Consider the following 108,914-nt stretch of genomic DNA (forward strand, 5'->3'; position numbering starts at 1 on the left):
AAACATTTGTTGCTGTCGCTTCGCTTTCGCACAGTTAAAACATTTGTTGCTGTCGCTTCGCTTTCGCACAGTTAAAATATTTGTTGCTGTCGCTTCGCTTTCGCACAGTTAAAACATTTGTTGCTGTCGCTTCGCTTTCGCACAGTTAAAACAATTGTTGCTGCCGCTACGCTGCAGGGTCTCGGGCCAACAGATGTTTTTTGCGCGAAAGCATAGTGCTAACGAAGCGGCAGCGGCACCGATGTTGGTCACGAAGGCGTTATCACAGGAATGTGATGCTTTTAGTCTTTGTTCCTCGATCGCTGATCCCCAAGGAGTCGCCCATCCTCCACTACAATCAACTAACATACTTTATAACAAATGCTATCCCTACTTTTGATAATAAGCCAAATCACGATTAATTATGCTTATTATACAAGACGTATTAAGTAACTATATGTTGCCGGCACGTTGAAAACAATTAACTTACTTTAGTTTTCGTCTTATACGTTAACTTGCGCCATAAAGCCTCTAACGGACCTTGTTGCCATTTCGCTAGCCAAATTTCTGCCACAATCATTTGTACAATAATAATGCTTACCGCAATTAGCACGCCTGTTGCGACGTTTACTTTTCCATACAAGCCAAATCCAAATTGATAAAACAGACATGTTCCAATGACCGATTGAAGTATGTACATTGTAAACGACATGCGCCCTATTTTCGCAAAAGGACTAAGCAATTTTGGTACAACTGGGAGTAAACAAAGTAAAACAATGAGCCCCGTATAGCCTACTGCTAAAATTGGACCACCTATGTATACTTTCAAGTAGTCTAATAAATACGTACGCGTAAACATGATCGGTGAGCTTTTAATAAAAATACCAATTGCTAACCCAGCTACTGCTAATGCCAGCCATAGCCATTTAAGTTCTCTCGCTCGTTCTACTAAACGCCATTTAGAGGCTGCGGCACCAATTAACATAAATGGTAGAATTGTAAATAATGCCACAAACCACATGCCGATTCCTGCCTGAAACGATAAATCAGTTAGACGTTGCATAAATGCATCAACCCAACTCCCTGTTCCATAAGCAGTTATCGCCTGCTCTACTGAAGTAATATCTAAATACTCATCAATCTTTGTATTAAAATTAATATATCCTACTACAAATAACATAAAAGCTTGCATGACGCCGCTAATCATAATGCCAATTGACAATAACCAAATTGGATGTAGACGTAGTAAGAGCACTAAAAAAACACCGCAAAATGCATACACCATCAAAATGTCGCCCCACCAAATGAGCACAGCATGTAGCAAACCAAATACAAATAATACAGAAAGTCTTCGAAGTCCTATCGCATAAAAATTTTGTTCACGACTTTGTGCTTTCCGCCATTGCATAGCGAGTCCGTAGCCAAATAACATGGCGAACAGTGGATAAAAGCTACTTTGTACATAAATATCTAAATTTTGCTGCCACACAATATCTGACGGTGTTGTAAACCATGATGCCAAATCAATATAGGGCATTGGCAAATAAAAGGCAAACATATTAACGAGTAAAATGCCTAGTAAGCTAATACCACGTAAAATATCTAATGTTGCGATGCGCTCCTGCAACATTGTCGGTTTTAACTCCACAAAAATGCCTCCTCTATGTATATGGCGAAAACAGGACTCTCTAACACGCATTCCCTTATATGAAACTACCTCAGGTAGCCCTGTTTTCACCGCTTTCACTTATGCATGTAAAGCCCGTTCAATATCAAATAAATAGAGAACCTTATCACTCACTTTAATTTGAAGGATCGATTCTATCGCCTCACTATACACTCTAAGCTGGACACCATATCGTTCTAAAAGTTCTTTCGTTAATGCTGGGTCCTCAGCAAAATGTGATTGGATACGATCGGTCTTATAATCCAGTAAGATCCATTCACCGTTTTCATCCTTAAATAAGCAATCAATAATTCCTTGTACAATTTGAGCGTCGCCATCTTCATCTACTCGACTAATCGTAAATGGCAATTCTCTGCGAATTGTTTTTGCTTTTTTAAAGCGTTGTCCAATGTCTGTTGTAAAGAAATTATATATTTTTTTCGACGGAACAACTTTCCCCTCAGCCTCGGTCAGAAGCTGTCTATTCACTAAATTAGTGACAAACTCCTGAACCTCCTGTACGTCCGTAAAGCCGTTTTGAGGGACATGTTGCATAACTGTATGAACCGCTGTCCCTATTTCTGCACCTGTCAGCTGCTTGTCCTGTAAAAAGGTTGGACGGGGTGCAACGGTCGTCGATTTTTGCTTAGAAGGTGCTGAAAAGTAATACTCAGGCTCTTCCTGTCTCTGAAGATTTTCTAAACGCTTAATTTCACTTACAGATGTTTTTGAACGTTTTTGTGTTGATTTCTGAAACGCATACTGTGCTTGAAAGCGCATCGTAATTTCCGACTCCAAAGCTTCGTCCTCGGGCGTTTCTAGCAATTGCTGTACCTCGTCCTCTAACGCCTGTATATCATACGCATAATGGCTTGTTTCAATAGCTCGTACCCACCAATGCGATACATCATCTGCTGCCTTATAAGGGGAAGCAGCAATGGCTGAAAAATCTGCATGTCTTGCTACTGCAGGCCCAAGCCAATCAAAGTAACTATTTGCTCTAGCTCGTAAATACTCCTGTAAAGGAGCATCTAACGGCAAGCTTTGTGCATCCAGCCAATTGTCGCGGGTTTTATCCCAATTTTTTACCGAGCCTACTAAAATAAGTCGCTCCTTTGCACGCGTCATCGCTACGTATAATACACGCATTTCCTCAGCACGCATTTCAAGCTCTTTCTTCTCCTTCAAAGCTAAAAATGGTAGAGATGTATACGTAATACGATTTTCTGGATCAATTGCCTTCACTGCAAGACCAAAATCTTGATCGAATAAATAAGGGTTATGGAAATCCATTTTATTAAACGGTCTCCCCATCCCTGCCACAAAGACAACTGGGTACTCTAACCCTTTGGAAGAGTGAATGGTCACAAGGCGAACGACGTCATCCTTTTCTCCAATCGATTTCGCCGTCCCTAAATCATCGCCACGTGTACGCATACGATCAATAAAACGTAAAAAGCGAAATAGTCCTCGAAAAGCTGTTTTCTCATACATTAAAGCACGGTCGTGTAAAATGCGTAAATTGGCCTGACGCTGCTTCCCATTCGGCATCGCTCCAACCATCTCATAATAATGCGTATCTAAATAAATTTTCCAAATTAAATCTGACAGCGAACCACGTCGCGCTAAATCTCGCCAGTTTTCAAATGCTAGCATAAATCGTTGAAGCTTCACAAAAGTGTCAGACTGCACACCATGCCCCTCACTTCGAATGAATTGCCTTAATGCATCATAAAACGGCGCTTTCGTATCTGCTAGTCGAATTTTTGCTAGCTCATTTTCTGTTAAGCCAACAAATGGAGCACGTAGCACTGAAGCTAAAGGAATATCCTGATATGGATTATCAACAACCTTTAGTACATTCAGCATAATCATCACTTCAAGCGCATCAAAATATCCTTTCGAGGACTCCGCATAGAGCGGGATTCCCGCAAGCTTAAATTCCTCTACTAAATCTGTTGACCATGTCATTGAACGCATTAAAATGACAATATCACTATATTTTAACGGACGTTCTGTCTTCGTTTTTGTATCGAATACGGTTGTCCCGTCCTCCATCATTTGTCGAATACGCTCAATAATAAAACGTGCCTCATACTGTGATTTTTTTAATTCCTCTAATTCAGAAACGTCGCTTACAGTATCTTCTGCTTCTACTTCTTCCTCCAACTCTTCTTCCCCGGGAGGATGCATGACGACCAGCTCTACCGGAACTTCTTTGTCATCATAGGGCGCTGCTGGCTTTAGTGAAGCATTTTCATCATAAAGAATTTCTCCAACTCGCTCACCCATAATTTGTGCAAATACATAGTTTGTAGCGTTCAACACTTCTTGTCGACTACGGAAGTTAGCGTTTAAATCTATACGCATCCCCGTCAAATCTGGCGTCTCTAGAAACTCGCTATACTTTCGCATAAAAAGCTTCGGTTCTGCTAAACGGAAACGGTAAATACTTTGTTTGACGTCCCCAACCATAAAAAGATTTCCATCTTGCTCACTACCCGTTTTCACAAGCTGTAATATAGTTTCTTGTAACATATTTGTATCTTGATATTCGTCCACAAGCACTTCTTTAAAATGTTGCTTTAAATCTAGAGCAACAGGTGAAGGCTGTAATTCACCTTCGACTTCTACAGTTAAAATTTGTAAGGCGAAATGTTCTAAATCTGAGAAATCAATAATTCCTCGTTCTAATTTCGCGATGCGGAACTGTTCACTAAAAACATTCGTCAATTCGACCAATGTTCCTATCGTAGGCCCCATTAATCGAATCTCTTCCAGCAATCGTGCAGGAGTACGAACGAAGAAAGTCTCTTTAAGCTTGTTTACAATTTTTTTAGCTGCCTCACGCTTTTTCTTAGCAAGCTCTTGTAGCTCCACATCTACTAAAGCATCTTTGGATACACGCTTTAACGTTGACCACTTTACGGTAGTAAAATAATCAAAGAGTTCTTGCCATGTTCCTTCACGACTAATGCGAATGCCTTCCTGAATCATAGCAAAATCCATTTCTGCAGTTTCAGCATATGGTCCGGGTCCAGCAGGCTGTAGCGTAATGGCACGCATTTCAGAAATTAACACAAATGCCTCTTCAAGACTATGCTTGACTGTTAATTTCACGTATTTTGATAGCTCTAAATCATCAATTGTTACGTCCGCTGCTAATTCGTATGTCTCTGGTAGACTACGAAGCCATTTTTGAGGCTCTGCATGAACACGGGACGTATCATAAAGCTTGCTTATTAAAGTTTCTATTGCCTGATCATCACGATCCGATGTAAAGCTATCAACAAGACGATAGATTGCTTGAACCTGTGCTTCATCCTCAGAATCGTAAGCATCTTCTAATACTTCGGCTAATATATCGTCCCTTAACAAAGCAACCTCTGCCTCATTTGCTATACGAAAGCCTGGATCAATATCTAGCATATAGGCGTACTGCTTCACAATAGCTAAGCAGAAAGAATGCAGCGTTGAAATTTGCGCTTTATTGACAAGGCTTAGCTGGCGTCGCAAATGGTTAGAAGTTGGATTTTCTGCAATAGCCTTTTCAAGTGCCTCCGCCATACGGTGACGCATCTCAGCAGCAGATGCATTTGTAAATGTTACGACAAGTAACTCGTCGACATTGATGGGATCCTCTGTCGCTACTACCTTTTCAATCATTCTATTAATGAGAACTGCCGTTTTACCAGAGCCTGCCGCAGCCGATACAAGTGTATCCTGGCCGCTTGCATAGATTGCCTTCCACTGGTCGTCAGTCCATGTCACTTCCGCTGGCTTTTCAGGTATTTTTTGTACCAACTTACTTCATCTCCTTCCGAATTATTTCAACGATATCATTCGGTTTTGCTTGCTGTAACTGACGGTAGCTTTGCTTACCATCAGATGGGTCAAATTGACAAACAGCTGTAAATTGACAGTAGTCACAGGCTGTTTTTGATTTCAGTTTATACGGACTAATGGAAGTATCCCCAGCTAAAATTCCGTTACCCGCCTCCTGATGCTTGCGCCGTACAAAATGCTGTAGATTTTTCATATCATTAACAGGTACAATCCGTGACTGAGATTCTGATGGTGTCCCATCTTTTTTCATATAGACAGGAATAATTTTTGAATGTCCACTCGATTCCTCTAATTGCTCGTCCATCGATAAAATGGCCTCCGCATTTTCTGACAAAAGACCTTTCATTTTATACTGTTTTAAACGGTCTTCCTCTATTTCGCTGTCACTTAAATCCTTATCAAGCTTTAGCATTGGATTGTGGACATGTACATAAAGAACCCCTGCTGGTTCCGCTTCACCTGGTAGCCAGTAAGAGGAATTTTCCATCGCTACATCTAAATACGTTAGTACCTGAAGTGACAATCCGTAGTAAACCTCATTCAAATCTAAATCACGGGCTGATGATTTATAATCGACGATCCGTAAATAAGAGCGGTCATCAATAGACGCACTATCCACCCTATCAATACGACCTCGCATTAACATTTTCTTACCACCTGTTAAATCAATTTCAAGCGGTGGAAGCTGTTCATTTTGGCCCGGTCCAAATGATGCTTCAATAGCAATTGGCTTAAAATGAGATACATTTGCATGCTGTGTAAGTGCAGTCATTGTTCGCTCAACAATCCGAATAAGCTTACGTTGAATGTAGCGATAACGTGCGCTTGACAGTAAGATTTGATGTGAAAACACCGGCACAATTTGCTCAACAGCTTGTCGTGCTAATTGTTTAATTTGCTGCTTTGTTAAACGTATCCATGAAAGTTGCAGACGATGTGTCTCCTCAGTAATCCATTTCAATGCCTCATGGAATAAGTCGCCCATTGCGAATGTTTCTAGCCTGTACTCTGCCCGCTCTTCTAGACGAAGCCCATACGTTGTAAAATGCGAAAATGGACAACGGAAATATTTCTCAACTCGAGACACACTAGAAGTTAGCTTTTGACCATATAATTCTTGCGTAATGTAGTTTTCTAAAGGCTCTGCCTCATTTTTATGAGTGATTGGATGTAAAACTCGATCATAAACAAGTGCCCAATAAGGGTCCTGTTTATAAAATTTTTGTAATGCTACCCACTCTGGCGCAAGCTCGCGGCTATGTTCAGCTTGGCGTTTTTGCACCATTAAATGTGCTAAAGCTGTCCGAGGATGACGTATATACGGTAAAGCATTTTCATCCAGTAATTCAATTGGATCAATGACCACTCGTTCGACCTTGACACCACTCAGAAGACCAGCCGTTTTATCATTGCCGATAATTTTCTTAATATAGAGTGAAGACAATAGAGCCTTCCCCTCTTCATCTGCCGTTGAATAGGACATATATAATTTATCGGATGGTGTCGTTAAAGCACGATATAACAAGAAATTTTCCTGCAGCAATCGATTTTTAGATGTTGGCGCAAGCTCATAACCAATTTGACTAAACCACTCACGCTCAGTATCTGACAGCAATCCCTCGTACTCCATACGGGTTGGATAGACCCCATCATTCATCCCTAAAACAAAAGCGACTTTTATATTGGATAAACGAGCTAAATCAACGTTCGCAACTATGACCTCATCTAATGTAGGAGGGATACGCGAAAATTCTAAAGTGTCAAAGCCCTCATCTAAAATTTTAGCCGCTTCCTCCACAGACATCTCCTGCTCACCAAACATATAAACAAACTGATCGAGCACTGCAATCCATTCTTTCCAAGCTTGATCATGCTCACTTGCAGCTAATGCATCACCTCGATCAAGTTCACGGTCTTTCATTGCTTGAAGCTTTTCATAAACATTCAAATTCTCAATCAGCTCAAATAAAGCTGTCGCAACATCTCTTCCTGTTGTCGCTACCTTCAGCTTGTCCTGCAATAATTGGAGCGGTTGACGAACTTCATTGCGAACGGCCTCGATTTCTGCTTGCATAGCACGTTCTTCGTCCGTCTGTACGCGTGAATGGAATTCAAGTCCACGATACTTTTTGAAAAACCAGCGAGCTTCCTCAAACCAGCGCTCGCCAAAGATACCCTGTGCTAAACAGTAATTTTCTAAACGATCCGCCCGCTCTCGCCAAACATTTAACTCAGCATGTAACGGGAAAAATAGATCTGTTTTTACACTCCGAAAAACTGGTTCATATTTCCAGTCAGAAGTAATAACCTCTAAAGCCGAACGACTAAGCTCAATTAAAGGATGATGCAGCATCGTCTTTTTCGAATTTGTAAAAATGGGAATTTCATATTGCTGAAAAATAGTTGTAATAAGCGGATCATAAACTTCCGCTTGTCTATAAAGAAGTACGATGTCTTGATAACGATACCCCGTCTCCCTTGTCAACTTTGTTATTTCCCGGGCAATGGCATGGATCTCCGCACGTCGATTAGATGCTTCAAGTACCATTACATCACCTGATGTTTCTTTCGTTTGAGGCACCAGATCAGCAAACCCTTTTTCCATATGCTGTAAATCTTCGGATTGAAAACGATGCGTATAATAGAAGTGCAATGGTGCTTCTACCTCAATGCCTTCTTCATAGGCAATATCGTGTAAACGTTGGTTCGTAGAAGCGGCTTCATGAAATAAAGATTGCTCATCATACACTTCCTCAATATGGTCAAAAGGAAGAACTACCGTTACCTGCTTCGTCACCTTTAATAACTCTTTTACAAGCTCTAGTTCCCTTACAGTAAATGCTGTAAAACCATCTATATAAATAGACGCCTGCTTCATCGTCTCAGAGTATTTCAGATGCTCCGTCAAAATCGGATAATACCCCTCACTATCGACATACGTCGTGCCCAATCGTTCCTCCAAAGCTTGTAAAACGACTTGCAAATCATTCGCCTTCGCTTGCAATGTATTAGGTGCATCTATGGCCTTCAAAGATGCTGATACTTCAGCTAACACCGAACTATTTACACTATAACGACTAAACTCTCGTAATAGCGTTTCAATTTCTTCCGTAAAGCCTCGTTTCCCAGCTGCTTGTCGAAATAACGAAAACTCACTTTTTTGTTCCTCTAAAAGTTTACGAATCAGCATTCGATAGCCATAGCCATTTACTTCTTTTCGAGCAATACCACCCGTTTCCTGTAACACTAGCCACGCCAATCGTTTAAATGTCATAACCTGCGCACGAATTAAGCCTTGCAAGCCATGCTTATTCGTCAGCTCATACTCCGTTGAGTACGACATTTGGTCGGGGACAATCACAAAAATTGGATGACCTAACGGATCCGATTTTAGTTGTTCAACAATCTCTTGATGAATAAATGTTGATTTACCTGTTCCTGAACGTCCTGATACGATACGCAATGTCATATACATTCCCCCTCCTATTAATGATCTATTTAAAAAAAGTGATAGTTGTTGCGGATCATCTTGGTTTGTTGTTTTACCTGAGCGGTTTTCGCATCGACCCGATCACTTTGCTACTCTAACTAAAATATTTTATCTAAGCGCTACTCAATGCTTTTCGCGCATTGCCTACCATTTTGGAAAAATCAATTTCGCCTTGGCGTAATTGAAGTTGTCGCACAAAAACTATTTACTGCATAAAGATAAAAACCCCTTCTCTCATTTTACATGATAAAAGGGGCAAGATGTGCATATTCAACTTTCAACGTTAATGATTTTTCGTCAATTTTCGCGCTTGTTTTAAATCTTTCTCTACACGCGCGTTTAATCGCTTCTCCATAAACTTGCCGATCCACCAAAGCAGGACAATCGCAACTGCCGCAATAATTAATCTTACAGGGCTTGTTAGGAGCGCTTTCAAATCGTAACCGAGCACGCTCATTGCTAAGATCATAACGAACTTCCCAGCCATTAACACTACTAAATAAAACTTTTTATGAATATGAGATAATCCCGCTACTATGTTTACAATGACTGATGGTGTAAAAGGAAAACAAAGTAAGACGAACAGGGGACTAATGCCATTCATATCTACCCATTTTATTAGCTGCTGTACTTTTTTACTACCTGTGACAAAACGAAGCTTTGGATGCTTGCCAAACTTTCGGACAAGCAAAAATAATGCATATGACCCTGCTACAGATCCTAGCCAGGATAATAAAAATCCAAACCATAAACCGAATGCACTCGCATTAGCAACAACGAACACGACTAAAGGTAAAAACGGTAAAAACGCTTCTATAAAAGGTAATAATAAACCAATGATTGGACCGAACGTTCGGTATTGTGCCGCAATCTGTTCAATATTTTCTACAGTAAACCATTCACTCAAAATCGACACCTCTATTTATATTGCAAAATTAAATGTAAAATCGTTAGCTTTTCCGAAGTATTTTTATACTCATGGGGCTGATGTCCTGAGAATACTAGTGTATCCCCTTCTTCTAGCAATTCATGCATCTCTCCAGCAGAAATAACGGCTTGTCCTTGGATAACAGTTATAGTTTCTTCTACCCCTTCTGTGTGAGCCTCACTCCTGCTAATGGCTCCGGGCTCCATTTCAATCTTATAAAGCTCCCATCCACGCTCTGGATTATAAGGAATAATGGAATACACACGATATCGACCATCATCTTCATCTACATGTGGCGCATCCTTACTACTATATTTCATGAAGTGTGCTGTCGGTGCTTGTAGTAACGAAGAAAATGAAATGCGCAATCCCGCAGCAATTTTCCAAATCGTTGATACTGTAGGATTTGCCTCTCCCTTTTCAATTTGTGCAAGTTGCGCTTTACTTACACCTGTAGTCTTGGCAACATCGTCTAAACTTAAATGACGCTGTTGTCGAATCTTTTTTAATTGAAAGGCTAAATTCCGACTCATTTGTTCCATTTTAATTCACCAATTTCTATTGTTTATTTTATCAGACATATGTATACTCTAATAAACATTATGAACTATCAAACTATTCCGCTATTAGTATACATGGAAATTTTTAAGAAAGGATGATCTATTTTATGACAAGTACAACTGATTTTCAGAATGAAACGGTTAACACGCCAGACGATAGCTATTTACAAGGCGTGAAAGATTGCATCCCCACTTTACTCGGTTATATTAGCATAGGACTCGCTTTCGGTGTAGTAGGTTCCGCTTCTGGATTATCTGTACTCGAAATTGCACTTTTATCTATACTCATTTATGCAGGCTCTGCACAATTTATCTTTTGTGCACTTCTTTTAACAAATAGCCCTGCCTCTGCTATTATTGTAACCATTTTCGTTGTAAATTTGCGCCATTTACTAATGAGTTTAACATTAGCACCCCATTTCACACGCTATTCCATGCTAAGAAATGTTGGTTTCGGCACATTATTAACGGACGAAACATTTGGTGTAGCTGTTACGAAGCAAATGCAAGCCGGTAAGCTTTATGGTAAATGGATGGATGGGCTGAATATAACAGCCTACTCATTTTGGATTTTTTCTTGTGTAACGGGTGCCTACTTGGGACAATGGGTAGCAAACCCTGAAAAATGGGGCTTAGATTTTGCATTGATCGCTATGTTCGTGGCACTCCTTGTTTTACAGCTTAGCAGTGTAGGCAAAAGTAAAATAATGCATTATCTTATATTAATCGGCTATATGTTTGTTATTATGTATGGTCTTTCATATATTGTGCCTTCACATGTGGCTGTACTTCTTTCAACTATGATTGTAGCAACTATAGGGGTGGTGACAGATAAATGACGACAACTGCTACTATGGTATGGCTCATCATTGGCTGTGCACTTGTAACCTGGCTACCACGTATTATTCCCTTTATGTTTGTCCGAAGTGTGAAGCTACCAGAGGTTGTATTAAAATGGCTAAGCTTTATCCCAGTCTGTATTTTGAGTGCCCTTGTCATCGAAAACTTATTAGATACCGAAAATGGAAAAATTGTTACACTTAATTGGCCTGTATTTATTACATTTGTGCCAACGCTTATGATTGCACTTGTTACCAAAAGTTTATCTATAACAGTTGTAGCAGGGGTTATCATTATGGCAGCCGTAAGATTTTTCATGTAAAAAAGGTCAGTCTTAAAAGTGAGAAAGCTATCACTTTGGACTGACCTTGTATAGTAATATCAAATATACCTTTTCATAATTACGTCCAGAATCGATTTTGTGCACCCTAGGACGTGGCGTTCTTAAACCGAGTTCCTCCATTTCAGCAGGTGTCTTTTATACCGAAAGCATAGCGACTCGTACAGGTGTATGACCAACCGCTGAAAGTAGTTAAAGCGTACTCTTGTTTTTCTTCATTTTACTTGCTAGCCAAAAGCCTACTGTTAACGAAAATGCATCGATGACGAATATAATAGACGGCGAAGTATAACCTGCATAGACAGATGCCGCCATAAGTGCAATGGCCAATATTAGCGCAACATACCGATTATACGTAATTCGAGTAAACAATAATACGAGTAATGCAGGTAAAAATAACGCTAACATCATTTTCCCGAAAACATCCATCATATATCCCTCGGCTCAGCTAGTAATAATCCAATACGATAATGATCATTGCTATATATAACATGCTGTGTTAAGCGTATTTCATTGTTACGATCTACTACTTCTAGACGACAATGTGCAGCATTTAATTGCAAAGCCTCGTATAAATCATTTTCAGTAAAAATGGCCTCACCATTTACTTTACGAATACATTCCCCTGCCTGTAAGCCCATTTTTTCAGCTGGTGAATCAGGTAAGACAGCCGCAATAATAGCGCCCTTTGAACTTGGGGCAACCGCGTAAATATCCGTTTTATCTTGTTGCGCGTAGTAGATTGAAATAATGATACGAATCACTACACCAATTGCTAGCGTTATAAAGCCGATGAATGGCTCCAAGGCAGCTGCAAGTCCACCTATTAAAATTACCTGTCCTAGCATTAGCACTGATCGGCCAATTTTAGGCAATTGCAAAGCCGGTAATTCTTTTCTAGAAAGCTTTGAAAAGCCAATAACGACTGGGAATAGTACAAGTGCAAAGGTACTCTCTCCTAATGTGAATTGTGGCCAATATGGGAAATCTACTGGAATAACATCACCAGGTATTACAAAGAAGATTGGTAGTACCCATACATTTCTTGAACGATAGACAATTGCCTGCATACCTCGCTTCGTCTTTTCAACTTGCGGCGTCGTGACCATCATTGCTGTTCGACGAATTAACATACCCTCCGCAATCACACATAGACCTGCTAAAATCGTAATCGTTACAATGGAGCCCTCTAATAAATTTACACCTTCTAAAGAGATTTTCCACCAAGAAAATGTCCAATTAAAGTGATACATCAACCATATCACTAACGTCGCAATCCCCATCGTATAAATAGGTGAAAGAGCATTAACGAAGTACAATAATAGTGCCAATGCAGAAATAGCGATTAAAATCATGATAAAAGCTTTTGGCACCGTTAAACCTAATCCAACACTCACAAGCGAAATAAGGAGGGCAGATAACCAACCATATTTCCATTGCCCCATCAGTTCTGTCCAACCCCAAATAATACGTCTATTAAAAAATTTACGCTCCTGCTTTACACGCCTATAACCTAATAAAATCGCAAATAAAATTGCGATATACATTAATGGGTTGATTAAAAAGCGGCCAATCGCTGTTACAATTTCTAATAATATATCACTAACCATACGAACACCCGCCGTTTCTATCTAGAATACTATGAATTTATTGTATCAAACGACTACACTCTTGCGTAGTACAATCTAGTAGAAAGCCTTCTATTCTTATTTTTTTCTTCATTTTGGTGGATATACCCGGTTTTTTATAATAAAAAATGAGGATATGAGACCAACTATCAGTCTATATCCTCAAATCAAACTATCACTATTTTTTATTCTTCAATATTATGCAATAAGAAGCTTGTCGCCATTTGGAACTGTAAATCATTTTGACGATCCTCTTTATATTTTTTCAACGTTTCGTTTAAGCTGTTAAAGAAGGTTGTGTCCATATTAAAATCCCCTTCTGCTTTTTTCAACTTCTTATCGTCTCGATAAAGCTTAACAGCCTCCTCCGTTGATTCATCCAAGTAACCGTCTAAACGAGCAATTTTATACCCTAGCATTTTTAAAGCATTTTGCGTATACGCAACTTCCTCACTCATGTCGCCCTCTTTAAACTTCCCTGATAGTGGGTGCATTTGGAAAGCGAATAATTCATTTTGTTCAATCACTAAATTAGCCTCAATACCTTGCTTATGAATCCATTCACGCTTTGGTGTCAGCCACTTATTTGTGGACAATTTAAGCTCTCCACCATTTTTCAGTGACCAAGACTCCTGTACTGTTCCTTTTCCGAAACTCTTAACACCAACAAGGGAAGCACGTCCCCATCCTTTTAAAGCGCCGCTAAGCACTTCACTAGCAGATGCACTGCCCGCATTCTGTAAAACAACAATCGGTATTTTGTACATTGACTGTAAATAATTCTCGTCAAAGCTTTTTGATTCTGTTTTTAATGGTTCCATAGCACCTTCAGCATTTTGCATATAGGCAAACACTTTGCCATTCTCCAACACTGTGCTTAGTAGCGCTGCGACGCTATGTAAATAACCACCTGGATTATCCCGCACATCAATCACTAATCCCTTAATATCTTTTCGTAGCAATTTACTCGTTTCTGCAACCCATTCATTGGCCGTTTTCTCACCAAAAATCGAAATTCCCACATAACCTATCGGCGTATTTTCTATGTTTACTACTTCGCTCGTCACTGTTTTATTAGAAATTGCTGCTCGTTCCATCGTCATTTTAATATGTTTATCTTCACTCGGACGATAGACGACAATCGTAACTTTCGTCCCTTTCTCCCCTTGAATTAAATGCATTAATTCACTCATCTTTTTACCTTCCACTCGAGTGCCATCAACTTGTACAATTTCATCGAGAGAGCGCATCCCTGCTTTATCTGCTGGGGACGAACGGACTGGAGACACAACAATAAATTTCCCGTTATTTTCAGTTAGCTCAATCCCAATGCCCACTCTTTCCTCAGCTAACATTTGCCGGTGCTGTTCCGCCTCTTCCTTCGAATAATAGGTACTATAAGGGTCCTTAATAGCATCTGCCATACCACGAAGTGCCCCTTCCACCAACGCATCTTTTTTCGTACTGTATACAGATTTTTTTTCAATTAAATTCATCGCTTCATTAATCGAATCAACCTCTGTAACGACCGGTTCCTTCTGATCCCCTAAATTAAACCAGTCAAAATAAATGCCACTCCCTAACAATAGACTACTAGCAAGTACGCCAACACCCGCCATCATTTTGCGCAAACCTTCCCTCCTCCGTCTCTTCTACTGTATGAATTTTATTTTTCAAACATACAAGATTAAGCTTCAAAATACTTTGTTGAATCCTATGATTTTTGTTTCGCTAGTATTCTATTGTGTATCGCAGGCTTTCTATTTCGTAGCGTGGGTATTCTATTTCGGATTGTAGGGATTTTCATTTCTTAGTGTGAGTGTTCTATTTCGGATCGTGGGGATTTTCATTTTCTAGTGTGAGTGTTCTATTTCGGATCGTGGGGATTTTCATTTTCTAGCACGGGTGTTGTTTCGCTGTTCGCGGGTATTTACCCTCCTCCCGCGGGTATTCTCCCCATTCGCGGGTATTTACCTTCCTTCCGCGGGTATTCTCTCCCCATTCGCGGGTATTTACCTTCCTTCCGCGGGTATTCTCTCCCCATTCGCGGGTATTTCCTTTCCTTCCGCGGGTATTCTCCTCATTCGCGGATATTTGCCTTCCTTCCGCGGGTATTCTCTTCTCATTCGCGGGTATTTACCTTCCTTCCGCGGGTATTTACCCTCCTCCCGCGGGTATTCTCCCCATTCGCGGGTATTTACCCTCCTCCCGCGGGTATTCTCCCCATTCGCGGGTATTTACCCTCCTTCCGCGGGTATTCTCTTCTCATTCGCGGGTATTTACCCTCCTCTCGCGGGTATTCTCCCCATTCGCGGATATTTACCTTCCTTCCGCGGGTATTCTCCTCTTTCGCGGGTATTTCCTTCCCTTCCGCGGGTATTCTCTCCCCATTCGCGGGTATTCCCCTTCCTTCTTCGGGTATCCATTCACGAAGCACATGTATTTAATAAACAAGGAAATACTCACATAAAAAAATCTGCTTCGTTTATTCTGGCGAACGAGCAGATTCTTTGAAATTTATTTTTTGCTTAGTCCATTGCATCTACATAGCTTTTTAACATTTCCGCATTCATCGGCCCTCTAATAGCACGTTGAATATATCCATTTGAATCAATAAAATAGGTTGTGGGAATCGTTATTACTTGGTAGTCTAAGCCGGCTGAGTTTTTCGGGTCCAGTAAAATAGGGAATGTTAAATCGAAACTTTCTCTAAATGTCATGACAGAATCTATTTTTTCGTCCTCTGTAACGTCTCGTTCAGCCTGTGTTAAATTGACAGCTATTATTTCTACATTATCTTTTTTAGCATTTTGTTCGTAATAATTTTGCATATGTGGCATTTCCGCCTTACATGGTGGACACCATGTTGCCCAAAAGTTTAACACGACTTTTTTTCCACGAAGCTCACTCAATGTTACATCTTCGCCATCCAAACTTGTTAAAGTAAAATCAGGTGGTGTATCTCCATTTTTTAAACCAATCTTTCGTTCGTCCATTTCTTTCCCTAGTGAAGCTGTTTCAATTTCACGATCTTTATCAATCTGCTGTTTAACATATGTACCAATCATCGCGACTACTAATAACACGACGATAAGTAGTCCAATATTTTTTTTCATTCCTTACCTCCAAATGATTTAGTTTCGCTAGCAAGACGCTGAACCCCTATACCTACTATAAATAATATGACGCTCACCCCTACAGCCGGTTGCCATAAACCAAGCGGCTGAAAGAAGGCCACAGTTATAAGACCAAACGTATATAAAAATAATGCACGATTGATAGCGGCTATTTTCCATAATATGAGGACTGTTAGTGTGCTTAGCACAAGTAAAGTAATCACTTCGCTATTGGTTGGATTATCATTTAGTAACACCACAAGGCATTGATAGCTCGATTGCGTTAAAATGATTGCCCAGCTACAAGCAGCAATTCCAGTTTCATCTAAGTGGATTTTTTTTCGATTCCACCAAAGCTGTAGTGATACTGCCATAGCTCCTAAAAAGACACCGATTGTTCCACCATTGAAGTAAAGGAGCGCAAACGGTTGAGCAATAACAGCTTTAAAATCAGTGACGATTACGCTAAATTTCCAAACGAGAATAAAGGTAAAAACTGCGTCTCCATATACCCCCGCCCATTTTTTCGGAAACTGTACGCGTATAACGAGCCACACAATAAAAAATGCTACAAGCAAAGCGACCGCAGTTGCTGGTAATGTTAATGTCCGGATAGAGAACCATTCTGTATTATTCACCTAATAAATCCCCCACAAAAAAAGATAGCTTCAGCATAGCATATATTCTTTATATGAACTGTCATTTCACAGTGTGTTCAAAAAATCTCCCTGAAACATGAAAAAAACAGACTTTTGCAGAACAATTTTATTGAAATACCTATCTAGGTATTCACACTATAAATATATTACATAAAATGGTGCCACACTAGGAAAAAGGCTTCCACATAATACTAGATCTTAACAAATGTGCATGGCAAACAAAAAAGCTATACATTAGAAGAACTCTAATGTATAGCTTTCAATATGTTTATACCGGAATATATTTTAATGGATTCACACTTCCGACTGCTTGTCCTCGCCAAGCGCCGATGTGCACTTCAAAGTGTAAGTGAGGTCCTGTTACACGTCCAGTCATACCCATTGTTCCTATTTGCTGACCTTGGGATACTTCTGAACCAACACTAACATTGAAAGAATTTAAGTGTGCATATACTGTCGTATGGATTTCGCCATTGATAGAATGCGTAATGATTACAACATTACCATACGAGCTAAGTGGTGCAGCGTAAGAAACAACACCGTCAGCAGCTGCCCAAATTGGAGTACCTGTGCTATTTGCAAGATCGACTCCATAGTGGAACTCTGGGCCTGCGCCAATATTACGCCAGCCATAAGGTGATGTTAAACGGCCATTTGTTGGCTTAATCCATGTACCATTCGATGGTGGCGCTTCAACTGTTGAAGACCCTCCACCACTATTATTGCTTGAACTGCTTGAACTGCTTGAATTACTTGAATTAGATGCTTTTGCTGCGGCAGCAGCAGCTGCGGCTGCTTTACGTTTCTCTTCTTGTTGACGAGCAATTTCAGCTAATCGATTTTGCTCATTAATGATTTTTTGTTGTAAATCGGCACTAATATCAAGAGCCTCAGAATATTCTTTTTCAAGCAATACTTTTTCAGTCTTCAGCTTTGCTTGTTCTTTTTCTAATTGATCAATTAATTTGTTTTTCTCAGTTTTTTGTCCGTTTAATGATGCTTTTAAACGATCAAGCTCAGCTTTTTTATCTTCGAGCTTTTGGCGTTTGCTTTCTAAAACTTGCTTTTGTTCTTCTAACTTTTGCTTATCCTCTTTTTGATCTTGGATAATTTGACGATCCGCTTCTAGTAAAGCATTAACAGCTGAGAATCGATCGATGAAATCTACGAAGCTATTAGAACTAAGTAGTACATCTATATAGCTAACGGAACCACCCGCCTGAATGGCACGAGCACGATCCTCTAACAATAAGTCACGTTCTTCAATTTTACGTAGAAGCTCGTCTATACCATCTTTTAAAGACTTTATTTCTTTATTTGTAGATTGAATTTCTGCTAATACATTTTTAATATTGCTATTTGTTTTATCAATTTCAGCATTTAATGTTTGAATTTGATCTAATATTTTTTGCTGCTTGTCTTCATTTACAGTAATAGCATTTGATTTATTTTTGATGGATGAATTTAAGCCATCTTTCTTTGATTCAATTTGTCTTTTTTCATCTTTTAAATCCGATAAACTATTTGCATAAGCTGATGGAGTTTGGATAAAAAGACATAGTGCAGATGCTGCAGCAAGTAATTTCATTAAGTTTTTCGCCATACTTTTCACCGGTTGAACTCCTTTTCGACTATTAATTTTGGTTGATGCTCGTTCTGCCTCGCATACCTTAGCGAAAGCTAAATTTTTAAAAACTTACGTACTGACATGAAACTTCCCCAAATACCGATTAGCACACCGATCAGTAATAGTAGACCACTTACTTGGTACACAAGCGGTGAGAAATCAAGGACTTGAACAAGTTCGCCTTTTAATCGAGGCGCAATAATTTTATATACATTGTGGTAAAGAGTTGCGATAACCGCAATTGGAATAATAGAACCTAAAATTCCAAGCCACATTCCTTCTAATAAAAATGGGATACGCACGAATGAATTCGTTGCTCCTACAAGTTTCATAATCTCTATTTCATCTCGACGTGCAATAATAGTAATTCGAATCGTATTAGAAATTAAGAAAATCGCTGTAAATAATAATCCTAAAATAAGCACAATCCCTACGTTACGGCTAATATTTAAGAAGTTAAACAGCTTTTCTACTTTGCCTTCACCATACATAACGTCATATGTAAAATTAAATTTATCAATTGTTTTAGCGACTTTAGCTGTTTGCTGAGGATCTGAAGCCTTCACATAAATAACATTACGTAATGGGTTACTTTGCTCAAATAGTTTAAAATCTTCCCCAAAATCTTTTACTAATTTGCTTAATTCATTTTCCCTAGTTGAATAGGTCATCTCTTCGATATCTGGCAATTTCTTAATTTTTTCCATGAGCGCTTTTTCATCAGCTTTACCCGCTGTTTCATCAATTAACACTTTAATTTCAACATCGTTTTCTAAATCAGATGCAACTTTATTTAAATTCATCATAATAAGCGCAAAAACACCTACTAATATTAATGTAACTGTAACTGCACTTACGGAAGCAATAGTCATCCAGCTATTACGGCCAAGAGACTTTATACTTTCTCTGAAGTGACGTTTTACTGTATTAAATTTCATAACCGTAGTCACCTCCGTGCTCATCACGGACAATCATTCCGCCTTCTATTGCAATTACTCGACGACGAATCGTATTTACGATTTCACGGTTATGTGTTGCCATTACTATAGTTGTACCTCTCGCATTAATTTCTTCAAATAAATTCATAATCTCCCAAGATGTTTCAGGGTCAAGATTCCCAGTAGGTTCATCCGCAATAACGACCTTCGGCACATTCACAATCGATCGTGCAATCGAAACACGCTGTTGTTCGCCACCTGACAGTTCATTAGGGAACATTCTTGCCTTTTGCTTCAGTCCTACAAGCTCTAAAACCTCCATCACTCGACGGCGAATTTCCACTGGTTCCTCCTCGATTACCTCTAGAGCAAACGCTACGTTTTCATAAACATTCAGACGAGGTAAAAGTTTAAAATCTTGGAAAACCACTCCGATTTGACGGCGTAAAAAAGGTACTTTTTTATTTTTCAAGGAAGCTAAATCTATACCATTAACAGTGATTTCTCCCGAAGTAGCTTTTTCCTCGCGATACATTAATTTAATGAATGTAGATTTCCCCGCTCCACTTGGACCTACAACGTAGACAAATTCACCTTGCTTTATGTTAATGGAAATCCCATTTGTCGCAACAACACCATTTGGGTACTTCTTTGTCACATTTTTCATTTCTATCATATTTAAACCACCTAAATCTCTTACCATGTAAGAGGTATTTCGTTACCTATTATAACACTCTATTTCTACCTTTATTATTACAGTTTCATTTCATTCCGTGGTAGTTCTTGTTATTTCGTTATCTGATTGCCATAAATGTTTTAAAACCTCGACAAACAAAAAAACAGAAATCGAGCCTATTAGAGGAAAGTCGATTTCTGCTTTTCTAAAGTTTTTAAGCAAAAAAAAGCATTCAAACTATGTTAGTATACATAGCCTGAATGCTTTTGTTAATTAAACAGTTTGCTCGTCAGTCGTTGTATAGCGTACTAAAACTGCACCTGTTTTAGACTCACCTTCGATAAATAGACGATTAGCATTCTCTACTTCTTTATCGAAACGTACGACTTTTGATAAAAATTGATCCTGTGATTCCATTTTTGAAGCATCTTGAATACCTACATCTACTTTACCAAAATTCGTAACAATTTTACCGCTTAACGAGATTGTACGTGGCACATACAATTCAACAGCTCCTGCGACTGTTTGTGCTTTGATTTTCGATGAATTAGTAGAGCAAGTTGTGACCACAACATGTCCATTAACCGATTTTGCTTCAACTTCATCCAATGCGCCATCTAAATAAACACGGCCATTCAATGTTTCAGCCTCTATATCTTTACCACGAACATTTGTTAGTTCAATGGAACCATTAGAAGAATCCACTTCTGCCTTTCCAAAGTTAAACTTAGAGCCTTTAATCGCACCGTTTAATGTCTTTACTTTTAAATGCTCGAAATCCGTATCTTGTAAAGTAACACTTCCGTTCATTAAACGTACTGATAATTTTTCTAATTTATCCTTTGGAACAAGGACTTTCACATTTACTTGCACAAGCTTAAGTTGACTTAAAATTCGCAGTGAATCTCCATCTTCCTTGACAACGAATTGCTCTAGGAAATTAGCACGTGTTTCCTCTTCACTATCATTAACAAGAGGTGCCTTTACCTTGCAAACGACTTGGAAGCTATCTCCTTCAGCGGTTTCTAATGAAAAATTGCCATTCGGTAATTCAGCAATTATTTTATCTACATGTTCAGCTGCAACTTCTTCCGTATGTGAAAACTCAAATTTATCACCAAATGGAGAAGATACATCAAATTCTTTGACCTTTTTTACTGCCGTATTCATCATATCCATAAAAAGTGAACCAATTTGTGATAAATCTTTACGGAAATCCTTCATTTCCTCTTGGAAATATTTAGGGAAATCTTCATCTTTTTGCGATTGTTCACTCTTATGACTTTCACCTTTAAATACTGACTCTTTCTCTGTTTGGGAATGCTGGCCCTCATCTGACACATCATTCATAACATGTTGAGTGGACTTGCTAGGTTGCTCTAATGCTTCTAATAATGTAATCGCCTCTTGCGCTGAAATTGTTCCTTTTTCCACAAGTTCTAAAATTCGTTGACGTTCATTTTGCATAATTAAAATTAGCCTCCCTCAGTTCGTTATAGTATTTATACGAAACGCATTGTGAAAAGTTTCACCAAAAAACGAAAAATTAGGAATATACCTTATTTTAGGCACATTACCATAACGTGTGGTTGATGATTTCCGTTCCAGCTGGTCGCGTCCAGCCTTAACTCCAATAACTTATTCATATGACATACGTTTAAATAGAATGTCACCCAACTTTTGAAATTTATCGATTAACTTTCACGTTTTATTACCCTACTTTTAGTTCTTATCGACATCCACCTTCCCAGTATGCCCCTAACGTAAAAAAAGTTCGCAATTTGCGAACTTTTTTAGTGGGTACTTTATTGAGAAGCCTTGGCTAAAACATCTTCCATACGTAGACGATCTCTTGTTAATATTGGCTTTAAATATTTACCTGTGTACGAGCCACTGACTTCAACGACTTCTTCTGGTGTACCTGTCGCCACAATCGTACCACCTTTGTCGCCACCTTCAGGCCCTAGATCGATAATGTAGTCTGCCGTTTTGATGACATCTAAATTATGTTCGATGACTAGCACTGAATCGCCATTTTCTACAAGACGTTGTAAAACAACGAGTAAACGTGCAATATCATGCGCATGTAAGCCCGTTGTCGGCTCATCTAAAATATAGAATGATTTACCTGTTGAACGACGGTGTAATTCAGAGGCTAATTTTACACGCTGTGCCTCACCACCAGATAATGTTGTGGCAGGTTGTCCTAATTTCATATAGCCTAATCCTACATCCACGATTGTTTGTAGCTTACGTTGGATTTTCGGAATATTTTCGAAGAATACGACTGCGTTTTCAATCGTCATATCTAAAATATCCGCAATGCTCTTATCTTTATATTTCACTTCAAGTGTTTCACGGTTGTAACGCTTCCCATGACAAACTTCACATGGCACGTAAACATCTGGAAGGAAATGCATTTCAATTTTTATAATACCGTCACCACGACAAGCTTCACAGCGACCTCCCTTAACGTTGAAGCTAAAGCGTCCTTTTTTATAGCCACGTACCTTTGCTTCGTTTGTTGTTGCGAAAACATCTCGAATATCATCGAAAACGCCTGTATACGTAGCAGGGTTTGAGCGAGGTGTACGACCGATTGGTGATTGGTCAATATCAATAACCTTTTCGAGCTCATCAATCCCCGTTACCTCTTTATGTTCACCGGGCTTCACCTTTGAACGATTTAGCTTTTGAGCTAAGGACTTATATAAAATTTCATTAATAAGCGTTGATTTACCTGAGCCTGAAACCCCAGTTACTGCAACGAATAAGCCAAGTGGTACATCCACCTTCACATTTTGAAGATTATTTTCCTTGGCACCTTTAATCGATAATTTGCGTCCATTCGGTTTGCGGCGCTCAATTGGCAGTGGGATAAACTTCTTACCACTTAAATATTGCCCCGTCAAAGACTCTTCATTTTCCATTACTTCCTGCGGAGTTCCTGCCGCTACAATTTGACCGCCATGCACACCTGCACCAGGACCAACATCAATCAGATAATCCGCCGCCAGCATTGTATCTTCATCGTGCTCGACAACAATAAGCGTATTGCCAATATCACGCATATTTTGCAGCGTACTAATAAGACGGTCATTATCACGTTGATGCAAGCCGATTGATGGCTCATCTAAAATATAGAGCACACCTGTTAAGCGCGAGCCGATTTGTGTTGCAAGGCGAATTCGTTGAGCTTCTCCCCCTGAAAGTGTTCCTGCCGCTCGACTTAATGTTAAATAATCTAACCCTACATTGACAAGGAAGCCAAGTCGCTCTTCAATTTCACGTAAAACAAGTCGAGCAATTTTCATATCCTTTTCTGATAAATCCAGCTCTTTGAAAAATGTATCAGCTTCCTGAATCGAATACTGTGTCACTTCACCAATATGCTTATCTGCTAGTTTTACAGCTAATGTTTCAGGCTTTAAGCGATACCCTTTACAAGATGGACATGCTTGCTGGGCCATATATTTTTCCATTTGTTCACGCACGTAATCAGACGTTGTCTCCTTAAAGCGACGTTCCACATTACGAACAACACCTTCGAATTCAATCATTTGATCTCGCACATTGCCAAACTCATTTTCATAATGGAAATGGATTTTATCTTTACCAGAACCATATAAAATTTTATCCATCTTTTCTTTCGGTAGATCCTTTACGGGTACGTCCATCGGGATATCATAATGATCGCACACAGCCTTTAATAACTGTGGGTAATATTGAGAGCTTGTCGGTTCCCACGGTGCTAAAGCATGCTCTAATAAACTTCGATCCCAATCGGGTACTACTAAATCAAGATCAACCTCTTGTGTCGAGCCTAAACCATCACAGCTTGGACAAGCCCCGAAAGGACTATTGAATGAAAACATACGAGGCTCTAGCTCTCCTATTGAAAATCCACATAGTGGACAAGCATGATGCTCACTAAATAATAATTCCTCATGCTCCATCACATCGACAAGTACTCGCCCATCTGCCAAACGTAATGCTGTCTCTAAGGAATCACTAAGACGTGCCGCGACACCTTCCTTCATCACAACACGATCGATGACTACTTCTATTGAATGTTTTTTATTTTTATCAAGTTCAATCGAATCATCTAAATCACGTAGCTCACCGTCGATACGTACTCGAACAAAGCCTTGCTTTTTTAAATCTTCCAGTAGCTTTACGTGTGTTCCCTTACGCCCCGCTACCATTGGAGCAAGCAACTGCATTTTCGTTCTTTCTGAATAAGTTAATAAACGATCGACCATTTGCTCAATCGTTTGAGAGGTAATTTCTATACCGTGATTTGGACAAATAGGCTTACCGATACGTGCATATAGCAAACGTAAATAATCATAGATTTCCGTTACTGTCCCAACTGTCGAACGTGGGTTACGGCTCGTCGTTTTTTGATCGATTGAAATAGCAGGAGATAATCCCTCTATCGCATCGACGTCTGGTTTATCCATTTGACCAAGGAATTGACGGGCATAGGCTGAAAGGGATTCTACATAACGGCGTTGTCCCTCAGCATAAATCGTATCGAACGCTAATGATGATTTCCCTGAGCCCGATAAACCTGTTAGCACGACTAATTGATCGCGTGGAATTGTGACATTAATATTTTTTAAATTATGTGCTCGTGCGCCTTGCACGACTATTTCAGTATTTTTCACAAGCCGTTCACCCTTCTAATTTCAATTCAAATATTGTATCGCGCAGCTCAGCAGCACGTTCGAAATCGAGTGCTTTTGCCGCTTCCTTCATTTCTACTTCTAGCGTAGCAAGTAACTGCTCTTTTTCCGCCTTCGTCAGCTTCTTACCTTTTGTAGCCTTCGCTACGTAAGTCTCTTCTTCCTCTGCCACCTGTGTCGCACGAATAACATCAGGAATTTTCTTCACAATCGTTTTCGGTGTAATACCATGCTCCTCGTTATACGCCATTTGCAATGCTCGACGACGCTTCGTTTCCTCAATCGCCTTTTTCATCGAATCCGTCATATTATCTGCATACATAATGACATGACCATTAGCATTACGCGCGGCACGTCCAATCGTTTGAATTAATGAACGTTCTGAACGTAAAAATCCTTCCTTGTCAGCATCTAAAATCGCCACAAGCGAAACTTCAGGAATATCCAGCCCTTCTCGCAATAAGTTAATGCCGATTAGAACATCATAAGTACCTTTTCGTAGCTCGCGAATAATTTCAATTCGCTCTAGCGTCTTAATCTCTGAATGCAAGTACTCCACCTTTAAGCCCATCTCTTTCAAATAAGCTGATAAATCCTCTGACATTTTTTTCGTCAATGTTGTAACGAGCACTCGTTCATTACGTGCAATACGATCTTGAATCTGATCGATTAAATCATCAATTTGCCCTTCAATAGGACGTACGTCAATTTGTGGATCAAGCAGCCCGGTTGGACGAATAATTTGCTGCACCATTTCCGGCGTATGCTCAAGCTCATACGGACCAGGTGTTGCCGATACATAAATAGCTTGATGTATATGTTTCTCATACTCTTCAAAACGTAAAGGGCGGTTATCTAGTGCTGATGGCAAACGGAATCCATGCTCAACAAGCACACCTTTACGTGCTTGGTCACCGTTATACATCCCTCGAACTTGTGGCAAAGTAACGTGACTTTCATCGACAACAAGTAAAAAATCATCTGGGAAATAGTCAAGTAGTGTATATGGCGTTGCCCCCGCTTCACGCAATGTTAAATGACGCGAGTAGTTTTCAATACCCGAGCAAAAGCCCATTTCACGCATCATTTCTAAATCGTAACGAGTGCGTTGCTCTAAACGTTGCGCCTCCAATAATCTATCCTCTGCACGCAAAAGGGCTAAACGCTCCTCCAACTCTTTTTCAATATTATCAATAGCTTTTAGCATTTTTTCTTCTCGTGTAACGAAGTGGGACGCTGGGAAAATAGCAACATGATCACGCTCTGCTAGTATTTCTCCAGTTAACGCATCCACTTCGCGAATTCGATCAATCTCATCCCCGAAAAATTCCACGCGGATACAATGTTCATCACGGGATGCTGGGAAAATTTCCACTACATCACCACGTACCCGAAACGTCCCACGTGTAAAACTCACATCATTACGCTCATACTGTACATCGACCAATTTTCGAAGCAACTGATTACGTTCAATTTCCATTCCCGTACGCACTGATACGACCAGTTCACGATATTCTTCTGGAGAACCTAGACCATAAATACAGGACACAGATGCAATAATAATGACATCATCGCGCTCGAATAATGCAGATGTCGCAGAGTGACGCAACTTATCAATTTCATCATTTATGCTTGAATCTTTCTCGATATAAGTATCCGTCTGCGGTACATAGGCCTCTGGCTGAAAGTAATCATAGTAGCTGACAAAGTATTCAACTGCATTATCAGGGAAGAACTCTTTAAACTCACTATATAATTGACCCGCTAGTGTTTTATTGTGTGCCATAATAAGTGTCGGTTTTTTTACTTCTTTAATGACATTAGAGATTGTAAACGTTTTTCCCGTTCCTGTTGCCCCAAGCAACGTTTGATGACGTTTACCTGCACGCACACCCTCCACTAATTCCGCAATTGCCTGTGGCTGATCTCCACTAGGCGTATATGGCGCTTGTAAATCAAATGTTTGCACACATGTCCCCGTCCTTTCCTTCCAATTTGTACATATATTTTAGCATAGCGCTATTAAAAATTCGAACATTTAACGAACGAATGTTTGTAAATATTTTTTCATTTGCTCTATTTGAGATGAATTCAACAGAACGTATGTACTACAATAATTAATCAGAACGTCTCTATCAATAGATTACCCTTTCCAAATGTTAGCTAATCGAGATGAGGTTATGTAAATACATGATCTAAGCAGGAATTTCATTGTTTGGTGATGAATTGCTCATCGGGTTCAGGTTTATTAAAGGGTTAAATAAGCGGAGCCTAGGGGTTTTGATCGAGTAAGTGGAAAAATAATCAGGTAGATTGAAGGGAACTGATCTGCTTAATTGAAAAAGTGATAACTAATATGAAATAAAAATAAGTAGAGAAAATGAGGTTTGCCCCACTTTCTCTACTTTTTTATTTTTGTGAATTAATCGGTAGTGTAACCTCCAGCTCAGGAATATATTGAATCTTCGGCTCATCATTTTCATCCATTTGAAATGCCCCCATTTCGTTTTCATCAAAAAGGTATATATACGGCTTAAGGGTTATTGTTTTGGGAATAGATTCAAATGGTTGGAATCTACGATCAGAAATATGTATGTTTCCATTTGTAGCATTCCACCCATCTCCGCCAATCAATTTAAGTTTATGGCCTTGATCATCAAAAATATCTACACCCATCGTGAGTGATGGTAGCGTAAAAATTGAGTTGTCAGTTAAAACGACTCGTGTAGTTAATCCTGTCGTTATTGGTGTAAATTCGACTTTTTCAACACTAAAATGAATATTTTTGTATTCTCGACTTACATTAGGTTGTATAGTCAGATAGTTTTCGATTTTTTTCACAGGAATATCAAATTTGAAAGGATCCTGTATGCCAGCTATTGTAGCCGATACTGTTAAATCGAACTGTTCTGGGAAAGGACTTCCTCCTTGATTTCTCAGATCAGAAAACTCAATAATAGCAGAATCATTATCTTTACCTGGCTTCGTAGCAATTCCAATAGATTTATCCGGAGCAAAGGATTTAACAGGAGCATCATTAATGAACAATTCGATATTACTGATTCGATCCTGTAAAGTTTCTTTCTCATTTTTTATATGAGGGCGTTCAATACCTATTGAAACACGCGTACCATCATATACTACTTCCGATACACTTAATGTAAAATCATCATGAGCAACACTTGTATGAAGTTTAGTTGAAAGTCCCTTTTCATCAGCAGTTTGCAGACCAAGATCACCAGCAAGTTTGAAAATAGATGAAAGCACGGGAACTTGTTTGATCGTGGCAGCCAAAGTTGGTGAAACTAAGCTAGTAATAAATATAAGACTAAAAATCATTGCTGCAGAGGCTGTAATCATCACCACTCTTTGACGCATTTTCTTAGAGGTTCTAGAACTTTCTGGCTGCTTTGTATAACGAGTGCTTTCGAATTTGTTCATAGTTCGATTAACCAAATCAACTTCTATAGGTGTTTCTCGAATAAATCTTTCTAACTGCTCTAATTCTTTATCCTCCTGTTTTGAACGCGTGTTCATAAATGTCCCCTCCTAACTTATTCTTTTTCACCAATTTTTTACGTAGTCGTTCATATTTTTTTCGAACAGTAGTTGGTTTAAGCTCCATAATAGCAGCGATTTCGTCGAAGCTATATTCCTCTATCGATCGAAGTAGCAGAATCCTTCTTTCGTCCATATGTAACTGTTCTAATAACTCATGAATGATATCGTCATATTGAAATTCTTGTTCATGAGTGTACTTGTACGCATGCTCTTTCTTAAAACTTGTCCAAAATTTATAGCCTTTACTTTTCTTTTTTATTAAATCAATACAGTGATGATGCGCAATTTTATAAAGCCATGCTGAGAAAGAAACAGTATAAGAAAACTTACTAATATTCTCTAAACCCTTTATAAAAATATCTTGTGAAGCATCCTCAGCTTCTTCTTTGTTTCCTAAAAGATAGTAGCAGTAAATATATATTGGCTTTTGAAAACAACGAATTATTTCTGTATAGGCATGAATATCACCTGTTTGAACTTGTTCCACGATAGATTTTATATCTAAATCGGCTTTTTCCTTGGAGTTATTCAGTACAGTCAAATATCTCCCCTCCTTTCTAACCTATATAACTGAAATTATTGGGGATTTGTGACACTATAAAAAAACTTATCGGGAAAAATTTTATAAAGCGACACAAACTTAGGACACTTATAACGTGGCAAGCGTGTTGATTACCCCTTTTTTTCCACTCTAATTAATTTGAAGGCTCTGATTTCCGCTACGGCTACTCGCTTTGTCGCTGACGCTTCGCTTTCGCACAGATAAAACATTTGCCGCTGCCGCTTCGCTTTCGCACGAAAAAACATTCGCTCCGTGCAGGGTCTAGTCTGTCTCGCTTTCCCACGGGAGTCGAGTAGCCCTACGCTACAATCAGTTAAAATGGGCATACATAAGCAAAATATCAACAAAAAAATTCTTTTATTAGCCAATAACAAACCTATATTTTCCTAATCAATACGCCTGATAAAGTGTATAAAATCCTTGCATAAATCATTTTCTACAAAAGAGACTTGGTTAAGTTCCTTTAAAAATCACTTTTAACCAAAAAGGTCTAGGCCCGGGTCGGAAACCATATATCTCCTTACTCTACATTCCTAACGAATTCAAGGTACTCACTCATCAATCTTGCAAATAAAACCACAAAAAAATCCCACCCTCCAATAACAGAGAGCGGGCTCGTCATATTATTCAGTTGTCTCTTGGTGTAAATCTACTAGTTCGTTTGCGTATAGATGAAATGCGTTTTCATCTTTGTCATCGAGTGCTCTATCTATCAGAACCATGAGCTGCTCTTCACGATGCTTACGCTGGATATGATTTAAAAATAAATCTAAATAAATCTCGTTTAATAATTTCTCTGCCTCATCAACTTTCTTTGTCTGACCAACGGCTTTTAGAAAATCTGTATACGAATAATATTTATCCAACGATCTCACCTCGATCCTTTTCTAAATTATAAGAAAATTGAAATTAAAATGCAATGTTTACGAACTGAAAATCACTTCGATTTACTATTATTCTCGTGCTATTTTAAGCAATTTTTCTAAGCAATTGCTTGAAATAGCACGAACCTCCTTCGTTTATCTATATTTTCTGAATTTAATTTTGTGTTTTACACTTCAAGAAGAAATAGAAAAGGAGGCTTACATAGATGTCAGCAAACTACGTCAATGGATATTTACTTTCTTTTAACACCTATTTACTTCAACCAGTTCAGTACGACTCTAAAATTTTCACTCGGGTAATTGATAAGCATAATGAACTTATCGTTACACGAAAGCCAATGCATATATTACGAAAATCTTGTATTTCGCTAGGAACAACCTATGAAGCAGCAAAGCATTCCGCTAAACGCTTCTTCGGTAATCAGCATAAGCTTCCAATCGTTGTTGCTTATGATTATGGTTACCCGTGTATTTTTCTACCCATCTATTCGCCAAACTCTGTCCACAACATCTGGATTGGCCTTCACGCCATTTCGAATATTGTACCAAGTAAAACGGGCTGTATCGTCACACTGAAAAACGATAAACAAATTGAATTACCCATTCAATATGCATCGATTAGCAAGCAATTTGTCAATGCATCGATGTTATATAAGCATTACATGAATGAACGCAAGCAGATTAGTCAGGACACCCCGAATCACCCACCTTTTTAAAGCAATCAATTTCGCCTTGGCGTAATTGTAGCTGACGCTTTCTGCTGAATGAAAATAAAAACCCCTCAAAAGCACAATTTTACTGTGCTCTGAGGGGTCTTCATTACCCGATTTTTGAACGTAAGTATGCATTAATGAATGGATCTAAATCGCCATCCATCACCGCGCCTACATTACCTGTTTCTTCATTTGTACGATGATCCTTCACCATTGAGTAAGGATGGAATACGTATGAACGAATTTGTGAACCCCAGCCGATTTCCTTCTGTTCACCACGGATTTCATCTAGCTGTGCCTGCTGCTTTTCAATCTCTAATTGATAGAGCTTCCCTTTTAACATCGTCATAGCTTTTTCACGGTTTTTAATTTGTGAACGTTCTGCCTGACATTGTACGACAGTACCAGTAGGAGTGTGCGTAATACGAACAGCTGAATCTGTCGTATTAATATGCTGACCACCTGCTCCTGTTGCACGATACGTATCAATTTTTAAATCCTCTGTGCGAATATCAATTTCAATATTATCATCGAATTCAGGCATAACATCGCAAGAAACGAATGATGTATGACGACGACCCGAAGAGTCAAACGGTGAAATACGTACTAAACGATGAACACCTTTTTCTGCTTGTAAATAGCCGTAAGCATTATGACCCTTAATGGACAATGTTACAGATTTAATACCTGCTTCATCACCAGGAAGATAATCAACTGTTTCCACTTTAAAGCCACGTTTTTCAGCCCAGCGTGTGTACATACGAAGTAGCATTGAGCCCCAATCCTGAGATTCCGTACCACCTGCTCCTGGGTGTAGCTCTAAAATCGCATTGTTTTGATCATAAGGGCCACTTAATAGTAATTGCAGCTCAAAATCGCCCATTTTTTGCTGGAATTCTACTAATTCATTGCCTAGCTCCTCTTGCAATTCTTCGTCAGGTTCTTCTTGCAATAGCTCTAGCGTCATATCTAGGTTCTCATGTGTTTCCACTAAATCTTTATATTCATTAACAATTGCCTTCAAGCCATTGCTCTCATTAATGACTACCTGTGCACCTTGCTGGTCATCCCAAAAGCCTGGCTCAAGCATCATTTCATCTAATTCCTGCATGCGTGCCTCTTTGTTTTCTAAGTCAAAGAGACCCCCTAAAGTCCGCCAATTTTTTGGCTGAAGTGTCTAACGCGTTACGTACATCTGCTAATTCAATCATTGTTAAATCCTCCGAACGTTTTTGATGGGGCTGGTTTTAAAAGCTTAAAAATCAGGTTAAGAAATGATTTTAAAATACTTCTCGCTCATTTTCTTTCAAGCCCCGTATCTCTTCATTATAACGTTTTTACGAAGGAAAACATACTGTTTTACAACACAGTTTTGTTTCTATCTTTATCATCGTCAAAGATAACATTGTTCGTCATTCGCGGGAATACTCTACCTTGATCATATTGAACTAGTAGCTTCGTTCGTTTTTCCAGTTTATATTTTAGTAAATATGCTCTTTGAATTCTGTATTCAAATGATCTGAAACTTAGATCCACAGTAATTTCATAGCCGTTCATAAAAATTACTTTTGTATTCTTTTTATCCATAGCTTGATAGTCCAGGATATGATGGACAGCAAACCATTGACATTCAGGTCGTATATAAGACTTACTCGGAAACCATACAATATTACTTCGTTCATGAACAACTATTGGATTTTTATTCAGCTTTCCTAGAATCATTCTCGATCCATCGAGAGCCCCTCTTAAACTTGAACCAAAATATCGTAGATTATAATCCATTAATTTTGTCGGCGCTAATTTTGAAATATATTCGTTATCCCTTTCAATTACGCGCGTGCACAAGTTTCCTAAAGCATCATACTCCGGCTTATACAGCATCGTTTCACTACTCATAATGTCATCATACTGCATTGTTAACCCTCCTTTAGTCTTTTAGAAATATATTGGTATACTCCAATGTATTTCCTCGAGAAGGTCTTTCACGGACTGCTGTTCTCGAGGATTTTTTTATCTCCACATATCAATCACCTCCTCTGTTATTTCTCAAAACTTTCAGACTATATACATATATTGATAATAAATCAAAAAAAAGTTATAAACATTACCCTTTTCATTGAACTATTTACCTATTGTTGTAGTATTATGTACCTTATTCTGAATTTTCCGATATTTTTATTGTGTTAATTCGTGAAAATATCCTAAACATAGAAAAAAGACCATTCTAACTTATTGATATGCTCCCTATTAAGTAGACAGATTAAAAAATAAAATCTGTTTATCTAAGGGGAGTATTTTTTATGGGGCGAAGCAAACATCCACTCGAGTTAAAACTACATATCCTTCAATTGTTCGAAGAAGGTCACTATTCTATCAATGAATTGTGTGAAAGGTTTTCATTAGACCATCAAACTTTTCATAGATGGAAAATGAAATATGAGGCAGGTGGACGTGAAGGATTACAAGAAGCTACTTCATGTAAATTCTATTCTAAAGAGTTAAAATTAGCGGCTGTAGAAGACTACATTCAACGGAACTATTCACAGATGGAGGTGTTGGCGAAATATGAGATTAGCAGTACCTCAGTTTTAAAAAGGTGGGTAAAAAAGTATACTGGTCATAGTGAATTAAAAGATTCAGGTAAAGGAATGAGTCAAGCTATGACAGAAAGAAGAAAGACAACTTTTGAGGAGCGTACTGAGATTGTCGAGTACTGTTTGAAGCACCAGAAAAATTATCAGTTGGCAGCTCACACCTATGGTGTTTCGTATCAACAGGTGTATCAATGGACGAAGAAATTTGAAACGAACGGTGAAGAGGGATTACGTGATCGCCGTGGTCGCACAAAAGATGAAGTCGAATTAACCGTTGAGGAGAAATTGAAATTAGAGATTCAACGTTTTGAGCGTGAAAATGAACGTTTACGTGCAGAAAATCTATTTTTAAAAAAGTTAGAGGAACTCGAAAGGAGGCGTCACTAAGTCAAATTCGTCTACAACAACGCTATTTAGCGATTCAAGAATTACATCAAAAGGAAGAACTTTCGATTCTTTTACTATGTGAAATCGCAGGTGTTTCGCGTGCTGCTTACTATAAGTGGCTAAGTCGCAAGCCCTCTAACAGAGAAGTTGAAAATGAAGCAATTTTAAAGGACATTCATCTCCTTTATCAACAAGTAGATGGTATTTACGGCTATCGTCGTGTGACGTTGGTAATCAATCGTCAGCGAAAAGAAAATAATCAACCGATGGTTAATGAGAAGCTTATTTATCGTTTAATGCAGATTAGTGGATTGAAGTCTGTTATTAGGAGAAAGCGCAAACCTTATCGTAAATCCTTAGCGCATCATGTGGCGGAGAACGTATTAAAACGAGAATTTACATCGGAAAAGCCAAATGAAAAATGGTGTACAGATGTCACAGAGTTTAAGTATGGGAACGGAAAAAAAGCTTATTTAAGTGCTATTAACGATTTATATGATGGTTCAATAGTGAGTTATGTGTTGGGTCATTCGAATAATAATTCCCTTGTTTTTAATACAATAAAATCAGCCATTCAATTATTACAATCAGGCGAACAGCCACTAATACATAGTGACCGGGGTTTTCAATATACATCGAAGGAATTTAAGCGAATTGTGGACACAGCCAATATGACACAAAGTATGTCGCGTGTAGGTCGATGTATTGATAACGGACCAATTGAATCATTTTGGGGCACGCTGAAGTGTGAGAAGTATTATTTACATAAGTACGATTCATATGGAGAGTTAAAACAAGCGATTGATGACTATATTCATTTTTATAATCATTATCGCTACCAGAAACGATTAAACGGCTTGAGTCCTTTAGAATTTAGGGCTCAAGCCGCTTAATACATTTTTTATTATTTCCGCTGTCTACTTGACGGGGGGCAGTTCATATCGTTAAATGGTCTTTTCATCATCATACTGTTATTGACCTGCACCATGGCAGTTTTTAAATTTCTTACCGCTTCCACATGGACATAAATCATTACGTCCGATATTTTCAGACTTACGGACAGGTTGCTTTTTCGGAGCTGAACCGCCATCCTCTTTCGGATTAACAGCTTGACCTTTTGCAACTTCCTCACGCTCTAAATTATTGTGAATTTCTGCTTTCATCGCATATTTTGCTACATCTTCGCGAATAGAAGCAACCATATCCTCAAACATAGCAAAGCCTTCTTGTTGATACTCACGAAGTGGGTCATTTTGACCATATGCACGAAGGTGGATACCTTGACGTAGCTGATCCATAGCATCAATATGATCAATCCACTTCGTATCAATTGAACGTAATAAGATAACTTTTTCAAATTCACGCATACGCTCTGATGTAAGCTGTTCTTCTTTTTCATCATAACGTGCTTGGACAGTGTTCGAAATTAGTTGGTTAATCTCTTCTGCAGATTTACCTTGGAAATCTTCCACCTTCAGAACGCCTTCATCTAATAGGTTTGCAGCGACAAAGTCATCAATCGCTTTTAAGTTCCAATCCTTCTGCTCACCTTGCGTATACACTGCTACAATTTCATCAATTGTTTCTTGAATCATCGACTCAACAAGCACGCGCATATTTTCTGTTTCTAATACGTCGTAACGCTCTTGATAAATAATCTCACGTTGCTGACGTAGCACATCATCATATTGTAATAAACGTTTACGGGAATCGAAGTTATTACCTTCAACACGTTTTTGAGCTGATTCTACCGCTCTTGAAACAACTTTAGATTGAAGTGGCTGTGAATCATCCATCCCTAATTTCATCATCATGGATTTCATATTATCCGAGCCGAAACGACGCATTAATTCATCTTCTAGTGACAGGTAGAATTGAGTAACCCCTGGGTTCCCTTGACGACCAGAACGACCACGCAGCTGATTATCGATACGACGAGATTCATGACGCTCCGTACCAATTACCGCTAAACCACCAATCTCCATTACACCTTCTCCAGGCTTAATGTCTGTACCACGACCAGCCATGTTTGTAGCGATCGTTACAGCACCCTTCGTACCAGCATTTGCAATAATTTCTGCTTCACGCTCATGGTTCTTCGCGTTTAAAACGTTATGTGGGATTTTATGTTTATTCAATAAATCCGAAATAATTTCAGATGTTTCAATAGCAACAGTACCGACAAGAACTGGTTGTCCAGCTTTATGGCGCTCTGCAATATCTGCAGCCACCGCTTTATATTTTCCTTCCATCGAAGCAAAAATTAAGTCAGGACGGTCATCACGAGCAATCGGCTTATTCGTTGGAATCGCCACAACACTCATATTATAAATATTACGGAATTCCTCTTCCTCTGTTTTCGCTGTACCTGTCATACCTGAAAGCTTTTGATACATACGGAAATAGTTTTGGAATGTAATTGTCGCCATCGTCATCGATTCATTTTGAATCTCTACGCCCTCTTTGGCCTCGATTGCCTGATGCAGCCCATCTGAGTAGCGACGACCTTTCATTAAACGACCAGTAAAGCCGTCAACAATAATGATTTCACCCTCTTGTACAACATAATCAATATCATTATGCATACTTACATGTGCCTTCAACGATTGGTTAATCGCATGGTTTAAACGAACATGTGTTAAATCAAATAGGTTATCAATGCCAAATGCTTTCTCTGCCTTTTCAACACCAGCATCTGTCAACGTAACACCCTTCGTCGACTCTTCATATGTGTAATCTGTTTCCGCACTTAACATACGAACAAACGCATTAGACTGTTTATAAAGCTGTGCTGATTTTCCAGCCTGACCCGAAATAATTAATGGCGTACGCGCTTCATCAATTAAAATCGAGTCAACCTCATCGATTACCGCATAATGTAGCGGACGTTGTACACGTTCTTCTTTATAAAGCACCATATTATCACGTAAATAGTCAAAGCCTAGCTCATTGTTCGTACTATACGTAATATCAGCTTCATAAGCAGCACGTTTTTCTTCTTTTGACAGGCTGTTCAAATTTAAACCAACCGTTAAGCCTAAGAAATTATACAGATGTCCCATTTCCTCAGCATCACGACCCGCTAAATATTCATTGACCGTCACAACATGTACGCCTTTACCAGTAATGGCATTTAAGTAAACAGCCATCGTAGCCGTTAACGTTTTACCTTCACCAGTTTTCATTTCTGCAATATTACCTTCATCTAATGCCGCAGCACCCATAATTTGTACACGGAATGGGTACATCTCTAACACACGCTTTGACCCTTCACGACAAACGGCAAAAGCTTCCGCACGAATCGACTCTAAAGGCTCTCCGTCGGCAAAGCGTTTTTTAAATTCTTCTGTTTTCGCTTGTAATTGATCATCTGAAAGCTGTGCCATTTGAGAAGCGAATCCCTCAACCTGGTCAGCGATTTTTTCTAATTTTTTTAGTTCACGTTTATTGAAATCAAATAATTTATTTAATAGGTTTACCATGAATTTTTTCACTTCCTATATAGTCTCAACTTTCATTTTACCATTGTATAACATATTCATGCAAACAGAGTCCTTAGCATGAAAGGTAAGCTCATAAAAAAAGGCTCCCGCTATGGCGAGAGCCTTTGGACATAATTTAGTTTAAGTTGTTTCAATTAAGCCGTATTTACCGTCTTTGCGTTTATAGACAATATTTGTGCCGTTTGATTCTGCATCTGTAAAGATATAGAAATCATGCCCTAGCATATTCATTTGTAAGACAGCTTCTTCTTGATCCATCGGTTTTAAATCAAATTGCTTTGTACGAACAATTGAGTATTCATCTTCCTCTGTCACTGCATCAGCGGCTGCTTGTGAAGTAGCAAAATAAAGGCCTGTACCTTCACGCTCACGGAATTTACGGTTTACTTTTGTTTTATGCTTACGGATTTGACGTTCTAATTTATCAACGATTAAATCAATTGCAGCATACATATCATTATGACGCTCTTCTGCACGAAGAGTTAAGTTCTTCATTGGAATTGTAACTTCCACTTTAGTTTGCTTGTCATTATAAACCTTTAAATTTACGTTAGCGTTGGCATTAACATCTTCGTTAAAATAACGTTCAACTTTCTCGACTTTGTTCTCAACATATTCTCGAATAGCTGGAGTTACCTCAATATTTTCACCACGAATGTTAAAGTTTAACATGTAAACTCCTCCTTTATAACTGCTATACTTACTATTTCTACACAAGTGTGCGAAATTCCTCTAAAATAATTCTTTTTTTAAAAAAATTTTTTTCCTACAATAATGTATAGCATCTGCGAAAGCAAAGAAGTTCGGTAAGGGACGAACACAATCCACCTCTTAATGAATTTTCACTTTATGAATAAATATTATTTAGTTTTGCCTCATCCGCTTCTTTTCTTCGGCGCAACTTCAACTCTTCGACAATCAAATCTTCAACCGATTCTTGATCATTGAAATTCACACCATACTGCTTACCATTACCAAAAGGACGGCTCCAAATGACTTCTCCATAAGCTCGTACCTCTCTTGTATCCAGAATAAAGCGTAAATCCAAAGGACGAGGATTAACACCTAAATCCACCTCAGTAAACATTTTTAACCCTCGTGGACTTATATCAAGCAAATCAGCCATTGCCGTTTGCGCTTGATTAACTCTACCATTCTCGTATATCGCAAAAGTCATTTTAACAGGCTCCTCGAATTTAAATCGAAAGCCTTCTTGGCGCTTAAATATCATCTTCCCACCTCAATACTATTCTAAACATCTATTTTCCTTGATTATGACACGATGCATGTTTTATATACAGAGGGAATAAGTAACATATTTTGCTGAGTAAAGACCTATCTTTTGAGTAATTAAACGTTTCCCTTTTGTATGATTATTTAAATGCCGTGTCTCGCTTTTCTCGAAAAGAAAAGAAAAGAGACCATCATGAATTGATGGCCTCTTTGTTGTCTAAATTTGTCCAGCGTTTCCCTGACCGAATTGCTGCTGTCGATTAATGCGAATAACTTCCTTCCATGTATCACGGAATTCCGTCACTAATCCCTCAACTTCTTCAATAATAGCGACATCACTTTGAATGTTTGACTCGACTAAACGACGATTGATATATTCATAAAGAGCAAACATATTTTTTGACACTTCGATATCCATATTCAAAGTCGACATCAACTCGCTAATAATCGCCTGTGCTTTGATAAGATTAGTATTTTTTTCTTGGATATTCTTTTCTTGAATGGCTAGCTTAGCTTTGTGCAAGAACTTTAAACATCCATTATAAAGCATTAACGTCAGCTCACCAGGGGAAGCAGTGGTAACACTATTTTGTTTATACGCGTTTTGTGCTGTTAAATTTGCTGCCAATAAAAGACAACTCCTTTGAAAGGTTACTTATTTACTAGTTTAAACCATATTACGAAGAAAAGCGAATAGATTAATTACGCCTCGGCGTAATTGCGTCTGGATTTTGAATTGTGTGATCACAATTCATTCCTTTTAAAATACATGACATCCGCCGGGGCTTTATCTTCCATTCAGCTGGCGGTGTCCGCCAAACTAAATGGAGATAAAATATTAATTCTTTTTGTCATAATACATGCCATCCATCACACGAACATTCGAGTAGGGATCGAAGTATTGTCCTTCACTTTTTTTCGTTTTTTGTAGATTTGCCATATCTTGCTTTACGGCGCTCATGACAGCAGCCAATCGTTCTTTTATCCCATGATCTAATTCAAGTAACGTTCGATGAATACGATTGTGTTCGTCGAATTGAAAGCCTTCTTGAACTAAATCTTCAATAAATTTCCCACGCTTGTCCAACATACTGTTGATATTATCAATATATTCATCGCGCTCTTCACCTTTTGGAATATCTCCTAAAAGTTTGAATAAGTTAGCTGACACCTGCAATAGTTGATTTATTAGTTGCATATCATTCTCCTACCTTGCTAATTAGAAGCCTCAACCTGCACCTTGAATGAACATACTAGATTGCTGGTTCGCTTTATTGATTGCTTTCTCCATGGCTGTGAATTGTTTCCAGTAACGAGCTTCAATATCCTTTAATTTTGCTTGTAATTTAGTAATGCGATCATCAGATTCAACAATGTTTCTACCCAAACTATGTGTTTGATCTGTTGCACCCTCTCTACCAGCCTTTTTTTCAATATTTTTAGTAAGTGCATCAATTTCAGCACGTAAACGTTGAGTAATACCACGTGAATCTTGTGTAATTTTTCTACCATTTTCATCAGTTGTCGTACTTACACTGCCTGAATTAGTAAACATTTGAACAACTTGATCAGGATCTTTAGCTAATGCTTTATCCAATTTTTCTTCATTAATTACTAATTTTCCACCATCCGATAATTTATCTGATGTTGTAATGCCGATTTCAGCTAATGAATCTATCGTGTCGTCACCAAGTCCTTTAACTGATGACATAAACTGCGTACGAATTTTAGATAAGCCATCTCGAATTAAAGAATCGCTACGTAATAAACCACTTTTTGCTTTTTCATCCCATAGCTTTTGTTCGTTTTCCGACATATCTTTACGTTGTTCACTTGTTAGTGGTGGATAGTCACGATATTTCTTCTCTTTTAATAAACTATTTAGCGAATCTACCATCTCATTATAAGTTTTAACAAACTCCTGAATAGAGTCTTTTATACTTTTGGTATCAGTCGTTGATGTTAGATTTACAGCTGCTACAGCTGGAGAAGTATCATTTGCCACGCTATCCGATGCTGCTTTTGCATTATCATAAGATTTTTGTGCTTCATCTAGACGTTTTTGACCCGCCACTGCATTGTTTTCAGCTGTTTTATATGCAGCTGCATTTTCGTTATTTGTTTTCTCAATGGCACTAAACTGTTGAAAATCTTCTAAGGAACCACTTAAATCAGCTAATTTATTTAAATCCATTGAATCCATCTTGCCGAATTTATCTTTAATAGCGTCATCTTTTCCTGCTAAAATTTGTTCAATTTCACTTCCTGTTTTTCCTTTAATTTCGGATAAGAAAGCAATATCATCAGTTGTTAGGTCATTTAAAAATTTCTTATCAAGCGTTTTATATGAATTTTCAAAATCAACTTTATGTGCACGTTCAAGTATTTCTGCACCATCCGGGCTTTGTAATGCCTGTAAATCATCGGATGATAGTCTTAATAATTTTGCTTTTTGTTCATCTGTTAAGCTGGAATTATTAATAGATGATTTAATACTATCTGCATCTGTGTAATCAATGTTCAAAGATTGTAGGTCAGACAAATCTGCAGAGTTTAGGAGCGCAACCTTCCCTACATTTGAAAGTTTATCAAATTTCTCCTGTTGTTCAGCTGTTAAATTATTTTCTCCAAAAGTATTCTTATATGCATTTTTATACGTATTATCTCGATAGCTTTCATATGCAAGAAGCTTACTGTCTCTTTCTGCTTCTAAGCCAGGTAGAGCAGCCTGTGCATTATTTAATTCTACTTGTGCTGCTGCCAAGCGATCAGCTGCACCCGATTTAGCATTGAATGTTGACTTCAGTGATACCTCAAAACCAGAGATTGTAAAAGTATTTGATGAACGCTCCATTGAAATACCATTTACTTTAAAGATTGCATTTTTACCTGAATTTGTTGTCGCATTATCCATACCTAATGCATCGAACAATTCTTTCCCTTGTCCAAATACAATTTCGCCGTTACCGCTTTTTACACTACCAGAATTATTTGCAGTTAGTGATATCTGTCCATTTTCGAATAGTGCTGTAACACCTGCATTGCTTTGATTGATTTTTTTCACTAAATCATCAACTGTATCATTTGTTGGGTCGAAGGTAATTGTCGCTGGCTTTTCTGCTAAATTACCATTTTTATCAATAGCTTGTATCTCTACTGACTTAACGGATTCTCCTACCAAAGTAGATATCTTTGTTGATCCTGTATACTCTGTTTGTCTACCGATCATTTGAGTAGATGTAGCTATTTGTGTAACACTTTCTATATTGAGCGTGCCAGTAGCTGTACTTGTTGCCTTTACAGTTGCTAAGTTTTCATTGGAGGATGTGGCTGTTTTTTTCATTATTTGACTCTGCAACCACATTTTATCCTTTAAAAACTGGTTAAATTTTTGAGTTGATGCATTGACATTGCGATAAGCATCACGTTGCCATTCTAATGTTTGCTTTTTTTGAAAAGCTTTATTCAGCGGCATTCTTTCTGCCTGCATCAGCTTCTCTATAATACTATCAATATCCATCCCTGACGATAATCCACCAATTCTCATTACCATACATAACTCCTCCTAATTTCCTTTAAATTTTCTCGTCTACAATCATTCCAACCATTTTTTGCATCTCATAGAAAGCATCCAGTAATTTTTTAGGTGGAATTTCCTTAACAACTTCCTCAGTATCACGATTCACTATCGTCACATAATAGCGTTCTAAGCCCTCATGATAAACAAATTTCGAGGAACTGTGATTTATTTCCAAAAATTCATTTGCAACATCGACAGCTTGTTGTAATTTTTCTTTTGAAATTTCCTGTTCTTCTCCAATAGTAGTTGCTTTTTCTACTACTTGTTGTGAGTTAGTTACTGTTGAAACATTAGGTGTCATATTTTCCTGCACATTCATTGCTTTTGTATTAGTTGGTGCAGTAATCGTATCGATTGACTGCCCTTGTGATGCAATACGCATGTACCTCAACCTCCTAAACTTTTCAATTGCTTACCTTTATTATCGGAAGTAAATTGTATTGTTTCACGTTTTCTGACCAAACAATTGGGTTTATTGGAGTGTTCCGAGCTAAGATCCCACGATTATTCTATTCGGTTGAGTTCGTTATCCCCAGCCCGGTTTGTCCTCGAAGAACTTACGAACGATTATATTGCAAAATTTTTTGAGGTTAATCTGCTTAGAGCAAACCAGAAGGTGTAAACCAATTGTTGAGCACAAGTTCTTCTTTATTGACTGAAAGCAAATCGTAAAAACGGGCAGATCAGCGTAATATATTGCGAAAATTTACATCGACTTAAAAGATAAGTTTTAGCACATAATCGTATAATAGTTTCTGAATTGAGTTAAAAAAAGCCTTTCTATGGAGAAATTTGCTGTTGCAAAGGCTGCTGATTACACGTTAAATAGAGTGAATAGTCCGAAATCCCTTTCAAGTGAAGGGCGTATTGAGATAGATAATAATCTAGCCAAAAATGCCATTCATCCCAACGTCATAGGAAGAAAAAATTTGCTTTTCTCTAGTCAGTGAAACAGGTGCAAGAGCGAACGTTATAAACATCGCAGAAACAGCCAAAGTAAATGGTGCGGACTTCAATAAACTAATGAAGTAAATTACGAAACTACCGAATCTTGAATATCCATCAAAACCTAAAAGCTTTAAATCAGTACATGCCTCGATAAAAGACGGCCAAGCTGCATGCGTGAAATTAAATAGCCGTATATCTGATAAGTGCGCATCTGTTGGATTCAGAATAACATCGTAAGCATGAGTGAACTGTCCTTAAGAGGACATAATTTAAGGAATATATCAAACTTTTAATTGCCTGTTCATAAACGTCTCATCAATATCTGTTTTTGAATAACTATTACGCTTACAACAATCTTCATATCTGCTTAATATTTTTGTTTTCGCTCTAATAAATCTTTAAGCGTTTCAAGCTCTTGTTTCGAGTTTTTTCTTCAGAACGTAGTTTTTTACGTTCAATTCCATATCTTTATTCTTTAATTTTTTTGACACTTGCACTTTTCTATCTAATAAGCCTTTCTTGCACAAAGTGACAACGAAGTTGAATAATTCGTTGGCGTAATAATTTCTTCAAATCTGGATGAACACGAAAACAGTTAATTGCTCGATAGCCAGATTCTTAACCTTGATTAAACCATATCATTCAAACACTGCCTTTAGGAGATATTAGAACTTCCAGGGAAAACAGATTGGAAATAGCACAGAATAATTTAAAATTAGGTAACTATTCAATCTTCTTATAAAAATAGCACCTTCAAAGTTGCTTAAGTTAAACAGCTAAAATCTTTTGAAGGTGCTTCTTTGTATTCATTTTAATTTCTTAATCTAATTATTTAATTATAAAAGAGGGCTTTGTGTGACTAAATGGAAATTTTTTAATTTCATAATTTTTATTTGCAAAAAATTCATCTACTGCCTTAGTTTCCCCTTCTACTGTGCCGTAATCATCTAGCACAATTAATCCCCCCGGAACTACACAATCAAATAATAATTCTAAAGCCAATTTAGAAGGTTCATAAACATCAGTATCTATATGTAATAACGAAATTTTCAGATGCGGATTTTCTTTTAAATATTCTGGCAGTGTCTCTAATATATTCCCTTTCACTAACTCAACATTCTTTACTCCTTTATGATCAAGACTACTTTGTAAATCTTTTTCAGTAGGAATTTCCCCTTTAAATAACTCATTCCAATTAGATACAAATTTTTCATCAGATGAAAAAGCTTTTGATTCAGGAAATTCCCCGAATATATCAAATCCAATTATTTTTCGAGAATTTTCATTCTCTAATAGTTCACGAAATGTTGCAAATTGAATTAATGAATTCCCTTTAAAAACCCCAAGTTCTACTACCGAACCTGGTTTATCTATAATCATTTTATATAGTTCAAAATGTGATAATATATTTCCTAATCTGTATGTTTCTGATGTAAGCATAAATCCATTTTCGTATTCAAAAGCATTATTTTCATCATAATTAAAAATCACAGTTATTCTCCTTAATATACTTGTTACTTGTTTTATTTGATTTTAATAAAAATATTTTTTATCTACTAATCCAAAGCTTGGAGAAATATATTTTTGTATTTCACTGAAATATCAATATCCTCTTCTATCTCAAAGAAAATTTCCCCGATTTTATCATATTCGTCTAAAAGTTCATTGAAATTATATTTGTTTAGAAATTTCTTAATTTGATCTAACAATTGATCTTTAAAATCAAAACGTGTACTTAAAGGACCACATATTGAGTTTGTAGCAGCATGAGCGTTGAATACAAATACTGGAATATAATAATATACAGCTTCATGTATGACTGTACTACTGCAGCATATTATAAAATCAACTTTATTAAATAAATCGTGTATATTGCGATTGTCTTTAATAAACTCTATGCAATTTTCCTCATTAAAGCTAAATTCCTCTGGGAGAACTTTATTTTCAGGATGCATTTTTGCAATATATTTCATATTGTATTTTACAGCTATTTCATCTGCGAAATCTAACATTTGTTGGTTTATAGAGACTTCTCCTTGACTTGGTCCATAAAAACAAATTAGAAATACATTTTTATTGATAAGTTTTGTTTTAGAATTTTTTAACTTTAAACGGTCGTTTTTTTTGTAGTTCATAATTGGATTACCAACTGATATCAATTGAGAATCATCTAATATAACATCACGTAAAACTTCTTTCCAATAGTTTCCCCATAGCAAACTATATTTTGCTTTAGGATATTTATAAATATGACTGTATGGCACTAACTCGAATTCTTCTGTTTTTCCATAAGTACCATGCTGTAAATTAAACGTTACAATATTAAGTTGATTAGCTACCTGCACAAATACATTTTCTTCCGAATTATTAGAAAAACCCGATATATAAATTTTGTACTTATTATTTTCAAAAAATTCATACGCAAAGTCAATCAATAATATAAAATATTTAGTGAAGCTCAAAAGCCAATCTGTTTCTTCTTTATTCAAGTTAAGATGTTCTTCTTTAAAAGATGTAGCCAACTTATTTAACTCTTTTTCAAACTTAAAATCAAATATACTAGGCTTAAAAATAATATGATTTTCTGTATGCTCCTCTTCATTGTAAAAAGAAGCCGGAACTAATTCAGAAATTAATTTTTTGGGTACCTGCTCAATCATTTTCTTTATTAATAAATAATGTGAAGGTCTTCTTTTTTCTTGCCATACAAAGCTAACCAAGATTGGACCCTCTTTCAAATGTAAATAGGGTTTAAAAGAAGTTACTGGAAACAGCATTTCATTTGAACTTTCTAAAAATAGTCTACTAGCAATTAAAGAAATATAGGGTAACATTATAGAATTTAAACTAACATTTTTATAATTTAAATCACTGTATATTTTATCCATTTTTTCAATGAAATCTTTGAGACTATACTTATTTACATTTTGAAATTCTAAATATCTGTGCTTCTTCTCATACTTAAAAACAGTTCTTTCAATGTGCTTAAAAGTAAATATATTTTCCTTAGAAAAACCTAATTGTACTATTTGCTCAGTAATTTCTTGTATAAAAAAGGATAAAATCAGAAACTTTGTATTAACCAAATCAAAACCTTTTAAAGTCTCCGGTGAAATAATTTCAATATCATCAATAAATGTCCCCCATTTTTGAGGGTTAGAATCAACTATATAGGAGATATTTAAATTAATTTTTTCTTTCCATTTTTCATATCCACTACCGCTACCCCAAATAATAATCTCCTCAATATTTTCGAATAAACTTATCGATAATTCTTTTTCCATACTCAAATTATTTCAACTCCAAATCTTCTAAATAGTACCATTGTCGACATGTAATATGGTACCAGTAATAGATTTAGATTTATCAGTTAACAGAAATACTACTGCCTCTGCTACACTTTCAATGTCAGTTTCCTTTTTTAAAGAAGTTCGATTATAAATTCTTTGCTTTTGCTCATTATTTAAGGATTCACTCATCCCAGTTTCCATAAATCCAGGAACAACACAATTTGACCGAATTCCTTTTTGCCCCCATTCTCTAGCAATATTTTTTGAAAATGCTTCGATTGCTCCTTTCGAAGAAGCATACATTGCTAAGCCTTTATAACCCGTATGAGCACTTATCGATGAAATGTTTACAATGGACCCCGGAATTTTATATAGAATCATTTGTCTAATTACATGTTTAGTTAACAACATTGGTGCAAAAACATTTACATTATACATATTTAATAATGGCTCATATTTCATATTACTCGCGATATCATCATACGCAAGTGCTGAATTATTTACTAATCCTACAATGCGTTCAAATTTCTTAATTTGGTTTACAAATAATTTTTTGATATCATGGATTTCACTTAAATCAAAATGAATATATTCATATCTATTTGGAAACTTTTTTTGTAATTCTAATCTTCCTGGTGTTGATGATCTACTTATCCCTATAACGCCAAGATTGGTTGTTTCTAATATTTTTTTGGAAATTTCATGACCTAATCCTTTTGAATCTCCTGTCACTATAACCCATTCCATATTATCTTACCTTCTTACCTGTTCTATTTTTTTCTAAATCCTCTACTATCTCAATTACTCTAGGTACTTTCCAATTTTGCAAATTATCCCTTAAATATTTTTTTATATTTTTCAAGACATCTTGTTGCGTATCTATAGTATTGATTAGGATAATTTTAGCTGCAAGTATATTTCCCATTAAACTATTAGGCTTTGAATAAATAACTGCATCTTGAATATAAGGCAACTGGAGCAATAAGTCTTCGATTTCAAGCGGGTTTACATTATAGCCACCAACATTGATGATATCAGTATTACGACTTGAAAATTTAAAACTACCATCTTCAAATTGTTCCACTAAATCCCCAGTCGCAAACCACCCTTCCTCATTATTATTCATTAATTTAGTATTAATAAATAATTCGTTATCAACGATCTTAATAACTTCTGAAAACTTTACAGGTATTTTAAACCACTCTCCATCACTTTCTAAGATACTACCGAACTCGGTAGAAGCATAAATATTTCTCACTTTCGCATTCGGAAAATAGTAGTTAATTTTAGATGAAATATTATTTGGTAATTTTTCTCCACCAAAAGTTACTCTTTTTACTGTTTGATACGTTTCCTCATCTGATACAGACAAAATAAAATTCAGAAAAGTTGGAGTAGAGGATATATGAGAAATACAAAATTTATTACAACTTTCTTTAAAAAATAAATGTTTCTTTCCAAACAAATAAACGATCGTATTAAGGTTCAGAAAAGCTTGAAAGAAAACCTGTAAACCCGCCATATGAGTAGGATTATAAGCAAATCCCCATACGTCCGAGTTATGCTTTTCACTAACTTTAACATTACGAGTTAAACTTTCGAAATTGTGGATTATTTTTTTGGGTAAGCCTGTAGTTCCAGACGTATATAAAGCTACATCCCATTTTTCAGAGCAATATTTTACCATTTCAATTAACTCTTCCACCGTATTAATCATTTTTTTATAGTTCAACTTAATGTTTTGTTCTAAATTTTCTTTATTAATATTTATTTTTTGTAGATCATTTTCAGAAAAATCACCATCTAAAATTTCTATTGAATAGTTAAAGACAATACTATGTAAAATTTTCGAAAAAATATAGAATGGATTTTGAGATTTTTCATAAATATAGGGTGAAACTTGCTCTAGATTGTTTAACTGGTTTAATAAATCCTTATAATGATATTCTTTTCCATCGTACACTAAAAAAATTTTATTCATTTTTACCTTCTAAGATATCAATAATCTCACCAATATTTGTAACAATCCCTGATTCAAAAATATCCACCCCAAATTGATCTTCAATTCGTACAGTTAAATCTGCTAGCATAAATGAGTCCATTTCTAAATCATTGCGAAAATCCATATCTTTATTTATTGAGTCAATAGGTTGTAAACCTTCATCTTCTAAAATTTCATTAATAACTTCTAATAATTTATTTTCCATGTTATTTCCACCTCAAATTCTCAAAAAAATGTTTATCATTACAATCAACTCGATTAATCCAATAATCTGCTAAACCGTTGTTAAAGCCTTTATTTGTTGTAAATACGCCTTTAAAATTATTTACTCTCAACAAATACTCCAGTTGTTCTTTCATAAGTTGCTTTTGATCTCCGCCACCAAACGCTGGGGTATACCAGATTGGATTAATATGTAGCTTTTCATAAATAAATCTTTTACAAGGCTCTATTTCTAAATTATAAAAAGATAGAGGGTCACCATTATAGGCTAAATGATTTACGCAATGCACTCCAATTGTCATTCCAGCATTTTTAATTTTAATTAAATCGTTAATTGACATATAATAATTATTAATAATCGTATCTAGATTACCGAATTTTTCTATTACTAACTTTTCTAAAATTAATCTACTTTCTTTTTCAGATAATATAAAATTCAAAATATATTTATTATATCTTCTAAAAATATCTTGTTCGTATGAATAATAGCTGCTCCGCTCATGAATATTTTCAATATGAAATTTAGACATTAGCATTTCAAAAATTTCTTTGTCTGAGTAGTTTGATAAAACAATATGAACCAGATGAAAGATAGGAATAATTTTATCTTCTAATGGGCCTGACATGACAGTGAAATATCCTGGAACTCCCTTTTTTTGCATAATTCTAAATGCATTAATATATTGATCTTTCGTAGCATCGTCAAAAGACAAAATACATTTAGGTTTGGAAGTATTTTTGTTATATTCTTCAGGTAAAACTATTTCATAGTACTTTGATAATAATTCGATTTGATTTTCAAAATCTTTCTCTTCAAGTGGTACACTACCTTTGAAGTTTTCTTTATCACCTATATAATGATACATGACTACAATATCTTTCATTCTACCCCCCTATTAATTAGGCCTATCTTGATCAGAGTCACCTTTGGTTATATACCACGGATTAATATCAAAAACATTTAATTTTTTCAACACGCCTGGATTTATATAGATTGCTGATTTTATAGATGATACCGATAAGTCTAGAGGCTGGAATCGGGTTGGAAAATAAGACTGATTGTCAGACTTTTTAAAGCCTACATTTTCTAAACTCCAACTTGCAATTGTTGAGGCACAATAGAAATCCCAAAATAATAACGATTTTTCATAATTGATTAAATGCTTTATTAATTTTAATTCGACCTCTTTATCATCAGTCAATATTTCAACGATTCTTCCAATTTTTGAATCCTTTAAAATACTCTCAATACGATATATTACTAGGCCCTTAATTCCATCATTATCTTTATAAAGAACATATTTATACGTAAATGTTGGATGTTTTAAATATCTCCATTCAATGTAATTAAACTCTCTACTAATTCCAATATATTTACTTAATAATTTACTTTCGTGGAACAAATTCCATTGCATACTGTTTAATCCAGTATTATTGAATATAAAATGATTCATATCAGAATCATTTTCTACTATTTTAATTTCGTCTATATTTTTTAAACTACTATCATTTCCTTTAAAAACTTTTTCAATTACTCGTTGTTTGTTGACAATTCCCACCCATCGGGGCAAGCTATCCATTACTTCCCATTTTAAGGCTTTATACAATTTTTTTACATTATCATTTATTCCTAATGACAAAATAATTGAAGGATTAAGATTTTGAACAAATTTCAATAACTCCATCCCGGCACCAGTTTTTCGATACGATTCTTCCACTATCCAATTTGTTAAACATACTCCAAATGATATTTTTCCTTTTTGATTAAACTTAAAAGGTATTACACCTAACAAACCAACTATTTTTTGATTGTCCCATACACCAAGAAATGAATAATCATTTGATTGGGTAATAAAATGTTTATAAGGAGATTCGTAAAACATACTATTAAGAAGTTTCACATCTCTCACATATATATGATTATTCACCCATAATTCATCGATAGCTTTTTGTAACGATTTTTGTTCATTACTTTCAAAAAATCTTACTATCAATTGATAACACTCCCCTTAAATATATAATCATTTAAAACAAAGGACTCAAATTTTTTCAAATCTGCTGGTTCATCTATATCTAAATGATATTTTCGATCCATTAAATATGCTAGTTTGTTATCATTTAAGCTCGTAAATTTGTTTAAAGAATTGTTGATTTTATTTATATATATAGCGCCATTAACAACATAAAAATTTTCAAAATCTTGCCTTCTTACAGTGCTATTAAAATCCAATAAATTTGATAATGTCCCATCTTTATTTAGCTTTCTAATTAATATTGGATGATCCTCTACTTTATTTACACTTACTAAACTCTCTTCATTTCGTGAATAAATTAATTCAATTGCTTCATCTATATGGAAAAATCTTCGTAAAGGTTGTGTTGGCTGTAACAATATTACATAATCAAATACTTGACCCTTTTCTTTTAACAGTTCAATAGTATATAAAACTGTATCAATTGTTTTAGCTTCATCTGTAGCTAGCTCTTTGGGTCGAAGTTCATTTACTTTTACTCCGTGTTCAGAACATATTTTAGCTATTGCTTCATTATCAGTGGACACATATATTGAATCAATATATTTCGATAATTTGGCTTCTTCTAAAGTATAAGCAATTAAAGGTTTATTCTTTACAGCAGTTATATTTTTATTTTTTATTCCTTTACTTCCCCCTCGAGCTGGAACAATTGCTAAAATTCTTTTGTCTTCAATCATTGGTTTTACTCCCTACTTGTTTAGGTCAAAGAATTTTTTTTGAACAGAGGTATTCCAAAAAGTACCATCTTCTAGAAATTTCAAAAACTTTGTATCACTTTCTCCATCACCAAAATCTTTTGTAGTACATGTTGAGTTAGATTTTTCAATGGTTTTAATAGCTTTAAATATTAATTGTTTATTTTCATTCGTATGTAATATTGATTTATGCGGTAAATGATATCTTCCATTTTGTCTTGTACCTAAATCAATTGCTGGAATTCCGTAGACAACAGTTTCTCTAATTCCAGCACTTGAATTTCCAATTACAAAATCAGCATTTTTCAATAAAGTTAAAAAGTTTTCAAAACGAATTGAAGGGTATATCAATATATTATTCAAATTACGAAGTCGGTTATATTCTTTAAGAATAATCTCGCTCCCTGAATCATTATTAGGATAAATGACAATATAATTTTTTTGTGAAGCAATTACAGTATCGACAACTTCTTTAATATTTGCCTTTAATAAATGCTGTTCTGTTGTTACAGGATGATATATTAGAATTGCATAGTTATCAAAATGAATTTGATAATGGTCTTTCGTGGACTCTATAGTTGGCAATTCTTGTGAGAGCATAATATCAATATCTGGTGAACCAATAATATAAATACTATTCTTGTCTTCTCCTAACTGTTCAATTCTTTTTTTAGACTCTTCATTACTTACTAAATGAATATGTGCAAATTTTGTAATTGCATGTCGAATTGACTCATCAATAGTACCAGAAACTTCTCCACCTTCAATATGTACTACTCTTATATTATTAAAGGCGCCCACAATAGCACCAGCTAGTGCTTCTAAACGATCTCCATGAACAACAATTAAATCTGGTTTTACTTCATGAATATAATTACTAAAACCTTGTATTGTGTTACTTAATGAAATATCCATATTATGCAATTTATCATGGTTAATAAAATGATATACATTTTTGAATCCATCTTTTTCAATTTCACGCCAAGTAGATCCGTATTTAGGAATCATATGCATCCCTGTAACAAATAAGTAAAGTCGAAACTGACTATGACCCGTTATTTTTTTCATTAAAGACTTAATTTTACCATAATCGGCTCTCGTACCTGTTAAGAACATTATTTTTTTCAAATTAATGCAACCTCTCACTTGAAATCTGAATAAGATAAATGTTCGTCTTTAGCAACATTTCTATTTACTATCTTTCCTAAAACACTTCTATAGTCTGATGCTGGGATTTCCCCAGTTCCTGGTCTTTTAACCCAAATATTATTTTCAGTTAACAATTCGCCTTCTTTAATATCATTTAATGCTACAACTGTAGCGAAAGCAAAATCTATTGTTACTTTTTCTTCTAATGAAGCTTCTTTTTTTCCACCTCGCATTTGAGCAATTTCCTTTGAAGCCTGTATTAAATCTTTTAATTCTTTAGGATCCATTGAACAAATAATATCTGGACCAAATCTATTTTTAGTATCTGTAAAATGTCTCTCTAAAATACTAGCTCCTAAAGCTGTAGCTGCTAACGCTGCATTATTATTGATTGTATGATCAGATAAACCAATAACAGCATTGTGGAATTCCTTTTGCAACTCTTGCATTCCACCTAGTCTTACTAAATTAGCTGGGGTAGGATACACATTTGTGCAATGTAAAAGCGCATATGGTATATTGTATTTCTCTACAATCTCAACTGTTTTTCTAACACTTTCTATATTGTTCATACCCGTAGAAATAATCATAGGTTTACCAAATTTAGCGATATGTTCGATTAGCGGATAGTTATTACATTCTCCTGAACCAATTTTAAACGCTTTAACATCCATTTTTTCTAAACGATTTGCTGCAGCTCGAGAGAATGGGGTACTTATAAAAATCATGCCCATTTCTTCAACATATCTCTTAAGTTCTAATTCTTCTTCTTCGTTAAGAGCACATCGATTCATAATCTCATATATAGATTCTTTTGCATTACCAGGAATAACATTTTTAGCTTTAGCGCTCATTTCATCATCAATTACATGAGTTTGATGCTTAATAATTTCTGCACCTGCCGCATATGCTGCATTAACCATTTCTTTTGCAACTTTCAAACTTCCTTCATGATTTATGCCAATCTCCGCGATCACAACTGGTGGGAAATCCTCACCAATTTTCCTTCCACAAACTTCAATATATTTCATGAATTAAATCTCCTTTATAGCTAAAAATGTACAACTTACAGTTTTTATACAATTAGTTGAATCACTCTAATATTTATATACAATTAAAGGTATTTTAATAATTAATTCTTTTCAGCATTTCTTCAAACTCTGGCATTATTAAATCATTATTTAATTCAGCTAAATCTATATAATTATTAAAAACATTTGTTAATTCTTTAATTTTATCATTAGGATTTTTTATAGTTATATTTTCTTGATACTTTTTTTTGTAATAATTATCCTGAACTATAAACATTCTTTTAACAATAATTTCATGATATAGTTCATTAAATATATTATTTAAACTTGATTGCATTCTTTTTATTAATGAAAGTTTTTCATCTAGTGATAAAACGTCTATATCCATTTGAATTATTTGTTCTGATAAGAATCTAGCATTTTTTAAAAACTCTGCATATTTGACACTAGATTTTATTATTAACTTTAATTTTTCTTTATTATACTTATTTTTCGTATTTGCTTTATACCAAATTTTATTTACTATATTTTTTTCTTTTAAAATTGTGTCTAATAGGGTATCTAATTTTTCATAATGCGCTCCATTGATTACTGCACCATGTTGTGTTGAATTAACGACATTAATTTTAGAAAAAAATATATATTCCTCAAAAATTCTTTTCATATTTAAAAAATCTTTTGATGTTTTAATAAAATCTCCATCAACACTTAAAACATCGGTTTCATTTTCTTTATAAGCTTCGACTAATTTCTTTCTTTCATCAATAGTTAACTTTGGATTACTTTTATATTGAATTGACTTGTCATACCTTCTATTATTTAAAAACGCAAAATTTTGTCCTACTAAAATGACTTGGGAAACCTTTAATTTATGAAGTATTTGCAAAGTAAATATACTAATTGATGGGACATCTAATAATATATGCTCATCTTTTACTTCATCTAATAAGTACATTGAAAATGGATCTTGATCAGATATTAAACTAAATAAAGGGCCATTATAGTCATTAATACTTTCATATCCTACAGTTGTAGCAAACGCAATTGGGATATCATCCCTTTTCTGTTCCTCGATTTTATACATTACTCTTTTATTTTCTTCTTTTGGGTCATAAATGCATACTAAATTCGGAACTATATTATATTCAAGTAACGCATTTATTGCCGAACCAACTGAAACTATGAAAGCTCGTCCTTCATTCTTTATGCGTCTTAAATTTTCTATTTCTAAATTTAATGAGGGTCCTGCAGCAACTAGTATTACAGGCTTATCTTTAAAACTCCTCAAAGTAGACTTTTGAAAAAAATTAGGCGAATTTACAACAACGTTAAAATTTTTGATATAATTGGTAACCCATCTTTTTTGAAATTTCGAAGTTATAGCAACATCTAGATGCTTCTGATTTAGTTTCTCTGCAAACATATTATATAGACTATTTACTTCTTCTTTATAAATATTTTTAGTAATTGATAATTCAACATTAAAGTTATCATTACTTAAATAAACATTAATAATTTCTGAATCTAAAATTTCATCCAAATCATTAAAAATCATAACCATTCTATCAAAATATTTATGTATAATATCACTATCCACAAAAAACTTAATAACTTCCAAATCTGGTTCATATATAGAAAATTTCACATTTGGATTTTGTTCTAATAATATTTCTATATGATATCCTAATCCTGCTCCAACAAACAAAATGTGGTTTGTATTATCAGAGATTTGAATGTTAGAAGTAAATTGAACTGCTTCATTGACAGGGTTATATTTACTATGAAAATAAAAATCCCTACCGTTTTTTTTGATTTTTAATGTATGGTTACCTGACTTGGTCTGCTCTAAAAGTACATTCTCAACGGTAGCATTTTTAAGCTTTTTATATAAGTTTAAGTTATTTTGTTTTAGAAATGTTGTAACCTTTGACACCTTTATCCCTCACATCTATTTTCTCTAATGCCAATTTACTAATCAGTTTTATTAAAGTAACTTGCTATTTCGTATTCAAATAAATCTGCTACTAACATATAGTCTTCTACTATTAAGCCATCATTTATTTCTTTTAAAAAATTTTCAATTTGTTCAATATTGAATTTAGTATCTATACCATTTACAGAAAGTAAATTTGACGCTTGTAATAACCAACTCATTCCTTCAGAAAATTGTTGGATTATTTGCATCGAACTACGGATTTCACCTAATCTTAATAATTTAGCAATTTCTAAACAACCTTCTGGAACTTTTTTTATATATTCATCAAATGAATTTTTAACTTCTAAAGATAAATCTTGCATGAAATCTCTCCATTTACTCAAATTTATAAAAAACCTCTAGCAATACTAGAGGTTTTAATACTAACTATTAATTAAGTAATTGTAATACACCTTGTGGTTGTTGATTAGCTTGAGCAAGCATTGATTGTGCTGCTTGCATTAAAATGTTGTTTTTCGTGAAGCCCATCATTTCTTTAGCCATATCAGTATCACGAATACGAGATTCTGCAGCAGTTAAATTCTCTGATGTTGCACCTAAATTATTAATAGTATGCTCTAAGCGATTTTGAATAGCACCTAAATTAGCACGTGTAGTAGAAACAGCTTTAATTGCATTATCAAACGATGTAATTGCAGCATTTGCTCCACTTTGTGTTGAAATATTCGAATCCGTAATTTGTAGAGTAGCTACGTTATTATTTCCAATTGAAACATCTAATTTTTGATTAGCATTTGCTCCAATATGGACAACTTTCCCTGAGAATGTACCGTTTAATAATTTTTGAGTGTTAAACTCTGTATCAGTAGAAATTCGGTCAATTTCTGTTTTAAGTGCAGTGATTTCTTCTTGTAATTTAGTACGATCATCATCAGTATTTGTATCATTCGATGATTGTACTGCTAATTCACGCATACGTTGTAAAATTGAATGTGTCTCATTTAATGCACCCTCAGCAGTTTGGATTAGAGAGATACCATCTTGAGCGTTTTTAGAAGCCATGTCTAGACCGCGAATTTGTCCACGCATTTTTTCTGAAATTGCTAAACCTGCAGCGTCATCGCCAGCGCGGTTAATTTTGTAACCTGAAGATAATTTCTCAAGGTTTTTAGAAGCTTGAGTATTGTTCGAAGTAAGGTTACGGTGTGTGTTTAAAGCTGAAATGTTGTGTTGAATTCTCATTTGGAATTCCTCCTTGAATGTTTGTTTTTGTCATTCCACATCCGTGTGGAATTTCGGTTTAGGTAGTATGTATGTACTTCCTGCCCCTTACAATCTATATATCGTATTTAGTTAGAAATGTTTAATAGTTTTTTAAAAAATTTTTTATTTTTTTTATATAATTTATCTATAGTTTAAAATTATAACTATAATACATATTCTATTTTTTCTTTAGCTGTTCTAAGAAGCTTGATGATGCTGATAAAGCTTCCTTATTCTGTGCTTGGATAGCTTCAAAAACTTCTGAACGATGTACTTTTACTGTTTTTGGCGCAACAATGCCGATTTTAACTTGCTCACCTTCGACAGCTAATATTTTAATTTCGATTTGATCGCCTATCATGATAGATTCATCTTTTTTTCGAGAAAGTACTAGCATTATTTCACACTTCCTTCCAATGTTTGCATTGGATAGCGTAGTGGATTGGATTTATTATCTTGCAGGACAATTTGTTTACCACGTTTTTTATCCATATTAACGATTATAGGTGCAAGCAAATTAATCGTTGATTCTTGGAATGTTTCCTTCATTGTTACTATAGAGTATGTAAGTACGTTCTCTTCCTTCTCAATTTGTAGCTGGTTACGATCATCTTCGCTTATATCAAAACTGTAATCTTTTTTGAAGGCGAATGGATAGGCAACTACAAAACCAATTTCCACATGTTCAATAGATTGCAGTATCGCTAAAGGAAGATCTGCATCTATAGGTAATAATACGAATTTTTTTTCATTCTCTAATCCGAGTAATCCATGTTCAAACGTTAAGATGTCCTGTTCCTCAATTTCGATTTCACCTAAAAATTTAGTAGCAATTTTCATTGTTTTATACGCTCCTTTAAATGACGACATTGATGTCAACATCCGGTCTTTGTACCATTGTACCAGTTACTTTTCCTGGTGTGTATTCGTGTATTGGTTTGTTCACTTTTGCGTCAATTATTGGCTCTCTCCGCTGAATATTGACATCGGTTGTACCTGGTGTATAGTCTATTTTCACTGAACCTACTGATGGTACAAATTTAATATTAAATGGAGTACGGTGAGGACCATGATTTTGTTTTGCGATATTTTGGATAGTTGCACGGCCCTGGTCTTTACCAGCGTTGTCCATCATTTGACGTCCCTCTCTCGCTCTACGTGCCATTCCTTGTAAATTCTCTTGTCTTCCTTTTTCTGCGTAATTGGCACTTGATTCCAATGGACCTATCATCCCTATATCCCGTCTTGCCTGAGAAGAGTCTATTTTTAAAACGCCTTTAGTCGTACGAATTTCTAAAATAGCGGCCGGCTGTTCAATATGCTGTGTTGCTTTCGGTTGTTTAATAGTTTGTTGCGGCTTAGCTATATTAAGGTCTAATTTCGCGTCTGTTGTATGAATTTGAATTTGCGGGAGTCTCATCTACTTCTCTCCTTTCAAGAAAAGCGTCTGAACAAAATGTCCAAACGCTTCTTTTAATATTATTCGTTAAGATCTATTGTCGAAATTTAAATAGGCAAAACTATTTTATCTAATAAAATCTACTAATGTTTGTTGAATAATTTTCGCACCAACAGAAAGTGCAGCTTGATGAATCGATTCACTAGTAACCATTTCTGTAATAGCCTTCGCATAATCAACATCTTCATTATCAGACAACTGCTTTGTTACACTTACTTCACGGATTCCAAGGCGATTCTCCATTAACTCCACACGATTTTGACGTGCCCCGATATCAGCCTGAGCCTCGAGAATTTTATTATGGATTGCTGTAATGTCATCTCCAGTACTTTGTTCAGCTACTCCCCCAAGAGCATTACCGATTTCTTCACCAGTAGCTGGTCCTCCAGCACGATTAGGATCTAAAAGATCTGAAATTTTCCCCATCATGTCATCAACATTTTGAAACAGTTCAGCTCCAGGAGTATTCACTTTCATCTGAATACCATCATAAACTTCAATAACTACGTCTTCTGAGTTTACTTTTGCTGGATCAATTGCACCATTTTCAAACAATGGCTGAGTAGTACGTGTTCCGCTGAAAATATATCGATCGGCAATCTTTGTATTACCTATATCCTGAATTTGTTGACGAATCTGATCAATTTCAGCCTTAATTTTTGCACGTTCATCGGGTGTATTTGTATCATTGGCTGCTTGAATTACTAGCTCACGCACACGCTTCATCTGTTCGCCAGCTTGGTTAAGTGATTCGTCTGTTGTGTCGATCCAGTTATTAACCTCATTCATATTACGTGTATATTGTTCAACTTGACCTAAATCACGGCGATAGCCCATTCCTTTTACTGCAATTACAGGATCATCAGAAGGTCGAGTAATTTTAGAACCTGAGGTAATTTGATCTTGTAGCTTAGACATTTTACCGTAGCTATTATTTAAGTTTAAAAGCATGTTATTGGATAGCATGGATTGCGTTACGCGCATTTTTTTAAAAGCCCCTTTCTATCGTAATTTTATTTTTATAGTCCTACACGGCCCATGCCGTTAATAATTTTGTCTAATGTTTCATCGACAACTGTAATCATACGGGCGTTGGCATTGTATGCTTGTTGGAACGTAATCATATTTGTCATTTCCTCATCAAGGGACACTGAACTTACTGAGTCACGATTACCAGAAAGTGTTACTAATAATTTTTGAGAAGTCATGTTTAAGCGATAAGCTTCTTCACCATCAGTTCCTAGTTTCCCAATCATACCTTGATAGAAGGAGTTAAACGTTGCACCATCTAAATCAGCTTGGCTTTTTGATTGAAGATTAGCAAGTTCAAGTGCAAATTTACCATTCCCCTCTTCATTAGCTGCATCAGATGCAGCTAATTTAGAAGGATCATCCATAAACACATCGTTTACCTTAATATTACCTGCAGTTATTACTCCGTTTTCCCCAGTAAAGAAATCATCTTTATTTTGAACACCTGTTAAATCATAGCCTTGCTGATGCATTTTATTGAAGGCCTCAGCAAATTTAGCTGCCAATTTATTAAGGTCTGCTAATGTTTCAGTATAATAGCCTTTTGTACCAATGACGTTACCATTAATATCCTTCTCAGCATATCCGTACGAATCAATAAGGGATAACATTTTCCCTTTACCTGGTTCTAACTGGTCATATGAAATGGATTCTGTTGTGCCAAGTCCACTTACTTGAATAGATGAGAACACATTGGACAAGTCATTGCCATCGATTTGCTTGGAACCAGTGCCATTTACTTCGATAGTAGCAAAGTCTCTACCATTCACTAGCTCAATCTCTTTATCTGTACCATATGGTTTGAATACTACTGTAAGGCTTCCTTCAGCCACAGCACTAGCATTCCCGCCCGATGCGACACGTTTAGTGGATACAGGTATGTAATTATTTAATTCATCAATTAACACATCACGTGCATCGTATAAGTCGTTCGGTACATGACCATTCGGTTCTACTTCCTGCACCTGTTTATTGATAGCTGCAATCTGTTTTAGAAGTGAATTGATACGATCCGTCGCTACACTAATTTCATTTCCTAAATTACCTTGAATTGTTTTTAGCTGCTTGTCCATATATCTAAATGATTCAGCTAGGTGGTCAGCACGTTGCATCGCTACTTTACGAGAGGCTGCATTTTCTGGGTTTGTACTAACATCTTGAAGCCCTTTCCAGAACTGTTCTAATGCTGCGTTTAAACCATATTGAGACGGTTCGTCCATTATATCTTCCATTTGAGAGATCGCATTTGAACGTGATTCCCAATAGCCTAGTTTGTTTGTTTCTTGACGGAATTGACGGTCAGTAAATTCGTCACGAATACGTTGAATCGATCCCGCTTCTACCCCAGTTCCTAGATGCCCTGGATAGTTAGGTTGATTTAAACCAGCTTGTGGGAAACCTTGCGTCGCTTGCATATTTACTCGTTGGCGAGAGTAACCTAATGTATTTGCATTGGAAATATTATGTCCTGTTGTATATAGAGCTGTTTGTTGTGTAAATAAACCGCGTTTACTAGCTTCTAAGCCCATAAATGTTGAGCGCATTCCTTTTCCTCCTTAACGTTTATATTACCAAGCAAATGTTTTTTGCATGGGCGCAAGAAACTATGCTTGAGAATCAAAAAATGATTTTTTAGCGACCTTATTTGTTCCGCGTATTTCACTACCAGAGTAGTTTATTTGCTCGTTCTGTGGTCGTAAGGAACCTAATGTAAGATTGACAAATTGTAGTGATTGGAACACTAGTTTTTGATTTAAATCGTTTTGTTTTTTTAAATCGTTGATAATTTGCAATAATCGATTGCGAACAGCTGAAAGCATGTCTTTTTCAATCTGCTGTTCAGCAACCTCGATGACATCAGCGACAGTTGCTTTGTCAATTGAAGCAAATCCTTTTGCCCCAAGGTAATCCGTTACCTGTTTTTGACGCTGTTGCTCGAGCTTATCGATGGCTGCTACATGTGCCTGCTCATCCTTGAGCATTTGGTCCAGTGCTTCGATATCGCCAGCTGTAATGATTTCAGTTTTCTTTATAGCTAGTTCAAGTAAGCTTTTATGCATTTTTTCTAGTTTTGTTAGTGTAGAACAGATCGTTTCTACAGACATATTGCGAAGCACCCTTTCTGAAATTCCTTAGAAACGATAATATTTCAGCATATCTTCTGCCACTTTGCGAGCGTCTACTTTGTATTCCCCAGAAGCGATATCTTCTTTTAATTGTTTTACGCGGTCTGCACGCTCTGTGTTATATGTTGAAATCCCTTGCATCTCTTGTGCAGTCTTTGAAATTTCGATTTTATCTGCGAAGGATGCCTTGTTAGTGCTTGATTTTACATTGCGCACCTGATTGTTATAGGCGTTCACTGCATTAATCCCATATGATGTAATTTTCATGTAATCCCCCCTGTCTAAAAGCTTATCTTACTATTATTTCGGATTGTCTCACATAATGTTAAGTTTTCAAATAGAAAAAAGTGTGCTAATTTTGTTTAAAATTAACACACTTTAGACCTATCAATTATGCCTCGGTATAATTGCAATATAAGATATTAGCCTAAAATCATCGCTTTCAGGCGTTTTTACAGGATGTAAAGTTCTTAGCCCGAATTCCCTATTTCAGTGGTGTTTGGACACTCGATGAAAGAAGTTAACGTTTTCGATCTGCGTGATAGGTTACACGATCACGACCTGCCACACTCTCACGAAACTCCTTCGCCGCTTCGAATGTACGTAGCTCTGACTTTAATTCATCCTGACATTTTGTACAAAGCTTTCCTGTTGTCGTTAAGTGACCACAGTTATCACATGGGTAGCCAAGATTCGGGAACATTGCAGGCTGTAAACGTCCCTTGCGTACCCATTTATACAATAGCTCCTCTTCAGCTCCTGTTGCTTCAACAATACGTTCTACTGTCGCTGCACGGTTTTCACGTTTACGTAAAAAGCGATAAACAATTTGATATAATTCTTCTTCTGATTGAGCGCATTTATGACATACTTCTCTGACCCCTATATAATTAAAAAACTCATTACATTTCGGACAATTGCGAACCTCTGCCATCTATTTCTTCCTCCTCTTGCATAATAACAATACGAATCTTATATACTCGTAATCTATTATACACAATGCATTAGCATTTTCATCCATTAATTAGTGTGAAGCTTTTGACATTTTTGGCGCCTGCATTTAATAAAACTTCAGTAGCATGCCTTAAAGTCGTCCCTGTTGTTTTTATATCGTCAAAAAGAAAGTATTCTTTATGCTCTACATGGGCTCCATCCATCAGACGGAAAAGTGATGCGGCTTGGTTTCGTTGCTCTCTATTTTTGGAGCTTTGCGTTTCTGTCGTCGTCTTTTCTAAAAGTTGTATAAAAGGAATATCCGCAGCCTTCAATAACTCCTCCATATGTGAAAAGGTACGTTCCCGTTGCTTAACGGGGTGCATAGGGATCGGTATAACGGTTGCTTTTTCATGCTTTAATCGTGCATGTAGCTCCTGCCGAAATACTTTAGCAAGTGCAACATCCTGAAGAAATTTATATTGATGTAAAAAGTTTTTCATCGCATCGTTATATTGGTAAAGTGCTGTTGCCGTTGAGGAATATTCAAATTGAGCAGAGCACCTATCACAGATAGTTGGCTGAAATTGTTTTGTTAAAAGTAGTTTCCACGAGATCGCTGATTGTAAAGGCTGTGAGCATAATAAGCACAGTGTTTCAATTTTATTCATGATAAAAATCCTTTCTTATTGTAATAAAGAATTTTTGTCCGCGCATCATCCATTTCAGCCGTAATGCCATGATGAAAAAATACGACGTCTCCTTGTGCAAAATCGGCATTTCGTCCAACTCGCCCTGCGATTTGAATGAGTGCACTTGAAGTAAAAATGGTTGATTCTGCCCCAATCACTGCAACCTGTACATTCTTGATCGTAATCCCTCTTTCTAAAATGGTCGTAGTCAGTAAGCCTGGAACTTCTTTATCACGTAGTTTAAGCACTTTCTCTTTACGCTCCGGATCTTCCGCATGTACTGCCATGATGCTGTCATCTAATAACTGAAAAAGAGGTGTTGCTATTTTCATTAACTCGACTTTTGGGAAAAATAATAGAAATGGCTCTTTGCGTGCAAGGCGCTCCTCTGTCCATTGTTTTAACTTTCGTGGAATCTTTCCCCGTTTCAAGCTTTTTTCATAGCTCCATAGGGAATGAAATCGAGGGACTGGTAATGGATAATCGTGATAGCGCTTCGGAATAAATGAATAGCTTTCATTTTGATACTGAGTAAGTAGTTTAAGAGAAGGGGTTGCCGTGACCAACAATAGTGGTGCATTTTCTGTTTTTGCCTGTTGCACTGCGCTTTGTAGCGTTTCATCAAATGTATACGGAAAAGCATCAGCTTCATCAACAATCATGACGTCAAACGCTCGGTCAAACCGATAAAGCTGATGTGTTGTCGCCAACACGAGCTGGGCATAGCCCCCCTGCTTTGGTGATTTACCATATAATGCATGGATCATCGTTTGTGGGAAAACTTTTTGAAAGCGTGGGAATAACTCTAACACTACATCTGTACGAGGCGTAGCGATGCATACCCGTAAGCCTTGCTCCAACGCATAATGAACAGTCGGGAAAAGTAGCTCTGTTTTACCCGCCCCACATACCGCATGCAAAAGATGGAAACGCCTTGCCTTCACACTTTCTAGCATTTCATTTGCCGCCTGCTGTTGAAGCACAGTAAATTGCCCCGACCATTCGAGTGAATGCTTTTTTGTCCTAATTGCGCGAGGGCCTGTCCAAATCATCAATTGCGTACAACTACCCACTCTGCCCATATTCAAACAATGTCTACAATATATACATAGCTGCAGACACTTTGAACAATCAAACGTTGTAAATTGCTGAGGATCTTCATTATGGCAACGATTGCATTTTACATGTGGCTCATTTTGAATTCCTTCTATTATACGGAAGTATTTATACTTGATTGATTTCTCGATATCTTCCTTGGAAAATGGGGCATGCTCCTTCAACCAAATACGTCCTTCATGGAAATCTCGTAATGCTGGTGGCAACAACCAACCTTTGTATGTCATTACTTTGCTCCTTTCATGTGGTTTTTATCGGCGACAAGAAATTCCTAAATAAAAAAACAGCCTCTACACATTTACTGTAGAGACTGTCTCACTTACTATTATTTTTTTGTCCAACCTAGACCCATTGAGCCTTCACCTAAGTGTGTGCCAATGACGGGACCGAAATAACTCATTTTAAAGTTAACGTTCGGGTAGGTTGCTGCTAGTTGTGCTAGCCATTCTTCTGCTTCAGCAAGGCAATTGCCGTGGATTACAACAGCGTCCATTGCTTCATACTTTTTAGCATCTTCAGCTAGTAGCTCTTCCGCACGCTTTAATGCTTTTTTACGTGTACGAATTTTTTCAAAAGGTACAATGACCTTGTCCGCAAAATGCAGGATCGGTTTTACTTGTAATAAGCCGCCGATTAATGCCGCTGCTGCAGACAGACGTCCCCCACGTTGTAAGTGCGCTAAGTCATCTACAATGAAGTAAGCACGAACTGATTGCTTCATGTCCTCCAATGAAGCGTGAATCTCTTTTGCAGACAAGCCCTGAGCTGCCAATTCAGCAGCTCGTAGAACGTAAAAACCCTGTACCGCACAGGATATTTCACTATCAAAAGCGGACACATCAATGCCTTCCACCATCTCGCCTGCTTGAACGGCACCTTGATATGTACCACTGATACCACTTGATAAATGAATAGATATTACCTCATCATACTCTTTTGCCAGCTCTTCAAAGAGAGCGACAAACTCTCCAATTGGAGGCTGGGTTGTTTTTGGGAATTCTTTTGCCCCACGTACTTTATCATAAAATTCAGATGCCGTGATATCTACTTCTTCTTCAAAAAGTTGACCTGAGATATTTACACTTAACGGAATCATATGAATGTTTAAGCGTGCTCGTTCCTCAGCCGAAATATATGCAGTACTATCTGTTACGATTGCTGTCCTCATCCATGTCCACTCTCCTATTCTAAATAGTTTACAATCAATTGCGCCTCAGCGCAATTGTTGTCTGGATTTTGTATTGTGCATGCACAATTTATTCCTTTCAAAATCCGTGACATCCGACGGAGGCTTTAGGCCAACATGATGTTGGTCACTCAGTCGTCGCCACAGGACGTGGCGCTCTTAGACTGAGTTCCCCTATTTCAGCTAGCTGAATGAAGATAAAAAGAAATGAATGTGAAATGAATTACGACATAACGTAATCTTGTCTGCACGTCGAATAGGAGGAAGTTGCTTCACTCTTTCATCATTCTAGACAACTGCATTCATTTCACATTCATTTTCTATGTATAGATCTCCTCATATGATTTTCACCCTATCAATCCTTCTTTGAATGAAAAAAGGCTCATCACCATTAAGAGGGGGTGATTTCCTTTCTAATGAAGCAAGTCCAATAAGCAGTTAGGCATGATGCTTTTTGCCATTTCACTACTGCGCTCGCTCTAGGGGCTTGTCTTTGACGCTAATGCCCAGGAAATCGCCCAACCTCAACTTTTAGTGATGAGCCTGAATGAAGAGATCCTCATTTTTATTTGCCAGTACTTGATTTCGTGTCGTCCATATAAAAGACGCTAGTGACCTTCCAGTCCCCATCTTCTTTGACCAATACTGTAACTTGTTGTCCTGCACTTTCATGCTTCACATTTGTTTTAGTTTGTACTAAATGCAATGTTATATTGGAATGGACCTGTGCTTCATTTTCGTTATATTTTATGATTGTCGTATCTTTAGCATCTCGTTTAACGTCTGACTCTTTAAATACTTCTGTCGTGAATTCTTTTTCTTCATCATAGTTGAAACCTTTTGGATCCTTCGAGAGCGTTTGCATATAACGATCAATATCTTTTGAATTAAAAGCTTCAATATATTCATTAAAGGCTAGTAAGATTGCTTTTCCTTCATCAGCAGGGACATTTTCTGCCTTCGTTATTTGCCCACCATTCATTTCAAATCCTATAGTTCCATCATCAATGATTTTTTGTTGTTCTTCTGCATTCATTTCATCTTTTTTATTACCACAGGCAGTTAACATTAATAAAGTAAGAACTGCTAGAAAACTTTTCTTTAACATCAAAAAACCTCCCGCGCATATTGTAGCATATAAATCCCGTTGTAGGAATTTTGTTGTGTTTTTTCTACATTAAGGTGCTACATCTTCCTTATGACGCCCACGCTTATAAAATGTTGCACGATCTCTATGTATAAATTGTTACATTTTTCGACAATTCGTACCTATAAAAAAAACTGCTTTAAAAAACTACTAAATAATATAGTAGCCTTTAAAAACAGCTATCAATTACGCCTCGGCATAATTACGTCCGGAATCGGTTTTGTGCTAGCGCAAAGAACTCTTTTCCGATTCCGTGACATCCGACGGAGGCTCTAACTTCTTTCAGTTCTCCTGAAAGAAATAAAATACAATATATGCTATTAGCGTACTTCAACCCAACCATTTTTGATGGCTGTAACAACAGCTTGTGTACGGTCGTTTACATTCATTTTTTGTAAAATGCTTGAAACGTGGTTTTTAACTGTTTTTTCTGAAATGAATAGCGTCTCACCAATTGTACGGTTCGATTGCCCATCTGTTAATAATTGTAATACTTCACATTCACGCTTTGTTAACAAATGGAATGGGCGACGAATTTCTGTTTGATGGAAGTTACCTTTATTTTCATGCTCAGAAAGACGACGGAATTCCGCTACTAAATTTTTAGTTACTTTCGGATGTAAATAAGATCCACCATTGGCAACTACTTTAATAGCTTCAACAATTTCGTCCGCATCCATTTCTTTCAGCATATAGCCTAGTGAGCCAGATTTTAGTGCGTGTGTTACGTATGTTTCATCATCATGGATAGAAAGCATAATAACCTTTGCATCTGGGTACTCATTAATTAAATCTGCTGTTGCCTCTACGCCATTTTTCCCCGGCATATTAATATCCATCAGTACAACATCAGGTTGATTTTCAGCATATAAAGATACTACATCCGTACCATCATCACCTTCTGCTACCACATCAAACGTATCTTCAAAATCTAAAATACGCTTTACTCCTTCGCGGAATAGCTGGTGATCGTCTACAATAATAATCTTCGTCATTTGTCTTTACCCCCTAAATTTCCTCAAACAATCGTTTTACTCTACTTCTAACGGAATTTTAAATAAAACCGTCGTACCTCGATTTATCTCACTTGTAATTGAGATTGTCCCATCCAAAATTTCAATACGTTCTTTCATACCTAAAATCCCAAAGGAATGGTCTTTAACTTTCTGTGAATCGAAACCTATGCCATCGTCCTTTACAACGATATTTACGGCATCTTTCAACCACTCAAGCTTCACCCAAATATCCTTACATTTTCCGTGTTTCATGGCATTCGTTACACATTCCTGCACTAAGCGGAAAATAGATACTTCATAGTTTGATGGTATACGCTTTTCGGTGCTTCTTGATTGGAAATGAACCTCAACACCCGGATTATATTCAGTCACTGTTGATAAGTACTTTTTTAATGTCGGAACAATTCCCAAATCATCAAGTGCCATTGGTCTTAAATCATAGATGATACGTCGCACCTCTGATAATGCATTACGCACCGTTTTTTTTAAATCAACAATTTCTGCCAAAGCATATTCAATGCCCTTTTCACGATACGTTCTGTCTATTAAATCAGTGCGCATTAGTACATTTGCGAGCATCTGAGCAGGTCCATCATGGATTTCCCTAGAAAGACGTTTACGTTCCTCTTCCTGCGCCGCAATGATACGTATACCAAAATCTTGTTTCATTTTTGCTTGTTCAAGTGCTAAACCAACATTTTTTAAATCTGAAGTTAAGTAATTCAAAACGACATTTACTTGATTGACAATCTGATCTGCACGTTCAATCGTATCGAGTAATGCTCTTAATCTTCTCTCCAAATCATCTCTTTTATCACGTAGTTGCTTTTCTTGTGTTCTAATAACGGAGAGCTTCACTTGAAAATCCTGTGCAGTTTCATATGCTTCTCTAACTTGTTCTTCGGTATAATTATCAAAAGCTTTACTCACTAACACAAGTCTTTGCTTGGCAAGCTGTGTGCTTTTTTCTAAAGCATCGCCTTCATCAATAACAATTGAAACTTGTTTTCGAACAATTTCTAGCTCATTTTGCATATCTTCGAAACTTCTACGGCTTTGTTCACTTATAATAAAGATATCGTCCTTTGAGCTCATGATTGTTTCTAACATTCGATTAAATATGTCATCAAGCGACTTTAAATCGAAGGTATCATTTGAAAACATAGTATACTCCCCAGTCTAATGTCTTATGATTACTTACCATTTCAATAGACCAATTACATAGTCTATACCCATTATATCATCCCGCTGTTAAAATTTAATGCTTTTTCTTTATGAAAATTATAGAATAGAAGTCAAATAGAACTCTACCTAAAAGGAGATTGGTTCGGATGAGAGAAAACTATTTAACAGTAAAAGGATACGGCGAAAGCGAAATTGTTATTTCTAAATCTCGCTTTCTTACTTATATAGAACGCGCAGAAACGGAAGAGGATGCAATTTCTTTTATTGAACGTATAAAAAAAATGCATCATAATGCGACACACAATTGTTCCGCCTATATGATTGGTGAGCATGATCATATTCAAAAAGCAAATGATGATGGGGAACCTAGTGGCACAGCTGGCGTCCCTATGTTAGAAGTCCTAAAAAAACAAGGATTAAAAGATACGGTCGTTGTCGTCACACGCTACTTTGGTGGCATTAAGCTTGGCGGTGGCGGTCTCATTCGTGCTTACGGAAAAGCGACAACAGAAGGTTTACTCGCTGCCCAGGTTGTCGAACGCAAGCTTCATCATATTATGAAAATTACCGTTGATTACACATGGCTTGGCAAAGTGGAAAATGAAATTCGAGGTTCTTCGTATACTTTAGAGGAAATTCGCTATTTGGAAGGCGTCGACATTATTGTATCCGTGTTAAAAGAGGAGGAAGAACAGTTCCGAAACTGGGTAACAGAAATGACAAACGGACAAGCTAACATTACGTTTGAGAATGCTCAATTTATTGAATTTATTGTAGATAAATAGTTTTAATTGCCGAAACTATTTATGCATAGTATAATTTTAACGTTAAGCTATTTTATCAACTGCCTATTTATTACTTGTATTTGCATAAATTTTAGTTTAATCGTATTATAATCCCCATAACTTAGAGGAGAATATAAATGAAAAATAAAAAGTACAAAAAGAGGTCTTCTAAAGCTTCCTTAATTATAAAAGTTTCCTTACTTCTCGTTGCTAGTTTGGCCATCTGTGTTACTGCTTATGGTGTTTACCTTACTAAACAAGTGAAACACGCAGCTGACTCAGCACACGAAAAATTAGAAGGCCGCGAAGTTTCAGCACTTCGCGAAAGTAAAGTAGAGCCGATAAAGGATAATGTATCTATCTTATTTGTCGGAGTGGACGATAGTGATAATCGTGGGCAAGGTTCTGATCACTCACGTTCCGATGCACTAGTTTTAGCGACATTAAATAACAAAACGCATACGATTAAAATGCTAAGCATTCCTCGTGATTCATACGTTTATATTCCTAAAGTAGAATATAAAGATAAAATTACCCACGCACATGCTATGGGTGGTACACTGACAACAATCAAGACAGTTGAAGAATTATTAGATATTCCAATTGACTATTATGTACGTATGAACTTCAATGCTTTCATTGACGTAGTTGATGCATTAGGTGGCATCGAAGCTGAAGTACCTTATGCTTTACACGAGTTAGACGAATTCGATAAGTTTACAATCAACCTGGAGCCAGGTATGCAGCATTTAAACGGTAGTGAAGCACTTGCACTCGCAAGAACACGTAAACAAGATAGCGATATTGAGCGTGGTAAACGTCAACAAGAAATTCTATCAGCTATCATCAATAAAGTTTCTTCTGTTGGTTCTATCTCAAAATACGATGATGTCATTAATGCACTTGGTAATAACATGAAGACGGATATGACATTTGATGAAATGAAATCCTTCTTATCTTATTTAACAAAAGGTGTACCACGCATTGACACTTTAAATTTAGAAGGCACTGATGATATGTCTACTGGTGTATATTATTACCAATTAGATCCAGCATCAGTTAATGAAGTAAAAGAAACTTTGCAAAACCACCTTGGCTTAAATGAAAATTCAACAAGCCTCACAAATAACGATACTGACAGTGATTCAAGTGAAGAAACTTCGGTAAATTAATTAGCTTAATAAAACTTATAGCCTTTCCACTTAAATTTGTGGAAAGGTTTTTTTATGGAATCCTACTGAGTATTGCTTTCGCCAAATACCCAATCGACATCCTCTTCGTCCCCTTTGATGATCCTATCTGTCACTTCGTTTCTCAGGCACATGAGTAGCTTCTCAACGCACCCTGGTGACTGCACCTCTTAACGGCTCCTTCGCACATTCGCTTCCCTTTCGCGGGTATTCGCCTTCCTTCCGCGGGGATTTGCATTCCTTTCGCGGGTATCTCTTCCTTGCCCGGGGTCCGCTTCTCTTCCGCGGGTATTCGCCTCTCTTCCGCGGGTATTCACCTTCCTTCCGCGGGTATTCGCTTCCCTTCCGCGGGTATTCGCCTCTCTTCCGCGGGTATTCGCCTCTCTTCCGCGGGTATTCACCTTCCTTCCGCGGGTATTCACCTCTCTTCCGCGGGTATTCACCTTCCTTCCGCGGGTATTCACCTTCCTTCCGCGGGTATTCACCTTCCTTCCGCGGGTATTCGACTAAAATCGTGCAAAAAGAGTCGACAAAAAAGCAATCACACAAAATGTATGATTGCTTTCAATTTATTATTTATTAAATATCCGTACAAAATTCAATAATGGTTTATAGTTTTTACCCGCGAGTCCAATGACTTCAACCAAAATTTCAATTGCGGTTAAAATAACTGCTACGAGTAAAATCGCACCCCATACTTTTGCCATAGAGAAAATAACTGCGGCCAAACCAAACATTATTGCAATCCCGTAAATAATGAGCACTGTTTGTCGATGTGTAAAGCCCATATCTAGTAAACGGTGATGTAAATGTGATTTATCAGGATCAGACCATTTTTTCTTCATGCGTACACGACGAACAATCGCAAAGAATGTATCAGAAATCGGCACACCTAGGATGATAACTGGGATAATTAATGAAACGACTGTAACATTTTTAAATCCAAGCAATGCGAGCACTGATATCATGAAGCCAAGGAATAAGGCTCCTGTATCTCCCATGAAAATTTTCGCTGGGTGGAAATTGTAAAATAAAAATCCGATTGTTGCTGCTGCTAAAATGGCTGCGATTGCTAATACGAACATATTGTTCATAATAATTGCCATGACAGCTAAAGTAATAAGGGCAATCGTTGAAACGCCTGCCGCTAGACCGTCTAAGCCATCAATTAAATTAATGGCATTGGTAATACCAACAATCCAAATAATTGTTAAAGGAATACTTAGGAATCCTAAGTTTAATTCACCTACAAATGGCAGGGTAATCATATCAATTTGAATGCCACCTACAAAGATAACGATAAGTGCCGCAATAAGCTGGCCAACTAATTTAGCCTTTGCGGAAATTTCACGCATATCATCTACGACACCGGTTGCTACGATAATGCAAGCACCAATAATAATTGCAAGTAAAAAGTTACTACCATTTTCATTGATTATCAAAATCGGTTGAAATATAGCTACAGCTATTAAAAAAGAAAGGAAGATCGCCAATCCCCCGAGTCTTGGCATAATTCGTGCATGTACTTTTCGGTAGTTTGGTGCGTCGACAGCACCTATTTTGAACGCTAATCGTTTAACTAGTGGAGTTAACAATATTGAAGCAACAAATGCTGCTATTATAGACACGTAGAGCATGTCTCTCCTCCTCAAAAAATAATCTACATTAAATCCAAATTGATTATAGCACGAACCGGCGCCGAAATATACTTTTTCTATTTATTTTCCACCATTTCACAAATATTTTCCATCTTTTTCAGATTGGAAGAATGCTGTATGCCAAATGTAGTCACCATACGTAAAATTTGATAGAATAATGTAGTGTCTAGTAGTTAGACAACATTAAAGGAGCGTATATTTCATGTTCTCAATTTTCAAAAGTAACAAAGAGCAAACGAGTGCTCGTCAATTAAAACGCTACTATAAAATAGTAGAACAAATTAATAGTCTCGAAGAAAAATATGTTAATAAGTCAGATGCAGAATTAAGAGAAATGACTTTTATTTTCAAAGATCGCTTACAACAAGATGAGCCTATTGCATCCATCATCCCAGATGCATTTGCGGTCGTACGCGAAGCCTCAAAACGTGTATTAGGAATGCGTCATTTTGATGTACAGCTTATTGGTGGTCTTGTTTTAACTGAAGGCAATATCGCTGAAATGCCTACAGGTGAAGGTAAAACGCTAGTTGCTTCCCTTCCCTCTTATGTACGTGCATTAGAAGGCAAAGGTGTTCATGTTATTACCGTCAATGATTACTTAGCGAAACGTGACTTTGAGCTAGTTGGACAGATTCACCGTTTCCTTGGCTTAACAGTTGGTTTGAATTTACCAATGATGGAAGCAGACGAGAAAAAGGAAGCCTATAATGCAGATATTACATATGGTGTTGGGACTGAATTCGGTTTCGATTACTTGCGTGATAATATGGCATACAGCTTAGCTGATAAAGTACAGCGTCCTTATCACTTCGCCATTATTGATGAAGTAGACAGTGTACTAATTGATGAGGCTAAAACACCACTGATTATCGCTGGTAAAATGCCATCTAACGATGAATTACATCGCATCGCATCTATGTTAGCAAAACGTTTCAAAGTAGATGAAGATTATGATTTTGATGATGAAACAAAAGCTACTTCCCTAACAGATAAAGGTATTGAAAAAGTTGAGGCTGCATTCAATATAGATAATCTGTATGACTTAGAGCACCAATCACTTTTCCATTATGTTATCCAAGCTGTTCGTGCTCATGTCATGTTTGAACGTGATGTTGATTACATCGTAAAGGATGACAAAATCGAGCTTGTTGATATGTTCACAGGTCGTATTTTAGAAGGTCGTTCACTATCGAATGGCTTACATCAAGCGATTGAAGCAAAAGAAAATGTAACGATTACTGATGAAAATAAAGCACAGGCACAAATTACAATTCAGAACTATTTCCGTATGTATCCGAAGCTTTCAGGGATGACAGGTACTGCGAAAACACAGGAAAAAGAAATTCGAGAAGTGTACGGCATGGAAGTTATTCAAATTCCAACCAATCGTCCACGTCAACGTGTCGATCAGCCTGATATTATTTTCAGCAAGCAAGAAGATAAATATAAGTATGTAGCCGCTGAAGCTAAACGCCGTCACGAAAAGGGACAACCTGTCTTAATAGGAACAACGTCCATACTGCAATCCGAAACAGTTGCCGATAGCTTGAAAAAAGAAGGCTTAAAATTCCAATTGCTAAACGCTAAAACAGTTGAGCAAGAAGTTGAACTAATTTCTCAAGCAGGACAAAAAGGACGTGTTACAGTAGCTACCAATATGGCTGGCCGTGGTACAGATATCGTGTTAGGCGAAGAAGTTCATGCTCTTGGAGGTCTATATGTTATCGGTACTGAGAAGCATGAAAGCCGCCGTGTAGATAATCAGCTACGTGGTCGTTCAGGTCGTCAAGGCGACGTAGGTGAAAGTCGCTTCATTCTCTCTATTGAAGATGATATGTTCCGTCGCTACGCAAAAGAAGAAGTTGAAAAATTCTCTGCAAAAATGGTTGTCAACGAACAAGGCATTATTCAAAATAAAGATGCTCAAGAACTCATTAACCGTACACAACGAATTGTTGAAGGTTCCCAATACGGTATGCGTGAATACAACTTAAAATTAGATGATGTTATCAATGACCAACGTACAGTTATTTATGGTCTACGTAACAAAATTCTAGCTGAAAATGACTTGATGGGCGAGCTTAAAAAAATGCTTCGTGAAACGGTTGAATTTGCTGTTCTCGACGCCGCGCCAGAAGAAGTAAATTCTGTTGAATGGAATTATGATCAAATGGAGAGTTCACTCAACTCACTTTTCATTACACCTGTCACAATTGACCGAGAAGTGGGCAGAGTAAAACAAATTTTAGAAGACATTCAACCTTCTGAACAAGAACTGCTCAATCATATAGAGAAATTCGCTGAAAATGAACAAGTACTAGAAGTTCTGCCACAAATCATGCTTAGTTTCATCGATAGTGGCTGGGTGAAACATTTGGAAGTAATGGCTCATTTAAAAGAAGGTATTGGCTTACGTCATTACCAGCAAGAAGATCCAATGCGAATTTACCAACGCGAGGGGCTTGAGTTATTCGGTAAGAATTTCCAAGAACTACGTCGTTCTATTATTATAGAAATTACCGGCTTCATGAAAACAATTGACGCACAACAGGAGGTACAATAATGGGCTTATTCTCATTCTTTAAAAAATCAGACAAAATCGTTCAAGAAAACACAATTGACTCAAAAGACTTACTAGGAAAAGCTTCTACGAATACAGGCGATAATCGCGATGTTGAAACAAAGCTTTCATTCCATCCAGATTGGGATGTACCACAGGAGCAAAAATACATTTTCAACTTCCTAGCAAATGAACTAGAACCATTAAAACCAAATCAATTATCTCTTTCTTCTATTAGTATTGAAGAAAACAAACGTAAATGGCATGTGCGCGCATTTTTCCGCTCATCTTTACCACAAGCAATCGAGCTAGGAGAAATCGAGCTTTTCATCATGGATAAAAATGACGAGCTAGTAGCATCTAAAAAATTCGATTTCAAAGCCCTTGGCACAATTCCAGCAGAAAGCGCTCGCCCATGGGTATTTGAATTCGATAAATCTGCAATTAAAGTAGACGAAATCCCTGAAGATGGCTGGAAAATCGCCTTCAACCTTGTGTCCCTTCGCGGCCACCAATTAGAACTTGACCCATCATGGGAAAAACAATTACCAGCAGCTCAAAAAGAAGAGCTAGCTAAAATCGTCGAGACTTTACCAAAACTAGGTGAAACTGAAGTAAACTTCACCGGCTTACAAGCAAAACTAGCTGACAACGGCAATCTAAATGTATCGATTTTCATCCGTAACGGACACAATAAAGCTATTAATCTAGAACAATTACCACTAGAAATTATAGATGCAACAGGCAAACAAATTGCTACTGGTTCATTCAATATGGACCCAGTATTAACTGTACAACCAAACTCAACGAAACCTTGGACATTCGTCTTCCCTGCAGAACTTGTTGACGCAAAAGACGCCGACCTATCTCGTTGGACAGCACGCGTAACACAATAAACTATCGAAATCCCTTCTTTTTTTAAAAAAGAAGGGATTTTTTTGATCTGCCTTGTGCGGGTGTTTCTTTTCTTGCGCGGGTGTTTCTGCTTCGTGTGGGTGTTCGCTCGTTTCACGGGGATTTGCTTCTCTTCCGTGGGTATCTCTTCTTCGCTCGGGATTCACTTCTCTTCCGCGGGTATTCGCCTTCCCTCCGCGGGTATTTCTTCTTCGACCGGGGATTCACTTCTCTTTCGCGGGTATCTCTTCCTCGCCCAGGCATCCGCTTTCCTTCCGCAGGGATTCACTTCCATTCCGCGGGTATCTCTTCTTCGCTCGGGGATCCGCTTCTCTTCCGCGGGTATTCGCCTCCCTTCCGCGGGTATCTCTTCCTCGCCTGGGTATTCGCTTCTCTTCCGCGGATATCTCTTCCTTCCGCGGGTATTCGCCTTCCCTCCGCGGGTATTTGCCTCTCTTCCGCGGGTATTCACCTTCCTTCCGCGGATATTCGCCTCTCTTCCGCGGGTATTCACTTCTCTTCCGCGGGTATCTCTTCCTCGCCTGGGGATTCGCTTCCCTTCCGCGGGTATCTCTTCCTTCCGCGGGTATTCACCTCTCTCCCCCGGGTATTCACCTCTCTTCCGCGGGTATTCCCCTTCCCTCGCATAAAAAAAAAGCGATTTCTGCTGTATATGCAAAAAATCGCTTTTACTTTATTTTATAGCGTCGAAACGTTTATAAGCTACTAATCTTGTAGACCAGTAAGAGTATGTAACGTCTGATACTTCAACACCGTCTGCTCCTGCATGGATAAATTTATTGTTGCCTATATAAATACCCATATGAGAGATACCCTGTTTATACGTATTTTCGAAGAATACTAAATCGCCGGATACCGGATTATTAACTTGTGTTGAATTATCGAAATAGCCTTCGCTACTGTTTCTGCCAATTTTTAATCCACCTTGATTAAAGGCATAGTAAATAAGGCCACTGCAATCTAGACCATCTGGTGTGTTGCCACCGTAGAGATATTGTGTTCCTACTAATGAATTCGCTACTTCTACTGTTTTCTTATTGATAGCTTGTCCATTGGCAGTAGGATCTTTTGATGTTCCTGCACCTGAAGATCCGTTATTATGTACTGTTTCATTTCCGGGTACTGAAGCTCCCGCAGATAATTTTAACACTTGTCCAATATAGATTGTGTCTGTCGCAAGCCCATTCCAATCTTTGATTTCCTTTACTAATATATTATATTGCTTAGCGATTTTGGATAAGGAATCGCCTTTAACGACTGTATGGGAAGTAGCTGTAGGTTTTGATGGTGTTGTTGTTGATGGATTTGAAGGTTTTGCCGTTTCGTTAGTCGTTTGTTTTGAAATTTCAAGCTTTTGTGCGACATAAATCATATCATTCTTTAAATTGTTCCAAGTTTTTATGTCTTGTACTGTTACTTTATGGCTTGAAGCGATTTTAGATAAAGTATCTCCTTTTTGTACGGTATAAGTAGCGGCTTCTGCACTTTGTAATGCTAAAAAAGAAGTAGCAATAGTTGTTAAAGCAAGGATTCTTAATTTTTTTGTCTTTTTCATACCAATTTGCCTCCATTCGTGCTAAAATATTTCCTTGTGTGTCTATCATACTAGATATTTTCGTAATCAGAAATCGGAAAAACTGACTATTTTTCAAACAATTTATGAATCTTAATGAATCCGACATATTCTGACAAATAATAAGAGATTATTGATTGCAAGAATAGTATTCGTATGATAACATACACTTCTGTATTTAAAATTTTTAGAAAGTTTAATCTTTTCAAATTTAAAGGAGTTTTAATTTTTATGAAAAACATTTTGCTTTTCATCAAAGAGAATCTAGCAGTAGGTTTACTATTATTTGCCTTGTTTTTAGGCGCCGGAAATATTATCTTCCCCCCATTATTAGGTCAACAAGCTGGTGAACATATAACGTCAGCAATGATTGGTTTCTTAATAACAGGTGTTGGGTTACCACTATTAGCCATCGTTGCGATTGCGAAGGCGGGTGGCGATCTACAAATACTAGCAAACCGTGTTGGCGCTACCTTTGGTATTATTTTCACATCAATTGTTTATTTAGCGATTGGTCCATTCTTTGCAGTGCCGCGTACGGGTTCTGTTTCCTATGAAATCGGAATTGTCCCATTTCTTCCAGAGGGAGCAGCAGATCATTGGGCACCACTTTTGATTACTTCTGTTATATTTTTCGCCTTAATACTAGTCTTAGCAATTAACCCTTCAAAGCTTGTTGATCGCGTTGGGAAAATTTTAACGCCTGTTCTATTAGGTGTTATTCTATTACTAGCTATTAAAAGCTTTATTTCCCCAATGGGTGAACCAGGGGCAGCTATAGGAAAATACACTTCGTCACCATTGACTGAAGGCTTTGTTCAAGGCTATTTAACAATGGATGTACTTAGTGCATTAGTATTCGGAATCGTTATATTGCAAGCATTACGCGACATGGGTATGTCAGATACTAAGAAGCAAGTCAAAACGACAATTTTCGCTGGTATTGTTGCCGCAATTGGCTTGTCGTTTGTCTATATCGCACTTGGACAAATTGGTAACACTAGTATTAATGCAATAGGCACTTTTGATAATGGTGGTACTATTATAGCGAAGTCAGCTGAAGCTCTTTTTGGTACACTCGGGACTATTATATTATCTGCCACAATTTTACTAGCGTGTATATCTACTGCTGTAGGTTTATTGACTGCCAATGCTCAATTTTTCAATAAACTATTTCCTAGTGTTTCGTATAAAACGTTTTTAGTAATTTTCACAATATTCAGTGCAGCAATTACTAACGTTGGTCTTGAAACAATTATTAGTGCATCACTACCTGTATTATTAATCATCTATCCACTAGCGATGGTGTTAATGGTTCTTTCACTTTTCGATAACTTCTTTAAAGGTGGAAAAATCGTTTACATTTTAGCATTAATTCCTACATTCTTCGTTAGTCTGAACGATGGTTTTAAGCAAATGGAGATTACGATTACACCGTATGTGAACATTTTAAAAGCTTTACCATTATATGAACAAAGTCTAGCATGGCTTGTACCTGCAATAGTCGGTGCACTTATCGGCTTTGTTATTCATAAGCTAACAAAAAAATAAAATATCTTCATCTATAAGATAACTAGAATCTGCTTTCCTTTTTTTGCGAATGTCCTTTACCTTTTCGCAAAAAGCTAGCAGATTCTTTTTTGTAGGAAATCCCGTCCGTTGCGCGAAGAAGGAAAAATGTCACCTACAACTTTGGTGATAAGCCCTATTACAGTTATATGGAAAATCATGTATACTAAATATTAGAAAAGAGGTGTCCTATGAAAAGAGTATTGTGGTCATTTGTATTCGTTCTAAGCTTTTTCATCTTTCCGTTAACAAACGCTTCTGCTGCAAGCAATGAACAACAGCTTGTAAAGGAAATTAAGGAAATTATTACGGAAAATTACGTGGGAACTATCCATGGAAATTTGCAAAAGGCTAAAACGATTCCTGAAATCCTTGAAATGCTAGATCCTTATTCTACATATTTTACGAAAAAGGAATTCGAGGAATTTATCAATAGCATCGATCTATCAACAATTGGGGTTGGTGTGATTATCGAAGAACATGAAGATGGCATTCATATTTTACAAGTGTTTGAGGGTAGCGGTGCATCAGATGCAGGTGTCGTTGCTGGAGACATTATTACTGCCATTAACGGACAATCCGTTGTAGGAAGCTCCACGCAAGAAGTCTCATCCCTATTAATTGGTGATGAAAATACTAAATTAGGCGTGACACTCCAACATGCAGATGGTACAACTTCTACCACAACGATTACACGAAAAAAATTCACATTACCGAATGTGGAATCTACATTACTATTTGGGAATGTTGGATACATTGCTATGTCATCCTTCTCTGAAGACGGTGCAGAGCTTGTAAAGAAAGCACTAATTCAGTTAAAACAGAGTGGTGCAACTTCTTTTATCTTGGATTTACAAAACAACGGTGGAGGCTATGTAACAACGGCTCAGGAGATTGCAGGGTTTTTCCCAAAAGCAAAAATCGCCTTTTTACTGGAAGAAGCGCATGCCAATTATAAAGTGCGTGCAGTCAATCAAGACGAAAAATTCCCTGCTGATACACGTATTCTTGTAAACCGCTATAGTGCTAGCGCCTCTGAAATGTTAGCAGCAACATTGCAAGATCAGCAATCTGCTATTTTATACGGAGAAACTACATACGGAAAAGGCTGTATGCAGGGCTTTTTTGAACTGCAGGATGGTAGCTATTTAAAGCTTACAATCGGTAATTTTACAGGTCCTTTAGGGAAAACAATTAATGAGGTCGGTGTAAAACCGAACATTCAAACTAAGACTGCCCCTATTTTCCAGGCACATTATGACGCAATCAAAGCACAATATACAAAATATAAAGAGCTGGCAAGCTTAAAAAATGTTGCGGATCCTAAAACTTTAACAGTGAAAGTTCCTTATACACTTTCTTCACAAATGTCTGAGGATAAGGTTCAGCTAATTGCTTTAGGTGGTAATGAAGTGCCTATGACAGCTAAAGTAGATGGTCGTTCATTAATCGTAACCCCATCAAAACCTTTATCTGCTGGGCGAGAATATATGATTCTTGTCCATCCAAAAACACAAAATGCTAACAAAGCACCACAAGGTTTTTATCAGCGTATAATAATGAAAAAATAAAAAATGCCTCTCACCATTTAAGTAGCTTCATTACTTAATGTCGGTGGGAGTTTTTTCTATTATTGCATTAAAATTACTGGCTGAAGATATATACACTAACGTCTCACTCATCAAATACTTTACCAATCCGCTAAACGCAAATGTCCTTCACCTTATTGTCTATCCAACTATTTCTATTAACATAGCTCAAAAGTATAGTTATTGGTAAATTTTGATTGGCATATTTTATGTTATTTCTAACATTTGACCCTTATCTTAATTCTCCAACTTTGGTAAAATAATAGAAGCTTAGGAGGGTTAAAACTATGAAAAAACTATCAATGTTAACGGTGGTGTTAATGGCACTTGTTAGCATGCTTATTTGGCAACCAAACATGGCATATGCTGATGAGCTCTCAGGACATATGCATGAAAGTGGTTTACGCTATTTAATTTCCAAAGATGCATTACTGCAAGATGCAAATGGAAGCTATCGTCCAAACGACACTGTCACGCGCGGAGAATTTGCTACTTACATAGCAAAGGCTTTAAACCTTGAGAAAAAGGATAATATTACTTTCACAGATGTCCCAGATACATATTTATTTGCGAGTGATATTAAGCTTGCTGCTTCTGCTGGGATTATCACAGGTTATACAGATGGTTCGTTTAAACCAAATGCCCGTATTTCAAGAGAACATATGGCAGTTATGCTAATTAGAGCTGTTGATTATTTAAAAATCCCAAAAGGTACACCATCCACTACTTTTATGGATAATGCAGCTATTTTTAAAGACTTCCGCCAAGACATTGCTATCGGAGCAGATTTAGGGCTTATTAAAGGTAGCTCCAATGGAATGTTTTTACCAAAAGATAACGCCACAATTGGCGAGGCCTCTACATTTGTACTTCGCTTAATACTTCTAGCGGACGATGTTAAAAATGATGGTGGTAACACTAATAACAACGGAAACAACAACAACAACAATAACGGCAATAATGGGAACAACAACGGTGATACTGGTAATGGTAACTCTACTAAGTTCATCGTAAAAGAAATTTCAAATGGCAATCTTGTAGGAAACGAAGCCTTTTCTAGCTTTGATGCTGCTGAAAAAGCCTTGTCAAAAAATACACTTGTCATTACGCTAAATGATAAAATTATGAAAATGTCATCTGGTTATGTTGTAACCAATAATTATGTAGCCCTTAAATCTGAAACAATTAAAGATCAAATTTCTGTTGCTGCTAATACAGAAATGCAGTATTTAGGTAGTGATGCGACACAAGTAAAAGTTAGTTTAGCAGGTCAGGTTGGGTATTTAAAACATGCCGATGTTACATTAATCCCATCTGCTTTAAGTAAGGGTCGTTCTTACTATTCAAACGAGAATGGTGAAATTAAACATACTTTATATGATTATAAATCAAATAAATACTCTTCTAGCTATGTATATGGAAAAGCTCCAGACTTCATGAAGCAGGGCGAAAAGTACTTTAGCTGGAATGGCATTAATTTCTATAATGCTAGTGGCTCTTCAAAAGGTGAAGCTTATAATTACTATCAATTTTTACCTGCACGTGCCCAAACTCAATATACTGCAGCAGAACTAGATAATTACATTATGCAAAAGTTAGCTGAGGTTGAAAGTTCAGGGGCTAGTCTTTATAAAAATGCGACACAGAAAAGTAAGTTAATCGGTTTAGGGAAAGTATTAAAAGAAGTAGAAGCAAATGCTCACATTAATGCTATGCTTATTTTATCGCTTGCCCAGCATGAAAGTGCATATGGTATGAGTGACCATGCTCAAAATCTTAACAACTTATTTGGTTTATATGTATATGACACGAATCCACTAAATAAAAAGTTTGATAGTGTTGCAGCCAATATTAATGAACTTGTTGAAAAGTTCTTGCAGCCTAATTACATTACACCAGGTGGCCCTTACACGAATGGTGCAGTAGTTGGTTCTAAGGAAGTCGGCTTTAATGTGAAGTATGCATCTGATCCATTTTGGGGTGCTAAAATTGCTGGACACTACTACCGTGCCGAAAAAACTTTAGGCTTTAAAGATGCAAAAAATCCATACAAAATTGGTCGTACGACAACAACTGGCCTAAATGTTCGTCCAGATGCATCAACAAGTCAAAGTCCACTTTACACATATAATAAAAGCGGTATGCCCGTTATTGTAACCGATACGAATGTTAATGGTTGGTATGAAGTACTTTCTGATAAACTCCACACACAATCAGCCTACATCAATAAAGAGTATGTTCAATTCATTAATACCGTGAAGTAGCAATTAGAGGCTGTCTCCGAATATTTTCGGGGCAGCCTTTTTCGTTAGTTATTATCTTTACTAAAACCGATGGCAAATTGAATGATTCTATCAATTATGTCGGCATTGTGCTTAGGCCTGTATGAGGCCGTCACGCTGACTCTCCTATCGGTAATGCCACAGGCCATCGTTTTGGTTAGTTAGCCGTTACCGTATGAACACGGCGATTTTTTGGCTAACATCCTTTATAAGGACAGAGCCTATTAAGGCTATCCAAGAACAACCCACCTCAAATGTGTAGGTTACATATAAAAGTAGTTAATCTTGTCAAAGATAAAATAGCTGCTTTTTTATTTCTTTCTTCTTACGATTATACACATTTAATACGTTCTCAAGATTATCTTCCAAAAGATACATTAGAGGTTTGAAAGTTTAAAACGGATTTAGTGGTTTACTGTTACTATGGCTGATTGGCACTTCTTTTAAGGCGTAAAAGATAGATTAAGGTGTTGAGAAAAACATAAAAGAATGATAGACTTTTGAATGGAAATACAGTAAATAATTACTATACGAAAGAATATTACTAATAAAAATACAACATCAAAATTCAAAATAAAGCTACGTAGCAATTATTTTACTATGTTTCTTTTTAAGTGGTCTAGGAATATATCGTAAATTCACACAATATATACATACATGTTTTACCACAGGTATACTAGTGAAAGAAGAAATAGTTTTCGTTAAATATTTAAAAGGGGTTCAATCATGAAATTCAAATTTTTAATGTTAAGTGGCTTAGGAGCTGCATTACTTGTAGGATGTTCAGATACCGAAACAAAAGATGGGAAAGAGTTGAAAAATACACAATCCGAACTTTCTCAAGAAACAGTTACAAATCAAAAAGTCGTGGAATTAAATAATATAAGAAACGGTTTGCTTGAATTTGTTTGGGATTACAATGGATACGGGAGTTACAATTTTGAAGACACAACAGTCGTTGTTAATGCTAAATTACCAACAGAAGAAGATCGTAGACAAGAATTGAAACGAACTTATCAACACTTAAGCAATCTAAGAGCGATTGATGATGAAAAACTGCAAAATTATCAGGCTTCTTTAAAGGACGCTGCGATTCAATTAAACGAGAAGAAATTAGAGCTAATTGAATTAAAACCTAAAGTTTTTAAAGATGGTGGATACGGTCTTATGCTTAAAGCAGAACCTTTAGAAAAAGATTTAACTCGTTACAAAGAATTGTTAAATGAACTCATCAAAATAATTGATGCTGAAAAAGAAAATATTTTACGATTGGAAATTGCTATCGTGAATACTTTTGATATTTCCGAAGAAGATGTGAAGGATTTCATAGAATATAAAAAAATGATTCCAAAACACTTAAAAGACAAATACTCTCTTCATTCAGAAGATATATGGAATATAACTCATAAACCAATGTTACCGCCTGAGAAATATACCGATTTATTGGCATATACAAGTGATGTGAAAGCAATTTTAGAAGATAAATTAGAAAATAAATATGCTAAAAGAGATTATGAATTCATCAGTCAATTGAAAACTATTGAAGAATATAAAAATATACTTTCAGAGTATAAAAACAATTTAAACGAAGAGACTTTTAAAGATTATTATCAAGCTTCTTTATCGATTCATAATTATTTAGTCGCAAAAGATTCTTTCCTTTTAACTGATTTAGACTTAACAACGTACTATGAATTTACTAATTATGAAGGACAATTCTACAGTTTGAAATTATTCTAAGAAAATAAGCACTTCAGTAAACAATAATACCCCCGCTTTCTTAGAGTAATGGTTGTACTCTATAAGAGAGTGATTGAAGAGAAAGTTTATTTGAAATTAGTAAATCTAACTGAACGAATAATAAGAATGTATATGAGCCCCTTTCTCTTATCTAATCAGCTCTCACGACTACCTGAACACTCCCCTAACCTCCTCGAGGCTTTGCCCCCTCTTCTTAGCCCAAAACAAAATATATTTATCTATACATAAAAACCTACATGCAAACATAAAAATAATCAGTGAGAAAAATATATCTATCATATATCAACTATGCCAGGTTAAAGACTATCTTCATAGAGCCCTATCTTTCCTTAACAATAAAAAAACTGTCCCAAAAGTGAGTTAATCACTTTAGGACAGTTTCTATGTTGATCAATTATTGCTTTTTGTAGTATTGCTCAATTCCGTTATAGATAGAATCTGCAAATTTATTTACATTTTCATCAGTTGTCATTTTTTGACGATCTCCATCATTCGTTAAGAAGCCAAGTTCCACTAAAATGGATGGAATGCTCATATTATTAATCACATAGTATGGATATTGCTTAACGCCACGATTCTTCATATTTAAATTGTTTACAATTTGATTATTTACAAAAGTGCCTAAGTCAATATCCTCCTGATACATATCTCCTGATGAAATAGAATAATATGTTTCAGTACCCGATGCTGAGGTATTGGAAGCAGAGTTTACATGCACACTTACGAAAATCTCACCATAGTTTGCATTTGTAAAATCTACTCGACCTTGTAAGGTAGGGAACGTATCAGCAGTACGAGTCATGTACACTTTTGCGCCAGCATTCTCAAGCTTTTGCTTAACTAGTGTGCTCACTTTTAATGTAATGTTCTTTTCAGAGAAAGAACCTAGTACTGTCCCTGGATCCTTACCACCATGACCTGGATCTAGGATAATAATACGATTTTGCAACGGTTTGCCATTTTGATTTAATAATTTTAAATACGATTTATGGACATAACCTGATTTACCATTGTATTCGATGCTTGCCCAATAACCATTAATTCCATTAACTTTAACAGAGTCGCCCTTGTTAAGCTTAAATAGCACTGTAGAAGTTGCATTTGCTTCACTACGGACATTTAGGTTTCCAACAGTTGCTCGTCCTAATACATCACCTGAAGCTGTAGGTGGTGTTGTAGGTGGAGTTGGATTAGTTTGTTCGTCTTTACCCGTTTCTGTTGTGCTGTTCGCTACAATGTAACCTGGTAAACCATTTACTTGCGTTAAATGATAGCCGCCAGCAGTTTTGTAAACTGGTAATTTTACATTCGCTTTAATAGTTTGAATGACTTTTGCTGAAGAAGTTGGTTTGACATATAAGTTAATAGCTCCATTAGATGTCACTTCTTTTTGGACAGCCCCTAATTCATTGCCATCTGCATCTAAAAATTGTGCATAATCTTTATAAAGATAAGCATATGCACCTTTATATGTTACTTTCAGCCATTTGCCCTGAACTTCATAAACTGATAGTTTGCCGCCTTTATTAACTATACCAACAATGTTAGTATTTGAAGAACTATCCGCTGTTTTGCGGATGTTTAGACCATCTGTCGTTACTTTGACTAGCCCAATAACCTCTTTTGTATCAGGTACAGATGACCCTTTTACTGGTAACTCTAAACGATATTTCTCACTTTTTGCACGTGCTACAAATAATGAAAAATGCGCACGTGTAACAGTACTATTTGGTAAATAATTTTTACCACTACCATTTGTAATACCATTATAGTAAATTGTATTTACATATTTAACGTAAGGGTGTGTAATACTTACGTCAGCAAATGGTGAATCTAAGTTTTCATATTCACTTGTGTCTAAGTTAAATGCCTTTGTTAATACATGGCTCATTTCATCACGAGTGATAGCCTTTTTTGGTAAGAATTTGCCTTGTGTATTCGTTGAAAAGAACCCTAATTGCACAGCTCTTTCGATATAACCTGACATTTCAGTACCTACTGTTACATCCGAAAAACTTGATTTGTTTACGACTAATGGTTTATTACCAGAGGCAACGACAACCATTTTTGCCACTTGTTCACGTGTTACAGACTCATTTGGACCAAAGACTCTTTTCCCATTTACAAAATATCCTTGGATAACACCCAAGCTCACTAAATAATTGATTTCTTCATAAGCTTCGTGATTTTTGGAGATATCTGCAAATGTTACATTTGTAGTTGTATCTGCCATTACACTATCACTATGTATAGTAAACATAGAAGCTGAAATGAATAAGACGCACAACAAAATAAGACTACTTTTTTTAAGATTCAATGTCTTATTTCCTCCCTTCCTGTTCTCTTAACGTATTCATTTTAACAAAATTAACTAAACAAATCATCATCTGACAGCACTTTTTATGTTTATTTTTTCCAATCACTTCCTTTTCAGTGAAATTATCATAAAAATAGAAGAGTCTGCAATTGCAAACTCTCCTCTAATTATAAGCTATTTAAAAGATCTTTTCTTGCAATCAATGCATCAATGAAAATATTATCTAGATTGTAATCTTTCAATAAACATTTTTAGCTCTTTAATTTTTAGTAATTCATCCATACCAAAGTTGCCATTGCCATCTCCATTAGTAACACCGTTCGATGCAAGAATAGAAACATATTGATTAGCCCAGCTATCTTGTGGTACATCACTAAATGTTACTTCTTGACCAGCATTCTCAAGTCCGAACGCTATAACTAATACTTTCGCAATTTGTGCACGAGTAATTGGTGAAGATGGATTGAATTTACCACTTGCATCACCTTCAAAAATACCTAATTTTGCAACAGCTGCAATAGCACCTGCATGCTCATACGTTGGTTTTATATCGACAAAACCACTATTTTTGTCAGATGTATCTAAGTTTAAAGCTTTCGCAATTTGTGAAGCAGCTTCCGCACGTGAAGCATATACTGTAAAATCAATTGCTACTTTCTTTACTTCAGCTTGTTGTTCTTCGTCAAATGTAGCAACTCGTTTAGCGCCAATGTAGCGAGAACCCCAATAATATGGATCATTTACGTTTGAATAACTAACACCTTGGTTAGTTTGAGAGTGGATCATTTTACCGTCACCTATGTATATAGATACATGTGAGACACCTTTGCCACTTGTATTGAAAAATAGTAAATCTCCAACTTGAAGATCACTTTTAGCAACTGCTGTCCCTTGTTGGTATTGAGCGCCTGATGTGCGGTTTAATGTGATGCCTAAATCTGCAAATACTTGCGAAGTAAAGCCAGAGCAATCAAAACCGCTTGTAGTTGTCCCACCGTATTTATATGGAATGCCTAAATATTTAGAAGCTGTATCAGTGACTTCAGTTTGAGTCGCTGCTTCAGCTGAATCTATATGAGTTGTAGAAAATAACATGAAAGATGCAAAAATCGGTAATAACCATTTTTTCTTCATACTTTTGTTATACCCCCTCTAAACTTTTTTGCCTATACATAGACTATCATAAAAGGGGGTATTTTAATTTTTCAATTGTGTAACGATTTCCGGAATAAACAAAAACGCTGATATACCAACGTTTTTTGGCATCATCAGCGTTAAAAATGGAGAAATTTTATTGGTTATTTATAGCATCCGTAACATAAATGTAACATTAGCAACTCTTTGTTACATAACCATTTATTTACTCGAAAATAGTTGAACCCAATAATAATTTCCTTGGCGGTCCTGTGTAACCGCAACACCAGTATTTGTATAATGCTCCTTCATAATATTATCTCGATGATCAGGAGAAGCCATCCATCCTTTCACAACGGTTTCTGGCGATTTGAAATACCTTGCAATATTCTCACCGAAGCTCGTGTAAGAATAATCAAATAATGTCGCTAAATCCCAAGGAGCACCATAATAAGGAGAAATATGTTCAAAATAATTGCGTTTAACCATGTCCTGGGCTTTTATAATTGCGATTTGTGTCAGTTCCGAATCATAGGTAACAGGAGCTAGTTGGTTTTCTTCCCGTTCCACATTGATGAGCCGAATGACCTCTTTTGACCAAGCTGTCGAAAGATTTAATGTTGGTATATAATCCTTTGCTAAATAATCATAAGCCACTTCAAGCTTCTTTACTTTTTGCTGAAAATTTATACTACGTTCAACAAAAACTGCTGTTTGAGCCCGTGTCACTAATTTGTTGGGTGCAAAATGCTTGGCATCTACTCCGCCAATAATTCCTATGTCCGTTAGTGATTCGATATAGTTTTTTGCCCAGTGTGTAGCAGGAACATCATCAAATTTACTTTTATTTTTACCATCCACTTTAAACTGATAGGCTAGTGCTAGCATTTTTGCAACTTCCGAACGCTTTAAAGGCTCATTTGGATGAAAGGCATCACTATTTTGTAAAACCCCTATGCCTACAAGTTTCTGAATTTCCTTGTAATAGGGATGTGTAGCAGGAACATCTTTAAAGTGTAGTGAAATCGAAGTATCTGTGTTTGTTTGAATAGACCGAGCAATTGCAGATGCAGCCTCTGCCCTCGTAATAGCTTGGTCCGGCTTAAATGTATTGTCAGTATATGTAGTCATATATTGCTTCGACAGCATATGTTGAATTGACGAACTTGCCCAATATGAACTAGACACATCACCAGCGATGTTGGATGCTGCGTCCGCCTTACTAATCCCAGATAAATTTCCAATAGTTGTAGCTTGTAAAACAATTGAAAGTACCAATATACTTATCACCCTTTTAAACATGGCTACCTCCTATATTTAAATTATTTTAAATTATACCCCTCAAACACGGAAATAAAACTCCCTATTACATACGATTTCTTGATTGATAAGGTTTCACTTTTTTTGGAAATTTCATAGCTTTATAAATTGTTTTCTATAGTATAGAAGGAGTCTCCCCAAAATATGCATTGGGAAAACTCCTTCTTGTTATTTCTATTCGATCATTTTTAAATATTCTTCTAGAATGCGGTAGTTATATACTAAATCCTGCTGTTCCAGTGTAAGTAAGTTATATAGTTTTTGAGCAGCTAACACCTTTTTCTCAAATGACGTATTGTCAGGATCAATAACAGAGATAGCTTGAACTACTTTTTGAACTGCCTCTACATCCTTTTCAGCTTTCTTTAATTCGTCCTCATTGATGACTTGCCCTCTTAATTTCGAGTCTAACGCTTTATAGGCTGCAACTGCATTCGCTACATCTTCTAAATATGTTGAAGAGGTTGGTGAAAGGCTAGCTATTAATTCAACGACTTTCTTTACATCGGCCATACTTTTCTCTGCGTCTAACAAGATCGAATAATTCGTAATCCTTTGCTTATCTGTCGTATTTAAGCTATCGTACTCTTTTCGTACTGCTTCCACCATACCAAAGTAAAACTTGTCCTTTGGATTTAAATTAGCAATGTTTTTATATACTTTTATTACGTTATCTAATGATAATAATAGATCATCATTATAGACGTAACGTCTTTGCTCGGCATTTAGCTTATCATAGGCTTTTAAGATTTTTTGATATTGACTATTCATGTCTTTGGCCGTAAGTAGTCGATCGATATCCTCGACAACACTAATAACAGGCTTTAACAGCTTCTCTTGATCTTGTAACACTTTGTAATTTTGTACGGCTCTTTGTTGATCCTTTGGTAAAGCGTTATAAGCTGCACGAATTTCCTGAATACGTTTCACATATTGCTTCGGATCTACAGACGGTAACTCATTAATCATCTGCATAACATTACCAGCACCTAAAATGCTTGTTTCTGCTGCTTGTAATAAGTAATAGTTTGTTACATATTGCTTCTTATCTGCCGCTAACGCGTCATAAAGCGCACGTGCCCGAACTGTATCCTCAAGATATGTACTACTTGAAGATTTCAGTTTACTAATTAATTCAATCACCTGAGATATAGGCTCATAGTTTTGTAGAACATCGATATTATTAATATATTTTTTCTGATCTTTATTTAAATTATCATACGCCTTACGCGCAGAATTAACCTTACTGACAAAATTATTGGATTCCGGATCCAAATTATTAATTTGCAGCATTACATTTAAAATAGGTTTTACCTCTTTTTCACGTGCTGTTAAATCTTTAATATTTGTGACTAATTTCTTTTGATTTGAAGTTAACTGATCATACGCTACACGTGCATCCAGGAGCTTCGTTAAATAGTCGCCATCTTGTTGTTTCGTTAAATCAATAAGCTCAACAACTTTTTGTGCTACTCCATACTCATTTTCTGCTGCTACAAGCGCATCATAATTAATGATTACTTGTTGCTTCTCGTTAGGTAGTGCATCGTACATCTCTCGTGCTGTTTTCATATCTTGGTAGAATGTCTTGCTTGATGGCTTTAATGTTGCAATGAGGCCAATCAGTGAAGCCACATCTTCAACTGCAGTTAGATTCGCATAGTTCGTCACACGTTTTTGCGATACTGCATCTAGTGCATTATAAGCCTTACGCGCTGCGAGTACTTTTTTCGTGTAATCCTTGCTTGTAGGATTTAAGGCATCGATCATTTGAATAACCTTAATAACAGCCTTATTATTTTTTTCGTAAGTAGTTAAAGTTTTTGCCTGCTCTACTAGTTTCTTCGCATTTTTATCCATTGTTTTGTACTCTGCAGATAATGCAGCTACCTTCGCCACAAAAGTATCTGGATTTTCATTCGCTAATGCTAAGACACGATCATCAAAGGCCTTGGCTGTATCGATATAGCCCTGTGCCTTTGTTAATTCACCACTATTGACTACCTGCGATTTAAGGGCTTCAGCCAAATTATTAAACGCGCTATTTGCTTTCGCCACATTGTCTTTATACGTCTTTTGGGACGGATTTAAAGCATTTATTTGCACAATCACTTCTATTACAGCGACCTTATCATTTAAATTATTATGATTTCTTACATACCCTTGTTTTGTCCCGTCCAACTTTGCGTAAGCTGTATAAGCAGATTTCGCTTTTGAAATATAACTTTTAGATGTTGGATCTAACTTTTCAAATTGATCAATAACATTAACGACAGCCTTATGTGATTTCTCTAAATCTGTTAGGATTTTAATGTTTGTCACAAGTTTTTTAGATGCTGATGGTAGTGCGTTATAGTCAGAGCGTGCTTTTAGCATATCAACTACTAAATTATTAGACTTACTTAAATTATCAATTTGACTAATAACGGCCGCTACTGCTGTTTCTTCATTTGCAAGTTGCGACAATTTAGTCTCAAGCTTGTTTTTAATTTCATTTAACGCTGCTGCATCGCTACTATTCCCAGCATTTAACGCAGCTACTTTAGTTTGTAATGCCTCTAGTTGTGCTTTGTAATCCTTCATAGATGAATTTAGTGCATTTACTTGTTTCGATACATCAGCATATTGGAAATATAACTTTAATTTATCGCTATTTTTCACTAATGCCTTTTCACTCTCTCCAAGTTTGTCAAAGGCAGCTTGGGCAGCAAGTGTTCTGCTTTCGAAAGTAGAAGTTTTAGGGTCTAAGCCGTCGATTAATTTTTCCACGTTTAGCACTGCCTTATTAACCGAAGACAGATTTGATAAGGCGTCCGTATACTTTTTATAAGGTGTTACAGAATCGTTATTTGGATTATGGGCTACGACCACTTTCTTTTGATTCGCTGTTAGTGCATTATAAGCTGTCGTAACTTTTTCCAACGCTGCTGAAATGGTTGCATAGTCATTTGGATTTTTATTTAATATAGCTACTAAACTCTCTAGTTCGGTAGTGGCTGGTAATACAGCAGCTGCATCTCCTTTTAAATTAAGCAGCTTCGCAATATCTGCTCCCTTTGTTTTAAAATAGGCATTGCGTGCAGCCTCATCATAGTCATATTGTAAAGATGTACCGCGAATTGTAGAGGCAATATCGCTAGCTTTAACAAGTGCGATTTCCACTGCTTTGCCAAAAGCATCTTGGACGCTTAAATAAGAGGAATCACCTGATTCTTTTAAAAATTTATTAAAATTGTTCTCTACAGCTGTCACATCATTGATAAATGACTTACTTGTATATGTTATTTCATTAATGTTCTTTCCTATTTCCTTTAGTTCGCCTATTAGTCGACGTTGCTCGACAACATATTTATACTTCGCTTGAATAAAATCAATCTCATCACTAGTAAAACCAAAAGTTGCTAGATTTGCTACATCACCTTTTGCAATAACCATTTCATCGGCTGTCGAATTCTCGGAGAGCTTCGCAAATTGTGCTATCATTTGTTCTTTTGTCGTTGCGGCAGCTACTCCGTTAACGTTGGCAACTTGCTCTGTTTGAGTTAATACGCGAAGCTGTGCATCATTATTTTCCTGTGCATTCGCTATAGCTGTTGGTGCCAGTAATAGACTCGTTATAACTCCCGCCGTCAATTTTCGATTCAATCGAACCACCCTTTCATTTTTCGATTCATTACTTTTGTATCGGTGAAATTCATGTGATTTCAAGCCATTATTTACACTATTAAGCGTATCAAAAGTAATTTTTTATAATAACTTGATAGAAATACAGGAAGTTTTTTCTATTATACTATACAATAGTTTTATATGATGTTTTCCATCATTCGACATGTAGTTTTTTATATTGTTTTTTTGACGAAATTATTGAAAAAAACAGCTATTTTTATATGTCAATATCGTTTAACAAGGTGTATACTACAAATTTGATATTTACTATTTTGGAAGAGAGGAAACTGTATATGTTTTACCGTTATAAATTTTGGCATAGCTTAAAAAATCCAACCTACTTTACTAAAATTGTAGAAGAAGGTGAGATTATTGGATACAAAAGACGTTCGTTGACGGTTTTCATCTTATTCCTTCTGTTATTCACTGCTCGTGAATATTGGGGGATGGGTACTGAAACTTTAACGACATTGTTCGCAATGGATTTACATAATGAATACTACGTGGCTCGTTACCTTTCGATGCTTGGTGCCATTTTGTGGGCTATTGTCTATTTTTGCTTCCATTATTACGGTGTTACCTACCTTTTACATCTATTAACGGACATTCCCTATACATGGATTAAAAAAGTCCAATTATATGTTGTCACATTTTTATTAATCGAAAAAACTATTTTGTTTGCTGTATTCTACTTAACTGGCTATACAACACTCTTTTCATTCTTTTCATTAGCGCCTCTTGCATTGCAGATGATGAGTACGGATTATGTCTTATTCACACTTAATCAATTGACAGTGGCGACTATGCTAACAATTGTTGTACAGTACACATTCCTATCTAAATGGGAGGAAGAGGCGAGCAGAAAAATATTAGTCGTAAAAATTATCGGCATACAATTATTTATGGCCTTATTTGTTGGTCTAATTAGTGTATTACCAATTAAAGAATGGATTGTTAGGGGGTTAGGATAATGGCATTTATCAAATCAAAGCCTTGGACAAGCTTGACCATCGTGTTGACAATGCTATTAGTCGGCGTAAATGCTTATTTTGTCTTTAAAGACGATAGCAAAATTACACGATCCTACTATATCGATGAATTTCAAAAAGCTTATAAAGGTACAAATACAGAACGTGTCAAAAAGGAAACGATTGTTGCACCAGCTGAAACATATACACTTACAGCCGATGCGACAAGCTTATCCGCAGTGAATGTAAAGCGTGGCCAAAAAGTATCTCCTAATGATGTACTGGCTACTTTTAAATCAGAAGAAGTTGATAATGAGTTAACAAAGCTCGAGGCAGAACGTGCAGCCTATGAAACTGAACGAAGTGATTTAGAAGATGCACTTTCTCAAATCGAGAATGATTATGATGATGCTGATCCGAAAAGCTCCGTCAATACGGACCAAATAAACGGCACATTATCGGTCACACTACAATTGGAGCTAGGACAGCAAAGTTCACCATCGACAGCAATAGCCCTTTTGAATCGACATATTGCCGAAACAGATCGTCAAATTGCGCTAATGGATGCACAAATTGAACAAATACAAGCTCGCGAAGGTGTCGTTAGCCCAGTGGACGGTGTTATTGCAGCCGTTAAAGAAGAATCTGGGACAGTCACATTTGAAATTTATTCTACTGAAAAAACGATGCTCGCCTATTTATCAGAGGATGAGTGGCAAAAAGTATCGGAAGGTCAAACTGTTGATTTTAAAGTAAAACATATGAAAGATTCCTTATCTGGTACTGTACTAGAAAAACAAACGATTGCTACAGATGATTCTTCTATTTGGGGGAATGAACTTGCAAAAACAACAGATTTACCTCAACCAACGAATTATGAAGTAGTGTTGCAACAAGATGAACCAATGGAGGACATTCCATTTTCGACTACTGGCAAAGCCTCTATTATTGTCAACGAAGCATCTGATTCTTATAAAATAGATAAATCGTGGGTGCATGCTACTAAAAAGAAAGGTAAAAAAATATACATTGTTGGACCGGATGGAAAAATCGACATGAAGGATATTCATGTTAACTTTAAAACTGCACAGTCAGCTATTTTTACTGACAGTTTAGATGAAGGAACACCTATGATATCCGATAAACAACGTAATCTTACAGCCTATGCTTTCCGTACAATGCCTGTTGAGAAAATCCAATGGAAACATTTCAAGAAATTAGATTGGAAACACTATGTTAAATATATTGTTTTCTAAATAAATTTTATAGTTCTTCTTATATAATAAAATCCGCTTCAATTTCTGTGAGCAAAAAAAGAGCAGCAACGGTTTGCTCTTCTCACAGAAATCTAGGCGGATTTTTTCATTGGTGATGTAAAAAAGATTAAGTGATTTTATTAAATATAGTATGGCTTTTCTGCAAAGCGAGGGGTTGATTTCCGTTCCGGCTGGGCGCTTTGTTGCTGCCGCTACGTTAGCACTACGCTTTCGCACAGAGCAAAGCTTCCTGGGGGCGCCCGATGAGCCGCTTCGCTTCGCTGCAGGGCGTCGGGCCAACACGAGGTTGGTCACGAAGGCGTTATCACAGGACGTGATGGTTTTAGCCTTCGTTCCTCTATTGCTGATCCCCGAGGAGTCGCCCAGCCTCCACTCCAATCAACTACTTCACATGACATACGTTTTAACAAAATGTCATCAAACTTTTGAGTTTTATCGAAACACTTTTACGTTTTATCGCCCAATTTTTGAATTTTATCGACTAACTTTCACATTTTATCACCCAACTTTTAATTTTTATCGACATCCACCTGCCAAAGAGCAAAAAAAGATTCACACATGAAACTGTGCGTGAATCCTCACTTAGTGCTCATCTTCTTGCATCCGCGTAAATTTATAGTGATAAATTGGTAGCTCTGCAATGAATGTTATATGTACAGAAGCAAAACGTTAGCCCTCAAAATACTAGAACATTGTAAAATAACAAAACCCTGTAGAATTCAATCCTACAGGGGTTTGTCATTTGTGCTTTTATTTATTTAATGTTAAACATCTATTTAAGAAGCTTGAGAATTGTGCACGCGTAATTTGTGTGTTTGGTCTGAATGTATTATCTGGGAAGCCGCCTGTTAAGTTATTTGATACAAGGGCTTGGATATCGCTATACGCCCAATGCGTCGATTTCACATCTGTAAAGTTCACTTTACTTGAGCCTGTTAATTTATAAGCTCTTGTTAAAATCGCCGACATTTCAGCACGTGAAAGCTGTCCGTTCGGATTGAACTTCCCTGCTTCTTGCCCTTTAATAATCCCAGCTTGCTCTACTGCAGCAATGGCACTGTATGCATAATGGTCCTTGCTGACATCTTTAAAGCTTGGGTCCTTCGTTGTTGTTAAATTGAGAGCCCTTGCAATAATGGTAGCTGCCTCTGCACGCGTAATGGACGCTTCTGGTTTAAATGTTCCATTCGAGTAACCTTTAATAAGTGATTTAGTATTCAAACTTTGGATATCTGAAAAAGCCCAATGACCTTTCGTTACATCTGTATAGACTAATTCCTCATGGTTGTCTTGATACACAGCTTGTAATTGATCGAAATACAGTTGGCCTTTCTTTTGAAGAGAAGCTGTAGGCTGTGCAACGTATAATCGTTCGAATTTCAATGGTAGTGTCACATCATTTGGGATGTTTGCAGTGACATACTTCCAACCATTCCAGTCCATACCGCCTTGGCTAGTGAAATCAATTGTCTGTTTTGCTCCTGAACCATCTACAAGCACTCCACGAAGCCACTGCTTTCCAGCATCGCCAAATACCCAAACGCCAATGTTATTTGGTTTTCCGTTAATAGGAATCGGTGATTTAGCTACCATATAGGCTGCTTTCGTATCGGATCCTGCTGTTGTAAAATCATAATTTAACTTTAAGCTAGCCGTGCCCTGTCTAGCATAGTCTTTAGCATTTGTTATGGAAGCATTTGCTTTTGCCACTTCCACTTTCCATGATGAAGCATTATCAAAGCTATCTAGTACAATAGGTTTTTCTTGTGATAAATCTACAACTTTCACAGTTGTGGATGTTCGCACACCGTCATACTCACCGATAATTTTGCCTTCCCCTTTTTGCGTAGCTGTGAAAGTTGCGCCGTCCATCTTACCGATATTTCCTTCAACCGTCCAGTTCATCTTAGACGGGTTGATGGTCATCGGATTTAAGTATTGATCGTAAGCACTAGCCACTTTCATGTCAACCGATGAACCTTTCATGACTTGGCCCACATTGTTTAACGTAATGGACTTTGCTTTCCCTGGTGGCGCTGTATTGACAACCTGTAAAATGGCTGATACACGACGCTCACCACCATCTGAAGGGACGTTCACAAGGTTTGCAAAATAGCCGCCTGGATTTCGAGCAACCATCGCTGTCGAGCCGCCTCCATCAAGATTGATGGCCGAAGTAGCACCCATTGAGATTAAATGCGAAGCTAACTCTGTTAAATTAACGCCATTACTATGACCACTTAATCTACCATCTACTGTAACAACAAACACTTTTGTACCCGTTGCATCTACTGCTACCGCAGTACGAGGACTGCGAGCTGAAGCAAACCCAGAATTCGTTGGCATAGAAATGTCTACCTTACCGTTTTTCACTAACATAGGTCCTGCAGCTAAAATAAATTGAGCATCCATCCATTTTTCATCTATAGATAGATTCACGTCAATGTTTGTCCCTGCAGCAATTTTGCTTAGTTCAGTTGCCAGCTCTTTATTTTGCACCGAAATAACAAAGCCATCCGATGGCACCGTTGAATTCCCTTCTGCACCATACGTCGTTACTTTTGAAACCGTCCCTGAGAGGCGATCTCCGAAATGTAACACTTTCATATCTTGACTAGCATTTGAGACAACAATTTCTATCCCCCAATTATTTGACCCTGTTGTTTTTTTATCAGGTGTGTATAATACTGTTTTATCAGTCGTTCTTTCTGTATTGATAAGATCAATCGGATAACTTTTACCATTTACTTCAAAGGATAGATTCGTAGAATAATAGTCTGCGATCGCCTTCCCTGATTTGGATACACCAAAAGCAACAGGCTTTTGTGTTGGACTTTCATATGTATCTCCTAAAATACCATAGTTAATAATTTCATTTTTTTCAGCTAACAAGTTGGCTGGCATACCATTTCCTAAGAAGTATGAAGCATTGACAGCCCCAACAACACGATGTCCATCATATGTGTTTTGCTTTGCCATATTCGTCGTTGTTTGAAGTGAGTTAATCGGTTTCGGTACACCGACTTCAAGTTTTGTATAAGTATTATTTAAATTTACATCTAAAACATTAACAAACTCACGAATCGAATTAGAACTATAGGTTTGCTGTATGTGTGTTACTTGTGGCGATATTTCTTTCTTCTCTTCTTTTATTTTATTATCAAAAGAGGCTGCATTTGCATAATTTGGATTTACAGCTAGCATTAAAACGAAAAATGCTACAACAATTGTTACTAATTTTTTTGCCAATTTTCTCAACTCCGAATCAAAAAGTATAGCACGAAGTCATATTGTGAAACTCATTCGTGCCAGGGACTTCATTTATTTTGTTTCTACATAAATAGCTACTGGAAGATTTACTCCGCCGGCATGCATGAATTCTAACTCAATCGTTTCTGATGAACCCGTCATCTGGTAATCCGGTAATTCAACATATTCTGTACCTACTCTCAATGAAGGCACTAGATGCACTTTGCCATTGACCTTTACTGCACCACTGTATATGCCACCTCGACCAGCTAATTTAAGCTTGATCGTTTTTGTCGTTCCAGTTTGATTAACTAGTGGAATCGATACCTTATAGTTCATTCCGAAATGACCAGGATTCCCTATTGCTCCACTGATTTTTGAAAGCGAATTTTCCGCTGTTAGGAAATTGTCTGTACTGCCATTGGAAATGCTATAGCCTACTTCTGATGAATCTACTGTATAAGTAGGCAGAGCTGCTTGAATAGTAGAACTCGTCCAGGCACCTCGTGGGTGCATCGCAGATACATCAATCGGAACAGGGTCTGATAAAATGCTTGTTAAATTGCTATTATTCTTTGTTAATACTGTGCGAATCGTATACTCTGGAGTCCCACCATTGACAGCTTGAATATCTAGTTCATGTAAAAATCCAATGATATAATCGCGGAGCAAACCATATGATTCGATTACCTTTGTTTCTCCTGGTGCGATGACAATCCCTTTACTGCTAGATTTTTTAAACTTATTATTAAACGTTGCATCAGCAATAGTTAACCCAATATCATGGCCAACCCAGCTATTCCCCGATTGTTGGCTAGTCCCTTTGGAGTCGATTACTTCGATGCTTTCAGTACTAGAAGTATTCTGAACTGTAATACCGATTTGTACATCTGTCCCTAACGTATTGTAATGCCAGCCAAATACTCGATGTTTATTTGTAGCTGCTGTTGCTTTCACTTGATATTGGGAAAGTGTAGCATTAGAGTTAGGAATCAGTTTGCTCGTTAACGTTTCTGGATTATCACTTATCAATAAATCACGATCTCCTTCTAAACGAGCAGAAGGCACATTTATAGGCTTTGCTGTAGCACCATAAGATTTTTCAAGGAAGGAGCTTGTATACATATATTGATAGACATAAAGGTATAACTCTCTTTTATTTTCAATATAACGTAAATTCCCACCTAATGTGTTGACAATAAAACTAACGGGAACATACATTTTTCCATTTTGCATAAATGGTTTTTCTTCTATTGTCACAACTTCATCATTTACTAGAACTTGGTTACTATTTTCCTTGAAAAGAAAGCTCATTCCCGCAATTTGCAATTCAAACGATTTATCTGGTAACAACGTGCCAGAAGAATCTTCTAAGTTATCATATATATAATTAGCCGGAATATAGGATCTCGATTGCTTTACGATAATTGGATCATCCATCACAATACGTTCATTATTAATATGTAAAAAATATGGGTTCCCTTGAGTATCATCTGATAAGGAAATATCAACAGTTTGTGTAGCAGGATTCCAGTTCACGTTACCACCAAAATTTTCACTAACGAAACGCAATGGCATGTAAGTGCGATCCTTATACATAAATGGTGCAACAACCATTGGCACCTTTTGTCCATCCACTAAGGCAGTCTTTGAATTTACTGTTAAATTAACCGACTTGCCATCTCGAATAGCTGACGCAGTAAGTGTTTCTTTCTTCCAGTCCACACTGGCACCAACCGCCTCATACAAAGCTCTCATAGGTAAAAATATATAATCAGATTTATTTAAAACCGGATCATTCACTTTGAGCGTCTCACCATTGATCTGAATAGAAACATTATTCTTTATATGAATCTTGTCACTAGCTGCTGATGCAGAGGCTTGTCCAGGTAATATCGTAGCCAAAGCAACTGCGGTAATCATACATGAAGCCTTAAATTTACTAAACATCTTAAACACCTTTTTCCATAATTAATCTATAGGGTATCTTAACATGAAAAAAGTCCAAAAAGTGGTACTTAAATCGAAAAAAGTCGAATTGGGCACTGGAACCTAAACCCTATTCATGCAAAAGATGCATGGAAATCTTAGGATTTTCCAACACCTATGAACTTCTTCTTTCAATCTCTTAAATGTCTATTAATTCTTTTCTTACAGGTTTAAGTATATATAGGGAAAGAAACATAATATTAACAATCAATCATCTTGTAAAGGATAGATCGCCCATTTAAAGCAAATGCACCAAACGAAAAATGGAATACGAACATTACGGAGTTTAAATTATTTGGAGAAAAGCTTTATTGGTGAAATCATTACGTCACGATTGGTTCTCGCCCAATATATTCGCTTGTTTCGGAGATGTTAGAAAAGACTTTTTATATGACAGCAGTTGTTACTAGTTTTCTTAAATTCTTCATTTCGAATTAAAAAGTATGGCACGAAGTCATGTTGTGAAAAATATTCGTGCCAGGGACTAATTATTTTGTTTCTACATAAATGGCTACTGGAAGATTTGCTCCGCCTGCATGAATAAGTTCTAACTCAAGCTTATCTGATGAACCCTTCATCTTGTATTCAAATTCAACATATTCTGAGCTAGATCGCAACGAAGGCACTAAGTACACTTTGCCATTGAACTTCACTGCACCACTGTATAAGCCACCTCGACCAGTTAACTTAACCTTGATCGTTTTTGTCTTTCCTGAATCATTTACAAGTGGAATCATTACCTTATAGTTCATACCGAAGTGACCAGGATTCCCCACTGCACCATTGATTTGTGACAGTGAATTTTCTGCCGTTTGCAAATGATCTGTTCGTCCATTTGAAACGTTATAACCTACTTCTGGCGAATCTACTGTATATGCTGGAAGATCTGCTTGAATAGTAGCACTTGGCCAAGCACCTCGTGGATGCATCGCGTATTCATCAATTGCCACCGCGTCCGTTTTGATCTTTGTTAAATCACTACTACTCTTCGTTAATACTGTTCGAATCATATAATCCGTACTTCCACCATTAACAGCTTGAATATCTATGTCCTGTAAAAATCCGATGACATAATCACTGAACAACTCGTACGTTTCAATCACCTTTGTTTCTCCTGGTGCGATAACAATACCTGTACTATCAGATTTTTTAAGCTTTCCGTTTAACGTCGCATCAGCAAGCGTTAAACCAATATCATGACCAAACCAGTCATTCCCAGTCATTTGAGTAATCCCTTTAGAACTGCTGACCTTAATACTTTCAGAGCTTGAAGTATTTTCAATCGTAATACCAATCTTTACAGCCGCTCCAAGCTTATTTAAATGCCAGCCAAACACTCGATGCTTGTTTGTAGCTGAAGTGGATTTAACTTGATATTGTGCAAGCGTAGAATTTGATTTAGGTAATAAAGCGTGGGTTAAATTTTCTGGATTATCACTGACCATCAAATCACGATCTCCTTCGAAACGAGCAGAAGGAACAGGTTGAGGATATGATGTAGTACCAAAAGATTTTTCTAGAAACTCACTTGTATACATATAGCGATAAACATAAATATACATTTCTCTTTTTTCGCTAATATAACGTAGGTTTCCTCCCAATGTATTGACAACAAAAGTTATAGGAACGTACATTTTACCTTTTTGAATAAATGGCTGTTCTTCTATTGTTACAGATTCATTGTTGATTAAAACGTTATTACTACCTTCCTTGAAGACAAGGCTCATACCAGAAATTTGTAATTCAAATGATTTATCTGGTAGCCAATTACCTGCTGAATCATCTAAATAATCGGATAAATAATCCGCTGGAATATAGGTTCTAGATCCTTTCGTAACAATTGGATCATCCATTACAATACGCTTATTATTTACATGTAAGATATATGGATCTTCTTGAGGTTTCTCTGAAGAACCATCTAATAGAATATCAACAGTTTGTGTAGAAGGATCCCAGCCGACATTTCCATCTAAGTTTTCAGTAACAAAGCGTAATGGCATATATATTCTATCCTTATACATGATTGGCGCAACATCCATTGCAACCTCTTGTCCATCTACTAAGGCTGTCATAGCATCAATTGTTAAATCAATAACTTTGCCATTTCGATTAGCTGATGCAGTAAGTGTTTCCTTGTTCCATTCAACACTTGCACCAATCGCCTCATACAAAGCTCTCATAGGTAAAAGAAGGTGATCCCCTTTATCTAAAATAGGATCATTGATTTGAATCGTTTCTCCATCGATATTAATCGTAACATTATTTCGTATCTGAATTCCTTTGTCAGTAGCAGCTGACGCAGAAGTTTGTCCAGACAATACGAAAGCAAAAACAAGAGCTGCCACCATACATAAAGCCTTTAATTTGTTAAACATCCCTATCTCCTTTTTTCTACATAAATTTACTAACTACTATTTACCATATTAACACGAAAAAAGCCCAATATGTGGCATTGATATCGAAAAAAGTAGAAATAGGTACTGTTAGCCTAAGGCAACATTCCTGCAAAAGCTCCATGGTGTTTACGGGTCTTCCAAGCCCCTAGGAACTTCTTCTACTCATCTCTTAAGTGTGTTCATTCTACTTATAGTTTTCACAAAAAAACTAACTATCGCTTCAAGGAAATTAGCTCATTAGCATAACATGTGGTTGATTTCCGTTCCGACTGGGCGCTTTCCTGGGGGCGTCCGATGAGCCGCTTTTGGTGCTGCCGCTACGTTACCACTACGCTTTCGCCCAGAAAACACCCGCTTCGCTGCAGGGTCTCGGGCCAACAGATGTCTTTTGCGCGAAAGCATGAGTGCAACGTAGCGGCAGCAGCACGATGTTGGTCACGAAGGCGTTATCACAGGATGTGATGGTATTAGCCTTCGTTCCTCTTTATCGCTGATCCCCAAGGAGTCGCCCAGTCTCCACTCCAATCAACTTATATAAATGGCTAATGTTAAAAAATGCAATCCATAACTTCCACTGATTACAAAAAAAGAAAAGTCTGTCGAAGATTTCTCTTTGACAGACTTCTCTCATTTTGAACTATTAAACATTCCGTAGCATCTCACCAAGTAGGTGTTGACACCTTGAACCTTTTCCTTCTATTAATATCTGTATAATGTGCGAAGCGAAAACGATTAAGGATAGAAGTGCTTCTTACAGCACCATATAGGTAAAACATGCTAACGCAGGAAAATACTCATACTTGTGGCACACTTATATAATAAATACAATAAACGTTAGAGGAAGGTTAGATACATAAATGAAGAATTAGAAGAAATAATTGCAAGGCGTTAAGGAACCGTAAAGAACCCACTCACTTGTCAAAGACAAATAAGAGCGACTAACAACCAACAGTAGAATTAGGCTTCAAGTCACCTCAAAACTGACTATCAAAACCCTTCATTAAACCACCCCTTTCAAACAAGCTCACACCCTACAAAGATTGAAGGGATAGGCTCGGTCGGTTTAAATCAGCGTTATTAGCTGACAATCAATCTATTATTTACCCAATTTAATTAGGATTAAAGGAGATTTAAAGTGATCAAAAAAATTACATCTAGACTTACTCTAGCACTTATTTTATGTTTAATTAGTTTCTCATTTGCCCCTTCTGCGGAGGCTGCAACTGCTATTAAAGTAGAAATTGATGGTGATGTTATACGATTTGACCAAGGTGCAGTATCTGTTAATGGACGAACTTTAGTACCAATGCGAACAATTTTTGAGGAATTAGAATCAACAGTACAATGGAATGCAAAAACAAAGTCGATTACAGCTGTCCGAGGTACAAAAAAAATTGGTTTAGTAATTGGTAGCAAAACTGCCACTATTAATGGACAAAAGATTGCTTTAGACGTTGCTCCTCAGATTATTAATGGTAGAACTCTTGTGCCTCTTCGTTTTATAAGTGAAGCACTTGGTGCAAAGGTTGATTGGAATAATCAAACGAAAACAGTTTCTATTACAACATATGATGCTGCTGAAAGATACTATTTTGTGAATCTACAAACTCTAAATTTAGAAGTTATTTCGGAAGACCGTTTTTATCAAGAAGTCGATCAACCCAATTCCTCAAAGGAACTAGTAAGTGATTTTGTCTTTAATTCATACCTAGATAATACTCGAGACTTCTATTCTCAGCATATCGTTCGAGTATCAAACGGTGGTACAGGACTTGCTACTGCGCACGATGCTTATATGGATTTAGATGGAACTATTGTTAATGGTAAAGCTTCTGGTGAATATACTATCGAACTATTCGATATAAAAACTGGATCTCATAAAAAGACATACACTGGTACTTTTAAAGATATAAAATATGATCGCAATATTAAAACTACAGTACAGGAAATGATCAATAAAAATCATTCAAAATAATACCAGCGAAAATAAACATAAACCATAAATTCTTAAAATGAATGTAATTGGCTTATGATTTGATTTTTGCAGAGTTTCAATAATACAAGTAAAATACTCTAACAACGTTGGTTGCAAAACACGATATTTTTGGGCTATGGTATCGTTCCTTATAAAATTTACTGTACCCATGAAATCGTTAATCTTTGCCTAGTACTCGCTGAAGATGGGCAGTTCCTTACTCTCTTTTATTTTAGAACTTCAAGATTTTCAGGAAACCGATGATGATTTAGCTTAATCGGTAATCAGGATGTAGTATCGGCTTTTCTTCTTAGTTAGGCCTCTATTAGTTCTTACATGGACTGATAGGGGCTTTTTTTTATTCTACGCCATTCTATCCTTTTCAAAATGATAAAAAATTAATTTTAGGATTATTAATAATTCTAATACGCGTTTTCATTTGATAAAAAAAACAATCAAGTTAAGTAGAGTTAATTAAGGATGTATAAAATTCACAATTATAAAAAAGAGACAATTATATATGATTGCCTAAGGATTTACCTTTGGAAAGAAATAAATCTTGTTTAAGGTTAGTTGCAGTTTCCATGTTATTGAAAAAACAAAAAAGCAATCCCAAACCTTATCATATCAAGGGTTCAACGGGGTATCTGAAAATTTTTGATATTCAGGTTAAGAATGTTTATGAGAACAGAGCCTATTAAGGCTAACCAAGAAGAACAATCCACTTTAAATGTAGGTTAAATATAAAAGTAGCTAATCTATTCAAAGATAAATTAGCTGCTTTTTTTATTTATACGATTGCCTAAGAAATAGATATTATACATATTTAATACGGCGGTAATCATTATTCTTTATGCGTTCTCAAGATTATCTTCCAGAAGATGCATTTATAGATTTGAAAGAGTTAACTTTTCATCAGATGCTTTTTAACCAGATGATTACTGTTATTCAACTAACGGTGCAGGATAGTTGAAGAATATTCGGGAAAAATACCTATAAAAAAGGTAGGTAGGCTTTATTTGAAGAAAACACTATACGTCCTTTTTGGTATTTTATTTCTCGTAAATAATACTGTTTTTGCGAAGCAAGAAGCACCTAAACAAGATTTTTTTAATAAGTATTTTTTTGATGTTCATTTAATTAATTCAGCCAGCCAAATTGCTGAAGCAAAGAAGAATCCCAATCAACGGTTTTTGGAACGATTGATGACGCATTCATTACAGTATAATGATGTTCAATCCATTAATGTTGAAAGTAATTCCGGACTTCAGCGTCTATTCAGTATCAATGATGGTTTTCAAGAACGTGTACTTAGAAAAGTGGTTTACTGGCTTAATAATTCTGACCGAGTGAATGAAAAAATCGAAGTATCTTTAGATAATCCATCCAATAAATTGACGTTAAAAATGGCAAATAATGAAGTGATCACTATTGAACCAGCTTATACGTGTGTAGTACACAATAAACGTGAAATCTGCACAACTAAAGAAGGGGAATTAATCGTTTCGGAAAATAGACAAAAAGTGCGATTAAAGTCACAATCTCTTTATGATTGGCTCAATGTAGGGTGGAGGAAAGAAGTGGACGGACTTACTAAAGAAGAATTACTTGAAGAAGCATTGTTTACACGTTATTTATATCATTTGGGTCCATCTTATTCGGACTTTTTTATGTGTCCAAAAATTAATATTGAACCCATTAATGGGGATCCTAGGAGACATCTCATTTTTGGCAGTGCTTTAAACTATTTAGGACACCACGGTGGAGATTATGATAAACTTACTTTTTCTATAAGTGATTCGAACCTAACAGGGTTAAAAGTGACAAATGTGAAAATAGAGAAACATATTTCGCAAGAAGAAAGCGAAAAACAATGCCGAACTTTTGATTAAAAAAAGTTGTTACAAAAGGGGTGTTTCTTTCAGAGGAAGGAACGCTTCTTTTTATTTAAGTTATTTCAGTAATCCAAGTGATATTAAGTTTGTGAAAAAGTGTACTTAAGTTTGTGAAAAAGTGTACTTAAGTTAACGGGGTGCTTTACTTCCATAAGGAGTAGGGCCTTATTCTACTTCAACTAAAAGGCGGTTTGGTTAAAGAATAAATGTTATAATATGGATATGGATGGAAAGTAGATTTGATAATGGAAGGTGTATTTGTGTGTTTTCATTTATTATTATAGCTTACTGTACATTTGTGGTAATCAATCTTATATACAAAAATAGAGAATCAATAAGACAATTAACGGCTAAACAATTAATTCTTGCTTCTTTTTCCTACCTTTCCACGGTGCTATTCGGGGTTATTTGTATTTATTATGGAGGTAATTGGATTGCTGGACAATTTTCAAATCGTTTTCTGCAATTAGTTGTTTTCATTTTGATAATAGTCATCACAATATCTTTATGCCAATGGCCATTTAGAAAAGTATTAAATAGAGTTACATCAGGTATTTTTTCGAAGAATTGAAAAATAAAAATTTTTCTATAGAGATTGTATCATAAACACAGTCGCTTCTTATGCTAACGGTGCAGATTAACCCAAGAAGAAATAAAACTTAATAAGTATTTTAGAAAAAATTAAAATGACACCACTACTACAAAAGGGGGAAACTAAATTGCTACAAATTATTTTATCTATTATTCTCATAATTACACTTATTTTTTCTATATCAGTTGTGATTCAAAAAAGAAAAAAAGCTAGTATCACAGGGATTAAGAGTATTTTAACTTCAATTTGTTTATATTTAATTGCTGTAACAAATCTTCTTGCTTATTGGTTTGACTTTATGGGGCTATTGAATTGGTCTATTACTGTTATATTGTTGATTTTAGGTGCTTATTTCACAAAATATATGCCAGTGCCCGATAGATGATTATTGAACTAACGGATGATTTAGTTAAATTTCGATTCACAAAAAATCAAACCAAAAAGACAGATTTTCTACACGTTTTGTAGATTAAATCTGTCTTCTAGTTTTAACAGCAACAATCTTTGAGAAAGCAGCCTTCTTTTAACCATTCTCCCTCTTCATATAGAAAGAGTTTATTTTACATCCATTAATCATACATTTCCTTACGAGCAAGATCGAACAACTTGGCATATATTCGGGTAGTTTGATACTTTTCATGTCCCAATAAAGTCCGAATACACTCGACTGGCATTCCCCTTTGAGCTAGATGTGCAGCAAAAGTGTGGCGTAAAGTGTGCGGTGTTACCTTAAAACCTAATTTTTTCGAGTAATAACGAAACCATTCTTCCACAATTTTACCATTGTTTGTACGTGTACCATCAGAATTGAATAATACAAATAAAGTGGGGTAATTATCTGTCCGGCTATCTAAGTATGCTTTCAAGTGTTCTGCACACTCTGACGTAAATAAAACAATTCTCCCTAGTTTCCGTTTTCCTTCTGGAATAATGATAGACCTTTCAGTCCAGTTAATATCCTTTTTTTCCATAGCAACCAATTCACCAATTCTTACACCTGTCGCATATAAGACTTCCATAATTGCTCTCTCTTGAGTTTGTCCTTCTAAAAACGCTCGAAGTTGCATGATCTGTTCCTTTAATAAATAGTGAGGGGGATTTTCCTTTACAAACACAAATTTTATATCCTTTGTTGGATCTTGCGAGACAAGTCCTTCCTCCAAACAATAATTAAAAAATAGTTTCAATGCAGCTATCTTACTATTAATTGTACTTGGCTGGTACCCTTTTTCAGCTGATAAATATGTTATCCAATTCCGAACATCCTTCTTTGTAATTTCTTTAACTGTTTTTCCCAATTGGTTAATAAACTGTTTTATGAAGCCTTGATATATCCTTAAAGTGGTAGGGCTCATACGAAATTTATAATCTAATGCGAAGTGCTTTATACATACTTCTACATCCATTTTCCCCATCCTCCTTATCCCATATACCTTCTGTACATTGAGATGATTTCTTGTTTTGGGAATCGTGCATATATTTTGGTTGTCTCAATATCTGAATGCCCTAATTCATCTGCAATAAATAAAAGGTCTGCCCCTTTGACTAATAACTCGGTTGCAAACGTATGGCGAAGTCGATGTGGGTGTAGTGATCCTGATAATTCAGCCCTTTTACCTATTCGGTTTAATATCTTTTCAATCCGTCTAATTGAAAGTCGAGTGGGATTTTTCTTACTTGATATGAAGAGGACTGGATGATCGTCTTTTCGATACAAATGTCAACTAATCTATGTACAAAAACGCTCACTTAATTGTGTATAAAATTACTCACCTTCTGGAGCTAGGTG

At 36.4% G+C, this 108,914-nt stretch carries 86 protein-coding genes and 1 pseudogene; 20 read left to right on the top strand and 67 right to left on the bottom strand.

Features of this window, described 5'->3' with window-relative positions; translation table 11 throughout:
* Positions 1-460: 460 nt before the first annotated feature.
* The 5 genes from ABNX05_RS19420 to ABNX05_RS19440 all read right to left on the bottom strand — a co-directional run bounded on the left by ABNX05_RS19420 (position 461) and on the right by ABNX05_RS19440 (position 10,451).
* Entirely contained in the window at positions 461-1,627 is a 1,167-nt protein-coding gene (locus ABNX05_RS19420) for a DUF418 domain-containing protein (protein WP_349661215.1), read from the bottom strand.
* Positions 1,628-1,726: 99 nt separating this feature from the next.
* Positions 1,727-5,449, bottom strand: a complete 3,723-nt coding sequence (addA, locus tag ABNX05_RS19425; RefSeq protein WP_349661216.1) for a helicase-exonuclease AddAB subunit AddA — start codon at positions 5,447-5,449, stop codon at positions 1,727-1,729.
* A gap of 1 nt (position 5,450) precedes the next feature.
* Positions 5,451-8,960, bottom strand: a complete 3,510-nt coding sequence (addB, locus tag ABNX05_RS19430; RefSeq protein WP_349661217.1) for a helicase-exonuclease AddAB subunit AddB — start codon at positions 8,958-8,960, stop codon at positions 5,451-5,453.
* A gap of 304 nt (positions 8,961-9,264) precedes the next feature.
* Positions 9,265-9,888, bottom strand: coding sequence for a TVP38/TMEM64 family protein (locus ABNX05_RS19435; protein ID WP_349661218.1), 624 nt, complete (start codon positions 9,886-9,888; stop codon positions 9,265-9,267).
* A gap of 11 nt (positions 9,889-9,899) precedes the next feature.
* The gene (locus ABNX05_RS19440) at positions 9,900-10,451 is read right to left on the bottom strand and encodes a helix-turn-helix domain-containing protein (protein WP_349661219.1); all 552 of its coding nucleotides are present in this window, start codon (positions 10,449-10,451) and stop codon (positions 9,900-9,902) included.
* Between the two features lie 125 nt (positions 10,452-10,576).
* Between ABNX05_RS19440 and ABNX05_RS19445 the strand changes: the two genes are divergently transcribed.
* A complete protein-coding gene (locus tag ABNX05_RS19445; RefSeq protein WP_349661220.1) occupies positions 10,577-11,308 on the top strand; it encodes an AzlC family ABC transporter permease in 732 nt (243 codons plus the stop codon).
* Entirely contained in the window at positions 11,305-11,631 is a 327-nt protein-coding gene (locus tag ABNX05_RS19450) for an AzlD domain-containing protein (protein ID WP_079559541.1), read from the top strand. Before ABNX05_RS19445 ends, ABNX05_RS19450 begins: the two co-directional genes overlap by 4 nt.
* Positions 11,632-11,841: 210 nt before the next feature.
* On the opposite strand, the gene ABNX05_RS19455 is transcribed toward ABNX05_RS19450, so the two are convergent.
* The 14 genes from ABNX05_RS19455 to ABNX05_RS19520 form a co-directional block, all read right to left on the bottom strand.
* Entirely contained in the window at positions 11,842-12,078 is a 237-nt protein-coding gene (locus ABNX05_RS19455) for a DUF2198 family protein (protein ID WP_349661289.1), read from the bottom strand.
* On the bottom strand, positions 12,078-13,259 hold the full coding sequence (locus ABNX05_RS19460; protein WP_349661221.1) for a PDZ domain-containing protein: 1,182 nt from the start codon (positions 13,257-13,259) through the stop codon (positions 12,078-12,080). Before ABNX05_RS19460 ends, ABNX05_RS19455 begins: the two co-directional genes overlap by 1 nt.
* Positions 13,260-13,462: 203 nt before the next feature.
* Entirely contained in the window at positions 13,463-14,908 is a 1,446-nt protein-coding gene (locus tag ABNX05_RS19465) for a S41 family peptidase (protein WP_432760158.1), read from the bottom strand.
* An 897-nt stretch (positions 14,909-15,805) separates the two neighbouring features.
* Complete coding sequence (locus ABNX05_RS19470) at positions 15,806-16,393, bottom strand: peroxiredoxin family protein (RefSeq protein ID WP_197139832.1); 588 nt, start codon at positions 16,391-16,393, stop codon at positions 15,806-15,808.
* Entirely contained in the window at positions 16,390-17,031 is a 642-nt protein-coding gene (locus ABNX05_RS19475) for a hypothetical protein (protein ID WP_349661222.1), read from the bottom strand. The genes ABNX05_RS19470 and ABNX05_RS19475 overlap by 4 nt, the downstream gene beginning before the upstream one ends.
* Positions 17,032-17,320: 289 nt before the next feature.
* Positions 17,321-18,664 carry a murein hydrolase activator EnvC family protein gene (locus tag ABNX05_RS19480; protein WP_349661223.1) on the bottom strand — a complete coding sequence of 448 codons (1,344 nt, stop codon included), beginning with the start codon at positions 18,662-18,664 and terminating at the stop codon, positions 17,321-17,323.
* A 68-nt stretch (positions 18,665-18,732) separates the two neighbouring features.
* Entirely contained in the window at positions 18,733-19,617 is an 885-nt protein-coding gene (gene ftsX, locus ABNX05_RS19485) for a permease-like cell division protein FtsX (protein WP_349661224.1), read from the bottom strand.
* Complete coding sequence (gene ftsE / locus ABNX05_RS19490) at positions 19,607-20,293, bottom strand: cell division ATP-binding protein FtsE (RefSeq protein ID WP_197139824.1); 687 nt, start codon at positions 20,291-20,293, stop codon at positions 19,607-19,609. Before ftsE ends, ftsX begins: the two co-directional genes overlap by 11 nt.
* Before the next feature lie 273 nt (positions 20,294-20,566).
* Positions 20,567-21,760 (bottom strand): DUF4097 family beta strand repeat-containing protein, encoded by a 1,194-nt coding sequence (locus ABNX05_RS19495; RefSeq protein ID WP_349661225.1) that lies wholly within the window; start codon positions 21,758-21,760, stop codon positions 20,567-20,569.
* A 338-nt stretch (positions 21,761-22,098) separates the two neighbouring features.
* The gene (uvrA, locus tag ABNX05_RS19500) at positions 22,099-24,963 is read right to left on the bottom strand and encodes an excinuclease ABC subunit UvrA (RefSeq protein ID WP_349661226.1); all 2,865 of its coding nucleotides are present in this window, start codon (positions 24,961-24,963) and stop codon (positions 22,099-22,101) included.
* 7 nt (positions 24,964-24,970) lie between these two features.
* Positions 24,971-26,950, bottom strand: coding sequence for an excinuclease ABC subunit UvrB (gene uvrB, locus ABNX05_RS19505; RefSeq protein ID WP_349661227.1), 1,980 nt, complete (start codon positions 26,948-26,950; stop codon positions 24,971-24,973).
* A 440-nt stretch (positions 26,951-27,390) separates the two neighbouring features.
* Positions 27,391-28,518: a DUF4179 domain-containing protein gene (locus ABNX05_RS19510; protein WP_349661228.1), complete on the bottom strand. Its 1,128-nt coding sequence runs from the start codon at positions 28,516-28,518 to the stop codon at positions 27,391-27,393.
* The gene (locus ABNX05_RS19515; protein WP_349661229.1) at positions 28,490-29,083 is read right to left on the bottom strand and encodes an RNA polymerase sigma factor; all 594 of its coding nucleotides are present in this window, start codon (positions 29,081-29,083) and stop codon (positions 28,490-28,492) included. Before ABNX05_RS19515 ends, ABNX05_RS19510 begins: the two co-directional genes overlap by 29 nt.
* A 644-nt stretch (positions 29,084-29,727) precedes the next feature.
* A complete protein-coding gene (locus ABNX05_RS19520) occupies positions 29,728-29,970 on the bottom strand; it encodes an IDEAL domain-containing protein (protein WP_349661291.1) in 243 nt (80 codons plus the stop codon).
* 224 nt (positions 29,971-30,194) lie between these two features.
* On the opposite strand from ABNX05_RS19520, the gene ABNX05_RS19525 reads away from it, so the two are divergent.
* A complete protein-coding gene (locus ABNX05_RS19525; RefSeq protein WP_349661230.1) occupies positions 30,195-30,704 on the top strand; it encodes a competence protein ComK in 510 nt (169 codons plus the stop codon).
* 103 nt (positions 30,705-30,807) lie between these two features.
* Here ABNX05_RS19525 and prfB read toward each other — a convergent pair.
* Together prfB and ABNX05_RS19535 are read right to left on the bottom strand one after the other, a co-directional pair.
* A protein-coding gene (gene prfB, locus ABNX05_RS19530; protein ID WP_386830232.1) for a peptide chain release factor 2 occupies positions 30,808-31,912 on the bottom strand; the annotation gives its coding sequence in 2 pieces (ribosomal slippage) (positions 30,808-31,836 and positions 31,838-31,912; 1,104 coding nt in all).
* A 148-nt stretch (positions 31,913-32,060) separates the two neighbouring features.
* On the bottom strand, positions 32,061-32,615 hold the full coding sequence (locus tag ABNX05_RS19535; RefSeq protein ID WP_079559524.1) for a competence protein ComK: 555 nt from the start codon (positions 32,613-32,615) through the stop codon (positions 32,061-32,063).
* A gap of 386 nt (positions 32,616-33,001) precedes the next feature.
* On the opposite strand from ABNX05_RS19535, the gene ABNX05_RS19540 reads away from it, so the two are divergent.
* Positions 33,002-34,575, top strand: a protein-coding gene (locus tag ABNX05_RS19540; protein ID WP_349661231.1) for an IS3 family transposase whose coding sequence is annotated in 2 segments (ribosomal slippage) — positions 33,002-33,644 and positions 33,644-34,575 — 1,575 coding nt in all. Because the reading frame shifts where the segments join, the coding sequence is not laid out codon by codon here.
* 78 nt (positions 34,576-34,653) lie between these two features.
* On the opposite strand, the gene secA is transcribed toward ABNX05_RS19540, so the two are convergent.
* The 7 genes from secA to ABNX05_RS19575 all read right to left on the bottom strand — a co-directional run bounded on the left by secA (position 34,654) and on the right by ABNX05_RS19575 (position 42,380).
* Entirely contained in the window at positions 34,654-37,164 is a 2,511-nt protein-coding gene (gene secA / locus ABNX05_RS19545; RefSeq protein ID WP_349661232.1) for a preprotein translocase subunit SecA, read from the bottom strand.
* Between the two features lie 141 nt (positions 37,165-37,305).
* Complete coding sequence (gene hpf / locus ABNX05_RS19550) at positions 37,306-37,857, bottom strand: ribosome hibernation-promoting factor, HPF/YfiA family (protein WP_049668100.1); 552 nt, start codon at positions 37,855-37,857, stop codon at positions 37,306-37,308.
* A 175-nt stretch (positions 37,858-38,032) separates the two neighbouring features.
* Positions 38,033-38,416, bottom strand: coding sequence for a PilZ domain-containing protein (locus tag ABNX05_RS19555; protein WP_349661233.1), 384 nt, complete (start codon positions 38,414-38,416; stop codon positions 38,033-38,035).
* Positions 38,417-38,635: 219 nt separating this feature from the next.
* Positions 38,636-39,046: a flagellar export chaperone FliS gene (gene fliS, locus ABNX05_RS19560; protein WP_349661234.1), complete on the bottom strand. Its 411-nt coding sequence runs from the start codon at positions 39,044-39,046 to the stop codon at positions 38,636-38,638.
* A 210-nt stretch (positions 39,047-39,256) separates the two neighbouring features.
* Positions 39,257-39,616, bottom strand: a complete 360-nt coding sequence (fliT, locus tag ABNX05_RS19565) for a flagellar protein FliT (RefSeq protein WP_349661235.1) — start codon at positions 39,614-39,616, stop codon at positions 39,257-39,259.
* Between the two features lie 30 nt (positions 39,617-39,646).
* The gene (gene fliD, locus ABNX05_RS19570) at positions 39,647-41,971 is read right to left on the bottom strand and encodes a flagellar filament capping protein FliD (RefSeq protein ID WP_349661236.1); all 2,325 of its coding nucleotides are present in this window, start codon (positions 41,969-41,971) and stop codon (positions 39,647-39,649) included.
* Positions 41,972-41,993: 22 nt separating this feature from the next.
* Entirely contained in the window at positions 41,994-42,380 is a 387-nt protein-coding gene (locus ABNX05_RS19575; RefSeq protein ID WP_349661237.1) for a flagellar protein FlaG, read from the bottom strand.
* Between the two features lie 400 nt (positions 42,381-42,780).
* On the opposite strand from ABNX05_RS19575, the gene ABNX05_RS19580 reads away from it, so the two are divergent.
* Positions 42,781-42,948 carry an IS66 family transposase gene (locus tag ABNX05_RS19580; RefSeq protein WP_349661238.1) on the top strand — a complete coding sequence of 56 codons (168 nt, stop codon included), beginning with the start codon at positions 42,781-42,783 and terminating at the stop codon, positions 42,946-42,948.
* Positions 42,949-43,774: 826 nt separating this feature from the next.
* On the opposite strand, the gene ABNX05_RS19585 is transcribed toward ABNX05_RS19580, so the two are convergent.
* From ABNX05_RS19585 to ABNX05_RS19715, 27 genes are all read right to left on the bottom strand, one after another.
* Complete coding sequence (locus ABNX05_RS19585; RefSeq protein ID WP_349661239.1) at positions 43,775-44,437, bottom strand: TylF/MycF/NovP-related O-methyltransferase; 663 nt, start codon at positions 44,435-44,437, stop codon at positions 43,775-43,777.
* A gap of 65 nt (positions 44,438-44,502) precedes the next feature.
* Positions 44,503-46,230, bottom strand: coding sequence for a glycosyltransferase family protein (locus ABNX05_RS19590; RefSeq protein ID WP_349661240.1), 1,728 nt, complete (start codon positions 46,228-46,230; stop codon positions 44,503-44,505).
* Positions 46,231-46,257: 27 nt separating this feature from the next.
* Positions 46,258-46,983 carry an SDR family oxidoreductase gene (locus ABNX05_RS19595; protein ID WP_349661241.1) on the bottom strand — a complete coding sequence of 242 codons (726 nt, stop codon included), beginning with the start codon at positions 46,981-46,983 and terminating at the stop codon, positions 46,258-46,260.
* Between the two features lies 1 nt (position 46,984).
* A complete protein-coding gene (locus ABNX05_RS19600; protein ID WP_349661242.1) occupies positions 46,985-48,217 on the bottom strand; it encodes an ANL family adenylate-forming protein in 1,233 nt (410 codons plus the stop codon).
* Positions 48,210-48,443 carry an acyl carrier protein gene (locus ABNX05_RS19605; RefSeq protein WP_349661243.1) on the bottom strand — a complete coding sequence of 78 codons (234 nt, stop codon included), beginning with the start codon at positions 48,441-48,443 and terminating at the stop codon, positions 48,210-48,212. Before ABNX05_RS19605 ends, ABNX05_RS19600 begins: the two co-directional genes overlap by 8 nt.
* A gap of 1 nt (position 48,444) precedes the next feature.
* Complete coding sequence (locus ABNX05_RS19610; protein WP_349661244.1) at positions 48,445-49,344, bottom strand: polysaccharide deacetylase family protein; 900 nt, start codon at positions 49,342-49,344, stop codon at positions 48,445-48,447.
* A gap of 12 nt (positions 49,345-49,356) precedes the next feature.
* Positions 49,357-50,454 carry a hypothetical protein gene (locus ABNX05_RS19615; RefSeq protein WP_349661245.1) on the bottom strand — a complete coding sequence of 366 codons (1,098 nt, stop codon included), beginning with the start codon at positions 50,452-50,454 and terminating at the stop codon, positions 49,357-49,359.
* On the bottom strand, positions 50,451-51,173 hold the full coding sequence (locus ABNX05_RS19620; protein ID WP_349661246.1) for an acylneuraminate cytidylyltransferase family protein: 723 nt from the start codon (positions 51,171-51,173) through the stop codon (positions 50,451-50,453). Before ABNX05_RS19620 ends, ABNX05_RS19615 begins: the two co-directional genes overlap by 4 nt.
* A 12-nt stretch (positions 51,174-51,185) precedes the next feature.
* Positions 51,186-52,319 carry a UDP-N-acetylglucosamine 2-epimerase gene (gene neuC, locus ABNX05_RS19625; RefSeq protein ID WP_349661247.1) on the bottom strand — a complete coding sequence of 378 codons (1,134 nt, stop codon included), beginning with the start codon at positions 52,317-52,319 and terminating at the stop codon, positions 51,186-51,188.
* 14 nt (positions 52,320-52,333) lie between these two features.
* Complete coding sequence (locus ABNX05_RS19630; RefSeq protein WP_349661248.1) at positions 52,334-53,371, bottom strand: N-acetylneuraminate synthase family protein; 1,038 nt, start codon at positions 53,369-53,371, stop codon at positions 52,334-52,336.
* 94 nt (positions 53,372-53,465) lie between these two features.
* A complete protein-coding gene (locus ABNX05_RS19635) occupies positions 53,466-55,304 on the bottom strand; it encodes a motility associated factor glycosyltransferase family protein (protein WP_349661249.1) in 1,839 nt (612 codons plus the stop codon).
* 38 nt (positions 55,305-55,342) lie between these two features.
* Complete coding sequence (locus ABNX05_RS19640) at positions 55,343-55,669, bottom strand: DUF8042 domain-containing protein (protein ID WP_349661250.1); 327 nt, start codon at positions 55,667-55,669, stop codon at positions 55,343-55,345.
* Positions 55,670-55,736: 67 nt separating this feature from the next.
* Positions 55,737-56,549 (bottom strand): flagellin N-terminal helical domain-containing protein, encoded by an 813-nt coding sequence (locus ABNX05_RS19645; RefSeq protein ID WP_349661251.1) that lies wholly within the window; start codon positions 56,547-56,549, stop codon positions 55,737-55,739.
* A gap of 199 nt (positions 56,550-56,748) precedes the next feature.
* On the bottom strand, positions 56,749-56,967 hold the full coding sequence (csrA, locus tag ABNX05_RS19650; RefSeq protein ID WP_349661252.1) for a carbon storage regulator CsrA: 219 nt from the start codon (positions 56,965-56,967) through the stop codon (positions 56,749-56,751).
* Positions 56,967-57,410: a flagellar assembly protein FliW gene (gene fliW / locus ABNX05_RS19655; RefSeq protein ID WP_349661253.1), complete on the bottom strand. Its 444-nt coding sequence runs from the start codon at positions 57,408-57,410 to the stop codon at positions 56,967-56,969. The genes csrA and fliW overlap by 1 nt, the downstream gene beginning before the upstream one ends.
* 16 nt (positions 57,411-57,426) lie before the next feature.
* Positions 57,427-57,990: a DUF6470 family protein gene (locus ABNX05_RS19660; protein ID WP_349661254.1), complete on the bottom strand. Its 564-nt coding sequence runs from the start codon at positions 57,988-57,990 to the stop codon at positions 57,427-57,429.
* Positions 57,991-58,095: 105 nt separating this feature from the next.
* Positions 58,096-59,013 (bottom strand): flagellar hook-associated protein FlgL, encoded by a 918-nt coding sequence (gene flgL / locus ABNX05_RS19665; RefSeq protein WP_349661255.1) that lies wholly within the window; start codon positions 59,011-59,013, stop codon positions 58,096-58,098.
* 35 nt (positions 59,014-59,048) lie between these two features.
* Positions 59,049-60,605: a flagellar hook-associated protein FlgK gene (flgK, locus tag ABNX05_RS19670; RefSeq protein ID WP_349661256.1), complete on the bottom strand. Its 1,557-nt coding sequence runs from the start codon at positions 60,603-60,605 to the stop codon at positions 59,049-59,051.
* A gap of 60 nt (positions 60,606-60,665) precedes the next feature.
* Positions 60,666-61,166 (bottom strand): flagellar protein FlgN, encoded by a 501-nt coding sequence (locus ABNX05_RS19675; protein WP_349661257.1) that lies wholly within the window; start codon positions 61,164-61,166, stop codon positions 60,666-60,668.
* A gap of 27 nt (positions 61,167-61,193) precedes the next feature.
* Positions 61,194-61,454 carry a flagellar biosynthesis anti-sigma factor FlgM gene (flgM, locus tag ABNX05_RS19680; protein WP_349661258.1) on the bottom strand — a complete coding sequence of 87 codons (261 nt, stop codon included), beginning with the start codon at positions 61,452-61,454 and terminating at the stop codon, positions 61,194-61,196.
* 253 nt (positions 61,455-61,707) lie between these two features.
* Complete coding sequence (locus tag ABNX05_RS19685) at positions 61,708-62,121, bottom strand: TIGR03826 family flagellar region protein (RefSeq protein ID WP_349661259.1); 414 nt, start codon at positions 62,119-62,121, stop codon at positions 61,708-61,710.
* Between the two features lie 79 nt (positions 62,122-62,200).
* Entirely contained in the window at positions 62,201-62,791 is a 591-nt protein-coding gene (locus ABNX05_RS19690; RefSeq protein WP_349661260.1) for a ComF family protein, read from the bottom strand.
* Positions 62,788-64,155, bottom strand: a complete 1,368-nt coding sequence (locus ABNX05_RS19695; RefSeq protein WP_349661261.1) for an ATP-dependent helicase ComFA — start codon at positions 64,153-64,155, stop codon at positions 62,788-62,790. The genes ABNX05_RS19690 and ABNX05_RS19695 overlap by 4 nt, the downstream gene beginning before the upstream one ends.
* Before the next feature lie 98 nt (positions 64,156-64,253).
* Complete coding sequence (locus ABNX05_RS19700) at positions 64,254-65,096, bottom strand: DegV family protein (protein WP_349661262.1); 843 nt, start codon at positions 65,094-65,096, stop codon at positions 64,254-64,256.
* Positions 65,097-65,679: 583 nt separating this feature from the next.
* Positions 65,680-66,222 carry a nuclear transport factor 2 family protein gene (locus tag ABNX05_RS19705; protein ID WP_349661263.1) on the bottom strand — a complete coding sequence of 181 codons (543 nt, stop codon included), beginning with the start codon at positions 66,220-66,222 and terminating at the stop codon, positions 65,680-65,682.
* Positions 66,223-66,581: 359 nt separating this feature from the next.
* Positions 66,582-67,256, bottom strand: a complete 675-nt coding sequence (locus ABNX05_RS19710) for a response regulator (RefSeq protein ID WP_079559471.1) — start codon at positions 67,254-67,256, stop codon at positions 66,582-66,584.
* 36 nt (positions 67,257-67,292) lie between these two features.
* A complete protein-coding gene (locus ABNX05_RS19715; RefSeq protein WP_349661264.1) occupies positions 67,293-68,441 on the bottom strand; it encodes a sensor histidine kinase in 1,149 nt (382 codons plus the stop codon).
* A 167-nt stretch (positions 68,442-68,608) separates the two neighbouring features.
* Between ABNX05_RS19715 and ABNX05_RS19720 the strand changes: the two genes are divergently transcribed.
* Positions 68,609-69,247, top strand: a complete 639-nt coding sequence (locus ABNX05_RS19720) for a YigZ family protein (RefSeq protein WP_349661265.1) — start codon at positions 68,609-68,611, stop codon at positions 69,245-69,247.
* A 137-nt stretch (positions 69,248-69,384) separates the two neighbouring features.
* Positions 69,385-70,419 carry an LCP family protein gene (locus tag ABNX05_RS19725; RefSeq protein ID WP_349661266.1) on the top strand — a complete coding sequence of 345 codons (1,035 nt, stop codon included), beginning with the start codon at positions 69,385-69,387 and terminating at the stop codon, positions 70,417-70,419.
* Between the two features lie 590 nt (positions 70,420-71,009).
* Here the strand turns inward: ABNX05_RS19725 and ABNX05_RS19730 are convergent.
* Positions 71,010-72,074: a glycosyltransferase family 4 protein gene (locus ABNX05_RS19730; RefSeq protein ID WP_349661267.1), complete on the bottom strand. Its 1,065-nt coding sequence runs from the start codon at positions 72,072-72,074 to the stop codon at positions 71,010-71,012.
* Positions 72,075-72,297: 223 nt separating this feature from the next.
* On the opposite strand from ABNX05_RS19730, the gene secA2 reads away from it, so the two are divergent.
* Together secA2 and ABNX05_RS19740 are read left to right on the top strand one after the other, a co-directional pair.
* Positions 72,298-74,661, top strand: coding sequence for an accessory Sec system translocase SecA2 (gene secA2 / locus ABNX05_RS19735; RefSeq protein WP_349661268.1), 2,364 nt, complete (start codon positions 72,298-72,300; stop codon positions 74,659-74,661).
* On the top strand, positions 74,661-75,554 hold the full coding sequence (locus tag ABNX05_RS19740) for an accessory Sec system S-layer assembly protein (protein WP_349661269.1): 894 nt from the start codon (positions 74,661-74,663) through the stop codon (positions 75,552-75,554). Before secA2 ends, ABNX05_RS19740 begins: the two co-directional genes overlap by 1 nt.
* A gap of 161 nt (positions 75,555-75,715) precedes the next feature.
* Here ABNX05_RS19740 and ABNX05_RS19745 read toward each other — a convergent pair whose 3' ends face one another.
* Positions 75,716-76,231: a hypothetical protein gene (locus tag ABNX05_RS19745; protein WP_349661270.1), complete on the bottom strand. Its 516-nt coding sequence runs from the start codon at positions 76,229-76,231 to the stop codon at positions 75,716-75,718.
* A gap of 15 nt (positions 76,232-76,246) precedes the next feature.
* Entirely contained in the window at positions 76,247-77,128 is an 882-nt protein-coding gene (locus ABNX05_RS19750; RefSeq protein ID WP_349661271.1) for a C40 family peptidase, read from the bottom strand.
* Between the two features lie 249 nt (positions 77,129-77,377).
* Between ABNX05_RS19750 and brnQ the strand changes: the two genes are divergently transcribed.
* The 4 genes from brnQ (at position 77,378) to ABNX05_RS19770 (ending at position 84,326) form a co-directional block, all read left to right on the top strand.
* Entirely contained in the window at positions 77,378-78,697 is a 1,320-nt protein-coding gene (brnQ, locus tag ABNX05_RS19755) for a branched-chain amino acid transport system II carrier protein (RefSeq protein WP_349661272.1), read from the top strand.
* 209 nt (positions 78,698-78,906) lie between these two features.
* Entirely contained in the window at positions 78,907-80,286 is a 1,380-nt protein-coding gene (locus ABNX05_RS19760; RefSeq protein ID WP_349661273.1) for a S41 family peptidase, read from the top strand.
* A gap of 305 nt (positions 80,287-80,591) precedes the next feature.
* Positions 80,592-82,568: an S-layer homology domain-containing protein gene (locus ABNX05_RS19765; protein ID WP_349661274.1), complete on the top strand. Its 1,977-nt coding sequence runs from the start codon at positions 80,592-80,594 to the stop codon at positions 82,566-82,568.
* Between the two features lie 744 nt (positions 82,569-83,312).
* Entirely contained in the window at positions 83,313-84,326 is a 1,014-nt protein-coding gene (locus ABNX05_RS19770) for a hypothetical protein (RefSeq protein WP_349661275.1), read from the top strand.
* Between the two features lie 415 nt (positions 84,327-84,741).
* Here the strand turns inward: ABNX05_RS19770 and ABNX05_RS19775 are convergent, their stop codons facing one another.
* From ABNX05_RS19775 to ABNX05_RS19790, 4 genes are all read right to left on the bottom strand, one after another.
* Positions 84,742-86,664 (bottom strand): N-acetylmuramoyl-L-alanine amidase, encoded by a 1,923-nt coding sequence (locus tag ABNX05_RS19775; RefSeq protein WP_349661276.1) that lies wholly within the window; start codon positions 86,662-86,664, stop codon positions 84,742-84,744.
* A gap of 219 nt (positions 86,665-86,883) precedes the next feature.
* Positions 86,884-87,798, bottom strand: coding sequence for a C40 family peptidase (locus ABNX05_RS19780; protein WP_349661277.1), 915 nt, complete (start codon positions 87,796-87,798; stop codon positions 86,884-86,886).
* Positions 87,799-88,020: 222 nt separating this feature from the next.
* Positions 88,021-89,100: a CAP and S-layer homology domain-containing protein gene (locus ABNX05_RS19785; RefSeq protein ID WP_349661278.1), complete on the bottom strand. Its 1,080-nt coding sequence runs from the start codon at positions 89,098-89,100 to the stop codon at positions 88,021-88,023.
* Positions 89,101-89,292: 192 nt separating this feature from the next.
* Complete coding sequence (locus ABNX05_RS19790) at positions 89,293-92,763, bottom strand: hypothetical protein (RefSeq protein WP_432760159.1); 3,471 nt, start codon at positions 92,761-92,763, stop codon at positions 89,293-89,295.
* 314 nt (positions 92,764-93,077) lie between these two features.
* On the opposite strand from ABNX05_RS19790, the gene ABNX05_RS19795 reads away from it, so the two are divergent.
* From ABNX05_RS19795 to ABNX05_RS19805, 3 genes are all read left to right on the top strand, one after another.
* Positions 93,078-93,755 (top strand): hypothetical protein, encoded by a 678-nt coding sequence (locus tag ABNX05_RS19795; RefSeq protein WP_349661279.1) that lies wholly within the window; start codon positions 93,078-93,080, stop codon positions 93,753-93,755.
* Positions 93,755-95,008: an HlyD family secretion protein gene (locus tag ABNX05_RS19800; RefSeq protein ID WP_349661280.1), complete on the top strand. Its 1,254-nt coding sequence runs from the start codon at positions 93,755-93,757 to the stop codon at positions 95,006-95,008. Before ABNX05_RS19795 ends, ABNX05_RS19800 begins: the two co-directional genes overlap by 1 nt.
* Positions 95,009-95,159: 151 nt before the next feature.
* On the top strand, positions 95,160-95,591 hold the full coding sequence (locus ABNX05_RS19805; RefSeq protein WP_349661281.1) for a hypothetical protein: 432 nt from the start codon (positions 95,160-95,162) through the stop codon (positions 95,589-95,591).
* 188 nt (positions 95,592-95,779) lie between these two features.
* Here the strand turns inward: ABNX05_RS19805 and ABNX05_RS19810 are convergent, their stop codons facing one another.
* Together ABNX05_RS19810 and ABNX05_RS19815 are read right to left on the bottom strand one after the other, a co-directional pair.
* A complete protein-coding gene (locus tag ABNX05_RS19810; protein WP_349661282.1) occupies positions 95,780-98,278 on the bottom strand; it encodes an S-layer homology domain-containing protein in 2,499 nt (832 codons plus the stop codon).
* A 72-nt stretch (positions 98,279-98,350) separates the two neighbouring features.
* Entirely contained in the window at positions 98,351-100,228 is a 1,878-nt protein-coding gene (locus ABNX05_RS19815; protein ID WP_349661283.1) for a copper amine oxidase N-terminal domain-containing protein, read from the bottom strand.
* 264 nt (positions 100,229-100,492) lie between these two features.
* Here ABNX05_RS19815 and ABNX05_RS19820 point away from each other — a divergent pair.
* Positions 100,493-100,654 (top strand): annotated as a pseudogene (locus tag ABNX05_RS19820) (IS3 family transposase); the annotation flags it as partial.
* Between the two features lie 101 nt (positions 100,655-100,755).
* Here ABNX05_RS19820 and ABNX05_RS19825 read toward each other — a convergent pair.
* Positions 100,756-102,642 (bottom strand): stalk domain-containing protein, encoded by a 1,887-nt coding sequence (locus tag ABNX05_RS19825; RefSeq protein WP_197139729.1) that lies wholly within the window; start codon positions 102,640-102,642, stop codon positions 100,756-100,758.
* 1,156 nt (positions 102,643-103,798) lie between these two features.
* Here ABNX05_RS19825 and ABNX05_RS19830 point away from each other — a divergent pair.
* The 3 genes from ABNX05_RS19830 (at position 103,799) to ABNX05_RS19840 (ending at position 107,510) form a co-directional block, all read left to right on the top strand.
* Entirely contained in the window at positions 103,799-104,638 is an 840-nt protein-coding gene (locus ABNX05_RS19830; RefSeq protein ID WP_349661284.1) for a copper amine oxidase N-terminal domain-containing protein, read from the top strand.
* 1,019 nt (positions 104,639-105,657) lie between these two features.
* Entirely contained in the window at positions 105,658-106,530 is an 873-nt protein-coding gene (locus ABNX05_RS19835; RefSeq protein WP_349661285.1) for a hypothetical protein, read from the top strand.
* A gap of 722 nt (positions 106,531-107,252) precedes the next feature.
* A complete protein-coding gene (locus ABNX05_RS19840; RefSeq protein ID WP_349661286.1) occupies positions 107,253-107,510 on the top strand; it encodes a hypothetical protein in 258 nt (85 codons plus the stop codon).
* A gap of 184 nt (positions 107,511-107,694) precedes the next feature.
* Here the strand turns inward: ABNX05_RS19840 and ABNX05_RS19845 are convergent, their stop codons facing one another.
* Complete coding sequence (locus ABNX05_RS19845; protein ID WP_349661287.1) at positions 107,695-108,531, bottom strand: tyrosine-type recombinase/integrase; 837 nt, start codon at positions 108,529-108,531, stop codon at positions 107,695-107,697.
* A gap of 14 nt (positions 108,532-108,545) precedes the next feature.
* The gene (locus tag ABNX05_RS19850) at positions 108,546-108,842 is read right to left on the bottom strand and encodes a tyrosine-type recombinase/integrase (protein WP_349661288.1); all 297 of its coding nucleotides are present in this window, start codon (positions 108,840-108,842) and stop codon (positions 108,546-108,548) included.
* Positions 108,843-108,914 lie beyond the last annotated feature (72 nt).

It is taken from the genome of Lysinibacillus zambalensis, from assembly GCF_040183165.1.
Taxonomy (GTDB): Bacteria; Bacillota; Bacilli; order Bacillales_A; family Planococcaceae; genus Lysinibacillus; species Lysinibacillus zambalensis.

What these genes read in the sequence shown, in the direction of transcription:
- ABNX05_RS19700 (WP_349661262.1), bottom strand. Translation starts at nt 65,096, where the DNA reads ATGAGGACAGCAATCGTAACAGATAGTACTGCATATATTTCGGCTGAG.
- ABNX05_RS19800 (WP_349661280.1), top strand. Translation starts at nt 93,755, where the DNA reads ATGGCATTTATCAAATCAAAGCCTTGGACAAGCTTGACCATCGTGTTG.
- ABNX05_RS19685 (WP_349661259.1), bottom strand. Translation starts at nt 62,121, where the DNA reads ATGGCAGAGGTTCGCAATTGTCCGAAATGTAATGAGTTTTTTAATTAT.
- ABNX05_RS19605 (WP_349661243.1), bottom strand. Translation starts at nt 48,443, where the DNA reads ATGGAAAATAAATTATTAGAAGTTATTAATGAAATTTTAGAAGATGAA.
- csrA (WP_349661252.1), bottom strand. Translation starts at nt 56,967, where the DNA reads ATGCTAGTACTTTCTCGAAAAAAAGATGAATCTATCATGATAGGCGAT.
- ABNX05_RS19660 (WP_349661254.1), bottom strand. Translation starts at nt 57,990, where the DNA reads ATGAGACTCCCGCAAATTCAAATTCATACAACAGACGCGAAATTAGAC.
- ABNX05_RS19780 (WP_349661277.1), bottom strand. Translation starts at nt 87,798, where the DNA reads ATGAAGAAAAAATGGTTATTACCGATTTTTGCATCTTTCATGTTATTT.
- ABNX05_RS19740 (WP_349661269.1), top strand. Translation starts at nt 74,661, where the DNA reads ATGGGCTTATTCTCATTCTTTAAAAAATCAGACAAAATCGTTCAAGAA.
- addB (WP_349661217.1), bottom strand. Translation starts at nt 8,960, where the DNA reads ATGACATTGCGTATCGTATCAGGACGTTCAGGAACAGGTAAATCAACA.
- brnQ (WP_349661272.1), top strand. Translation starts at nt 77,378, where the DNA reads ATGAAAAACATTTTGCTTTTCATCAAAGAGAATCTAGCAGTAGGTTTA.
- ABNX05_RS19620 (WP_349661246.1), bottom strand. Translation starts at nt 51,173, where the DNA reads ATGATTGAAGACAAAAGAATTTTAGCAATTGTTCCAGCTCGAGGGGGA.
- ABNX05_RS19675 (WP_349661257.1), bottom strand. Translation starts at nt 61,166, where the DNA reads ATGTCTGTAGAAACGATCTGTTCTACACTAACAAAACTAGAAAAAATG.
- ABNX05_RS19795 (WP_349661279.1), top strand. Translation starts at nt 93,078, where the DNA reads ATGTTTTACCGTTATAAATTTTGGCATAGCTTAAAAAATCCAACCTAC.
- ABNX05_RS19630 (WP_349661248.1), bottom strand. Translation starts at nt 53,371, where the DNA reads ATGAAATATATTGAAGTTTGTGGAAGGAAAATTGGTGAGGATTTCCCA.
- ABNX05_RS19450 (WP_079559541.1), top strand. Translation starts at nt 11,305, where the DNA reads ATGACGACAACTGCTACTATGGTATGGCTCATCATTGGCTGTGCACTT.
- ABNX05_RS19765 (WP_349661274.1), top strand. Translation starts at nt 80,592, where the DNA reads ATGAAAAAACTATCAATGTTAACGGTGGTGTTAATGGCACTTGTTAGC.
- ABNX05_RS19555 (WP_349661233.1), bottom strand. Translation starts at nt 38,416, where the DNA reads ATGATATTTAAGCGCCAAGAAGGCTTTCGATTTAAATTCGAGGAGCCT.
- ABNX05_RS19445 (WP_349661220.1), top strand. Translation starts at nt 10,577, where the DNA reads ATGACAAGTACAACTGATTTTCAGAATGAAACGGTTAACACGCCAGAC.
- ABNX05_RS19525 (WP_349661230.1), top strand. Translation starts at nt 30,195, where the DNA reads ATGTCAGCAAACTACGTCAATGGATATTTACTTTCTTTTAACACCTAT.
- hpf (WP_049668100.1), bottom strand. Translation starts at nt 37,857, where the DNA reads ATGTTAAACTTTAACATTCGTGGTGAAAATATTGAGGTAACTCCAGCT.
- ftsE (WP_197139824.1), bottom strand. Translation starts at nt 20,293, where the DNA reads ATGATAGAAATGAAAAATGTGACAAAGAAGTACCCAAATGGTGTTGTT.
- ABNX05_RS19645 (WP_349661251.1), bottom strand. Translation starts at nt 56,549, where the DNA reads ATGAGAATTCAACACAACATTTCAGCTTTAAACACACACCGTAACCTT.
- ABNX05_RS19760 (WP_349661273.1), top strand. Translation starts at nt 78,907, where the DNA reads ATGAAAAGAGTATTGTGGTCATTTGTATTCGTTCTAAGCTTTTTCATC.
- ABNX05_RS19590 (WP_349661240.1), bottom strand. Translation starts at nt 46,230, where the DNA reads ATGGAAAAAGAATTATCGATAAGTTTATTCGAAAATATTGAGGAGATT.
- ftsX (WP_349661224.1), bottom strand. Translation starts at nt 19,617, where the DNA reads ATGAAATTTAATACAGTAAAACGTCACTTCAGAGAAAGTATAAAGTCT.
- fliD (WP_349661236.1), bottom strand. Translation starts at nt 41,971, where the DNA reads ATGGTAATGAGAATTGGTGGATTATCGTCAGGGATGGATATTGATAGT.
- ABNX05_RS19510 (WP_349661228.1), bottom strand. Translation starts at nt 28,518, where the DNA reads ATGAACACGCGTTCAAAACAGGAGGATAAAGAATTAGAGCAGTTAGAA.
- flgK (WP_349661256.1), bottom strand. Translation starts at nt 60,605, where the DNA reads ATGCGCTCAACATTTATGGGCTTAGAAGCTAGTAAACGCGGTTTATTT.
- ABNX05_RS19770 (WP_349661275.1), top strand. Translation starts at nt 83,313, where the DNA reads ATGAAATTCAAATTTTTAATGTTAAGTGGCTTAGGAGCTGCATTACTT.
- ABNX05_RS19610 (WP_349661244.1), bottom strand. Translation starts at nt 49,344, where the DNA reads ATGAAAGATATTGTAGTCATGTATCATTATATAGGTGATAAAGAAAAC.
- ABNX05_RS19725 (WP_349661266.1), top strand. Translation starts at nt 69,385, where the DNA reads ATGAAAAATAAAAAGTACAAAAAGAGGTCTTCTAAAGCTTCCTTAATT.
- ABNX05_RS19825 (WP_197139729.1), bottom strand. Translation starts at nt 102,642, where the DNA reads ATGTTTAACAAATTAAAGGCTTTATGTATGGTGGCAGCTCTTGTTTTT.
- ABNX05_RS19460 (WP_349661221.1), bottom strand. Translation starts at nt 13,259, where the DNA reads ATGGTTAGTGATATATTATTAGAAATTGTAACAGCGATTGGCCGCTTT.
- flgM (WP_349661258.1), bottom strand. Translation starts at nt 61,454, where the DNA reads ATGAAAATTACATCATATGGGATTAATGCAGTGAACGCCTATAACAAT.
- ABNX05_RS19845 (WP_349661287.1), bottom strand. Translation starts at nt 108,531, where the DNA reads ATGGATGTAGAAGTATGTATAAAGCACTTCGCATTAGATTATAAATTT.
- ABNX05_RS19495 (WP_349661225.1), bottom strand. Translation starts at nt 21,760, where the DNA reads ATGCAAAATGAACGTCAACGAATTTTAGAACTTGTGGAAAAAGGAACA.
- ABNX05_RS19470 (WP_197139832.1), bottom strand. Translation starts at nt 16,393, where the DNA reads ATGAAAAAAAATATTGGACTACTTATCGTCGTGTTATTAGTAGTCGCG.
- ABNX05_RS19580 (WP_349661238.1), top strand. Translation starts at nt 42,781, where the DNA reads ATGGAGAAATTTGCTGTTGCAAAGGCTGCTGATTACACGTTAAATAGA.
- fliW (WP_349661253.1), bottom strand. Translation starts at nt 57,410, where the DNA reads ATGAAAATTGCTACTAAATTTTTAGGTGAAATCGAAATTGAGGAACAG.
- fliT (WP_349661235.1), bottom strand. Translation starts at nt 39,616, where the DNA reads ATGCAACTAATAAATCAACTATTGCAGGTGTCAGCTAACTTATTCAAA.
- ABNX05_RS19705 (WP_349661263.1), bottom strand. Translation starts at nt 66,222, where the DNA reads ATGTTAAAGAAAAGTTTTCTAGCAGTTCTTACTTTATTAATGTTAACT.
- ABNX05_RS19595 (WP_349661241.1), bottom strand. Translation starts at nt 46,983, where the DNA reads ATGGAATGGGTTATAGTGACAGGAGATTCAAAAGGATTAGGTCATGAA.
- ABNX05_RS19640 (WP_349661250.1), bottom strand. Translation starts at nt 55,669, where the DNA reads ATGCAAGATTTATCTTTAGAAGTTAAAAATTCATTTGATGAATATATA.
- ABNX05_RS19600 (WP_349661242.1), bottom strand. Translation starts at nt 48,217, where the DNA reads ATGAATAAAATTTTTTTAGTGTACGATGGAAAAGAATATCATTATAAG.
- ABNX05_RS19575 (WP_349661237.1), bottom strand. Translation starts at nt 42,380, where the DNA reads ATGCGTATTGCATCACAAGGGCAGTCAATCGATACGATTACTGCACCA.
- ABNX05_RS19750 (WP_349661271.1), bottom strand. Translation starts at nt 77,128, where the DNA reads ATGAAAAAGACAAAAAAATTAAGAATCCTTGCTTTAACAACTATTGCT.
- ABNX05_RS19720 (WP_349661265.1), top strand. Translation starts at nt 68,609, where the DNA reads ATGAGAGAAAACTATTTAACAGTAAAAGGATACGGCGAAAGCGAAATT.
- ABNX05_RS19690 (WP_349661260.1), bottom strand. Translation starts at nt 62,791, where the DNA reads ATGAATAAAATTGAAACACTGTGCTTATTATGCTCACAGCCTTTACAA.
- ABNX05_RS19455 (WP_349661289.1), bottom strand. Translation starts at nt 12,078, where the DNA reads ATGGATGTTTTCGGGAAAATGATGTTAGCGTTATTTTTACCTGCATTA.
- flgL (WP_349661255.1), bottom strand. Translation starts at nt 59,013, where the DNA reads ATGCGCGTAACGCAATCCATGCTATCCAATAACATGCTTTTAAACTTA.
- ABNX05_RS19730 (WP_349661267.1), bottom strand. Translation starts at nt 72,074, where the DNA reads ATGCTCTACGTGTCTATAATAGCAGCATTTGTTGCTTCAATATTGTTA.
- ABNX05_RS19715 (WP_349661264.1), bottom strand. Translation starts at nt 68,441, where the DNA reads ATGTTTTCAAATGATACCTTCGATTTAAAGTCGCTTGATGACATATTT.
- ABNX05_RS19815 (WP_349661283.1), bottom strand. Translation starts at nt 100,228, where the DNA reads ATGTTTAGTAAATTTAAGGCTTCATGTATGATTACCGCAGTTGCTTTG.
- ABNX05_RS19535 (WP_079559524.1), bottom strand. Translation starts at nt 32,615, where the DNA reads ATGCAGTATGATGACATTATGAGTAGTGAAACGATGCTGTATAAGCCG.
- secA2 (WP_349661268.1), top strand. Translation starts at nt 72,298, where the DNA reads ATGTTCTCAATTTTCAAAAGTAACAAAGAGCAAACGAGTGCTCGTCAA.
- ABNX05_RS19785 (WP_349661278.1), bottom strand. Translation starts at nt 89,100, where the DNA reads ATGTTTAAAAGGGTGATAAGTATATTGGTACTTTCAATTGTTTTACAA.
- ABNX05_RS19710 (WP_079559471.1), bottom strand. Translation starts at nt 67,256, where the DNA reads ATGACGAAGATTATTATTGTAGACGATCACCAGCTATTCCGCGAAGGA.
- ABNX05_RS19695 (WP_349661261.1), bottom strand. Translation starts at nt 64,155, where the DNA reads ATGACATACAAAGGTTGGTTGTTGCCACCAGCATTACGAGATTTCCAT.
- secA (WP_349661232.1), bottom strand. Translation starts at nt 37,164, where the DNA reads ATGGTAAACCTATTAAATAAATTATTTGATTTCAATAAACGTGAACTA.
- ABNX05_RS19805 (WP_349661281.1), top strand. Translation starts at nt 95,160, where the DNA reads ATGGCTTTTCTGCAAAGCGAGGGGTTGATTTCCGTTCCGGCTGGGCGC.
- ABNX05_RS19440 (WP_349661219.1), bottom strand. Translation starts at nt 10,451, where the DNA reads ATGGAACAAATGAGTCGGAATTTAGCCTTTCAATTAAAAAAGATTCGA.